We start from the raw sequence: 110,313 nt of genomic DNA on the forward strand, positions 1-110,313 counted from the left end.
GGCCTCGGTGTCGTTCAGATAGGTGAGGAAATAGAGGGTGAACTTTGCTTCCGGAAAGTCCAGCTTGCGGATCAGACGCATACCCAGCACCCGGGTATAGAAATCCAGGCTGGTGGCCGGGTCCTTGATGCGCAGCATGGTCTGGTTGAACAGGTAGGACTGGGTTTCGCGGTCCGGCTTGTCGCACAGGCCGGGGGCGGATTCGAAATGGCGGGGCATGGCTACTTCCTCTTCGGGGTCGCGGGGGGTCATGGTAAAGAACGCGGCGTTTGATGAGTCTGGCGGAAAGTGATTTTCACGGCGACCAGAGTCTGTATGTGAGTGCTTGCTTACATTGGGAAAATGTTTAGATTTTGCTGAAAACTACGGTTTAGACATTCGCCAAGTCTTGCCTTCAACTTCTATAAGTCCTTGATATTTAAGACTCTGCAACAGGTTTCGGATCTTGTTTGCCTTCTGCTGTTCGTCTAGGACATCCGGCAGTTTGTCTAGCAGGAGCCGATCAATATCCGCTCGTTTGGCTTGACCGAACTGCCCGATATATTCGCAGATCAGCTGACGGTAGTGTTTGTCGTCGAAGCCACGGTTGCGAATATAGTCGGCTTTATCGCCACTCTTCCTGGCAACTGTCGCGGAAATATGAAGATTGGGTCTTCTGCCTTCGATGAGGCCCTGTTGCTTAAGGTGCCTGATTTGCTCCGCACTCAGAGGCTTACGTTTCTGCACGCGGTCCAGAAGGATAATGTCGTTCAGTGAGAGGGCGGGCAGTTCCGCCAGCTTTCGAGCGTAATCCAGGTCCAGCACACGACCGGTGATGGTTACTTGCACTCTGCCTTCGTCAAGCTGGTACTCGGGAAGAGGAAAGAAGCGGTTCTTTTGGGTCACGAACATCTTTCGAATACCACTGCCGATGGTATCGATCATATTCAGGTTGACCATGGCTTCCGCGAGAAAGGGGTTCCGATACCGGCTTTCGGGCGCGTCGGAATGTATGACCTTCTCCACGGTTCCCGGTATAAAGCTGCCGGGGTTGCTGAAGCACAGGCGGTTGTCTTCAAATTCAATAACCGTGATCTTGCCACCAAGCTGATAGTCCTGGTGGGCAATGGCGTTATTGAGCGGCTCTCGAATCACGAAAGGGTCGTATTGATCCACCTCCTCGGGAAACAAACTTCCTTCGGCGATATATCGATACTTCAGATTACGAATCTTCCTGTAGGCCTGGTTGGCATTGACCAGCAAAGGACAGGAGAAGTGCTCATAATCCTTCTCTATACCGTCCCTGTCTTTCAGAATCCATGTGAGGATCGGTGTGGCGGGGTTGAGAAAATGGGAGGCTTCCTGTTTGCCCAGCAGCAAAATGGCCGTTCGCGTTACCTGCCCCTGGATGGTTATCTTGGCTTTGTTAAGAAACGTGCGGTCGTCCCATTCGTTAATTTGGTTGGCCAAGCGGGGATTTTTGGTAGTGAACTCCCGGCGCGCCAATGAAATTGCTTCCGGGTCCAGGTCATCCAATGTGGCCCCTTCACAGATCCCGGCGCTCCAGTCACACACTCTGTTCTGATTCCGAATGCGTTCAATTTCATCCAGGGAAAGCGGCCCCAATGAAGCACCATCGCGGCCAAAGTAATGACCTTCCCAACTGACCGGGATGCCCTGCGGTGCGGCGGGAATCTCCATGAGCAATACCCGCCCCGCGGGGTGTTCAACATCATGGATATCGGTAAAGGTGTGGCGGTTGGTGGTTTTGTCGGCAACCTCCTTTTTCAGCGATTGCAGTGCCCTGTGGTTGTCTCTGAAGTGAGTGCCCACCACCTTATGGTCATCCCGCACGCCAAAAACCAGCCAGGCGGAATCGTTGCCTTTCAGACTGGCTTCGTTGCTTAGAGCGGAGAAATATCTCCCGAGTTTCCCAAAATCAAACGCCCTCCGGGCTTCCTTGAATTCGACGATTTCGTTCTCGCCATCACCATCAAGTAGGGCCTGGAGTCGTTGCTCGGGAGACATCGAAAGATCTCCTTGTTGGTTTGGTTATCGTGTTCCGGACCAAAAGTCCTCACGGCGCATCAATGTCAAAACTCCGCTCAGGGCTGATTCCCAGCCCGCGCTCAGGGCTGCTTTCAAAACCCCGCTCAGGGCTGAGTCGCGTCGATCTTCTTGAGCACTTTCTGCAGGCCGGCCACGGTGCCGCCCACGTCGCTGAGGTTGGAGGGCAGCAACAGGGTGGTGGATTCCTTGGCCAGTTTTTCGAAGGCGGCCACGTATTGTTCGGCGATGCGCAGGCTCACTGCTTCGTCGCCGCCGTCCTGCTGGATGGCGCGGGCCACTTCGCTGAGGCCGGTGGCGGTGGCCTGGGCCAGCAGTTCGATCTGGCGGGCGCGGCCTTCGGCTTCGTTGATCTGCTTGAGCTTTTCCCCTTCGGAGATGTTGATCATCTCCTGCTTCTCACCTTCGGAGCGGTTAATCGCCGCCTGGCGGTCACCCTCGGAGCGGTTGATGGCGGCCTGGCGGTCGCCCTCGGATTCCGCCACCACGGCGCGCCGTTCCCGCTCGGCGCGGACCTGCTTCTCCATGGCGTCCTTGATGGAGGCCGGCAGGTTGATGTCGGCCACCTCGTAGCGGAGTACCTTGACGCCCCAGGGTTGGGCCGCCTCGTCCACCGCCTGGACCACTTCCATGTTGATCTCGCCGCGTTCCTCGAAGGTTTTGTCCAGGTCGATCTTGCCGATCACCGAACGCAGGGTGGTCTGGGCCAGTTGCTGGGCCGCCATCACGTAGTCGTCGACACCGTAGCTGGCCGCCTTGGCGTCGATCACCTGCAGGTACATGACACCGTCCACGGAGACCTCGATGTTGTCCTTGGTGATACAGCTCTGGCGCGGCACGTCACGGACGATTTCCTTGAGCGAGTGCCGGTAGGCGACCCGGTCGATGAACGGCACCAGCACGTGCAGGCCGGCTTCCAGGGAGGTGCGGTATTTGCCCAGCCGTTCGACCACGAAGATCTGCCGCTGCGGCACGATGCGCACGGTCATGAACAGCAGAATGATCACGCCCAGGGCAAGCAGCACCGGAATAATGAGTCCCATCATGAGTTGGTTCCTTGTTGGTTATTGCGGGGTGTCTTCGGTGACGCGGGCGGCGTCGGCGCGGGGGTCGGACCAGGGCGCCACGGTCAGCCACAGGCCGTCGTGGCGGATGATGCGGACCATCTGGCCGTCGCTCAGGGGCTGGCTGGATTGCGCCTGCCAGCGGGCACCCCGGTAGCGCACCGTGCCGATGCCCTTGTCGAAGGTGCCTTCCACGGTGGCGCGGGCGCCCACCAGGCCGGCGCTGTCGTCGCTGTTGACGCCTTGGGTTTCGCGGCCGAACAGGCGGTCACGCAGGTAGCGCCGGGCAAATACCAGCAGCAACAGGCTGAGGCCGGCGAACAGGGTGATTTCCCAGACCGGGTTTTCGAGCACGCCCAGGAATACCAGAGCGCCCACCAGCAGCGCCGCCAGGCCCAGGAAAATGGTCACCAATCCGGACAGGGCGAACTCGGCGATCACCAGGATCAGACCGAAGATGATCCAATAGCTGTATTCCGGCACGTGCTTCCTCCCTAATGCGGGACCGTACTTTACCACCTTAGCGGCGGCGGGTCCGTGCACGGTTCATGATGGGGCTCAGTGTTGATGGCCGCCGGGGCCGTGCACGTGGCCGTGGGCCTTTTCCTCGTCGCTGGCGTCGCGCACCGTCATCACCCGCATTTCGAAGCGCAGGGTCAGCCCGGCCAGGGGGTGGTTGGCGTCCACGTCCACGGTCTTCAGGCCCACCTTGAGCACGGTGACGCGGCGCGGGCCCTGTTCGGTGCGCACTTCCACCACCTTGCCCGGCTTCAGCTTGCCGGCGTGTTTCAGGTACTTGGCGGACAACCGCTGGCGCAGTGTTTCGTCGCGGCGGCCGTAGGCGTCTTCCGGCGCCAGGGTCACGGTGACCGCGTCACCCTCGTCCTTGCCGGCCAGGGCTTGCTCCAGGCCGCGCATGATATTGCCGTGGCCGTGCAAATAGGCGAGCGGCTGCTCCGCGGGGCTGTGTTCCAGCTCCAGATCGGTGTCGGCGTCGAACAGGGTGTAGTGCAGGGTCACCACCTTGTCTTTCTCGATGGGCATGGATTGGTCTCCTGGATGGCGGCTTGAGTGCGAAGCCGGGATTCTGCGGCGCCGGCGCCGTGCTGGCAAGACGCCGGCTTCCACGGCATGCTGCGCGAACAATAACGCTGGGGAGGGACCCATGTCCGGTTCAAAAAAAGTGGTGATCGCGGCGATGGCCGGCAATCTGCTGATCGCCGTCACCAAGTTCGTGGCGGCGGTGATCACCGGCAGTTCCGCCATGCTGTCCGAAGGCATCCACTCGCTGGTGGACACCGGCAACGGCGTGTTGCTGCTGCACGGCATGAAGCGGGCCAAGACGCCGGCCAATGAGCGCTTTCCGTTCGGCCATGGCAAGGAAGTGTATTTTTGGGCGTTCGCGGTGGCGGTGCTGATCTTCGCCCTGGGGGCCGGTATTTCCCTGTACGAAGGGGTGGTGCATCTGTTCCACCCGGAGCCGATCAGCAATCCGCTGATCAACTACATCGTGCTGGGGCTGGCCATGGTGTTCGAAGGCACCGCCTGGACCATCGCCCTGAAGGAGTTCCGCCGTACCAAGGGCGGGCGGGGTTACCTGGAGGCGATCAGCCGGGGCAAGGACCCGACCACCTTCGTGGTGCTGTTCGAGGATTCCGCGGCGATGCTGGGCCTGCTGGTGGCGCTGCTCGGCGTGCTGCTGAGCCAGGTCACCGGGCTGCTGTGGTTCGACGGCCTGGCGTCCATCATCATCGGCCTGATCCTGGCCGGCACCGCCTGCTGGCTGGCCTACGAGACCAAGGGTCTGCTGATCGGCGAGGCGGCCAACCCGAAAGTGGTGGCCGGCATCCGTCGGGCGGCCCTGTCCATGCCCAGCATCGAGGCGGTGAATGAAGTGCTGACCATGCACATGGGGCCGGACTATATCCTGGTGAACATCAGCGTGACCTTCTCGCCCTCGCTGGGCACCCAGCGGCTGGAGGGCGTGATCGCCGAGCTGGATCGTACCCTCAAGGCCCAGGACCCGCGCATCCAGCGGGTGTTCGTGGAGGCGGAAGCGACGGCGCCGTAAGGCGCCGGTTCAACCGGCGCGGCGGCCGGGCAGCATGCGCTTGAGCGTATTGTCCCGGTCGATCCAGTGATGCCACAGGGCGCCGGCCACATGCAGGGCGATCAACGCCAGCAGGGTGTTCCAGAGCCACTCCTTATGCAGGTCTTCCAGGCGCTCGGCCAGGGCCGGGTTGGCCGGCAGCAACACCGGGATCGACAGCGTGCCCGGCAGCGGCGTGGTCTTGCCGTCGAGCTGGCGCATCAGCAGGCCGGTCACCGGCATGGCCAGCACCAGCAGATACAGCAGGCCGTGCACCGCCGCCGCCAGCCGTTGTTGCAGGCGCCCGCCCAGGGGCACCGGCGGCCGGTGGCTGAGCCGCCAGATCAGGCGGAACACCATCACCGCCAGGGCCGAGATGCCCAGGCTGAAGTGGGCGATGATCCAGTAATCCCGCCAGGGGTTACCCCTGGGCACCAGCTCGTGCAGTTCCACGCTGGCCCATAGCGCCAGCAATAGGAACGCGATCAGCCAGTGCAGCGTCTTGGCCGTGGTGCTCCAGGTGTTCGGTGTGTTCATGTGGCCCGGCTCCCCTTGTCAGTGAATCCTGCAAGTATCGCCGGCCAGGCTTAAGTGAAGCTGAGCGGGATCAGGGTTGGGGTCCGTTTTCCGGGGGGGCCAGGCCCAGGGCCTGACGGCTTTCGCCGTGGGCGGCGCGGCGCAGCAGGCGCAGGGATTGCCGGTACCAGAGGCGGCGACCCCCCGGGCTCCATTTAAAGCGTTTGTAGGTCCATTGGTACTGGGGCAGGTTGCGGCGGATGCAGGTTTCCAGGGAGCGGTTCAGGGTGGTCAGCACGCAGGTTTCGTCCTCGGCGTTTTCCAGCTCCGGTGCCGGCTCGAAATGGATGCGCACGTCATTTACCCCGCCTTCGCCCCGGTAGCAGGAAACGATGAAGATACGTGGCCGGTAGCGGCGCACCAGCTTGTCCACCAGCGCCGGGGTCGGCACCTGGTGGCCAAAAAACGGCACGAACGGGTTGCTGCGGTTGCCGGGGTTGTGGTCGGCCAGCAAAGCCAGGGCGCCGTTGCCGCGCAGCGTGGCCAGCCCTTCCTTGACCCCCTGGCTGTTGGTGGGCACCAGCCGGCAGCCGGTGCGCTCGCGGGCCTTCTTGACCAGGGCGTCCACCAGGGTGGCCGGGTGCGGCTGGTACATCACCGTGGTGTTGCCCTGGCGCCCCAGGTACAGGTTGATGGTTTCCCAGCTGCCCTGATGCAGCGACAGCAGCAACACCGGCCGGGCCTCGGCGCAGGCCTCCAGATAGGCCTGCTCGCCCTGAATGTCGGTGATGCGGGCCAGAGTCTGCTCCACCGGCCGCTGCCAGACATGGGCGAACTCGCAGAACGAGCGGCCCAGTTCGCGCAGGCTCTGGCGACCGATATGGCGCGCTTCTTCCAGGCTCAGCCGTGGCTGGGTGGCGAGCAGATTGATCAGCACGGTGCGGTAGGCACTGGCATAGCGCAGCGGCACCCGGGTGATCAGGTCTCCCAGCAGGGCGCCCAGCGCGGACGCGATCGGCAGCGGCAGCCAGGCGACCAGACGCACCAACCAGCGCAACCGTTGCCCGCGGGTATGGGCACTCATCAGGGCGTTACCTCCTCGAACCCTCCGTCCAGGAGCGAGAGGGTATCGCCGTGACCGGGTACCTGAAAAGCCCGGGCGGGCACATGGTGCTCCCGGCGGGCGGCATCCAGGGCGCGCGGCGGCTCATCCAGGGGCTCATCGGTGAGCACGAAGGTGCCCCAATGCATGGCCAGGGAGTGGCTTGCTTCCAGGTCCTTGTGGATGCGCACCGCCTCGTCCGGGTTGATGTGCACCGGGGCCATGAACCAGCGCGGCTGGTAGGCGCCAATCGGCAGCAGGGCCACATCCACCGGGCCGAGCACCTGGCGGATTTCCTGGAACACCGGCGCGTAACCGGTATCGCCGGCGAACAGCAGACTGAAATCGTCCCAGTCCAGCCGCCAGCCACACCACAGGGTCCGATTGCGGTCGCGGGCGCCCCGCCCGCTGAAATGCTGGGTGGGCACGCAGAAGGCGTCGAAGTCCTGGTGGCGCCGGTGCTGCCACCAGCCCAGCTCCTCCACCCGGGCGATGCCGCGCCGGCGCAACCAGGCGCCCACGCCGCTGGGGGCGAACCAGCACAGCCGGTCGCCGAACCGTTGATTCAGGGCCCGCACCGAGTCGCGGTCCAGGTGGTCATAGTGGTTGTGCGACACCAGCACCGCGTGGATCTCGGGCAGTTCGTCGATGCTCAGCGCCGGCGCCACGGTGCGTTTCGGGCCGACGAAGGACAGCGGCGAGCAGCGCTCGGAGAACACCGGGTCGGTGAGCAGGTTCCAGCCCCGGTACTGCACCAGATAGGTGGCGTGGCCGATCCAGGTAAAGCGCGGCCGCTCGGCGGGGGTGGCCAGCAACGCCAGGTCCGGGCGGCGCAGCGGGAACGGCTGGCGGGGCGGAAAGCGGCCCCGGGTTTCCCGCTGCCAGCGCAGGAAGTCGCGCAGGCCATGGTGGGGCGTGGGGTAGCGGTTTTTATAGGGCCGGCCGGGTTGGGAACACTCAGCGGCCAGTTGCTCCAGGCGCGCCCAGTCGATCATGAGTTGAGGCCGGCCACCGCCCGTTCCACGGCGTCCAGGTCGGGGATCACCGCCAGATCGCCGCCCACCTGCACGTACAGCGCTTCCGCCGGGCCGGTGTCGCCGGGCTCCTCCACCGGGTCGCCCTTGTTGACCCGCAGCAGACGGGGAATGCCCTGCACCACCACCGCGTAGAAGCGGGACTGGCCGGTGACTGTGTTGATCACCGCGATGCGCGCCTCGGGCCCGATGGTCACCGGGCCGGAGTCGTTGAGTTTCTCGAAGGAAATCAGCGGCAGATCCTGCTCCCGCCAGTTGATCCAGCCGAGCAGCCATTCCGGGCCATGGCCGGGGCGGTCCGGCTGGCGCAGGGTGATCACCTCCGCCACCACGATGTTGGGAATCAGCCAGGGGCGGCCTTTCATCGGAATCAGCAGACTCGGGATGTCATCGGGGATCGGCGCTTCCGAGCGCTCCATGTCGGACCTTTGTGCTTCGGACATCTGTGCCTCGGGCATGGTTGTATCGGACCTTGTTGTCTCGGGGCTTATCGTATCGTATCGGGCCGGCGCGGCCCGCACCGCATGGCAGGCTCAGGATGCCGCCACGGCCACCTCCTGGCGAACCTGTTCCACCAGTTGCCGGGCCAGTTGCTCCGGCGTACCACTGTAGCCCACGCAGCCGGTTTCGCGTACCGCGTCCGGCTGGCTGCTCACCGCGCAGCTGTCGGCGGTCTGCGCCCACACCCGGGTACCGTCGGCGGCCAGCCGGGGCGCGGTGATGGCGCCGTCGTTGCCCATTCCGGAAAACAGGATGGCGCCGGCGCAGCGGCCGAAGCCCCGGGCCACATTATGCAGCACCTGATCAATGCTGGGCGCATAGGGGCCTTCCCAGGGCTGGCCGGTGAGCCGCACGCCGCCGTCCTGGTCGAACTCGATGCTCTGGGTCACCGGCGCCACCAACAGGCGGCCATGGCCCAGGCGGCTGCCGTCGCCGGCCACCTGGCAGTCCAGCCGGCTGTCCCGGCGCAGCACCTGGCACAGGGTGTCCAGGAAACCGTTGTCGATATGCTGGGCCAGCACGAAGGCCACCGGCAGATGCGGCGGCAGGCTGTCGAGAAACTGTTTCACCGCCGCCGGGCCGCCCAGGCTGGCGCCCAGCACCCAGACCCGCTCGGCCACGCCCTCGCCCTCGGCCAGGGCCTGAAACTCCCGGGGCGCGGGGATCGGTGTCGGCGCCGGCGCCGGCGCGGGAACCACCGTATCCAGACGTTCCACCGCCGGGATACCGATGTAATCCACCAGTTTGGTGACCAGCCGTCGCTCCCAGCGCGGGTAGTGGCTGGCGGTGCGCGCCGGGGCCTGGCCATCGCAGAACAGCAGCGGCGCCGCCGCCTGTTCCAGCAGCCGGTCGAGAAACGGCTGCCAGCGATCTTCCCGGGACAGGTCCACCACCCACAGGTCGAGAGCGTCCGCCGTCAGCCACCGGTCCTCCAGGCTGTCCGGGGCGGTATTGACCACCACCTGGTAGCCCTGGCCCTTGATGGCGGTGGCCAGCAGGTGCCCCTGCAGGGTGTCGTCGGCGATCACGCCGACCCGGCCCGGGGCGGTCATCAGGCGCGCACCTCTCCGGTTTCGCCGAGCAGTTCGCGCAGGGTGGCGAGCAGTTCGTTCTCCTGGAACGGTTTGCCCATGTAGCAATCCACGCCGATGTCGAAGGCCCGTTCCCGGTGTTTCTCGCCGGTGCGTGAGGTGATCATGATGATCGGCACCGCCTTCAGGCGCTCGTCGTGGCGCATGTGCGTGGCCACCTCGAAGCCGTCCATGCGCGGCATTTCAATGTCGAGCAGCAGGGCGTCCGGGGTTTTCTCTTCCAGGGTGGCGATGGCGTCTATGCCGTCCTTGGCGGTGATCACCTCGTAGCCACTGCGTTCCAGCAGGCGGCCGGTAACCTTGCGCACGGTCACCGAGTCGTCCACCACCATGATCAGCGGCAGGGCGCGGCGGTCCTCGTCCAGCACGGACGGCGGCGGCGCTTCCAGGGCCGCCGGCGCCTCGGCCAGGGCCTTCTGCTGGGCCTGGGCGGCGCGGATCAGGGAATGGATGTCGAGAATGATCACCACCGCCCCGTCGCCGAGAATGGTGGCGCCGCTGATGCCGGCCACGCTGGCCAGCTGCGGGCCCACGGACTTGACCACCACCTCCCGGGAGCCGATCAGGCTGTCCACCACCAGTGCCACGCTGTGGTCGGCGCTGCGGATCAGCAACAGCGGCAGCGGCTGGCTCTGGTTTTCCAGGTTCGGGGCGGCCACGTCGTGCACGAAACGGCCGAGATAATTCAGGTCGTAGTTCTGGCCGGCATAGTGGTAACCGCGCCGGGGCGGTTCGTCCCCATCGCCGGGCTGGCGGTCCAGGTGATCGCTCAGCTCGTAGGGGCTGACGCGCACGATGCCTTCGATCTGGTTGAGCGGAATGGCATAGGCGTCCTCGCCCACGCGCACCATCAGCGCCCGGTTCATGGCCAGGGTGAACGGCAGCCGCACCAGGAAGCGGGTGCCCCGGCCCGGATGCGAGTCGATGGTCACCGAGCCGCCCAGCTGCTTGATCTCGCTGGCCACCACGTCCATGCCCACGCCGCGCCCGGACACCTGGGTCACCTGGCTGGCGGTGGAGAAACCGGCATGGAAGATGAACTGCTGGATTTCATGGTCCGGCAGCGCCGCGTCCTCGGCCATCAGCCCCCGTTCCACCGCCTTGCGGCGCACCGCCTCGGTGTCGATGCCACGGCCGTCGTCGGCCAGGATCACCACCACCTCGCCGCCTTCGCGGGTCAGCTCCAGGGTGATATGGCCGCCCTCCTGTTTGCCCGCCTGCCGGCGCCCTTCCGGGGCTTCGATGCCATGATCCACGGCGTTGCGCAGCATGTGCTCCAGGGGCGCCACCACCCGCTCCATCAGGGTACGGTCCAGTTCGCTTTCCGGGTTCAGCACGTCGAAGGTGACGCGCTTGCCCAGCTCGCCGGAGATTTGCCGCACGATGCGCCGCAGCCGCGGTACCAGCCGGGAGAACGGCACCATGCGGGTGCGCATCAGCTTTTCCTGCAGATCGGTGTTGATGCGCTGCTGCTGCAGCAGCAGGGTCTCGGTGTCGCGGGTGCGGTCCAGCAGGGTGTTTTTCAGGTCCAGCAGGTCGGAGGCGGACTCGGACAACTGCTTGGTGATCTGGTGCAGCTCCGAGTACTGGTCCATTTCCAGCGGGTCGAAGCGGCCGTCGAACTCACCCCGGTCCACGCCCTGCTGATAGTTGGAGAGAATCTGCGCCTCGGTCTCCACGTCCAGGCGCCGCAGCTGCTCATACAGCCGGGTCACGGTGGCGCCCATTTCCGCCACGTTGAAGCCGAACTCGCTGATGCTCTGTTCCACCCGGCCCCGGTTGATGGAGGTTTCGCCGGCCAGGTTCACCAGGGCCTCCAGCACATCGGCGCCCACCCGCACCATTTCCTGGGGCTGGGCCTGGGGGCGTCGTTCCTCGCGCTGGGGACGTGCGTTGTCCGCGTCGGCGCCTTCCAGGGGCGCCGGTGGCCCGGCCGGCGCCGGCCGGGCGGCGATCTGCTCACGCAGCTCCGCCAGCCGCCGGTTGATGGTGTCGAAGTGCACCAGCATGGCTTCGAAATCCCGGTCTTCCGGGTCCCGGCGCTGGCTCTCCAGGCGGTTGATCAGCCCTTCCAGCAGGTGGCTTTGTTCGCCCAGATCCTGCAAGCCGGCCAGGCGGGCGCCGCCCTTGAGGGTATGCAGGGCGCGCTTCAGGTCGTCGCTGAAATCCCGGCTTTCCGGGTGGTCGCGCCAGGCCATCAGGCAGCCGTCGATGATTTCCGCCAGCTCCTCGGACTCTTCCAGAAACACATCCAGAATGTCCGGGTCCAGGTCCTCCGGCAGGGGTGGCAGGGCCGGCGCCTCGGCCTCCGGGGCGGGGGGATGGGCTTCCTCGTGGAGAGAGCCCTCCGGGTCGCCGGGATAGGCGGCCAAGTCGGCGATCAGGTCGTCGGCGGCCGGCGGCGCGCCGGCGGCCGCCACCGCCTCGACCATCTCCGCCAGCCGGTCGTGGCAGCGGTGCAGCAAGGCGGGCAGCGCCGGGGTAACGGGTAGCCGGTCCTGGGCCAGGGCCTCGTAAAGGGTTTCCAGTTGGTGGGCCAGGTCGCTGAGCGGGGCAAGGCCGGCCATGCGCGCGCCGCCCTTGAGGGTTTGCAGGTCCCGTTGCAGGGATTGCAGCTCCAGAGCGTTGTCCGGCTCGGCCAGCCACAGCGTCAGGCCGCGGCCGGCGGATTCGAGGATATCCCGGGCCTCTTCCAGAAACAGGGCGATCAGATCCGGGTCCGGCTGTTCCGGGTCGGAGAGCTCATTCGCTTCCCCGGCCGGGGGCATGTCCACCGCCTCGCGCAGGGTCACCACCAGGTCCGGGGCCGGCGCCGGGGTGCGCCCCTGGCGCAGGTCGTCGATCATATCGGCGAGCCGGTCGTGGCCCCGGTGCAGCAGGTCGAACAGCGCCGGCGGCGCCGGCCGGTCCGGGCCGCCGGCCAGTTCGTAGAGGTTTTCCAGCTCGTGGGCCAGGTCGCCCACTGGCGCCACCCCGGCCATGCGGGCGCCGCCCTTGAGCGTATGCAGGTCGCGCTGCAGGGCCGCCAGGCTGGCCGGGTTGCCCTGCTCCCAGGCGGCCAGGTGCTCGCCGGAAGACAGCAGCAGATCCTCGGCCTCCTCCAGGAACAGGTGCACCAGCTCCGGGTCGGGTTCGTCCCAGTCGCCGCCGCCCGGGCCGTCGGGGCCGGGGGTTTCCGCCAGGTCGCGCAGGGCGTCCACCAGCCCCAGCTCGGCGCGCACGGTCTGGCCGGCGGCCAGACAGTCCATCATGTTCATCAGTGCTTCGTGGCCCTCGCGGGCCAGTTCCAGCAAGCGCGGACTGAACACCAGACGGCCTTCGTTCACCGCCGAATAGACCAGCGCCAGGGCCTGGGCCAGGCCATGAATTTCGTCCAGGCCGGCGGTGCGGGCGCTGTTCGCCAGCAGCTCCAGCTCATCGCGCAGGCGCGCCAGCTCGCCGGTGTGGTCCGGGTTGGCGGCCCACTGTTCGAGCAGCTTGTCGGTGTCGATGATCAGGTCCATGCCCTCGGAAAGGAACACGGACAGAATGTGCGGATCGGTGCCTTCGTGGTGCTCGTTGAGCAGGGCCCGGGCCGCCACCAGCTCCTCGATCAGGGTGCCGGCGTCCGGCAGCGACACCGTCGGCCCCTGATGCAGCTGTTCCAGGCCGTCGCTTAACTGCTGGTGGGTGGCACGGATCAGGTCGACCAGTTCGCCGTCGGCGCGCCGGCCGCCATTGACCAGTTCCTTGACCAGCTTCTCCGCCGGCTCGGCCAGTTCCGCCATGGCGTTGATCTCGGCCATGCGGGCGCTGCCTTTGAGCGTGTGCAGGGCGCGGTGCACCTCATCGTCCATGGCGTGCTCATGGAGATCCGGGTCGAGCCGGTCCAGCCAGTCGCCCACCAGCGCCAGGTTGCGCCTTGCCTCGCTGCGGAAGATATCCAGCAGCACCGGGTCGGGGCCGTCGCCGGCGGCGCCGTCGGCGGGCTCGCCGGGGGGCAGTTCAAACTCCAGGCCGTCCAGGTCGGCGAGCGGGTCGCCGGACTCCAGCGGCTGGTCGTTGGCCGGGTCCCCGGCGTCCGGGCCCCCGGCGTCGGGTTCTGGCACCTCGGGCGCCGGCGGCCCGTCGAACTGCTCAAGCGCTTCGGGTTCCTCGGGCTGCCAGGGTTGTTCAGACAGATCGGGCTCCGCCGACGAGTCAGGCTCCGCCGCCAGGTCCGATTGCTCGGACAGTTCGGCGTCCAGGGGCGGCGTATCGTCGCCGTCGACCCGGGGTATCGAGTCCAGGCGGCCGCCCTCGGCCAGGGTAAAGGCGGCCTGCTCCAGGGGCGTCACGTCCCAGGGCGGCGGCTGGCGCCGGGCGAAGGCGTCCACCAGTGCCGGGATCAGGCCGTGCACGGTGCGCACCAGCTCGATCAGGGTGGCGTCCGGTTCGACGCTGCCGTCGATCACCCGGTTCATCATGTTCTCGATGGCCCAGGCCAGCTCGCCCACGGTGGTGGCGCCGACCATGCGGCCGGAGCCCTTGAGGGTGTGGAAGGCACGGCGGAATTCCACCAGCGCGGTCTGGTCGCCGGTGTTGGCGGCCCAGCGCGGGAAGTACTGGTTCAGGGCTTCCAGCACTTCGTCGGCTTCCTCGACGAAGATCTCGATGATCTCGTCGTCGATCAGATCGTCGTCGTCCTCTTCCGCCGGGGTATCCGGTGGCGTTTCGATGGCGTGGTGGTGGTCGGGCTCCGGTTCGGACGGGTCCGTTGCCTCGGTGCCCTCGTCGGCCGGAGCTTCTTCCTCCGGCAACGGGTAGCCCAGGTCACTGACGCTGGCGCGGGCCAGTTGCAGGATATCGTCGCGGGTTTCCGGGTCGTCGCTGAGACGCTCCAGGTAGTACTCCACCGAGGTAATGGCGTCGGCCAGGGTGTCCATGCTGCGCCAGTCCGGCGTGGTGTCGCCGCGCAGCAGCCGTTCCTCGATAAAGCGCACGCACTGGCGCAGCACGCCGGCGGGGCGTTGCAGCTGCACCACTTCCAGACCGCCGCGCACGGCGTTGAGTTTTTCCGGTACCGGGCCCAGGTGTTCCCGATCCCATTGCGAGGCGATGAACTCGACGATGCCGTCCTTGGCCTCTTCCAGGCCGGCCCGGCATTCGCGCAGCACCGCGTCCATGGCCTGGCCCACATGGCGGGGCACCTCGGCGCCGCTGGCGGAGGCCGGCCGGCGCTGGTCGCCGCCGATGCCGGCCAGGGTGGCTTCCACATAGAGCAGCGCGCCGGCCACATCCATCAGCGTGTCGCGCTCCGGCGGCCGGCGCCGCTGGACGATGGCTTCCATGACCCGCAGTTGTTCTTCCACCAGCACCCGGGGCTGGCCCAGGCCGAGCATGGCGATGGTGTCGGATACCTGCTTGAGCCCGGTGATCTGTGGCTCCAGCTCGGTGGGGTCGGAGTCGCCCTCGTGCACGAACCGCTCCAGGGCATCCTTGATCTTGGTGATTTCCTCGGAGAGCGCGCTGACCACGGAACTCATGGCCAGAGCGTCCGGGCCGGTCATGCGCTCCCGCTCGGCGTTGATCAGGTCGTCGGAGGGCAGTGCCTCGTCCAGCCGGAAACCGGCGCGCACCTCGCGGATGCGCGGGCTGTCGTGGTCGGTCTTGGCCACGTAGTAGAGCAGGTTCTTGAGCAGTTCCGGAGGCGCCGGTCGCTCCAGGCTGTCGGCGCCGTCGGCGGCCAGTTCTCGCAGGGTGCGGTCCACCTGGCCGAGCATCTGTTTGACCGAGCTGCCCAGTTCGATGACGTTCTCGCGCAGGCCTTCCACCAGCGCGTCGGCGATGCGCCACAGCGGTGCCCGGGCGGCGTCGCCGGTGACCTGTTCGAGCTTGGCGAACACCTTGCGCATGTAATCCAGATTGCGGTCGATGTCGTCGTTGCGCATCACCCCGACCAGGGCCAGCTGGAACATCTGGCGGATCTTGCGGGTCAGCTGCTCGAAGCGCGGATCGGCGCGCACCGCCTCCGGCACCCGGCCGCTGCCTTCGGCCTGGCCCAGGTCCGGTTTGAACAGGGCGGTTTCGGAAAGCAGCGATTCGCCACGGGCGGCGCGCAGGTCATTGAGCAGCGGCAGCAGCACCACCGGCAGGTCGCGGCGGTTGCTGGCCACCCGGTCCAGATAGGGCGGCAGCTGCAGAATCGCGCGCATCAGCGTTTCCTGGCCGTCGCCCACGTTGCCGACCCGCTGTTCCACCAGCGCCCGGGCCAGCTTTTCCATTTCCTCGGCGAGCAGTGCGGCGCCGTAGAACTCCACCATCTGCAAGGTGCCGTACACCTGATGCAGGTGCGTCTGGCAAAAACGCATGCGGGTGGCGTCGTCGGGATTTTCGACGAACGCCTCCAGGGCCTGTTGGGCCTGATTCAGCGTCTCCTGGATTTCCCCACGAACCCAATCCAGTGCCAGATAGTCGTGACGGTCGCTCATGACGTCTCCCGCGTTCTTATTGCCGGCGCCGGAAGGCCAGGGTATCGGCGAACTGAACACGTTCCAGTCGCGGATCCTGCCAATCGGTGATTTCGCCGGGACCGAGCACCAGTAATCCCCCCGGTGCCAGCCGGCCCGCCAGCCGGTTGACGATCTGTCGTTTCCGCCAGCGGCGGAAATAAATCAGCAGGTTCTGGCAAAAAATCAGGTCCATGTTGTCCATGGGCGCCTGATCCAGATTCAGCACGTTCAGGTAAGCGAAGCAGACCCGCTCGCGCAGCACCTGGCCGACCTGCTGGTGGCGGCCGTCGGCGTCGCTGAAATAGGCTTTGCGCAACACCGGGTCGATCTGTTCCACCCGACGCCGGGGGAACAATCCACGGCGCGCCTTGGCCAGCGTGGGCAGGCTGATGTCGGTGCCGGTGATGCCGTAAAACAGCGACTTGGCGGCACCGGCGAACCGTTCGTTGATCAGCATTGCCAGGGAATAGGCTTCCTCGCCGGTGGAGCAGCCCACGCTCCAGGCATTGAGGGTGGCGCCGCTGTCCCGTTCCTCGGCGAAGCGGTCCACGAAATCCTGCACCAGGGCGAACGAGCCGGGATGTCGGAAGAAGCTGGTTTCCTGCACCGTGAGCCGGTCCACCAGCACCGACCATTCCATGGCGCGGGCCTCGGTGGCCCCGGTGACCAGCTGCTCGTAGTAAATGTCGTAGCCGACGATGCCCAGCTCGCGCATGCGGATATTGAGGCTGGTTTCCAGGAACGGCTTGCGCTCCGCCGCCAGCGTCATGCCGGTGCGTTCCTCGAGCAGCGCCTGCCACAGCTGGAACTGCTCGGCGTCCATGGCGGGGGCGTTCTTGATCGACCAGCGATCTGTCACTGCGTAACCCATGGTTCCGTCTCCGGAACCGGCTCAGGCCGGCTCAGGAATGTTCCGGCAGGCGGAAGCCGGCCACTGAATTCCGCATCTCCTGGGCCATTTCCGCCAGGTCGCCAATGGAGCGGGCGGTGGCGGTGGTACCGGCGGAGGTCTGCGAGGTAATTTCCTGGATCACGTTCATGGTGTTGGAGATGTGACCCGCGGAGGCGGCCTGCTGGCGCGCCGCGTTGGAAATGTTCTGGATCAGGTCGGCCAGGTTCTTGGATACGTTTTCAATTTCTTCCAGCGCCACACCGGCGTCCTGGGCCAGCCGGGCACCCTTCACCACCTCGGCGGTGGTGGCTTCCATGGAGATCACCGCTTCGTTGGTGTCGGTCTGAATGGTTTTTACCAGCGTTTCGATCTGCTTGGTGGCGGCGGCGGAACGTTCCGCCAGGCGCTGCACCTCATCCGCCACCACCGCGAAGCCCCGGCCCGCTTCACCGGCCATGGACGCCTGGATGGCGGCGTTCAATGCCAGAATGTTGGTCTGGTCGGCGATGTCGTTGATCAACGATACGATGTCGCCAATCTCCTGGGAGGATTCACCCAGCCGCTTGATCCGTTTGGAGGTTTCCTGAATCTGCTCGCGGATGGTGTCCATGCCGTGGATGGTGGCCTGCACCACTTCCGCGCCCTTGTTGGCGATCGCCACCGCTTTTTCCGCCACGGCGGCGGACTCGGCGGCGTTGGCGGATACCTGGTCAATGGACACCGCCATTTCGTTCACCGCCGCCGAGGCGCCGGCGATTTCCTGGGCCTGGTGCTCGGAGGCTTCCGCCAGATGCATGGCCGTGGACTGGGTTTCCTGGGCGGCGGAGGCCACCTGTACGGCGGAGTTGTTGATGGTTTGTACCAGGCTGCGCAGCTGGTCGATGGAGTAGTTGATGGAGTCCGCGATGGCGCCGGTGAAGTCCTCGGTCACCGTCGCTTCCACGGTCAGGTCACCGTCCGCCAGGTCGCCCAGTTCGTCGAGCAGACGCAGAATCGCCGCCTGGTTCCGCTGGTTCTCGCTTTCCAGTTCGTTACGGCGGCGGGCCGCTTCGCGGTTACGCTGCAGCATGATCAGGAAGAACATCAGCACCGCGATGGCCGCGCACACGGCGCCCAGCCACAGGGACGGGAACAGGCCGGTGGTGGTGCTCTCGAATTGTTCGTTCAGGTTGCTGGATTGCTCGAGCAGGTCCTGGGAGGTGCGGAAGATGGTGTCCGCGGCGCTGGCCACCTGGAACAGGTCCGGGGCGGTGTAAAGAATTTCGTCGATGGACTGGGTGATGAACTCGTCGAACAGCCGGGAGACCCGCTGCAGATAATTAAGTGCTTCCGGGTTGGTGATGCGCTGGATGCCCATGGCCGGGTCACCCTCGAGCATGCCGTTGAGCACGCGGCCGAATTCGGTGGCGTCGCGGCCGAAGTTGTCGGCGGCGATCACCGCGTTGTCGTCCCCTTCGAGCACCCGGGAAATGGAGCGCAGGATTCGTTCGGTGAGCAGAATCTGGCGCTGGGCCAGGGCCACCTGATCCGGTGCCGCGTCGGTTTCCACCAGGATGTCCACCACCGCCTGGTATTCCGACTGCAGCTGCGGGATGGCCTGGGCCAGGGTGTCCGCCACCTTGTGCAGATCGAGCACCGCGTCGCGGCCGTTAAGAATAGTGGCGGTGTCCTCGCTGGCCTGGTCCCAGAGCCCTTGCAGGCGCTGCTTGACCTGGTCGTCGGCCACCGGCTCTTCCTTCAGGCGGTTCCAGGCGCTCTGGAACTCGCTGCGCGAGTCCTGCAGCAGCACGAAGGCGTCGGCGTTACCGGAGGCCGCCTCCAGCGCGTTCTTGGCGATCTGCTGGGAGACCACGCGCAGCTCCGAGGCGTCGGTGATGTTTTCCTGGGCCAGGTTGGCCCGGGTCGCCGACAACAGGAAGTTGGCCAAGGCCAGGGCGATGAAAATGGCTAGCCCGATGTACAGGGCCACATTGAGCGGATTGCCCCCCGCGTTCCCCCGTGCCTTACTGAACACGTTTCCCGGTTTGAACTTCATAACTGGCTCCTGGCCTGGCTCTGTTCTTATCTCCCCGGCGCGCTTTGCATCAGCCCGTGCGGGCTGCCTGCATGAAGCGCGGATCCTGTGCCAGCCGCGTCAGGCTGAACACGGACCAGAGTTCCCCGTCCCTCAGATAGCCGCCGCGCAGATAAGGCCCCAGGTCCTCGTCCCGCGTGGTCGGCACCGGCCGGTAGGCATCGAGGGGGAAGTGCTGCATCCCCTGCACTTCGTCCACGATGACTCCCGTGTAAAGATCGTTCTGATCCAATACCAATAATCTGCGTTGCCGTTCCTGCAACTCCGATGGCCGGCCCAGGAAACGGCTCAGGTCCATCACCGTCATCAGACGGCCACGCACGTTGGCCACCCCTTTCATCCAGGGCAGCACGCCGGGCACCCGCGTGTAGGCCGGCACCGAGAGAATTTCCGACACCTCGTCCATGGGCGCCAGCAGGCGGTGTTGGTCCAGGGTGAAGCCCACCCCACTCCAGTAATCGACCGCGTCTTCCTGCATCGGCAGGCTGGCGGCCTGCCGGCGGCAGCGGACGGCATAGTCCGCCAGTTTGACGAAGGCGGCGGAAGCGGCGGCGCTCATCGGTGTCTCGCCATCACGCGCCGGTCAGCTGCCGGCCCACGGTCTGCAACAACACATCCTCGTCCACCGGCTTGGTCAGGTAATCCCGTGCCCCCTGGCGCTTGCCCCAGACCCGGTCGGTTTCCTGGTCCTTGGTGGTGACGATGATGATCGGAATGTGGGCGGTATCGGCACCCTTGGTCAGCTGGCGGGTGGCTTGAAAACCATTCAGGCCGGGCATCACCACGTCCATCAGAACCAGGTCTGGCATTTCGGAGCGGGCCAGTGCCACGCCATCGGCGCCATTGGCGGCTTCCAGCACGTGGTGGCCGTGTTTTTCCAGGATCTCCCGGAACTTGTAGCACTCGGTGGGAGAATCATCGACGATCAGAATGCGTGCCATCTTTTCCTCTTCGGGTTCAGCGTCGCGGCTGCTTAAACGTGTTGACGAATGGCCCCCAGCAGCTCGTCCTTCGAGAACGGCTTGGTCAGGTATTCGTCGGACCCTACGATTCGGCCCTTGGCCTTGTCGAACAAACCGTCCTTTGACGAGAGCATGATCACCGGCGTTCCCTTGAACGCGCTGTTGTTCTTGATCAAGGCACAGGTTTGATAGCCGTCCAGTCGCGGCATCATGATGTCCACGAAAATAATGCTGGGCTTGCTGTCGGCGATCTTGGCCAGGGCATCGAATCCGTCAGTGGCGGTGATCACCTCGCAGCCCGCTTTCTTCAGCAAGGTTTCGGCGGTGCGACGAATGGTTTTGGAATCGTCGATCACCATCACCTTGAGGTCTTGGAAATTGTCAGTCATGGAGAACTGCCTTCAATCGTGAACCGTTAAGGGCCGCAACGTCTTGTCGTCGGGAAGCGTTTTTACAGCCGCCGTGCCCGGCGACACTGAAAATCGCTCCGGCGATCTAATTATCGTGGATCCGGTGAGCCCCTTCTTTGATCCCCATTACTACTTTGTTCGGAGGCTCTACTGGGTGGAACAGCCCAAGCCGAGGTTTTAACACAGTTTCTACATTCAATCTATAAGACCCTGTGGGACCTGAGAAAAGCGTCCCGTAGCGGCCCGGCCAAGGCACTGATAACATGGCCCGGCACCTCTCTCCCGACCTCTTCCTGGAGCCCCCATGAGCCTGAAAATCGGCGTGGTGATGGACCCCATCGACCACATTAAACCCTGGAAAGACACTACCCTGGCCATGTTGCTGGAAGCTCAGCGTCGCGGCTGGTCGATTCAGTATATGGAACCAGCCGATCTGTATGTGCGGGACGGCGAGGTACGAGCGGTGACCCGTGATCTGGTCGTGCGCGACAATAATGACGACTGGTTCACACTTGGCGAGCCGGCGCCCCGCGCCCTGGCCGGTCTGGATATGATCCTGATGCGCCAGGACCCGCCCTTCAACAGCGCCTATCTGTACGCCACCTATATGTTGGAGAAAGTGGAGCGTGAAGGGGTGATGGTGGTCAACAAACCGGCCAGTGTTCGCGACAGCAACGAAAAACTGTTCGCCACCGATTTTCCGCAGTGCTGCGTGCCCACCCTGGTGTCCGGTCGCGCCGACCGTCTGCGTGAGTTTGTGAAGGAACAGGGTGACACGGTGATGAAGCCCCTGGACGCCATGGGCGGGACCAATGTGTTCCGCATCGAACCGGGCAGCGCCAACCTGAGCGTGATCATCGACGTGCTCACCGAGAACGGCAAAACCCCGGTGATGGCGCAACGCTTCATTCCCGAGATCAAGGACGGCGACAAGCGGATTCTGATGATCAACGGCGAGCCGGTGGACTACGCCCTGGCGCGGATTCCCAAGGAAGGCGAATTCCGTGGCAACCTGGCCGCCGGCGGCACCGGCCAGGGACGCGAACTGACCGACCGGGACCGCTGGATCTGCCAGCAGGTGGGGCCGGTGTTGCGTGAGAAGGGCCTCTATTTCGTGGGCCTGGATGTGATCGGCGACTATGTCACTGAAATCAACGTGACCAGCCCCACCTGCGTGCGCGAGCTGGACCAGATCTACGGCATCAATATCGCCGGCCAGCTGTTCGACGCCCTGCTCGAACTGCGTGGCTGATCGGGAAATGCGCGCTACGTCCTGGGCGGCGTGGCGCGTTCGGGGGACAATGCGCCGCATCGTGACGATGGGCCACATAATAAAGACGCAAAATCCTTCATGGCTGCTCCACAGGTAACCGCCGCCGACCGGCTCGGCTTCACATTGTTTCTGGCCCTGGCCGTGCACGGCGTGGTGCTGTTCGGCGTCAGCTTCGCGCCGGAGAAGCCCCGCGCCGCGCCCAACAGCCTGGAAGTCACCCTGGCCATGCATCGCGCCGATAAGGAACCGGAGGAGGCCGACTTCATTGCCCAGGCCAACCAGGCCGGCGCCGGCGACCAGAGCGAAAAGCGGGAACTGACCACCACCGAAACGGCGCCGTTCAGCGACCCGGATACCGACACCGTGCAGCTCCAGGAGCCCACCACCCGGCAGCCCCGCCCGGTCACCCGCCAGAAAATCATCGTCACCCGGGCGCGCAGCGAGCGCGCCACCGACAGCGAGCAGAGCGACCGCCAGGAAGAGAACCCGCGCCGCAAGGCGGACCAGGAAAATGTGGACCAGCTGAGCCGGGAAATCGCCAGCCTGCAGGCGCGTCTGGACCAGCGCAAACAGGCCTACGCCAAACGCCCGCGTATCCGCCGGCTCACCTCGGTGTCCACCAAGGCCCATTATGAGGCCGCCTACATCGACACCTTCCGCCGCCGGGTGGAAGCCGCCGGCACCCGGCATTTTCCCCGCCAGGCGCTGGAGGACAACGCCTTCGGCGGGGTGCGGCTGATGGTGGCCCTGCGCGCGAATGGCGAGATCGAGGAAACCCGGATACTGGAGTCCTCCGGCTATCCTTTCCTGGACCAGGCGGCGCTGCGCAGCGTGCGGTTGGCGGCGCCGTTCGAGCCGTTCACGGCGGAAATGCGCGAGCATATGGACGTGCTGGAGATCATCCGCACCTGGCGCTTCGACGCCGGCCGCCGGGTGTCCTCCCAGTAACCGGCCCGGCCGCTTCCCTTGCCCTCATCGAAAGGTCGCCGGATACTGTGGCCATGGACAATGCCAGCCTTAAACATCAGCTTTTGATCGCCATGCCCCAGATGGACGATCCCAACTTCGAGCACACCGTGACCTACATGGTGGAGCACAGCGATGAAGGCGCCATGGGGCTGACGCTGAACCGGCCGGTGTCGTTGAGCCTCAGCGATATTCTGGCGGACATGGACATCGAGGTGGAGGTGCCGCCGTCCGAGCACCACCAGGTGGTGGCCGGTGGTCCGATCCAGCAGGATTCGGGCTTCGTGCTGCACCGCAGCACCGCCCGGCTGTGGGATTCCAGCATTCAACTGGCCGATGGCCTGTGTCTGACCACCTCCCGGGACATCATGGAAGCCATCGCCTTGGGCCAGGGGCCGGAGGCCACCCTGGTGTGCCTGGGCTATGCCGGCTGGGACCAGGGGCAACTGGAGCGGGAGCTGGCGGAGAACATCTGGCTGAGCGCCGCCAGCAGCCCGGAACTGGTGCTGGACACGCCCTTCGACCAGCGCTGGCAAGCCGCCGCCGCCCGGCTTGGCGTGGACATGAGCCTGATCGCCACCCAGGTGGGCCACGGTTGATTCTGCTGGCCTTCGATTACGGCACCCAGAAGATCGGGCTGGCCTCCGGCAACGATCTGATCGGCACCGCCTCGCCGCTGACCCCCCTGCCCAGCCACAATGGTCAGCCGGACTGGGACCGGGTGGCGGCGCTGCTCGACGAATGGCGCCCGGATACCCTGGTGGTGGGGTTGCCCCTCAACATGGACGGCTCGGAAAGCCCGTCCAGCGCCCGCGCCCGCAAATTCGCCCGCCGCCTGCACGGCCGTTTCGGCCTGCCGGTGGTGATGGTGGACGAACGCCTCTCTACCCGTGAAGCCCGCGAACGCACCGGCCAGCGTGGCCCGGACCCGAAGGTGGATTCCATGGCCGCGGTGGTGATCGCCGAGGGCTTGTTGAACGGCGCCGAACCGATTCAGCCCTGAACGCCCCCTCGGGTCGCCGTCGCCCTATCTTGATCTTTCCGAACTGAGCGAGCATATTCAACTCAATTTTCCGAAAATTGAGTTGAATATGGCAAGGATCGCGCAACCACCTGATAAAGCTGCGGTTTTTTCCAGAAAACCTGAGGCTGTACTGGCCGCCATGGACCAATACGGCACGGTCGACGCAAAAGGTCTTTACCTGCATTGGCATGATCTGCGGCGCCGGCTGCCCGCCTCGGTGGACAAGGAGGCGTCCTGGGTGGCGATCAAGATGGCGCGCCAGAGTCTGCTCAAACCGGTGAGTCTGAGCGCGGCGGACGGGCGACCGTTTCAATTCTGCACCCCCGACGCCATGGCCGGCACGCTACATGCCATCGATCGGCTTTGCGCGCCGTCGCTGAGGGAGGGCGGGTTCGATCTGTCCAGCCATGGCCAGCGTGAGCAGTACCTGGTGGAAACCCTGATGATGGAGGAGGCGATTTCCAGCGCCCAGTTGGAGGGGGCCGCCACCACCCGTCAGGTGGCGCGGGATATGTTGATCCGCGAGCGTTCGCCCCGCACCGAGGATGAGCGCATGGTGTTCAATAACTACCTGCTGATGAAAGAGGCCAAACGGGCCCGCGACGAACCCCTGGATCTGGCGTTGATGTTCCGCTTCCATGAACTGGCCACCCACGGGACGGTTCAGGCCGGGGTGGTGCCCGGCGAGCCGCGTCAGAACGACGACGTGGTGGTTGATCGGGATGGCGACGTGGCCCACCAACCGCCGCCGGCGTATCAGCTCCCCGCCCGGCTCAAGGCAGTGTGTCGCTTCGCCAATGAACAGCATGATGGCCGTGAAGGGCGTGCCTTTATTCACCCTGCGGTGAAAGCGATCATCCTGCATTTCATGGTCGGCTATGAGCACCCGTTCGTGGACGGCAACGGCCGTACCGCCCGGGCATTGTTCTATTGGTACATGTTGAAAACCGGCTATTGGCCGTTCGAGTACATCTCCATCAGTGCCTTGCTCAAGGATGCGCCGATTCAGTATGGAGAGGCCTATCTGTTCACCGAAACGGACGACAATGACCTGACCTATTTCGTGGTCTATCAACTGCGGGTCATTCAGCGGGCCATGGACGCTTTTCTGGAGTATGTGCGGACCAGACGGCGGGAGTATCTGGAGCTGATGGACTGGCTGGCGGACATGGGCATCGGGCGCCGCCTGAACCATCGCCAGGGCATGTTGTTACGGCAGGCACTGAAGAATCCGGGGGTGGGCTACACCGCCAAGGAGGTAAAGAACCTGTTCGACGTGTCGGAGAACACGGCCCGCGCGGACCTGCGCGTTCTGGAGGAGCTGGAGGTTCTGGTGCCGCACAAGGTCGGCAAGACGGTGGAATTCCTGGCGCGGGCGGACGCCGCGGAGCGGCTGAAGCGCGGGCTCAAGGCAAGCCGCCGGCGCCGCTGAGGGCGTCGGCGGCGTCAGGCTCAGGTGGCCGGGGCCCAGAGGTTCTGGAGGGCGCCGATCACCGGGCTGGCCACGCCCTGGTTGCCCAGGAACTGGGTGATGATCGGCGTGAACTGGCCGATCATTTCCGGGCTCAGGCCCATGGCGCTGAAGGCCTGCTGCACGCCGGCCAGGGTTTTCACGTTGCCGAGCACGCCGCTCAGCATGCCGCCGTTGGCGCCTTGCTCGCCGCCGCCCAGCAGGCCGCCGAGGCCGGACACCTGGCTGGTAATGCCGCCGAACTGGTCGCCGGACAGCTGGGATTTGGCCAGGGAGAACAGGGCGGCGCTGCCACCGGCGGCCTGTTGTTTGGACACGCCGAGCTGGCTGGACAGGTCGTTCACCATGGTGGCGGTGTCGCCGGCCAGTTTCCAGTCACCGGTGGCGCCGTCGATCGCCTGCTGGGATTGGCTGGTGGCGTCGTTGGCTTTCTTCTGTGCCTGATCCACCGCGTTGTTGGCGGAGTCCATGGCGCCTTTCAGGCTGAAGGCCTGAACCGGCTGGGTGATCGCGGCCGCCAGGGCCGCCACGGCAATGCCTTTCATGAAGCGTTTCATCGTCATTCCTGTTTCCGTTTTCTCGTCCATAATGCCCGTGGCGACATCGCCCCACGGGAAGCCGTCACCCGACGCCGGGGGCGCCGCCGGTGACCGGGGGGCGAGTTTAAACCAGTTCGCCGCCGGGTGCCGGACGCGACTCGCAAAACCGGCGGCGCCCATGCCGCCGGCGCCGGTGATCTGCTACTCTACGCCGGTTCGATGCCATCCACCTTCAGGAGACACCCTTGCGCTGGAACGAAGCGGAGATCGACGCGCGCCTGGCCGCCATGGCCGAGCAGCTCGCGGACGAATATGGCGAGGCGCCGCCGGCGCTGGTGGGCATTCAGTCCGGCGGGGCCTGGGTGGCGGAGGCGCTTAATGCCCGGCTGGCATCGCCGGCGCCGCTGGGCTCCCTGGACGTGAGCTTCTACCGGGATGACTTCGACACCCGCGGGCTCAAGCGCACCGTGAAGCCCTCGGACCTGCCGTTCGAGGTGGATGGCGCCCATCTGCTGCTGGTGGACGACGTGTTGATGACCGGGCGCACCATTCGGGCCGCCATGAACGAACTGTTCGATTATGGCCGGCCGGCCTCGATCCGCCTGGCGGTGTTGTTTGATATCGGTCACAGAGAGTTACCGATTCGCCCGGATATTTGCGGGGAAACTTTGGCATTGCCGCCCCATCAACGGGTAGAATTACGCGGGCCCGCGCCTCTGGTCGCGGAGGTGATAGAGATCCCCGTAAAGGCTGACGAATGACGCTTGCGCCGCCGCCCTCCTCCCGCGTGCAGCTCACCGATGACGGAAAGCTGCGACATTTTCTTTCCGTCGAACATCTCTCCCGTTCCCTGCTGGAAGACATGCTGGACACCGCCGCCAGTTTCGTCGACGTGGGCGGGCGCGCCATCAAGAAGGTGCCCCTGCTGCGCGGCAAGACGGTGGTGAACCTGTTCTTCGAATCCAGCACGCGCACGCGCAGCACCTTCGAACTGGCCGCCAAGCGGCTCAGCGCCGACGTGCTCAACCTGGATATTTCCAAGTCCGCCACCAGCAAGGGCGAAACCCTGCTGGACACCCTGCGCAACCTGGAAGCCATGGCCGCCGACATGTTCGTGGTGCGCCACCAGGATTCCGGGGCGCCGTTCTTCATCGCCAACGAGGTGACCCCCGGTGTGGCGGTGATCAACGCCGGTGACGGGCGCCACGCGCACCCCACCCAGGCGATGCTGGACATGTACACCATCCGCCACTACAAGGGCGGCTTCGACGGCCTGCGGGTGGCCATCGTCGGTGATGTGCTGCACTCCCGGGTGGCCCGCTCGCAGATTCACGCGCTCAATATTCTCGGTGCCGAGGAAGTGCGCCTGATCGGCCCGCGCACCCTGCTGCCGGTGGCCGCGGAAAGCCTCGGCGTGACCGTGTTCAACGACATGGCCCAGGGCCTGCGGGACGTGGACGTGGTGATCATGCTGCGTCTGCAGAAGGAGCGCATGGACTCCGCCTTCCTGCCCAGCGAGGCGGAGTTCTTCCGCCTGTATGGCCTGAACAACGAAAAACTGCGCCACGCCAAACCGGATGCCATCGTTATGCACCCGGGGCCGATCAACCGGGGCGTGGAAATCGCCTCCGAGGTGGCCGACGGCCCGCGCTCGGTGATTCTCAACCAGGTGACCTTCGGCATCGCCGTGCGCATGGCGGTGATGTCCATGGCCATCAGCGGCCAGGAAAGCAGCCAGAACCCGGAGCAGGGAGAAGACCATGGCCGCTAAGGCGCATCTGCTGATTCGCAAGGGCCGGGTGATCGACCCGGCTTCCGGCCGCGATGAGGTGGCGGACCTGCTGGTGGAAGACGGCCGTCTGGTGCGCATCGGCGCCAGCCTGGACGCCCCCGGCGCGGAGATCGTGGAGGCCGAGGGCCTGTGGGTAATCCCCGGCCTGGTGGACGCCTGCGTGCACCTGTCGCTGCCGGACAGCGGCCGCGCCGGTGACGTGACCTCGGAAACCCGCGCCGCCGCCGCCGGCGGCATTACCCACCTGGCCGCCCAGCCGGACTGCGGCCCGGTGGATTCCACCGCCGTGGTGCGGCTGATCCGCGAACAGGCCGGCCAGGCCGGATTTGCCCGGGTGCTGCCGGTGGCCGCCCTGACCCAGCATCTGGATGGCGTGCAACTGGCCGAGATGGCCACCCTGGCCCGGGCCGGCTGCATCGCCGTGGGCCAGGCCGGCGCGCCGGTGGCCGACGCCCTGGTGCTCAAGCGCGGCCTGGAATACGCGGCCACCTTTGATCTGCCGGTGATGTTCCGGCCCCAGGACGCGGCCCTGGCCGCCGGTGGCTGCGCCCACGACGGCCCGGTGGCCACCCGTCTGGGCCTGCCCGGCATTCCGGCGGTGGCGGAATCCGTGGAGCTGGCCCGGGACCTGCTGCTGGTGGAGGCCACCGGCGTGCGCGCCCACTTCCAGCAGATCTCCAGCCGCGAATCCCTGCCGCTGCTGCGCGCCGCCAAGGCCCGCGGGCTGCCGGTCACCGCCGATGTGAGCATTCACCATCTGCTGCTGGACGAGTCCGCCCTGGAAGGCTTCGACAGCCACTGCCACGTAATCCCGCCGCTGCGCGGCGCCGCCGACCGGGAAGCCCTGCTGGCGGCGGTGGCCGACGGCACCATCGACGCGGTGTGCTCCCAGCACCAGCCCTCCGGCTCGTTCAGCAAGACCGCTCCGTTCCCGGCCACCCGGCCGGGCATCTCCGGCCTGGACACCCTGCTGCCGCTGGTGCTCAAGCTGGTGGAAGATGGCGCCCTGCCGTTGCACCGCGCGCTGGAGGCGGTCACCGCCGCGCCGGCCCGCTGCCTGGGCATCCAGGCCGGCCATCTGGAGCCGGGCCGGCCGGCCAGCCTGTGCGTGCTGGCGGCGGGCGAGAGCCGCACCCTGTCCAGCCACTGGCTGTCCGCCGGCCGCAACTCCCCCTGGCTGCACAGCCGCCTGCCCGGCGCGGTGAAACTCACCGTCTGCCAGGGCAAGGTCAGCTGGCTGAGCGACTGAGGGCCGCCGGCCCTCAATGGAGACGCCGGTTGCTCAGTGAAGCTGGAACACCTGACCGCGCAGGGTCTCCGGCTGCAGCACCCCGGGGGCGAACTGCAATTTGCCGTTCCGGTCCCGGAAGATCGTCGCCGGGGTGCCACGGATGCCGAACTCCCGCATCAGCGCGTTGTTCTCCCTGAGCTGACGGCCCACCGCCTCGGGCACCGGGTCCAGCGGCTTCAATTCGCCTTTCTCGCCCTGCGCCAGCGCCGCCGCCGGGTCGTCCGCGGCCAGCACCGCCGCCCCTTCCCCGTAGCTGCCCGGGCGTAGCACCGCCACCACCACATGGCGCACCTGGGTGCGGTTGTCCGGGTCCGCCAGCAGCGGTCGCATGTCGCGCCACTGGCGCTCGCAATAGGGGCATTTCAGGTCGGTGAAGGTGTACACCACCCGGTCCGGGTCCTCGGCGCCCTCCGCCACCCAGTGGCTCTGTTCCAGCACGTCGAAGATTTTTTGCTCCAGCGCCGCCCGCTCAGCGGGCGTTTCGTCCTGCGCCTGGGCCAGGCCGGTGCCCAGCAGGGCGATCAGCAACACCTTGAGGGCGTAATAAAAACGGGATAATGGCACGGTTTACTCCTGGTCGGATGGAAGATGGGAACTTAGAAAGTGGCGCAGGCTGGCCGCCGACAGCGGGCCCAGGTGGCTGTTCACCACCCGGCCCCGGGGGTCCACCAGCAGCGTGGTCGGCAGGCCGCCGCCCAGGTCTCGGCCCAGATCCCGGTGGGGGTCCAGCAAAACCCGTTCCAGCCGCAGCCCCTCGGCGCTCAGATAGCGGCGCACGGTGTCCGCGCCTTCGCCCTGGTTGGCGTACAGGAAACGTACCGCCGGGTAATCCCGCTGGCCCTGCTCCAGCACCGGCATTTCCCGGCGGCAGGGCGGGCACCAGCTGGCCCACAGATTGATCAGCGTCAGGCGGCCGCCGGTGGCCTCCGCCAGGGTCACCGGGGTGCCGCCCAGGGCATACAGCGTGACGTCGGGCAGCGGCGCGTCGCCGGCGCGCAGGGGTTTCAGGGCCAGCGTGACCAGCAGCGTCACCACCGCCCCGGCCACCGCGATCCGTCCGGCCTCGGGTAGCGCCTTGCCATGACCGCGCCAGCGGGCCAGGGCCAGCCCCAGCAGCGCCCCCAGGGCCGCCCCCGGCCACCAGAACCCGCCGTCGCGGATGTCCAGCATGGCCAGCGGCCCGCTGTACTGATCCAGGTAGCGGAGCACGAACGCCAAGCGGGCGCCGATCAGCCCGCTGAACAGCATCCAGCTGAGCACCGGCTCGGCGTCCGGCCGGGCCCGGCGGCGCCAGGCGGCCAGGGCCCAGGCGGCGATCACGCCGGCCAGCCAGGGTAGCAGGGCCAGGGGCAGGGCCAGCGGGCCCAGGTTCAAGGCGGTCATCAGGGTCGGTTCTCTCCTCGCATTGGCCTTGCATTGGCCTTGCATCGGCTTCGTATCGCGCGGGCCCGTCGATGGTGTGGCCAGAGCGGTTGTTCGGGACAGGCTGGCCGCCGATGATTAACGCCGGGTTAATTCTGGCGCCCCAGGGTGGCGGCAACGGTGAACGGCGGGAGCAAGCATGCACATTCTGTTGGTGGAAGACGATGCCCTGCTGGGCGACGGCGTGCAGGCGGGCCTGGAGGTGCACGGTTTTTCCGTGGCCTGGGTGCCCGACGCCGGCGCCGCCGAGGCGGCGCTGGCCGGCTCCGCCTTTGATCTGGTGATCCTGGATCTGGGGCTGCCGGACCGGGACGGCCTCGCCCTGTTGCGCCACTGGCGCCGCCGGGGCCGGGACGAGCCGGTGCTGGTGCTCACCGCCCGGGATGGCGTCGCCCACCGGGTCGCCGGGCTCAACGCCGGCGCCGACGATTACCTGGAAAAACCCTTTGATCTGGACGAGCTGGTGGCCCGGGTCCACGCCCTGTTGCGCCGGGCGGAGGGCCGCGCCGCGCCGCTGGTGGAGTATGGCCGGCTGCGCTTCGACCCGGCCCGCCAACAGGTCTGGCTGGATCAACGGGAAATGGCCCTGACGCGCCGGGAGCGGGCCCTGCTCCAGGCGCTGCTCGGCGCCCGCGGGCGGGTGCTGACCGCCGACGAACTGGCCGACCGGGTCTACGGCTGGACCGAGAGCGTGGAGAGCAATGCCCTGGCGGTGCACATCCACAGCCTGCGCCGCAAGTTCGGCGAGGGGCTGATCGAGACCGTGCGTGGCGAGGGCTACCGTCTGGGGGCCCCGCCGTGAGGCTGGCGCCCGCCAGTTTGCGTGGCCGCCTGCTGCTGGGGCTGGGCCTGGGGCTGTCGGTGCTGTGGCTGGTGCTGGCGGTGTGGCTGCACCACGAGGTGCGCGACCGGGTGGCGGCGGTGCTCGACCAGCGGCTGGCGGCGTCGGCGCGCATGGTGGCGTCGCTGGTGGACGCCGGCGCGGCGGTGCCGGCGGCCCTGGCGGAAGGCGGCCGGCTGCCCCTGCGGGGCATCGCCTGCGAAGTGAGCGGCCTGCGCGGGGAACTGCTGGCCCGCTCCAGCGGGGCCCCGGAGGGCGGCCTGGCGCTGGATGGGGATGGCTTTGGCCAGCGCCGTCTGGACGGCGAACTCTGGCGGGTGTTCACGGTGACCCAAGGCGATCTGCGAGTGGCGTCCGCCGAACGCATGGCCGGGCGCACCGGCTTTATGCATCAGGTGGCGTTGGTGCTGCTGGCGGCCCTGTCCCTCGGGCTGCTGGCCAGCCTGGCCCTGGTCTGGTGGGCGGTGGGCCGGGCCCTGGGCCCGCTGTCCTCGTTGCGCGACCAGCTCGCCGGCCGCGATGCCGGCGACCGGCGGACGGTGGCCACGCCGCCGGGGGGCGTGGAACTGGAACCCATGGTGGCCACGCTCAACCAGGTGCTGGGCCGGGAACGGGAGGCCCTGGATCGGGAGCGTCGGCTCACCGACGACCTGGCCCACGAATTGCGCACACCGTTGGCGGCGATTCGTACCCAGCTGCAGGTGGCGCAGCGCACCGAGGGGCCCCGTGCGGAGCACGCCCGGGACGCGGCTCAACAGGCGGCGGAACGGCTCGGCCACAGCCTGGACCAGTTGCTGGCCCTGGCCCGGGAGCGCAGTGCCCCGGCGGACCGGGCGTCCCTGGACACGGTGCTGGACGGGGTATTGGAGGAGCTGGCGGGGGCGCTGCGGGAACGCAACCTGAGCGTGCGGCGGCAGGCCCTGGCCGGTGTGCCGGCGGCGCCCGCCGGGCTGGTGCGCATCGTGCTGCGCAACGTGCTGGAGAACGCGGTGCGGCATAGCCCGGAAGGCGGGGTGATGAGCCTGGCGCCGCTGGACGATGGCCGCGTGGGGCTGTGCATTGATGATCAGGGGCCCGGCCTGACTCCGGAACAGCGCCGCCGGGCCCTGGAGCGGGGCTGGCGCGGCCATGGCGGTGGCCGTGGCCTGGGGCTGGCCATCGTCACCACCATCATGGCGCGTACCGATGGCCGGGTGGCCCTGGACAGGGCGCCGGGCGGCGGCCTGCGGGTGCGGGTCAGCTGGCCGCCGGCGGGTAGCGCTTGAGCATTTCCGCCACCATTTTGTCGATGCGCTCCGCGCGCCGCTGGCTGCTTAGTTCCTCGTGGAGGGTGTCGCGGCTGGTGGCCTCCCAGATCACGTCCTTGGTGGTCCGGTCCACCATCGCCACCTGCAGCTTGTATTCCTTGTAGGTTTCACCCTCCACCGGGGTGCTGGTGGACAGGCCATAGCCATTGCCGAACCAGCCAAAACCGAACTGCAGGGTGTTGCCCTGGAATTTTTCCACCGGCACGAACCGGTAGCGCACCAGCAGGTCGGCACCGTCCTTGCCGGCGCTGGTCAGCGGGCGGCCGGCCAGTTCCCGGCGCAGCGCTTGCTGGACCCGCTGGCCGTCCAGGCTGAGCACCTCTTGGTCGTCCGGCGGCGGGTCGATGGCGTAGCTGCGGTAATCAGCGAAATCGGTGCCGGCCCGGTGGTCCACCACCACCGGGGACACGCAGCCGGCCAGGGTCACGGCGAGAAACAGGGCAATCCAGCGCATGGTGATCCTCCAGAAAAAACAGTGTTTTCAGTATAAGGCGCCCGCTACTGGGGCGCGTCAATGGTGGTGGCCCGCCTTTGCGACCCGCGTCCGCCGCCGCTCAGGCGATGGCCGCGTCGTCGTCCTCCGCCAGCCCGGCCTTGATGCCTTCGCCCAGGAAACGGGCCGCCCGGCCGGCGTACTGGCCCTCCGCGTACACCATGTAGAGGTCCTGGTAGCGGTATACGCCCTCCGCCAGGGGCAGGGGCTTGAGGGTGCCGGCGGCCAGGTCATCACCAATCTCCGGCTCCGGCACCCAGGCGAAACCGAGGCCGCGCAGCAGCGCCTGGCGGCGGGTGTGGCTATGGGAAAAGGTCCAGCGCTTCTCCGCGCCCAGCCAGCCGGAATCCACCCGCTGGCGCCCGGAATCGCGCAGCACCAGCTGCCGGTGCGGGCGCAGGTCGTCCAGGCTCAGTGGCCCCTGATCGTGCAGCGGATGGTGTGATTCCGCCACCGCCACGAAGCGGATGCGAATCAGATGGTCGCCCATGAAACCGGGCGGCACCCGGCCGGTGATCGCCAGGTCGGCCTCATGGCGCAGCAGCGCCTCCTCGGCCCCGGACAGAATGGTCTCCTGGAACTCCACCCGCGTCAGCGGGCTTTCCTCCGCCAGCCGGACCAGCGCGCACAGCACCACGGTCTGGGGAAACAGGCCATCGGCGGCCACCCGCACCAGCGGCTCCCAGCCGTGGCCGAACTGAATGGCGCTGCTCTCGATGCGGCCGGCCTCTTCCAGCAGCACCTTGGCCTGCCGGTACAGCAAATGGCCGGTTTCGGTGAGCCGCGCACGGCGACCCTCCAGGGCGAAGGCGCGCACCCCCAGCTCGGTCTCGATTTTCTGCACCGCGTAGCTGATCGCCGACTGGCTCTTGTCCAGCGCTTCGGCGGCGGCGGCGTAACCGCCCTCGTCCACCACCGCGATCAGGGCTTGCCATTGGTCCAGGGTGATTTTGGTCGACATATCGAATCAGTTGGCCATATCGCACAGGTATGTGCCGTTTTATATCGGATGAACAGAAAAGACAATGGATCATCACGACCTTTAAGGGAACCGGCCATGACCCGCATCCTGTACTTGCAAACCAGCGTCTTCGGTGCCGAGGGAGCTTCCAGCCGCCTCAGCCAGACCTTTATCGACGGCTACCGCGCCAACCACCCGGGCACCGAGGTGGTGGTCCGGGATCTGGTCAACGACGGCGTGCCGCACCTGGACCTGGAGCGGGCCGGTGCCCTGCGCGGCTTCAGTGACGGGCTCAACGAGGCCCAGAAGGCGGTGCTGGCGCGCTCCGAGGAGTTCGTTCAGGAGTTGCGCGATGCGGATCTGGTGGTGATTGGCATGCCCATGTACAACTTCGCCGCGCCCACCCAGTTCAAGTCCTGGATCGATCATATCGCCCGTGCCGGCATCACCTTCAAGTACACCGACACCGGGCCGGTGGGTCTGCTGGAGGACAAGCCGGTACGGGTGTTCGCGGCCCACGGCGGCGTGCACGCCGGCCAGCCCTACGAGACCACCACGGTGTTCGTAAAACAGATTTTCGATTTCATGGGTATCCGCGACGTGCGTTTCATTTACGCTGAAGGGTTGAACATGGGCGACGAGGTCAAGCACCAGGCGCTGGCCCGGGCCGAGGCGGAAATCGCCGCCGAACTGGAGGCGCTGAACACCGCCGCCGCCTGAGCCCAGGGGCGCCGGGCCGCCCGGACAGACAGACGAGAGACAGACGACAGCCGACACGGACAGGAGAAAACGACATGGGACTGCTGGTCGACGGACAGTGGCAGGACAAGTGGTACGACACCAAGAGCACCGGCGGGCGCTTCAAGCGTTCGGAAAGCCAGTTCCGTAACTGGGTCACCGCCGACGGCGCCGCCGACCCCTCCGGTGAGGGCGGCTTCAAGGCGGAAAAGGGCCGCTACCACCTGTACGTGTCCTTCGCCTGCCCCTGGGCCCACCGGGCGCTGGTGATGCGCGCCTGGAAAGGCCTGGAGGAGCACATTGGCGTTTCCGTGGTGCACCCGCTGATGCTGGAAAACGGCTGGGAGCTGCGCGATGACTTCGACGGTGCCACCGGCGACGCCCTGTACGGCCTGGATAAGCTCTATCAGCTGTATCTGAAGGCGGACGCCAAGTACACCGGCCGCGTGACGGTGCCGGTGCTGTGGGACAAGGAGCGCGAGACCATCGTCAGCAACGAGTCGGCGGACATCATCCGCATGCTCAACGGTGCCTTCGATGATCTGGGCGCGCGGCCCGGGGACTATTACCCCGAGGACCTGCGCGAGGCCATCGAGGCGATCAACGATCCGGTCTATAACCATGTGAACAACGGCGTTTACAAGTCCGGCTTCGCCACCGGCCAGGAGGCCTACGACGAGGCGGTGACCGCCCTGTTCGACACCCTGGAGGACCTGGAGCGCCGGCTCGGCGAAAGCCGCTATCTGGTGGGCAACACCCTCACCGAGGCGGACCTGCGCCTGTGGACCACCCTGGTGCGTTTCGACGCGGTCTACGTCACCCACTTCAAGTGCGACCGTAAGCGCATCGTTGATTACCCGAACCTGAACGGGCTGCTCAAGGAGCTGTACCAGCTGCCCGGCGTGGCGGAAACGGTGCACCTGGACCATATCCGCCATCATTACTTCCGCAGCCATCCGACGGTGAACCCCCACGGGATCATCTCGATTGGCCCGCAACTGGATTTCACCTCGCCCCATGGCCGTGAGCGGCTGGGCGAGCGGGAAATACGCGGCGCCTGAATAGGCCGGCGCCGCTAGCGATGCCCGGTAGGGCGAGGAGGCAACCATGAAAGAACGAAGCGTGCTGCACACCATCCGTGCCCTGGAAACGTCCGATGGCGCCGGTGTCCGGCTCAAGCGTGCCCTGGGCCACAACCCCTCGGTGCGGCTGGACCCTTTTCTGATGCTGGACGCCTTCTCCTCGGATAACCCGGACGATTACATCGGCGGCTTCCCCGCCCACCCGCACCGGGGTTTCGAGACCGTGACCTACCTGGTCGAAGGGCATATGAAGCACCGCGATCACCTGGGCAACGAGGGCGATCTCAAGCAGGGCGGGGTGCAATGGATGACCGCCGGGCGCGGCATTATCCATGAGGAAATGCCCCAGCAGCAGGACGGCCTGCTGCGCGGCTTCCAGCTGTGGATCAACCTGCCGGGCCGGGAAAAGATGAAGCCCGCCGGGTACCGGGACGTGGCCGACACGGAAATGCCGCGCCTCGATCTGCCCGGCGGCGGCCAGGTGAAGGCCATCGCCGGCCAAGTGGTGCTGGACGGGGAAACGCTGACCGCGCCGGTGAAAGGCGGCGCCACCGACCCGCTTTATCTGGACGTGAAACTGCGCCCGGGTGAGTCGCTCACGGTGCCGATCAAGGCCGGTTACAACGCCTTTCTGTACCTGTTCGAGGGCGGCCTGAGCGTGGCCGGCGAAACGGTGCCGGCGGAGCACACCGCGGTGCTCGACGACGGCGACCGGGTCACCCTGGCCGCCGGCGACCAGGGCGCGCGGCTGGTGTTGCTGGCCGGCAAGCCCCTGGGCGAACCCATCGCCCAGTACGGCCCCTTCGTGATGAACACCCAGGAAGAGATCGAACAGGCCCTGCGCGACTACCGCGCCGGCACCCTGGCCGAACCCGCGGCCTGAAAGCAGTCCGGGGGCGCTCGTCCTCGGGATCTGGCGGTAGGAGCGGCTTCAGCCGCGATAATCGACACCGGTTATCGCGGCCCAAAGGGCCCTGCTCAGGCGGCGCTGAGCGGCTTGATGTTTTCGATCTGGTCACGGATCGCCTGTTCGGCGTCCCACAGATCCACCGCCCGCTGGGCGTTCAGCCAGAAGTCCGGTGTATTGCCGAACAGGCGGGCCAGGCGCAGCGCCATTTCGGGGCTCAATGCCCGCCGTTCGCGCAGCAGTTCATTGATGGACTGCCGCGACACGCCCACCGCCGTGGCCAGGGACGTGACCGTCAGCCCATAGTCGGGCAGAAAATCCTCGCGCAGCATTTCCCCGGGATGGGTGGGGCGGCGCTGCATGCCGGTGACACTGAAAAGGGTCATGGTGCCTCCCGCCGGCGGCGTTTTATGAGTGATAGTCGCAGAACAGCACGTCATGGGCGTTCTCGCCGTCAAAGCGAAAGCTGATGCGCCATTGCTCGTTGACGCGGATGGCGTGCCGTCCTTTCTGATCGCCTTCCAGCCGGTGGAGCCGGTTGCCCGGCGGCACCCGCAGGTCCTCCAGACAGGTGGCCAGGTGCACGTATTCCAGCTTGCGCGCGGCCCGGCGCGCCACATCCGGCGGTACCCGCAGGCAGCGGCCCGTTTCAAACAGGCGCCGGGTGGTTTTGTCGGCGAAAGACAGGATCATTTGTAACTCGTCACGTGATGGTTGTCAATGGTGCTCCGAGGATTCCCCTGGTGGAGACAGGAGCGGCAACGGTCAGTGTGACGAGGAACGTCGGGCAGGGGGATCAGCGATCTCTTACGGATGCTGTGAGAGATTGACCACGATGGTCGTCAGTGCCCGCCCGGGGCGGGCGGGCACTGGGTCGGTCAGCTTTGCAGTTTGGCGTCCAGGGAAATGTCCGCGTTGAGCAGTTTGGACACCGGGCAGCCTTCCTTCGCCGCTTTGGCGATTTTCTGGAACTCGTCGTCGTCGATGCCGGGGATCTTCGCCGTCATATCCAGGTGCACCTTGGTGATGCTGAAGCCATCGCCGTCTTTCTCAAGAGTGACCTTGGCCTTGGTATCGATGCTGTCCGGGGTGTAGCCGGCGTTGCCGAGCTGCAGGGAAAAGGCCATCGAGAAACAGCCGGCGTGGGCGCCGCCGATCAGCTCCTCCGGGTTGGTGCCCGGCTCGTCCTCGAAGCGCGTGTTGAACCCGTAGGGCTGCTCCTTGAGCGCGCCACTCTGGGTGGAGATGGTGCCCTTGCCCTTCTTGATATCGCCTTGCCAGTGAGCGGAAGCGAACTTGTTCATGGTGGTGCTCTCCTTTTCCACATTTCCAATGTTTATGACGTCACCGCCCACCGTGGCGCCAAGGCCGTGAAGAGGTCGTGGGCACGGCGGACCGGTGCGTGTGGGTACAGGCATAGCATGGCGCGGTGGCCGGCCCTAGCGGGGGCCGGCGGAGAAAGGTAAAAGAAGGAAAAACCGGTGCCGGCTCAGTCGCCCTCGATGCTCAGGCCACGGGTGGCGTGATCCAGGCTGGAGGCATCGGTTTCGTTGCCGAGCTTGATCATCAGGCGCAGGTCGTTGGGGGAGTCGGCGTGGGCGATGGCGTCCTCGTAGGTGATTTCGCCGGCGTCATAGAGGTCGTAGAGGGCCTGGTCGAAGGTCTGCATGCCCTGCTCCCGGGATTTGCCCATCAGCGCTTTGAGCAGGTGAATCTCGCCCTTGCGGATATGGTCGGACACCAGCGGCGTGTTGAGCAGCACTTCGATGGCGGCGCGCCGGCCCTTGCCGTCCGGGGTGGGGATCAGCTGCTGGGCGACGATGCCGCGCAGGTTCAGCGACAGGTCCATGTACAGCTGCCCGTGCCGGTCGGCGGGGAAGAAGTGAATGATCCGGTCCAGGGCCTGGTTGGCGTTGTTGGCGTGCAGGGTGGCCAGGCACAGATGGCCGGTTTCGGCGAAGGCGATGGCGTAGTCCATGACCTCGCGGCTGCGCACCTCACCGATCAGGATCACGTCCGGCGCCTGGCGCAGCGTGTTTTTCAGGGCGATCTCGAAGGAGTCGGTATCGATGCCCACCTCGCGCTGGGTGACGATGCAGCCCTGGTGCTGGTGGACGAATTCGATGGGGTCCTCAATGGAGATGATGTGGCCCTTCGAGTTCTTGTTGCGGTGGCCGATCATCGACGCCAGGGAGGTGGACTTACCGGTGCCGGTGGCGCCCACGAACAGCACCAGGCCCCGCTTGGTCATGGCCAGGTCCTTGATCACCGGCGGCAGGCGCAGTTCGTCCACCTGGGGAATCTTGGTCTCGATGCGGCGCAGTACCATGCCCACCAGGTTGCGCTGATAGAAGGCGCTGACCCGGAACCGGCCGATGCCCCGGGCGGAAATGGCGAAATTGCATTCATGGTGCTCGATGAATTCCTTGCGCTGCTTCTCGCTCATCACATTGAGCACCAGATCCCGGGTCATATCCGGGGTCAGGGCGGTGCGGGTCACCGGCAACACCTTGCCGTGCACTTTCATGCTGGGTGGCACGCCGGCGGTGATGAACAGGTCGGAGCCGCCTTTCTGCACCATCAGTTTGAGCAGGTTCTCGAATTCCATGGGGTCGCTTCCCTGTTAAAACGCGTCCGGGCTTTTCGCCTTCTCGCGGGCCGCTTCGCGGGATACCACGCCCTTCTGGACCAGCCCCTGCAGGCACTGGTCCAGGGTCTGCATGCCCAGGGAGCCGCCGGTCTGGATCGCGGAGTACATCTGCGCCACCTTGTCCTCGCGGATCAGGTTGCGGATCGCCGGGGTGCCGATCATGATCTCGTGGGCCGCCACCCGGCCGCCGCCGTTCTTCTTCATCAGGGTCTGGGAAATCACCGCCTGCAGTGACTCGGAGAGCATCGAGCGGACCATGGATTTCTCCTCGGCGGGGAACACGTCCACCACCCGGTCGATGGTCTTGGCGGCGCTGGTGGTGTGCAGGGTGCCAAACACCAGGTGCCCGGTTTCCGCGGCGGTCAGCGCCAGGCGGATGGTTTCCAGGTCGCGCATCTCGCCCACCAGAATGATGTCCGGGTCCTCCCGCAGCGCCGAGCGCAGCGCCTCGGCGAAGCCCAGGGTGTCGCGGTGCACCTCGCGCTGGTTGACCAGGCATTTCTTGGATTCGTGCACGAATTCGATGGGGTCCTCGATGGTGAGGATGTGCTCGTAGCGGGTCTCGTTGATGTAGTTCATCATCGCCGCCAGGGTGGTGGACTTACCGGAGCCGGTGGGCCCGGTGACCAGCACGATGCCGCGCGGGAAATCCGAGATCTTCTGGAACACCTTGCCCATGCCCAGATCCTCCATGGTCAGTACCTTGGAGGGAATGGTCCGGAACACGGCGCCGGCGCCCCGGTTCTGGTTGAAGGCGTTGACCCGGAAGCGCGCCACGCCGGGCACGTCGAAGGAGAAGTCGGTCTCCAGGAACTCCTCGTAGTCCTTGCGCTGCTTGTCGTTCATGATGTCGTAGACCAGCGCGTGGACTTCCTTGTGTTCCATGGGCGGCAGGTTGATCCGGCGCACGTCCCCGTCGACGCGGATCATCGGCGGCAGCCCGGCGGACAGATGCAGGTCCGAGGCCCCGTTCTTGGCACTGAAGGCAAGCAGTTCGGTGATATCCATTGGAATGACTTTTCTTCTCAGTAGAATTTCCTAAACTTAACCGCTCCCCGGAAGCCATTCAATGATGCCCGACACCGAGACGCCGCTAACCTCGATTCGCGCACGAATCCAGGCCGCCTGCGCCGCCGCCGGCCGCCCGCCGGAGGCGGTGACGCTGCTGGCGGTGAGCAAGACCCGTGGCGCCGACGAAATCGCCGCCCTGGCGGACCAGGGCCAGCGCCACTTCGGCGAAAACTACCTGCAGGAGGCGCTGGACAAGATGCCGGCCCTGGCCGGCCGGGACCTGATCTGGCATTTCATCGGCCCGCTGCAGTCCAACAAGACCCGCGACGTGGCGGCCCATTTTGACTGGGTCCATTCCGTGGACCGGGCCAAGGTGGCCCGGCGCCTCAACGACCAGCGCCCGGACGCGCTGCCGCCGCTCAACGTCTGCCTGCAGGTCAATGTGGACGACGAGGACAGCAAAAGCGGCGTGCCGCTGGCGGCGGTGCCGGCCCTGGCCGAGCAGTTCCAGGAGTGGCCCCGGCTGCGCCTGCGCGGCCTGATGGCGATTCCCCGGGCCGACGCCGAGGACGGCAACCGGGCCGCTTTCCGGCGGCTCGCCATGACACTGTCACAATTGCGCAATACAATGCCGGCCCTCGACACCCTGTCGATGGGCATGAGCGCGGATTATCCGGTGGCCATCGAAGAGGGTGCCACCCTGGTCCGGATCGGCACCGCCCTGTTCGGACCACGCCCGCCGAAGGCGTGACGGACAAGAGGAATGGCGCAGTTATGGCACAGCAACTGATCGGATTCATCGGGGCCGGCAACATGGCCAACAGCCTGGCCGGCGGCATGATCGCCAAGGGCATCCGCCCGGCGCGCATCTGGATGAGCGACCCATCCCGGGACCGCCTGGACGAGGTGGCCCAGCTGCACCGGGTACATGTCACCGAGGACAACCTGGAAGTGGCCCGCCGGGTGGACGTGCTGGTGCTGGCGGTGAAGCCCCAGGTGATGGGCGACGCCTGCGCGGCCCTGCGTGAGGTGATCGAGGAGCGACAGCCGCTGATCATCTCCATCGCCGCCGGCGTCACCGTGGAGAATCTGCGCCACTGGCTGGGCGACGCGCCCATCGTGCGCTGCATGCCCAACACCCCGGCGCTGGTACAGGCCGGCGCCACCGGCCTGTACGCCGCCGCCGGCGTGAGCGCCGCGCAGAAGGAAATGGCCAGCCAGATCCTGGGCGCCGTGGGCCTCACCTTCTGGTTCGATGAGGAAAAGGAACTGGATGCGGTGACCGCCGTGTCCGGCTCCGGCCCGGCCTACTTCTTCCTGCTGATGGAATCCCTGATCGACGCCGCCGTGTCCCAGGGTCTGCCGCCGGCCACCGCCCGCCAACTGGTACTGCAAACCGCCTGGGGCGCCGCCCAGCTGGCGATCACCAGCGAGGTGGGCCCGGACGTGTTGCGTCAGCGGGTCACCAGCCCCGGCGGCACCACCGCCGCCGCCCTTGGCGTGTTCGAGGAAGCCGGTTTCCGCGAGCAGGTGCAGGCCGCCGTGGCGGCCGCCCGGGAGCGCTCCGAAGAACTGGCCGGCTGAAACACCGGCCGGCGTCGTGGGACCCGGTGACGGTGAGCACGATGGCGGTGCACTGTGTTACCTGATGGTGCGGCGCCGCCCTCAAGGGGTGTACCTTTTCGATTTAGTGGTGCTAGTATCTCCAGCGGTGGCCGCCGTGGTGAAGCGCGCGCGACCCACCGGCACCTTGAATTGTTCGAAAGTGAATTGTTCGAAAATGGATGGTGCGAAAATTGCTTAAGCCTGGTATCGCATCGCTGGCCTCCGTGCCGGCACAGGCAACGAGGTCTGTCGCGGTACTCAACAGAAGGCGCTGAATAACAGCGTCGTTGATAAAGACAATCGAAGGCGAAGAAGCCCCACCGACTCCCGGAGTCGGTGGGGCTTTTTTTTTGGAGAAAAAAATATGGGAAAGCTGAAAGAGTGGTTTCAAGGTCCGCAGGACATCACTGAAGCGGAAGCGGTGGAAGACTACGCCGTCGGCCGCGTGCCCCATCACTATCGATGGCCGATTCCGGCCATCATCCTGGTACTTCTCGGCAACTCCACCGCCATGTTCTGGTTCAGCCTTGGCGCTGATATGACCTATCAGGTGGGCTGGCCGAAGGTCTGGATACCGATTCTCTACATGGTGGTGCTGGCCACGCTGATCGGCGCCGTGATCATGAAACTGGCCAGCAAGGAAGGCCTGTCGCTGAACCTGATGACCCGGGGGCTGGGCTTCGGTTACATGGGCTCGGCGGTGACCTCGCTGATCTACGCGATCAATTTTATTTTCTACTTTTTGTTCGAAGGCACCATCGTTTCCCACGCCATCGCCAATCAGCTGGGCATCGCGGTGGACTCGCCCATGGGCATTGCGATCTTCGCCACCATGGGGCTGGCGGCCATCTGGTTCGTGTGGAAAGGCATGTCGTCCATGCAGTTTCTGCAGACCTGGGGCGTGCCGATCTTCGTGGTGCTGTTCGCGTTCTGCATGTGGCAACTGGCTCAGGATTACACGCCCATCGGCTTCGCCGGCTGGCAACCGAAAGGCGACGGCGGCAGCAACGCCATGTGGATGGTGTTGAACATGGCCAACGGCCAGATCGTGTTCCAGGGCCTGCTGGCCACCGACTACGGGCGTTTCGCCAAGCCCGGCATTACCCACAAAGGCACCGCCACCATCATGCTCGGCATGCTGATTCCCATCGTCGCGGTGATGCTGTTCGGCGCCTACCTGGCCTACACCTTGATACCGCACATCAAGAGCGGTGACGTCTGGAGCCATGCGCTGGACCCGGGCTTCGTATTCCCCATGGTGATCGGCGTGGTCGGGGTGATCTTCACCATCATCACGCAAATCCGCATCAACGTGATGAATCTGTACTCCGGCTCCATCGCGCTCTCCAACACCATGGACATGGCCTTTAACTACCGGCCCGGCCGGCAGTGGTGGATGGTTCTGGTGTGGGCGTTCGGCGTGTTGTTCTATGTGTGCAACATCCTCCAGTACACCGGCACCTTCCTGGCGATCACCGGCATTCTTACCAATACCTGGGTGTTCATCATCCTCACCGATTACTTCGTGTGCCGGAAGATGCTCGGCCTGGCGCCCACCGACTTCGTGGAATACCGCAAGGAGTATCTGCGCCGCTGGAACCCGTCCGGCTCCATCGCGCTGGCGGTGGCGGTAGCGATTGGCGCCGCCGGTATCCTGGGCGCCTATCCGATGGTGTTCGCCTCCTTTATCGCCATGCTGGTGGGCCCGGTGATCCACGTGATCATCAGCGTCGCCACCCGTGGCCGTTTCTACTTCAGCACTTTCCCCGAGGACATGCCGACCCGCTGGCGTCCTTCCCAGCGTTACCAGGGACCGCGCCCGGACGACGCGGCCATGTCCTATTCATCCGCAAAATAACAGGAGCGTTTCCATGACCGCGCAAAGACTGCCGGTGGCGGCGGTTCAGTTCGAACCGACGCTGGCCAAGAAAAGCGAGAACATCGAGAAGTTGCTGGTGCTCACCGAGCAGGCGGCCCGCGACGGCGCCCGCCTGATCGTGCTGCCCGAAATGGCCACCACCGGCTACTGCTGGTACCACCGCGAGGAGGTGGCGCCCCACGTGGAAACGGTGCCCGGCCCCACTACCGAGGCGTTCACGGAACTGGCGGCGCGCCACGATTGCTACATCGTGGTGGGCATGCCGGAGCGGGACCCGGCCACCGACCTGTATTACAACAGCGCCGTGCTGTTGGGCCCGCAAGGCGTGGTCGGCGTGCACCGCAAGACCCACCCCTATATCGCCGAACCGAAATGGGCCGCCAACGGTGACCAGCACGCGGTGTTCGATACCCCCATCGGCCGCATCGGCCTGCTGGTCTGCATGGACATCCACTTCGTGGAAACCGCCCGCCTGATGGCGCTGAACGGCGCCCAGGTGATCTGCCATCTCAGCAACTGGCTGGACGAGCGCACGCCGGCACCGTACTGGCTGACCCGGGCCTGGGAAAACGACTGTGCCCTGATCGAAGGCAACCGCTGGGGTTGGGAGCGTGGCGTGAAATTCAGCGGTGGTAGCTGCGTGGTGGGCGCCGACGGCGCCCTGCTCGGCTACCGTGACGACGGCGACGGCGTGGTGCGTGCCGAGATCGAGCTGCCGGAGCGCAACCGCAGCCTGGAGAAACGTCGCCCGGAGATGTACCACCGGCTGCTCACCAACACCTTCAGCTGGAACCCGAAGGATTTCTTCGGCCTGTATGGCTTCCGTCCGTTGCCGCCGGGCAAGCGCTCGGTGGTGGCCGCCGGCCAGTTCACCCCTGGTGCCAGTCTCAATGGCAACCTGGAAACCCTGCGCGACATGGCGCTGCGGGCCCGGGACGGCGGCGCCGAACTGCTGGTGTTTCCCGAGCGGGCGCTGACCGGGCCCGGTGGCCGGGAAACCGCCATCGAAGCCGGTGATGAGGCATTGAAGGAAGTGCTCGAGATCGCCATCGAGGCCAACCTGAACCTGGTGGTGGGCTGGCTGGAGCGCGACGGCGAGCGCTACTACAACAGCGCCCGCCTGGTGGGCCCGGCCGGGGTGCTGGCCGATTACCGGCAGATTCACATCGCCGAAGCGGACCGCCACTGGCTCAGCGCCGGCGACCGCTGGGTGTTCCACGACCTACCCTGTGGCCGGGTCGGCCTGCTGCTCGGCGAGGACCTGACGGTGCCCGAGGCCGGTCGTGTGCTGAGCCTGGAGGGCTGTGACATCATCGCCGCGCCGGCTTCTTTGCACGGCCCGGTGCCCATGGCCCACGGTGGTTCGCGCATTGCCCAGAACTACCCGATCCCCACCGGCGAGGACCCGCACCACTGGCTGTTGCCCCGCGTGCGGGCCGGCGAGAATAACCTGTGGCTGGTGTTCGCCAACAACGCCGGCGACGGCGCCTTCGGGCTAAGCGGCGTGTACGGGCCGGACACCTTCGCGTTCCCGCGCAGCGAGGTGAAACAGGTGCGTCATCGCGGCGTGGTGATGATGACCATCGACACCGGCGACGATCAGGCGCCCTATCCCACCCATGTGGTGCGCCGCAAGGATCTGGTGCTGATGCGCCAGCCGCATCATTATCAACCCCTGGTGGAGAGGGATACCACGCAGGAGTAATCAGGACCGGGGCGGCGCAGGCCGCCCTTTTAGCTACAACCATGGCTTCGGAGCGCCAGATGGAAAGCGGTAAACCGGTGATTCCGGTTGGAATTCTGTATTCCGTGTCCGGTGAGTACGGTGTTATCGGACGGGAAATGCTGAACGGCATCATGATGTCCATTGAGCAGATCAACGCCAGCGCCGAATTTGATTTCACCCTGGCGCCCATCGTGCGTGATCCCGGTGGCGTTCTCGACCGCTATCACGACCACTGCCACGATCTGCTGTACCGGCACGGCGTCAAACACATCGTCGGCTGTTACACCTCGGCATCGCGCAAGGTGATCCTGCCGCTGATCGAAGGCGCCAACGCCCTGTTGTGGCATTCCGCCCGCTACGAGGGGTTTGAAAGCAGTAACAACGTGATCTATCTGGGCGCGGCCCCCAATCAACATGTGTTGCCGATGCTGGCCTGGCTGCTGCGCCAGCACCCCGGCGACATCTACCACGTGGGCTCCAATTACGTCTGGTCCTGGGAGATCGACCGCATCACCGGGGAGGCACTGGCCGCCACCGGTCACCGGCTCACCGCCAGCCGGTTGGTGAACCTGGGCGACACGGCGGTGGAAGGCATCATCCGCGACATCGCCGAACGGCGGCCCAAGGTGGTGCTGGTAACGCTGGTGGGCCAGTCCGCCTACCGCTTCTATCACGCCTGGCGGGAGGCCGCCGAGGACGACCCCTATCTGGCGTCGGACACCGCCATCAAGCTGAGCCTGACCCTGTGCGAGGCGGAGGTGAGCCTGGTGGGCAAGGCGGCGCTGGAAGGGTATCTGGTGTCCTCGGCCTGGTTCCAGACCGTACACAACGACGCCAACCAGCGTTTTCTGGAGCAGTACCGCACCCGCTTTGGCGACGCCGGCTCACCGTCGGTGGATTCGGTGGCGGCCTGGACCGCCGGCCAGTTCCTGGCCCGTGCCGTTCAGCGTTGCGGCGGCGAGCAGGTGGAAGCGGTGCGCGCGGCGCTCTGGTGTGACGAGCTGGACAGCCCGGCGGGCCGGGTGCGCATCGACCCGGACAATAACCACGCCTGGCTGACGCCGCACCTGGCCCGCTGCCATGACGGTCGCCTGGAAGTGTTCTGGGAAGGCGATCAACCGATCAAACCGGACCCCTGGTTGACCTGGGTGGATCTGGACGCCCTTGGCCCGGGGGCCAGCTAGTCATGTCCCGGCCACGTATACGGGTGCGCGGGCTGCGGCTGCTGGTGATCGCCTGTGACGACCGTGATGCCGACCATTTGCAACAGCAATTCCGGCGTCTTGGCGTGGAGGCCTGCTTCCTGCCGGACCTGCCCGGCGAGGAGGCCTTCGAGCACGCCGACATGGTGTTGTTCGACGGCGACAGCCCGGTGCTCAGCCACCCGGACCGGGAACTGACCTGGCCGGCGTTGCCGCGTATCGTTCTGACCGGGGTGGAGGCGCCCTCCCGTTTGCAATGGATTATCCGTCAGGCACCGTCGGCTTATTTGCGCAAACCGGTGCGCTTCGATGGGGTGATGACGGCGCTGACCCTGGCCCGGGCCGCCGCCGACCAGCAACAGGCTATGCAGGCGCGCGTCGAACGCCTGGAGGAGCGGCTGCGTATTCGCCGTTTTCTGTTTTCCGCCCAGTTGATGCTGATGAAGGAATTCGACCTGGGCGAGGACGACGCCTACGCCCTGCTGCGCTCCCTGGCCATGCGCCAGCAGAAAACCGTGGAGCACTTCAGCCTCGATCTGTTGGCCCGCCCGGAGGGCTATCTGCGCCTGGCCAAGGATCTGCTCGCCGGCTAGCAGCACGGCGCTTGCCGGCGTGCCATTGCAGCCCGGTTTCGGTATCCTTCGGCTTTGCTTTTCGACGCGCGGAAGGGTCACGCCCATGGCGGTGAACAGACGAGAAAAAGGCTCCTCGATCACCCGGGTACTGGGCATTATCGAGCGGGTCTCCCGGGAACAGCGGCCGATCTCGCCGGCGGATCTCTCCCACCTGCTCGACATTCCCAAACCCAGCGTCCACCGGCTGCTGCAGCAGCTGGAAAAAGAAGACTTCCTGCGCATGGACAGCCGTGGCCTGTGGATTCCCGGCCCGCGTCTTTACCGGATCGCCCTGGACGTGTTCCAAAGCGATGGCTACCGGTTGGAGCGGGAAGCGATTCTCAACAAGCTGGCGGCGCGCATCGGCGAAACCTGTTCCATCGCCATCCCCATGAACCTGGAAATGATGTACTCGGACCGGGCCCAGGCCAACTGGCCGCTGCACATTCATTTGCCGGTGGGCACGCGCACGCCGGTATGGTGCACCGCCAGCGGCAAGCTGTATCTGGCGCTGCTGCCCGAGGACCGGCGCCGGGCGGTGGTGGCCAGCCTGCCGCTGACTCGCATGGCCCGCAACACCTTCACCGACCAGGCCGGTTTTCTCGACGAACTGGCGGCCATCGCCGAACGGGAAGAAAGCGAGGACAACGAGGAATTTATCGACGGCATGGTGGCGGTGGCGGTACCGATCCGCGACCCGGACGGTCAGCCGTTCGCCTTTCTCAATGTGCACGCGCCGGTGATCCGCACCGACCTGGCCGCCCTGCGCGGCTTCCTGCCGCTGATGCGCGAAGCCGCCGCCGCCCTGGGTGCTATTCAATAAAGCCTTCAATTCAATGTAGGAGCGGCCGGCGGCGTTATGCTATCGCGACTGAAGTCGCTCCTACACCGGCTCCGTAGGTTGGTTTTCCGTAGGAGCGACTTCAGTCGCGATCAACGGGGCGACATAAAAAAACGGCCCCGGTGTTCACCGGAGCCGACAGAGGCAAGGCAGGTTCAAACCAGGTTTTATTTCATGGTCGGCATGGAGAACTCGGCGTTCTCACGCACCGCCGAGGACGGCCAGCGCTGGGTCACGGTTTTGCGCTTGGTGTAGAAGCGCACGCCGTCCGGGCCGTAGGCGTGCAGATCACCGAACAGGGAACGCTTCCAGCCACCGAAGCTGTGGTAGGCCACCGGCACCGGCAGCGGGATGTTGATGCCCACCATGCCCACCTGAATGCCGTCGCTGAAATAGCGCGCCGCTTCACCGTCGCGGGTGTAGATGCAGGTGCCGTTGCCATACTCGTGGTCGTTGATCAGCTTCATCGCTTCTTCCATGGAACCGGCGCGCACGACCTGCAGCACCGGGCCAAAGATTTCCGCCTTGTAGCTGTCCATCTCCGCGGTGACGCCGTCGATCAGGGTGGCGCCGACGAAGAAGCCCTGCTCATAACCCGGCACGGTCAGATGGCGGCCATCCACCACCACGCGAGCGCCCTGGTCCTCGGCGCTGTCGATGTGGCCGATCACCCGGGCCTGATGTTCGCGGGTGATGGTCGGGCCGAAGTCGTTGCTTTGCTCTTCGTAGATGCCCACTTTCAGGCTGCCCATGGCGTCCTTGAGTTTTTCCACCAGCTGGTCGGCGACCTGGTCGCCCACCGCCACCGCCACGGACAGCGCCATGCAGCGTTCACCGCAGGAGCCGAAGGCGGCGCCCAGCAGGGAGTTGACCACGTTGTCCATGTCCGCGTCGGGCATCACGATGGCGTGGTTCTTGGCACCGCCCAGAGCCTGGCAGCGTTTGCCGTTGGCACTGGCGGTGGCGTAGATGTACTCGGCGATGGGGGTGGAACCGACAAAGCTCACCGCTTTTACACGGGAATCGTTGAGCAGGGTGTCCACCGCTTCCTTGTCGCCGTTGACCACGTTGAACACGCCGTCCGGCAGGCCGGCTTCCTTGAGCAACGCGGCCATCAGCATGGAGGCGCTGGGGTCGCGCTCCGAGGGCTTGAGCACGAAGGTGTTGCCGCACACCAGCGCCATCGGGAACATCCACAGCGGCACCATGGCCGGGAAGTTGAACGGCGTGATGCCGGCCACCACGCCCAGGGGCTGGAACTCGCTCCAGGAATCGATGCCCGGGCCCACGTCCTTGGAGTACTCCCCTTTCAGCAGTTCCGGGGCGCCGCAGGCGTATTCCACGTTCTCGATGCCTCGCTGCAGTTCGCCGGCGGCGTCATGCAGAATCTTGCCGTGTTCGGAACCGATGGCCCGGCACACCGCATCGGAGTTCTGCTCCAGCAGTTCCTTGAAGCGGAACATGATGCGCGCGCGCTTCATGGGCGGGGTGGCGCGCCAGGCCGGGAACGCTTGCTCAGCGGCGGCGACCGCCTCTTCGACGGTGCTCTTGGCGGCCAGCGCCACCTGGCTGCTGACTTCGCCGGTGGCCGGATTGAAAACGTCCTGGGTACGGCCGCTGTCTTCGCGCTCGGCGCCGTTGATGAAATGGCCAATCACTTTCATGGAGATACCTCGAATCGGTTCTGTTGAATCAAAGCGTGTTGAATCAGGGTGTGTTGAATCGCGGGCTCAGGCCCACAGACTTTCGTAAAGGGTGACGATCTCGGCGGCGTCGGGGACGCGCGGGTTGTTGCCCGGCGACCCGGAGGCCAGGGCCTGCTCGGCCATGGTGTGGCGCACCTCGAAGAAGTGATCACGGTCGATGCCGAAATCCGCCGGCGTGGGCACCTGCAGTTCCTGGTTGATGGAGACCAGCGCCTCCAGCAGCTTGCGGTTGGCGTCGTCGTCGCCGTCGGTGGCGGCGGCGAAGCCCAGGGCCCGGGCGCAGTCGGCATAGCGCGGGCCGGCGCTGGGGATCGAGTACTCGGTGACGGCCGGCAGCAACATGGCGTTGGAAAGGCCGTGGGGCACATGGAAGAAGGCGCCGATGGGGCGGCTCATGCCGTGCACCAGGGCCACCGACGAATTGCAGAAGGCGACGCCGGCCAGGGTGGCGCCCAGCATCATGCCTTCGCGGGCCTCACGGTCCTGGCCGTCGTGGTAGGCGCGCCGCAGGTTGGGGCCGATCAGGCGCATGGCGGCCAGCGCCTGCTGGTCGCTGTAGGGGTTGGCCTTGCGGCTGACGTAGGCCTCCATGGCATGGGTCATGGCGTCGATGCCGGTGTCGGCGGTGGTGCGCGCCGGCAGCGACAGGGTCAGCTCGAAATCCACCAGGGCGGCCACCGGCATGAAGCTGGCGCCCACGCACAGCAGTTTTTCGTCGCTGTGGTCGTCGGCGATGATGGTGAAACGGGTGGCCTCGGAGCCGGTGCCGGCGGTGGTCGGCACGGCGATGATCGGCAGCGCCGGCTCATTGACCTGCCGGGGGAACGCATAGTCGCGGATGTCGCCGCCATGGCGGCCCATCACGGCGATGGCCTTGGCACTGTCGATGGGGCTGCCGCCGCCCAGGGCGATGATGGCGTCGTAGTCGCCCTGCCGGACTCGCTCCACGCCGGCGGTGATCGACGAGGCGGTGGGCTCGGGCACGGTATCGGCGAACACCTCCACCTGGATATCCAGGGGCTTCAGCACGTCGCGCACGCGGTCCACATAGCCCAGCTCCACCATCATCCGGTCGGTGACGATCAGCGGGCGACGGCTTTGCAGGGTGGTCAGCACCTCGGGCAGGCGGGCCAGGGTGCCGGCGCCAATTTCCAGGATGCGGGGAAGAAGGATCGAGGCCATGGGTGGTTCTCCTTATCGCGCCGCCGGACCAGGGTGAAGAAGGTGCCGAAGCGGCGATGGGCCATCAGGTTTATTTTTTGATCATATATAACGATACGATACGTATCATTATTTGATAGAGGTTAAATGTCAACCGATGGCTGGCCGGGGCCGGGGGCGGCGGAAATCGGCGCGCTGCTCTCCGGTTTGAATTCGCCGCGCTTTACCCCAATACTCTGTCGCCAAACGGACAGTCTGGAGTCACCATGAACCCTCAGGGTGCCGCGGTTTTCCTGATCGATTTCGCGTTCAGCATCTATATCTTCATCGTGCTGACCCGCTTCGTGCTGCAGCTGGCGCGGGCGGACTTCTACAACCCGATTTCCCAGTTCGTGCTGCGCGCCACCAATCCGCTGCTGGCACCGCTGCGGCGCATCATTCCGGGCTATCGGGGGCTGGACATCGCGTCCCTGGTGCTGGTGGTGCTGCTGATTATCGTCAAGGCGCTGATGCTGATGACGCTGCAAACCGGTGGCATTCCGTCGGGCATCGGCCCGGCGTTGCTGGTCTACACGTTGCGGGAGCTGGCCACCCTGCTGCTCAACTACATCTTCTGGGCGGTGCTGATCCGGGTGATTCTGAGCTGGGTGGCGCCGGACCCGTCCAACCCGGTGGTGCGGGTGGTGATCCAGATCACCGAGCCGATCATGGCGCCGTGCCGGCGGCTGTTGCCGGCCATGGGCGGGCTCGATCTGAGCCCGCTGATCGTGTTGCTGGGCGTGCAGCTGCTGAAGATTCTGTTTCAGTTGCACTGATCGCCGGATCGCGGCTGAAGCCGCTCCTACAGAGCATTCGTTGTAGGAGCGGCTTTAGCCGCGATCCGCTTCAGCCGCGATCCGCCTATTCGAACGGCGGCTCCCCCTGCCAATCGAAGAACTCCGGCAGATCCCTGGACACCTTGTCTGGGAACACCGCCGGGCGCTTCTCCAGAAACGACATCACCCCTTCCTTCACATCCTCGGAGCCACCCCGGGACTTCATCGCCTTGCTGTCCAGCTTGTGGGCTTCCATGGGGTGCTCGGCGCCGGCCATGCGCCAGATCATCTGGCGGATCACCGCCACCGATACCGGCGCGCTCTGTTCCACCATTTCCTTGGCCAGGGCCACCGCCGCCGGGTACAGCTCGTCGGCTTTGTGCAGTGAGCGCACCAGGCCCCGCTCCTTGGCTTCGGCGGCGCTGAACACGCGTCCGGTGAAGCACCATTCCAGGGCCGAGGAGATGCCCACCACCCGGCTCAGGAACCAGGACGAGGCGGCCTCGTTGACGATGCCCCGGCGTGAGAACACGAAGCCGAACTTGGCGTCCTCGGAGGCCATGCGCACGTCCATGGGCAGCTGCATGGTGATGCCCACGCCCACGGCGGCGCCGTTCACCGCGCCGATCACCGGCTTCAGGCTGCGGTAGATGCGCATCGCCACCTGGCCACCGCCGTCCCGGTGGGCGTCGTTCGGGTTGGCGCCTTCGCCGCCGCGCTTCTTGTAGTCAAAGGTGTCGCCGCCGGAGGACAGGTCGGCGCCGGCGCAGAAGGCGCGGCCCTTGCCGGTGACGATCACGGCGCGCACTTCGTCGTGCTGGTCGGTGAAGTCGAAGGCGGCGAGCAGCTCGTCCTTCATCTCCCGGTTGAAGGCGTTCATCTTCTCCGGGCGGTTCAGAAAAAGAGTGGCGATGCCGTCGTCATCGACGGTCAGCTCCAGGGTGTTGAAGGCGGGAATGTCCATGCTGGGTCCTCGATACAAGCGTGATCGACCATCATTGGTCAGCCTTGGGGCCCCCGCAACCGCCAGTTACGACACTGGAGCGGCGGTTTCGGTCATGCCCGCCCCTGGGCGCGACGGGCCGGCGGCGGTAGGCTTGCGTCTTTGAAATTCGTTGGGAGAGCCGTGTTGAACCCTGGGAGCAAACCGGAAGGCGTCTGGCGGGCGCCGCAGACCTACCCTTTCCAACTGCCGCTGATGACGCTTTACAGCCACCTGGACACCGAGCGCCACGTCAACAACGTGGCGGTGCACAGCTTTCATCTGGAGGCGCGCACCCGCTTTCTGATGGAGCGCCTGGAGCGCCCGGTGTGGTACTCCGATGACCTGCTGTTGCGGCCGCGCCGCACGCTCACTCAGTTTCTCGGTGAAACCCACTACCCGCACCCGGTCACCGCCGGCGTGGTGGCGTTGCACGCCGACCAGCAGGGCGCCCATCTGCGCACCGCCCTGTTTCAGCACGACCAGTGCGTGGGGGTGCAGGACTGTTTGCTGGGGGCCTGGGGAGGCGATGGCTGGGTGTCCCTGCCGGAGCCGGTGCGGGCGGCGCTGGCCGGCGACCAGCCGGCGGCGGAGTGGCCGCCGGAGCTGCCCCTGGATGCCTGGGCGTTCGCCGGTTACCCGCAGCGGGTGCCACTGGTGTCGCGCTATGCGGACCTGGACCCGGACCGGGTGCTCTCGGAACTGGCGGTGGCCCGTTACGCGGAGCAGGGCAGGGCCGGTTCCCTGTCCGAGCTGCGCAAGCCGGGCCTGGGGCTGCTGGTGGCACGCATCGACCTGCGTATTGACCGCTGGGACCGGGGCATGGGCGAGGTGGCGCTGGCTACCGGCCTGTCGCGCATCGGTAACACCTCCTTCGTGCTGCGCGGTGGCATCACCGTGGACGGCGCCGCCACCGCCACCGCGGAAAGCGTGCTGGTACTGATCGACCGCGACAGCCACCGCCCCACCCCGGTGACCCCCTACGTGGAGGCCATGCAGGCCATTAGCATCGACTGAGCCCCCCTATTCGCGGGGGGTTCCGCTCGCCGGCGCTGCTCTAGGATGTGACGAAATAAAATCCAGCCCATGGAGAATCGTCATGTCCGCTCTTTCCACTTTTCGGCTCGTGCCGCTGGCCGGCCTGTTCGGCACGGTGTTGCTGGTCGCCGCCTGCGGCGGCGACAGCGACGAGCATAACTCCACCGGCGGCGGTGGGGGTGGCGGGCCGGAGGCCACCAACCTGAGCGGTTCGGTGGCGGTGGGCGCGCCGGTCAACGGCGCCACCGTGCAGGTCACCTGCCGGTCCGGCAATGGCGTGGCCGCGGTGACCAGTGCCGCCAACGGTGGCTATACGGTGCGCATTCCCAGTGCCGATTTTCCCTGTATTCTGCGGGTGTCCGGCGGCGACCTGCCCGCCGGCATCACCGCGCTGCACTCCTTCGCGCCCTCCGCGTCCCAGTCCACCGTCAATGTGACGCCACTCACCGATCTGGCGATGGCGTTGGCGGTGACCGGCCAGGACGGCAGAAGCCTGGCCGACTGGTTCCAGGATCCGGCCAACTGGGACGCGGTGGGCGCCGCCCTGAGCGCCGCCGCCGGTGCATTGCGCGCTGACCTGGCCGACGCCGGCTATTCGCTGCCATCTTCCTGGCCGGGTTCCAATCCGATGGCGCCGTTCTTCCAGGCGTTTACCCCCAGCACCACGCCGGCGGCGGATACCCTGGACCGGCTGCTGGAAGACCTGCAGGCGGCCATCGAGGCCGCCGCCAGCGATTACGCCACGGTGCTGGCGAATGTGATCGGCGGCGGCACTCCGCCGGACGCGGTGGAGCCGGACCGCACCGATCCGCCGACCCCGCGGGGCGCCGTTGGCGCGGCGGACCTGGGCGATAACGACAACCCGGAGCAGGCGGAATATTTGGCGGTGATTTCCGCCACCTGGCCGGTGGCCATCTATGACGTGCCCGCCGCCCATCCGGAGTGGTACGGCGAAGGTTCCCTGACCATCGGCGGCACCACCGACAACTGGACCGTCACGCTCTTGGGCGGCGACGGCGGCACCATCGTCAGCCAGTCCGCTTCCGGCGCCTTCACCGGAGCGCTGACGCCCTTCTCGACCATGGATTTTGGCTTCGGGCCCATCTACATGCCCGGTCAGGTGTTTATCAACAAGGGCACCGCCATCGCCGATTTCGTGAACATGTTTTTGGAGTGGGATACGGGCCTGATCGAAGGCAGCGCCGGTGGCAACGCTGAAGTGAAATTCCGCAACAGCTTGCTGGCCTACGGCGCCGACGTGCCGGACCTGTTCGCCGATCTCGCCGGCACCTGGAGCAGCACTTTGTCGGTGTACTGCGAGGGCCCCTACGGTCCGTCCACTACCGTCACCAATACCATGACGATCACCGAGCAGGGTCACTTCACGCTGGAAGGCCAGACCCAGCTTTGCGGCGGCGTTTTTCCCCAGGAAATGGGATGGGGCGGTAACGATGACTTCCTGATCCCGGGTCCGGAAGAAAGCGATGGGGCCTTCCTGATGCACGTGGATGCGGAGGACTTTCTCAATGTCAGCGCGGGCAAGGTTCAAATCCGCTTCAACGAAGATATGACGGTTCAGGGCCTGAGTGGCTGGGTGGGTGACGAACTGTTTGAGATGAGAAACGCCACCAAGCAGTAACCACCGATGGACCGAACGCGCGGGAAGTCTTCCCGCGCGTGTTGCCGAAAAACCAATGGGGAAAATCATGAAAAAAATGTTGGGGAACAAGGTTGTTCCGGTTATGACTCTGATCGCGCTGGTCTCCGGCTGTGCCGTTTCCGGCGGCACGCCGGCGCCCACCTACAACGCCAACGGCAGCGCCGCCGGCCAGGCCAATAGCTTTATCGACGCGGCCAACGAAAAACACATGAAAGGCGTGAACAAAGTGGGCGTGTTGTCCTGCAACGTCATGTTCGGCATGACCAGCGCCGCGTCCGCGTCCACCAGCGGTGGCTTCCGGGCGGGGGCCGACCGGGCCACCGGCACCATCAGCCGCTCGGATGTGAAAGTCACCGTGACCTACACCGTCGACGGCGTACAAGAGAGCGAGCTGCAGCGCATCGCCGACCAGGCCTGCGCGGACGCGGAACAGCAACTGGCCGATGCCGGCTTCCAGGTGGTGCCGCTGTCCACGCTGAAAGCCAATGGGAATTATCAGGCGATTCAGAAAGGGGGCCGCTCCAGTCCCTTTGAATACAAGGAAAAGCGGAGCGGCACCCGTTACCTGGTACTGGCCCGAAGCGGCGACACCGTTACGGATACACGCTACACCGGCGCCGCCCAGGGCTTCGCGCAATCCTTCAAGGCGGTGACCGGGGATGGCACCGCGCAGCTGGAAAGCCAGCTGATCAAGGACCTGGGCATGACCGGAGTGAACATCAACCTGCTGGTGGATTTCGCCTCCCTGGAATCCGACGGCCACAAAACCTTCGCCGGGCTGGCCAATAAAAACTCGGCCAAGGTGAAAGCGGATATCCAACTGGCGGTCAGCGGTGACCTGCGCTTCCAACCCATCGGCGAGCAAAAATGCTGGAAGGAATACGGCAAGGAAAAATGCATGATCAAGAGCAACCACCAGCCGGTGTTCGCCACCCGCCAGGCGGTCTCCAGCGACAAACGCTTCTACAGAAGCATCGAGGACGCCACCACCACCGGTGACAAGATCACCTCCGGTTTGACCAAGGCGGTGGGCATGCTCAGCGCCCTGAGTGGCACCTCAAGCAAGGTGGCCCGCGATATCACCCGCTACCAGGTGAACGTGATTCCCGAAGTGTACGATGCCGAAGCCGTGACCCTGTCCCGGGGGCTTTCCGGCATGGCCGCCGCCAAGGCCGCATCGTCCCGGTAACCCCCTTATTCACGGGGTGCCGGGTGCGTTGCCCGGCTCCTATGCTGAATGAATGGATACTAATCAGCGAAAACGGGGTTTGGGTATGCGTTCACGAAAATGGATTTTAATGATCAGGCCTGGCCTGCTGGCGGTAACGCTGGCGGTGGTGGGTTGTGGCGGAGGAAGCAGCAACCATCATGGTGAGTCGGCGGGGGGCGGCGGAGGGTCGCCCACGCCTTCTTCCTCCACCCTGGGGGGCACCGCCGCGGTCGGCGCGGCCATCCAAATGGGCACCGTTACCGCCCAATGTTCCGACGGCAGCGGTTTCACTTCCACCGTGACCACCAACGCCGATGGTGCCTGGAGCGGTGAGGTGGACAGCGCTGGCCTGCCCTGCGTGCTGACCGTTACCGGCGGTACGCCGCCGGTCACCCTGCGCGGTTATGCCAGCCAGGCCGGTACCGTCAATATCACGCCGATTAGCGACATGGTGTTGGCCCTGGCCACCGGATCGGCGGATGGCAGCTGGGTGGCCACGCCCGCCAGCTGGCCGGACACCGCCACCGTGAACGCCAACAAAACCGAGCTGCTGGCGGCGATGTCCGACGCCGGCTTTACCCTGCCCGCCGGCGATCCCTTTACCCGGGCACTGGTGATCGGCGATGACTGGGACCAGGTGCTCGATTCCATTCAGGCCGCCATCGATGACGACCCGGCCCTGACGGATTACGCTGCCCTGGTGACACTGGTCAAGGACGGCAACCTGGCCCAGTTCCCGGATGCGCCGGGCCAGGGCGCCACCGATCCGGAATTGCCCGCTAACCTGAGCGTGCTGACCGACTACGCCGGCACCTACACGGTGATTGGCAACGGTGTCGGCGACCCGGGCTACTGCGGCGGCTGCGGCGCGGCCAATCGGGACCACCTGCGCGGCTCGGTGACCATCTCCGCCCAGGGCGACGTGGATTTCGATACCGGCATCCGTTTTCCGGTGGCGGACATCGTCGCCATTGATGACCGCACCGATGTGCCCACGGACCGGCGGATCGCGGTGAACTACGGCGCTTCCGACAGTGACGAACGCATTCGCCTGTACCTGAATAGCGACCTGGAGGTCATGGAGATCATCCATGATGACGGCCAGGGCGCCACCACCCGGGCGCTGATCCAGGAAGACGCGGGCGACCCGGACCCGGAACCCGGCGCGGAATTGCTGAGCGGTCACAATGGCGTGGCGGTGGCGCGGGACGGCCATGTCTGGGCCATCGAGCAACCGTTTATCGAAACCTTCATGGCCACCACCAGCAAACGCCAGATTCGCGCTAACAACTTTGACGACGGCGACCAGATTCAGGACACCACGCCGTTCGTCGGCGATGAACAGCTCTTGTGGGCGCAGGTCAACGTGGCCCATGGCAACCTGGGCACGCAGCTATGCGGGGAGAGCACCGGTGTTTCCATGATGACCGCGGATATGGACGCCACACCGGTGGTATGGAAGACCTGGACCGCCACCGAGTGTGAACTGTCGGTGGACTATCACTTCGGCAATGGCGCCACCGAAGGGCGCATCATCAGCGCTACGCTCACTAACGATAAGGACACGGAGCAGGTGAGCCTGAGCGACGGCCAGTTCCGCATTTTCATTCACACCGGCAAGGAAGGCCCGATGCCGGCGCTGGCGGACAACCTCAGCCATATCCTGATGGTCGATAGCGGCACCCGGGAAATGCGTTCCGGCTATTTTATCGAGGGCAAGACCCCGGAAGATGGCTCCCACCCGGACCACTACATCGACGTTAAGGTCTCGGCGGGCAGCGCCTACCCGGGGGTGGGGACCTACCACTGTGATTCGTCCTCCGCCTCGGTGAGCCTGGCCATGGGCTGGGTGACCATCAGCAGCCCGCTGTTCAAGTTCCAGAGCAGCAATGGTGGCGCATGCACCGTGACCATCGAACAAAGCGCCGCCCGCAAGTATGTGGGCTCCTACACCGCCACCCTGATCGGGCCCAGCTTCGACGCCTTCGGTTCCGGCCTGTCCCAGGGCGACACCGAGTTGCCGGAAGCCGAGCGTACCCTGGTGGTGCACGGCGCGTTCCGTAACTTCACCACCCAGATGTTCCACGCCGCCAACCAGGGCAACGAGGGCCCCCTGGGCAGCGAAGCCCACGGCATCACCCTGACCATCGACGACGGCAGTACCCATTTCACGGCCGGTGAGACCTTCCTGCTGGCGTCGGAGCCGTCTTCCAACGGCAACAACGGCTACTTCAACCGTCCCTTCAACGAACTGCCGCCGCCGGTTGGCGAGCTTCGCATGGTGTGGTCGGAGATTCCGATGGCGGTGGGCAGCTACGCCTGTAGCCAGGACGTGGGCGGTCTGAGTCCGAGCATGACGTTGTCCAACCCGGCGGGCATTCCCTATGGGACGGTCTACTACCAATCCGGGGTGCAGAACCCCACCGAGGGGGCGTCCTGCACGCTGAACGTGACCAGCGTCGATAACGGCGAAGTGGCCGGCACCTACAGCGCCACCCTGGTGGCGCGCAATATGGGGCCGGTACTGCCCGGCGGCGATGACGCCATCTCCGTGTCCGGTGAGTTCCGCTACCCCAACACCGGCCCCTGAGCGCCTCCCAAGGATTGTTGTAGGAGCGGCTTCAGCCGCGATTACGATCGCGGCTAAAGCGGAGTGCCGCCCAGCCGCCCCTACATGAGGTGCCTCTACCAAAGGCAGGCGGTCTTACCCTGCTTCTCCTGGGAAGCCATCCAGGAAAGAATGCGCCCGCCCAGCGGGCGCCCGGTAGCTTCGGCGGCCAGGGCGATGGCTTCACGCAGACCCTCTATCTCGATGCCGGTTTTCAGACCGACGCTCTCCAGCAGGTAGACCAGATCCTCCGTGGCCATATTGCCGGTGGCGCCGGGGGCGAACGGGCAGCCGCCCAGGCCGCCCAGGGAGGCGTCGAAACGGCGCACGCCCAGGTCCGCCGCCTCCCAGGCCATGGCCGCCGCCAGGCCACGGGTATCGTGCAGGTGCACGTAGAAACGCTCGGCGCCGAAGTCGCGGACCAGCGGCCCCATGATGTCCTTCATCTGGCGCGGATTGCCGCCGCCGATGGTGTCGGCGATGGCCACCTCGTCACTGCCGGCGGCGAACATGCGCTCCGCCAGGGATTGCGTCAGCGCCACCGGCACCGGCCCGTCGTAGGGGCAGGCGAAGGCGCCGGACACATAGGTGCGGGTGGCCACCCCGTCTTCCCGGGCTGCCTGCAGAATTGACTCGCAGCTGGCGGCGGCCTGCTCCAGGCTCATGTTCAGATTGCGCTGGTTGAAGGTGTCGGTGGTGGACAGTACCAGGGCCACGGTGGCATAGCCGGCGTCGCGGGCCAGCTGGTAGCCCTTCAGATTGGGCACCAGGGCGGTGTAATGCAGATCATCCCGGCGTGGCAGCCGCTCGGTGAGCGCCGCCGCGTCCGCCATTTGCGGCACCGCCTTGGGGCTGACGAAGCTGACCGGCTCCAGATAACGCACCCCGGCCTCCACCAGGAGCCCGGCGATGCGCGCCTTGGTGTCGGTATCCACCGGCACGGGCTGGTTCTGCAGGCCATCACGCAGGCCCACTTCATTGACGATGGCGGTGTCGCTCGGGGGGTTACTCAAAACGGGCCTCGCTCAAACAGGAATCGCTCGAAACAGCGGGGCCGACAGTGTGCCACGCCGAACCGGCAGCGGCCATGACCGGAGATGGCGGTGGCCGCGCGGTCCCCCGCCGTTGTGAAGGCGGCCGCGCCTGGGTACTGTCGGGGGATACTGTCGAGGGATAAGGTACCGGAGTACATCATGATCTGGATTCTATCCGTGGTTCTGGTGGTGGTCGCCCTGATCCCCGCCTACGTCACCCTGGCGTTCTACCTGGTCTGGTTCTACGACCGGCGCAACTTCCCCGCGCCCACCGAGGACCACCAGCCCACGCCGTTGCGGCCCGGCCGCACCCTGGCCGCCATGCTGCTGGAGGCGGTCAGCCTGAGCTTTCTGGTGGCCAGCTACCCGCTGCGCCTGATTCAGGACGCCTCGCCCAAGCGCAGCCGGGCCTGGGACCGGCCGCCGGTGATTCTGGTGCATGGCTACGGCGGCAACAGCGCCAATTTTCTGTGGATGCAGTGGCGGCTGCGGCGCTGGGGCTTCCGCAACGTCTACGCGGTCAGCTATACCCCGCCGCACATCAACGCCCGCAAGCTGGCCGCCCAGGTGGCGCGCCACGTGGAGCGGGTGCTGGAACGCACCGGCGCCGAGCAGGTGGACCTGGTGTGCCATTCCATGGGCGGCCCGCTCAGCCGCTATGCGATCAAGAACCTGGGACTGGCCGGCCGGGTACGCAAGGTGATCACCCTGGGCAGCCCCCACCACGGCACCCGCATCGCCGCCCTGTTCCCCGCCCGCGGCGCCGCCGCCCAGATGCGCTACCGCAGCCCCTTCACGAAGGAACTGGCGGAAGGAGGCGAATGCCCCGGCGGCGCCCGTTACCACTGTTTTTATTCCGACATGGACAACTTCGTGATGCCCGCCACCACCGCCCGCCTGGAGCAGGCGGAAGACAACCTGCACCTGCCCTACCTGGGCCATTGCTCCCTGCTCTACAGCCCCCGGGTGGCGCGGGCGGTGGCGGAGCGTCTGCGCGCGGATTGATCCCGCTCAGTATTGCCCTCGCGGCCCTGGCATAGCATGGTTGAAGCCTGGATCAGAAAAAGAGGGAATAGAACCATGAGCGAATACGGCGCCACCGTGGCTTGGCATCTGGCACCGGATGCCAGCTTCGATTACGAGAGTTTTGACCGGTCCCACGAATGGACCTTTGCCGGCGGGGAGGTGGTTCAGGCTTCCTCGTCACCGGAGTTGTTCGGCTCCACCAACCGGGTCAATCCCGATGAAGCGGTGATCGCCGCCACCGCCAGCTGTCATATGCTCACCTTTCTGTCCATCGCCGCCAAGCAGCGCCTCAAGGTGCTCAGCTACGTGGACCGCCCCGTGGGCGTGGTGGAGAAGAACGAGGACGGCCGCATGGCCATCACCCGCATCGACCTGCGCCCCCGCGTGGTGTTCGACAGCGAAGTGGAACCGGCAGCCCTGAAAAAACTCCACGATGCCGCCCACCGCAACTGCTTCGTCGCCAACTCCCTGCGCGCCGAAGTCGTGATCCAGCCGGAAGGCTGACCCCGCCCCCGTGACCGGCCGGCCACGCCCGGCCGGCGACCACGGCGCCGCAAGCCGCTAGACTGTCGCTTTCCCTGGCGGCGCTTCGCCGCCGTTCCCGTTACGCGCCCTGGTGCCCCGCGCCGCCGGCGCTATTGCAGCTTGTAGATTGTAGAGAGGGCGAACCATGCTTGATCAGAACGAAATCGATCTGTTCCGCGACAATGTCCGCAAGTTCCTGGAGAAAGAAGTCCAACCCCACTACGACCAATGGGAAAAGGACGAAAAACTGCCCCGCGAACTCTGGAACCGCATGGGCGAAAACGGCCTGCTGTGCGTGGACGTACCCGAGCAGTACGGCGGCTTCGGCGCGGACTTCCGGCTCTCCGCCGTGATGGTCGAAGAAGCCTCGCGCATGGGCTTCGGCGCCCTGGCCTCCAACCTGTCCGTGCACTCCGACATCGTCGCCCCCTACATCCTGCACCTGGGCACCGAGGAGCAAAAACAGACCTGGCTGCCGAAAATGGTCACCGGCGAAGCGGTGGGCTCCATCGGCATGACCGAACCCGGCGCCGGCTCCGACCTGCAGGCCATGAAAACCCGCGCCGAAAAAGACGGCGACGGCTACGTCATCAACGGCCAGAAAACCTTTATCACCAACGGCCAGCACTGCGACGTGATCGTGCTCGCCACCAAAACCGACCCCAACGCCGGCGCCAAGGGCATCACCCTGTTCACCGTGGACGCCTCCCTGCCCGGCTTCTCCCGGGGCCGCAACCTGGAAAAAATGGGCCACCACGCCGCCGACACCTCCGAGCTGTTCTTCGAAGGCCTCCAGGTCGGCGCCGACCAGATCCTCGGCGGCGAAGGCAAAGGCTTCTTCAACCTGATGAATGAACTGCCCCGGGAACGCCTGATCCTCGCCCTGGGCGCCGTGGCCGCCTGCGAAGGCATGATCGACCGCACCGTGGCCTACACCCAGGAACGCCAGGCCTTCGGCCAGTCCATCAGCAAATTCCAGAACACCCGCTTCGTGCTGGCGGACCTGCACGCCCAGGTGCAAGTCAACAAAGCCTTCTGCGCCCAATGCACCGACCAATACGACCGCGGCGAACTCAGCACCACCAACGCCTCCATCGCCAAACTCACCACCACCGAACTGCAAGGCAAGGTCGCCGACCAATGCCTGCAACTGTTCGGCGGCTACGGCTACATGAAGGAATACCCCATCTCCCGCGACTTCGTGGACGCCCGCATCCAGCGCATCTACGGCGGCACCAGCGAAATCATGAAAGAAATCATCGCCCGGGATATTCTCGGCCGCTAACCCCGGCCCAGCCGCCGGCGCCACCATGGAGCCCTGTGCCACCGCGCACAGGGCTCCGGCGCCGTACCCGGCCAAATGAAGCCATACCCCAAATGGGGCATGCGCGGCGAGGACCCAACCCGGATCATCCAGTGCATCTCATTCATTAACTTTGGGGACGCACCATGATCCACTCCACCTCACTCCAACGGGGCCTCGCCCTGCTCCTCCTCGCCGCCCCGGTGGCCGCCCTCGCCGCCGGCCCCGGCTCCGGCTCCCAAAGCCAAAGCAACTTCCGCGTCGGCAGCTGCCAGGTCAGCAACATGCAGGTCATCTACAAACTCGACAGCCTGATGGGCGAACCCACCGTCAGCGGCTCCTACAAATGGACCGGCAACGGCAGCTGCACCCTGCCGTCCTCCACCACCATCTGGCTGAAAGTCCAAGACAGCAGCGGCGGCCGCGGCTATGTACGCCTCAAGCCGGCGGTCCCCAAAGGCAACGGCGCCTTCGGCTACAACACCACCGGCTCCCCCGACTGGGACGAAGTCCTCTGCGGCTTCAACGGCAACCGCCGCACCAGCTGCCTGCCCCCCAACGGCGCCAAAAACCTCTGGAAAAGCGGCCGCGTCACCGATTTCAGCGTGACCTGGTAAAAATACCTGCGGCAGGCGGGCAGACCTTCGGCCACCGCGCAGAGCGCGTGCGGTACCGACACAAGAACGCGGCTTCGGCCGCGTTTTTTTGTGACTTCGCGACAGGGCAGTATTTGGGTTTGTCTGGGTTAGAACTTTCTGGTTTTATTTGGGATTATTCCTTGCTGGTTGATAAGGTGTGATGCCTGCGCGTTCATTGGATATTCGAGCCAGCGTGGTAATACCTGCTAGAAGTATAAGGGAAACATAGTGATAAACGAGATCTATGAGTTGGCCAAGGAATATCGGCAACAGCGAAAAGCCTACATTAGAACGAGTTGGCTTAAGCCAATGAACGTCTTGAGGCGATGGGCAAATCCGCTTGGAAAAGTCTTGGATGAGCACTGGGAATCGGATTGGAAGTTCGCGAATCGACATGTCGAAGGGTTCATTTTGGGTTTAGAAAACCTGAATCCGAGTGACACCGAAATCGAGCGCTTCAAAGCTTTTCTGCTACCAAATGAAAACATGATTTCGGGGCAAATGTACTACCTTCTTGTTTTACCACTGATTTTCGCCGCACTCGCGTCGGTCTCCTCCACCCATTTTGGAATAAAAGAGTCCATGCTTGGTTTTTTCGGCGTCGCCATCATCGGTTTTTTTTTGGAGAGAGTGAGCCTCAACACTGAGAAGGTAATAAATACCGAATTGATGACCCATGTCGATTTTTTCAGGTCATTAAGGTCCGAGACTTCTAACCAGTAGGTGGAGCCGACCGGTACTCCGCTGCGCTCCGCACCGGCGGCTTACCATCGGCGTTATGTGTCAGAGTAATCTGGGAGGTAAACTTTGAGTAAAGGTATTAAAATGGAATTTTCTAAAAAGAATGATTCCGGAGACACTATTTACCACATCTCAAAATTAAAAAAGTCTGACAACGGAAACCTCCATTGCAGATACTGTGGAACTGACGTTCAGTATGTGTCTTCTTACACGAGAGGGGCCTCGAATACACCTGTTTCGGCATATTTAAAGCTATGGCAAGACGCTGAGCATAGTGATGAATGCGGTTACTCTGTAAGAGGAGCTGTAGATCTTTTAGTTGCAGAGTCAAAATCAGTAGAAGATACCACCCCTATATTTGTGCTGCAGGATGATGGTAGTTATCTATTTAGGATGAATATTTTGGTGGATGCCCATAAAGTGGCACAGGATCTTTCGAAATATGGTAAAGGGTTCGAGGCAAGTGAGCATTTATCATCGCGTAGAAATTATATTCGTTCTGAAAAGCAATTGGCTTCATATTTTCGCTCCGCAGCTGGCATTGCTAAGCTAAGATCGCTGATTCAAGAATCCCCTGATGTTGAAGCGTTAAAAGGATCTATAAAAATACAATACAAAGATAGCTTCGTTTCTTGGAATGATTTTTATTATGATGAAACGAGATACAGGATACTATTTAATCGTCTTCTTAAGGGGCAAATATCGCACCCAGTCGCAGTAAATATCACTCTAAAAGGTGAAGCAAGCCTCTACGGAGAAGCAAAGTATTTCCCTTGGAGCTTCCAAAGCTACAGCCAAACTGTGACTAGTAATGGTAAAAAGCTAGTTTATATACCTAAGTTGCAGCTTGCCAGGGGGATTTTTACAAAAAATATATCGGCTGGAGATACATTGTTGGTAGTTGGTGATGTGAGGGCAAACAAAATAAAAGATGAATCCTCAATATTCAGAGGTTTTAATATCTCAGTTTTCAATAGATCACAGTTCAAGAAAGAAATTGAGTCAGAGTAAAAAATAACAAATCAATCAACTGGGCTCCTTGCAGTCGCCGGACGCAGCAAAGCTGCGCCGGTTATTGAGGCGTTATGCTTTTGAAGATTTGAGCATCTGGAGAGTCAATGAAGACCAAGATAATTAATCTACAATTTGCGTTCTTTCTCAGGGATATCGTAGATCGTCCAGATATTGAATTTGGTGATTTGAACTCGAGGCTTCTCAATATTTTTGATGCTATGCCTCAAATGATTCCAACGCCCAGAGAGCTTCCGCCGGAAGTTCCGGTGATAATACTCAAATCTAGCAATGGGGCATACTCTTGCAATATTTCAAGATCTCGAATTGATTTTAACCTTTCCCGAATAAACGAAGACAAATCGAATGCCGACTTGGTGAAAGATTTCAATGTCAAAATTGCTGCTCTTATAAAATATATTATAGATAAGCAAGATATTATTAGATTTGGAATGGTTGCGACATACTTCCACAAAGATAATATGGCGATTAGAACTTTGAGGGGGAAATATTTTACAAGTCTCGTAGATGGCGCTGAAGAGTTGAGCTTGCGATATAATAAGCAAAGCGATTATTTTGGATATAAAATAAATGACGTAATTGAGATTAGTGCTGTTGACGCTTTAAATAATGGTATACAAGAAAAAGGAATTTTGGTTCAGAGGGATATAAATAATGTGCCACGATCAGGAAATCCCTTTGATTTCAATACGCTGTTAAAGCTGTCTGAGAGATATGCTCATAAAATCACAGAGGCTGAGATAGAGAGGCTGATTAAATGAGTGCCTCCACTACGTCAACAAATGCTCCTTATTCGAATGCAAGTAGCTCCTCATCGCCTACGCCACCTCATGACTATGTGCCAGCTCCAAGCCCCCAACCCACACAGCCTCAAGAATCTGGGTTTAGCACTAAGGAAGTTCTTATTTATGGTGGCGGTCTTATTCTGACTGCAGTGGTTACCTATTTTTCAACGTTAATTTCGGTAAACTCGGACATTTCCAGTAATAGGGAAAACATTTCAGTTTTAAAGTCGGGAGTTGAACACCTTCAAAAAGATGTGCAAAGAGCGGAGAATGGTATAGCAAAAAATCAAGCTGCCGCATCAAGAATTGGTATCGTAGAAGTGAAGATTAATGGCCTAGAGAAACGGTTTGATGCTCATGTTGGCGAGGAAGCAGAGCAATAGGGCATAACAACTGGCTGCACAGCGGTCGATTTTCTCCCGCTTCGCGGCTCCGAACCGGCGCATGAGCCGGGCGTTGGGCGCGAACCAGGCCGCATCCGGCGATGCTTGGTCTTTAGTTGGGGTAATTCAAACAAGGAGGTTTTAGGGATGTTGGAAAATTTTCCCGAGGACTACAGAAATTTTCTCAAAGGCTGTATTGATCATGGCCTTGGGTTGGTCGACGAGGAAGCCGGCGAGCCATTTTCTCCGTTTATCGATGTTTTAACTCAATCGGGGCAGTCAGCCACGCTTGTATTGGTCGTCGATCAACTGCAGGAAGCGTTCGAGTCAGCGACACGAGCGTTGAAGAAATATCAGGGCGACGTGCGCTATTACGGTCTGATGTGGGACGGGTATGTCACCTTGGATAACGTTAAGTCCGACTGCATATTTATTGAGCTAGGCCAGTCCGATGAAGATCAGAAAGCATCGTTGATCGTACAGCGCTACAAAATTAATAAAGATAAGCAGGTTTCAGCCTTTGGTGAGCCGATAGTGGGCAAGAGCGTTGAGAATCGCCTCTATGCGGAAGACATAATGTTGTCATTCTCTCGGAGCCAGTGGGAAACCTTGGTTGGCGCTCCATTCATTGTTTTCGTCATGATCGCCGGCGCGGATGGAAATATTGATGAAAAGGAGAAAGCCGCTTTCATTAAGGTCCTGGAAGAACAGGAAAATATCGAGTCTCAAGGATTGAAGATGGTATTGGCCGCCGGACTTGAGAGCCCGAATGTACAAATGCGTCGGGTAGTTGAGGCAGGTGCGGGTTTTGACTTTGTCGAGCAGCTTACCGAAGCTCGGAGCATTATGGCTCAATATACTCAGGACGGCGGGGCGCAATTCTGTAGTGATCTATATTCGATAGCGGAGCGCGTTGCCAAATCTTCCGGTGGATTCTTGGGTTTCCGAAGCATCGGAAAAAGAGAACGAGCCATCTTGACAGAGCTAAGAAAGGTTTTGGGTATTGATGGAGCGTGACGTGCGACAATGCGTCGCAGGTGAGGGTTGACCCCCCCCCCAGAAGCCTTGCTGCCGCTATGTTGCACGTCGCCTCAAGCGTCCCTGAATGCAGGCGTTATAAATCATGAAAGTGTACATTTTTATCGCGACATTAATGCTGCTCCCCGGTTGTATCACCGGGAATCCGTGGGCGCAGTTCATGACGAATATAGAGCACCATTACAAGGGTAGAGATTACTCCGAAGCAAAGGAAGAGCTGGCGCAGGGTGGTCGCTACGAAATCACTCCCGAGGATGGGTATGAGCTGCCCAATGGCAATAGGCAGCATGAAATAGACTGGGGTTCTCGAAAAGGTGCTACCTGTACCCTGATACTGGAAGTGGATAGTCAATCTGGAAAAATAGTTTTAGTAGGTGGCAAGGGCGGAATGTACGCCTGTCAGTGGGGTGGCTAATTTATAAAAAAACGCTCAAGTTCGTTCCGGCCTGCAGCCTTCACTGGACGCCCTTGTCAGGGCGCCGCTTAGCTTGGCGTTAGAATATGTCCCAAGATAAACGTGAATACACACATAGTTACTTGCTGGCGGCCCAGCGGGCTCCGCTGATATCTTCCTTTTTGCCAATGATTGTCTCGATCTACGCATATACAGAAGAGTTTGGAGGTTTAGCTACAAAGCTATCTGTTTCTTCGGCTCTGCTCGCCTCGGCGTTAATCCTATACCTTTTCGCTCCTGGTAAGGCCCTTATCCACGGCAACAAAAAATATCGTTATCAAGTGTTCGCTTTTTATGTATTTCTGGTTGTGCTTCCTTTTATCCTGATTGATTTCGTTGGTTACAATCCGCTGGCAGAGCTGTTTGGTTGGTGCCTATTTGCCATCGGGGTAGCTACCAATATTCTTTTTCACGGCTATTGGTACAGGGCAGATACACTAGAGCCATTAGGTTGGTATACAAAGGACAAAACAGATGAACCGAAAATCTCCAGAGGCAGCCCCACAGGCAATTTTTTCGCGATATTCCTTGGCATAATAATAGTCTATGGAGCGATCGCATTGTTTGCGAAAATAGCAATCGGCATCATCGATTTGAACTGAACATCTGGTGGACGGATTCAGTAGTTTAGAAAAAAGCGGCGACGTTTCATGCAGCCCGGTATCGGTGTTTGACTAAGTTATGGCATACATAAGAGGAATATTAAAAAATGCCCGAATCAATCTTTAAAGCAATATTGGTGATCGCTGCTCTTTTCTTCACGGTGTTCTTTGCTGTGACCGTTCTGCCTCCGCTTTTTGAGAACCCCGATGTATGGGGCGCGTTCACGGCAGGGTTTGTGAACCCTTATTCGAGCGGCTATTCGACGGATGTGCTTGTTTGCTGGGTCATTCTTGCTGTCTGGGTGGCTTATGAGGCCAAGGCCTATGGGGTTCGAAAAGGGTGGGTGTGCCTGCTGCTTGGCATTGTGCCGGGGGTGGCGGTTGGGTTTGCGTTGTATCTGTTGATTCGAGCCAAGCAACTCCGGGAGTTGAAGCGTGATGCGTGACGGGCCGGTCGGGTAGATCCTGGCTGTCTCAGGCACAAGGGATCGTTGACCAATGCTTGACTTCGCAACTATTATGACCATATGCTTGCGCTCTCAAACATTGAGCAAGTAAATCCTTATGCCGCAACATGAAGAAGCCGCGTCGGCGATCAATCTGATCAGGCTGCATAGCAAACTCCAGAAGCGGATTGGTGCCGCGCTATCCGTGCACGGTATCGGCCTGTCGGACTATCTGGTTCTTAATCAGCTGTATGGCGCCACCAATCAGAGGATGCGACGCAGTGATCTCGCTGAGCAGGTGGGGTTGAGCCCTTCTGGCGTTACACGGCTGCTCAACCCGATGGAGAAGGTGGGGCTTATAGCCAAGGAGGAGAACCCTCGGGACGCTAGGGTTAGCCTGGTGGCGCTGACGGAAGCTGGGAAGACAATTTTTGAGGAAGCGCGGAGTTCCTTCGAGCTTGCTTCGGTTTCACTGTTTGAGCCTCTGGGCAGCAAGCGCTTTAGTGCATTCTCGGAGTTGCTTGAGGTTGTACTAAGGTGACCGCGAGTACCTATCGGCAGGCGCTTATCAGTAAGATTGAGGTGCCGGTCACGCAGGGCCATGTCATGGTGGGCTCGGTTCGCACGAGCTATTTGTGCTCGGGCTCCGGTGCGCCGGTGGTATGCCTGCATGGCGCTGGCGCGGGCGCGGTAACCTGGTATCCGACCATGGGTGCGCTGTCACGGCATTTTCAGGTGATTGTTCCTGATATTGTCGGTTTCGGCGAATCGGATAAGCCGGATGCTCCCTATGATCGCGCCTTCTTTGCGGGTTGGTTGAAAGGCTTTCTTGCTGAATTAGCTGTATCCCGGGCTCATCTTGTCGGCCTGTCTCAGGGAGGGGCGATTGCTCTTCAGTTCGTGTTGGATAATCCGGAAATGGTCGATCGGCTGGTGCTGGTGGATGCCGGGGGCCTGGGTGCCAAGGCTTCGTTGCGTTCGTTGTTGGGCATGCTTTGGTTGAACAACTTTCCTTCTGGCCTGGCGAACCGGTTTTATTCCCGTTTTATATTGTTCAACCCGGCCAATAGAGACCCTGATCATGCGCGCTATTCCGTCGCGGTGCTGAAGGGGGATGGTGGGAAGAAGGCTTTTCGGCAGGGAAAGGGCGCCGCGGTTTCAAAGATACCCGAGAGCGCACTTCGTCGGATAACCCATGATGCTCTGATCATTTGGGGGGAAGACGACAAGCTTTTCCCGTTGGGCCATGGGGAGGCGGCATCAAAGCTCCTGCCAAACGCCAGCTTTGTTCGGATCTCGAAGGCCGGACACTTGCCTCTTATGGACCAACCGGACATCTTTAACGATGCTGTTGTGGGGTTCTTAACGGAAGGTAAATGGTCCAAGAAGCAATCTCCCAAAAGCCACGTATCGCACCAGGCCGCTACGCCTGAATGCCAATGGTCGGCGATGGCAGAGAGATAGGCAGGGGTATGGGAAACACGGCAACAGCAGTGCTGATGGTGTTCGCGTGTGTGGCGTTCTTTCCAGCTCTCGCGTTCGTAAGTGGATACCTTGAGGGCCGGAACCGGTCGTCGCATAAACTGATAGAGAAGCCAGGAATGAAGTTTTACGCGGCCGACAAGCAAGTCCGGTGTCTTCACTGTGGGGGCGAGTCATTCTCAAGTCGCCAGGTTCAACTCAACACCTGGTTTGCGACGTTCTTGAATCTCGATTGGCTGAATCGAAGGGCCACGGCTCTGGAGTGCACGGCCTGCGGGCAGATTCAATGGTTCAAACAAAAGCCGACGACCGCGAGCGAGAATGATTGAGCTGCGGTGCCTAATGTCGGCTTAAGCAGCTCGGGGCTTGCCAGAAGAAATGACTCTCCCGACCTCTTTTGACGAAATGCCGAGGGCGAGTAGTGATCTCATAAGCAAATCCATGGAAACGCTCGGGTCGCCGGCTTCCATCTTGGCCACTCGAGACTGGCTGGACTTGATCAGCTTTGCCAGTTCTACCTGGCTCAGATTTTTCTTGCGTCGACTCTCTTTGAGCGACTGACTGAGCGCCAGTTTCATCTCAATGTAGGCGGACTCTTCAGGGGCAAGCTCCAGAAACTCATCCGCATTGCCGATACTCCAGCCGCTTTCCTCAAGCTTTTTACGCTTATTCGCATGCATCGTCATACATCCTGAATCTGGTCTTACAGGTATCGATTACCGTCTTCGGAGTTTTGCCGGTTTTTTTCTTAACAATCTCCGCTATGACAATGGCATCCTTGTCGACTCGGTAAAATATACGCCAGATCTTGTCGTCGTCCGTGATGCGAAGTTCGTGGCAATGAGCGCCAATGGAGGGCATGGGTCTGGAGTGCGGCATCGTAAGTGCTATGCCACGCTGCAGTTCTCGCAGCAGGTAGCCCGCCTCTAATCTGGCGGAGGCCGAGAAAGGCGGCGTCCTTACGTATCCATGTAGCCAGATTAGCGGCTTGTCCTTAGGGCTCATGCTCCGCATGATATGTCAGAATTGACATGATATCAAACAGTTGGCCGATGCCCTAAGCCGCGTTCCGCTTCGCCACCGCCCGCAGCACGATCCGGCACTGATTCTCCCCGTATTCGCGAATATCCGCGGCGGCCTGTTCCGGGTTGCGGGCGAGCACGTTCTCCAGCAGCCGCTGGAAGATCTTCAGGGACATGTCGAACTCGGTGGTTTCTTCCTGGAGGGCGATGTAGGAGAAGCGCTTGAGCAGGGGCACCAGGTCCTCGATGTCGGCGGCCAGGTAGCGGTTGTCGGCGAATCGGTGGGTGGCCATTTCCACGAAGCGGAAGGCCACCTGGTGGGCGGCGGGCAGGTCGTTGGCCTGAAAGTGCCGTTCCAGCTCGGGCAGCATTTGCGCCAGGTCCTCGATCTGGCCGGGTTGCCAGTCGCGGGCGGCGCGGGCGGCCATGTGAGAGAGCAGCAGGAACAGGAAGTCGTACAGGTCACGGACCTCGCTTTCCGTGACGTCGCAAACGCGGGCGCCGCGCCGTGGTTGCAGTTCAATGAGGTGTCGCTTTTCCAAGAGGCGGAAGGCCTCCCGGAGTGAGTTAGTGCTCACATCCAGGCTTTTTGCCAGTTCCGCTTCGGGCAGTTTGGTGCCCGGGGCCAGTTCCCCCCGCACGATGCGCTCGCCGAGGTGGTCGGCGATCTGTTCGCTGAGACTGACGGCTTTCAGGGACATCTTTTCCTCCTGTGGATGGCGTCATTATCCGCGCAGGGGTTCTCTATGTCACGAATTGAGTTGTTTGACAATTCAAGAAAGGGTGCTAATGTTGCCATCGAGGACTGACAACGTCACGGGAGACCGATCATGTTTGCCAACATGCATTCCGATACCATGCTGAAAATAAAAAAATGGGGGTATCTGGCCTTTTGGGCTCTGGTGCTGCCGCTGTTGCCGCTGAGCGCCTTTATCGGGCGCGAGGCCGGGACCCAGGACTACTGGGCCTGGTTTATCTATTTCGTTGTGTTCGGCATCATTCCGGTGCTCGATTACCTGATCGGCAAGGACCCGTCCAACCCGGACGAGGAGGTCCAGGTGCCGTCCCTCAGCCAGGAGCGCCTGTACACCTACTCCCTGTTCCTGATGGGGTTCCTGTGGTTGGCGGTGCTGTTCTTCGCCGGCTGGGTGTTCGTGAACAACAATTATTCCTGGTTCGGCCAGCTCGGCTGGATCATTTCCATCGGCACCGTGGGTGGCATCATCGCCATCAACCTGGGCCATGAGTTCGTGCACAAGGACCCCAAGCTGGAAAACTGGATGGGCGGGCTGCTGCTGTCGTCGGTGACCTATGCCGGTTTCAAGGTGGAGCACGTGCGCGGTCACCATGTGCACGTGTCCACGCCGGAGGACGCCTCCTCTTCCCAGTACAACCAGGGGCTCTATGAGTTCCTGCCCCGTGCCTTCAAGCATAATTTCCTGAACGCCTGGAAGCTGGAAAAGCAGTATCTGGAGCGCAAGGGCAAGAAGAACCTGAGCATCCACAACGAGCTGATCTGGTGGTACAGCATTTCCGCGTTGTTCGCGGTGGCCTTTGGGGTGGCGTTCGGCTGGATGGGTGTGCTGTTCTTCGTGGCGCAGAGTTTCGTGGCCGCTTTTACCCTGGAAGTGATCAACTACGTCGAGCACTACGGCCTGCACCGCCGAGTGAAGGACAATGGCCGCTATGAGCGGGTTACCCCGGCGCACAGCTGGAACTCCAACTACCTGCTCACGAACCTGGCCCTGTTCCAGCTGCAACGGCACAGCGACCACCACGCCTACGCCAAGCGCCGCTACCAGGTTTTGCGTCACTATGAGGAAAGCCCGCAGCTGCCCGGTGGGTACGCGGCCATGTATGTGCTGGCGTTGGTGCCGCCGCTGTGGAAGAAGGTGATGAACCCTCGCGTGGAAGCCTATTACGAAGGCGAGATGGATCAGCTGTTCCGGGGCAGTCGCCGGGTCAACAACATCGCCTGATTCTGAATGTCCTGCCTTGCTTGCCCCGGCGCCCGAAAGGGCCCCGGGGTTTTTTATGGTTCATCGCTCCCCGGCTCCGGCAACGGCATCGCGACTGAAGTCGCTCCTACGGGCAACGGGAAACGGGAAACGGGAAACGGGAAACGGGGGCGATAAGGGCGGCGCTTATTGTTTCCAGAACAGGGGCGTGAACAGCACCAGGAAGGTAAAGATCTCCAGCCGGCCGAGCAGCATCAGCAGGGTCATCATCCATTTCGCCGCCGGGGTGATGTTGGCGAAGCCGGCGCCCACCTGGCCGATGCCCACGCCCAGGTTGTTGATGGAGGCGGCCACGGCGCTGACGGCGGTGGTCAGGTCCATGCCGGTGACCGTGAACAGCAGGGTGAAAATCACCGAGATGGTGATGTACACGCCGACGAACCCCCACACCGCCTGCAATACCCGGTCGTTGACCACATGCTTGCCGAAGCGCAGCGCGAACACGCCGTTGGGATAGATCAGCCGGCGCAGTTCGCGCACGCTGTGGCGGGCCACCAGGGCGGCGCGCACCGCCTTCATGCCGCCGCCGGTGGAGCCGGCGCAGCCACCGATAAAACTGATCAGCACCAGCAGGTAGGGAATGTAGCCCGGCCAGGCGGCGGCGTTGGTGCTGGTCAGGCCGGTGCCGGTGCCGAACGAGGCTACCTGGAAGGCGGCATGGCGGAATGCCTGGTCCACCGGGTCGTGGACGTGGAACACCATCAGGCCGAACCCGACCAGCAGGATGTAGAGCAGCATCAGCCCCATGAAGAAGCGGAATTCCGGGTCGCGCACGAAGGTGAGCAGGGACCGGCTGCGCCAGGCGGCGAAATGCAGTGCGAAGTTGATGCCGCCGATCAGGATAAACACGGTGGCCACCCAGTCGATGGCGGCGTTGTCCCAGTAGGCCATGGAGGCATCGTGGGTGGAAAAGCCGCCGGTGGAAACGGTGCTGAAGCTGTGGCAGATGGCGTCGAACAGGGTCATGCCGGCGGCCCAGTAGGCCAGGGCGCAGACCACGGTGATGGCCAGATACACGTACCACAGAGCCTTGGCGGTTTCGGCGATGCGCGGGGTCAGCTTGGCCTCCTTCATGGGGCCGGGGATTTCCGCTTTGTACAGCTGCATGCCACCGATGCCCAGCATGGGCAGAATCGCCACCGCCAGCACGATCACGCCCATGCCGCCAAGCCACTGCAACTGCTGCCGGTAGAACAGCACCGACGGCGGCAAATTGTCGATGCCGGAGAGAATGGTGGCGCCGGTGGTGGTCAGGCCGGACACGGACTCGAACACGGCGTCGGTAAAGCCCACTGGCACCGCGTCGGAAATCAGCAGGGGCAGCGCCCCGATCAACCCCAGCACCGACCAGAACAGGGTCACCACCAGAAAGCCGTCGCGGGTTTGCAGTTCCGCGCGGTGGCGGAAGAACGGCAACCACAGCACCAGACCCAGCAGCAGGGTGATGGAAAACGAAGTGAGGAACGGGCCTTCGGTGCCGTCGCCATAGAAAAACGCCACCGCCACCGGCGGCATCATGGTGAAGCTGAACACCACCAGCAGCAGACCGAGCACCTTGGAGATCAGCGCGAAATGCATCGGCCGGCCCTAGAAGAAGGTGAACCCGACCTGGAACAACTTCTCCACGTCGCGGGTCCGCCGTTTGTCGATCAGGAACAGGATCACGTGGTCGTCCGGCTCGATCACCAGATCGTCGTGGGCGATCAGCACTTTTTCGCCGCGCACAATGGCGCCGATGGTGGTGCCCTCCGGCAGATCGATGTCCTCGATGGCGCGGCCCACCACCTTGGACGATTTGGCGTCGCCGTGGGCAATCGCCTCGATGGCCTCCGCCGCGCCCCGGCGCAGGGAGTAGACGTTGACCACGTCGCCCCGGCGCACATGGGTGAGCAGGCTGCCGATGGTGGACTGCTGCGGCGAGATGGCGATGTCGATGTCGTGGCCCTGCACCAGGTCCACGTAGGCCGGGTTGGCGATCAGGGTCATCACCTTGCGCGCGCCCAGCCGTTTGGCCAGCAGCGAGGCCATGATGTTGGCCTCGTCGTCGTTGGTCAGCGCGCAGAACACGTCGGTGTTTTCGATGTTGGCCTTGAGCAGTTCGTCCCGGTCGGTGCCCAGGCCCTGCAGCACCACGGTGTGGTCGAGTTTTTCGCCGAGCCATTCGGCCCGTTGCGGTGAACGCTCGATCAGCTTCACGTTGTAGCGGTGCTGAATGCTCTTGGCCAGGCGGTAGCCGATGTTGCCGCCGCCGGCGATCAGCACCCGCTTGTAGTTGTGCTCCAGGCGGCGCAGCTCGCTCATTACCGCGCGGATGTCGTTCTTGGCGGCGATAAAGAACACTTCGTCGTCCGCCTCGATCACCGTGTTGCCTTCCGGGATGATCGGCCGGTTGCGCCGGAAGATCGCCGCCACCCGGGTGTCCACGTTGGGCATGTGCTTGCGCAGTTCGCGCAGCTCGTTGCCCACCAGCGGGCCGCCGTAATAGGCGCGCACCGCCACCAGCTGCACCCGGCCGCTGGCGAAGTTGACCACCTGCAGGGCGCCCGGGTGTTCGATCAGGCGCTTGATGTAGTCGGTGACCACCTGCTCCGGGCTGATGATCACGTCGATGGGGATGGCGTTCTCGTTGAACAGCTTGTCGGCGCGGGCGGTGTAGTAGGCGGTGCGGATGCGGGCGATTTTGGTGGGGGTGCGGAACAGGCTGTAGGCGACCTGGCAGGCGACCATGTTCACTTCGTCGGAATTGGTCACCGCGATCAGCATGTCGGCGTCTTCGGCGCCGGCATCCTTGAGCACCCAGGGGTAACAGCCCATCCCCTGCACGGTGCCGATGTCGAGGCGGTCACCCAGTTCCCGCAAGCGTTCGCCGTCGATGTCGATGACGGTGATGTCGTTGCGTTCCCCCGCCAGGTTCTCCGCCAGGGTGCCGCCCACCTGGCCGGCACCGAGAATAATGATCTTCATGATCCTGGTTCGATCGCCTTCTGGTGATGATCGCCCTAAGCACCTTCATCAAGGCGGGCTTTGTCCAGACAGGCAAGGTAGAACCCGTCCGGGCCGTCGTCACGGGGCAGCAATTGCCAGCCCGCCTGCACCGCCACCGCATCGTCCGGGCGGGGCGTATGGTCCTCGGCGTCCGCGGTGCGCGCCAGAAACGCCGCCACCTGCTGGTCGTTCTCGGCGCGCAGCACCGAACAGGTGGCGTACACCAGCCGGCCACCGGGGCGCAGGAGCGGCCATAGTGCATCCAGCATCCGTGCTTGTAAATCCACCAGCGGAGCGATGTCGTCCCGGCGCCGGTGCCACTTCACATCCGGTTGGCGGCGCAGGATGCCGGTGGCGGAGCAGGGCGCGTCCAGCAGGATGGCGTCGAAGGGCGTGCCGTCCCACCAGCCGGCGGGGTCGGCGGCGTCGCCCTCGCGCAGCTCGGCGTCCACGCCCAGGCGCGCCAGGGTGTCGCGCACCCGGTTCAGCCGCGACGCCACCAGATCCAGGGCGGTGACCCGGGCGTCCGGGAAGGCTTCCAGAATCTGGCCGGTCTTGCCGCCGGGGGCGGCGCAGGCGTCCAGCACCCGGCCGCCGGCGGGCAGGTTGAGATATTCCGCCGGCAGCTGCGCGGCTTCGTCCTGCACCGAGAAGGCGCCGGTCTCGAAGTCCGGCAGGGCACCCACCGGGCGCGGCGGGCTCAGATAAAGGCTCCAGGGCGCCAGCTCGCCGGGCCGGGCGCCGTCGCCCAGCAGCGCCAGGGCCTGCTCGCGAGTCTGCCGGCGCCGGTCCGCACGCAGCGTGAAGGGCGGCGGTGCCAGGCTGGCGCGCAGCAGGTCGCCGGCTTGCTCCGGCCAGTCCGCTTCGAACTGGCGCCACAGCCAGTCCGGCAGCGAGCCGGCCACCGCCGGCGGGTAGCCGGCGAAGGCGGTGGCGGCATCGGTGCGGTCGGCCTTGCGCAGCACCGCGTTGGCCAGCCCGCTGGCCCAGCCGGCCTTGAGGCGCCGGCACAGCTCCGGGTAGGCGTTGACCACCGCGTGGGCCGGCCGCTCGCTGAACCAGAGTTCATAGATGCCGCACAGCAGCGCCAGCCGTACCGGCTGGGCCTTGGCCTTGAGCGGCTTCTCGAGCTGATCGTTGAGCCATTGATTAAGGGGGCGCAGATAGCGGCACACACCGAAGCACAGGTCGCGGGTGAGACCACCGGCGCTGCCGTCGGGGACGCCCCGGCGCAGCACTTCGCGCAGGCTGGCGCCATCGCCCTGGCCGGGCAGCACGCGGTTGAGGGCGCGTACCGCCGCCAGACGAGGATCGGGGCTTTCAGCCAAGGAGGGCTCCTGGTTGGAACAGATCGGGATGGCCACGGCGGATTTCCGCCATGGTCAGGGTTTTCTTGCCGGGTAATTGCAGCCGGGTCAGGCGCACGGCGCCGTCGCCGCAGGCCACCGTCAGGCCGTCGTCGCTGACCGTCAGGATACGGCCGGGCTCGGCCTGGTCGTCGCCGGCCTCCGGGGCTTCTTCCGCGCCCCAGATGCGCAGGGGCTGGCCGTTCAGATCCACCCAGGCCACCGGCCAGGGGTTGAAGGCGCGTACCCGGTTGACGATGCCCCGGGCCGGCAGACCGAAGTCGATGCGGGCGCCGGGCTTGCTCAGTTTGTGGGCGTAGGTGACGCCGTCCTCGGGCTGGGGCTCGGCCCGGTCCAGATGGCCGGGCAGGTCATCCAGCACCGTGCTCAGCAGCCGGGCGCCCTGCTCGGCCAGCCGGTCATGCAGCTCGCCGCCGGTCTCCCGGTCGCCGATGGTCAGGGCCTCGCTGAGCAGCATGGGGCCGGTGTCCAGGCCGGCGTCCATCTTCATGATGGTGTTGCCGGTCTCGGTGTCGCCGGCCACGATGGCCCACTGGATCGGCGCCGCGCCGCGCCAGCGCGGCAGCAGCGAGCCGTGCACATTGACGCAGGCCAGACGCGGCAGTTCGAGCACCGCCCGGGGGATGATCAGGCCGTAGGCCACCACGATCAGCGCGTCCAGCTCCAGGTCGGCGATTTGGCGCTGAATCTCCTCGCCTTTCAGGGATTCCGGCTGCAGCACCGGCAGGTCGTGGGCCAGGGCCAGCTGCTTCACCGGGCTTTGCATCACTTTCTTGCCGCGCCCGGCGCCCCGGTCGGGCTGGGTGAGCACGGCGGCGATCTGATGGGGGCCGTCGATCAGGGCGCGCAGGCTGACGGCGGCGAAATCCGGCGTACCGGCGAAGGCGAGACGGAGCGGGGAAAGGCTCATCAGGCGTTCTGGCGCTGGATTTTCTGGAGTTTCTTCTTGATCCGGTCGCGCTTCAGCCGCGACACGTAATCCACGAACAGCTTGCCGTCCAGGTGGTCGATCTCGTGCTGGATGCAGGTGGCCAGGATGCCGTCGGTGACGATCTCGAAGGGCTCGCCGTCGCGGTCCAGGGCGTTGATGCGAACCTTGGCCGGGCGCTGCACTTCCTCATAGAAGCCGGGCACCGACAGGCAGCCCTCCTCGTAGGGGGCCAGGTCCTCGGTGAGCGGGGTGATCTCCGGATTGATGAATACCAGAGGCTGGTTGCGCTCCTCGGACACGTCGATCACCAGCAGGCGCTGATGCACGTTGACCTGGGTGGCCGCCAGGCCGATACCGGACGCGTCGTACATGGTCTCGATCATGTCGTCGATCAGTTTGCGAAGCGCGTCATCCACCTGCTCCACCGGTTTTGCTACGGTGCGAAGCCGTGGGTCGGGAAATTCCAGTATCTCCAGCTTTGCCATGGGGCTCCCGTGGGTCTCTTTTACGGACGAACAGCTACTTGCGAAGCTGCTTTAAATTCGGTTGATAAATCTATGATCGCGTTGCTAATATCCGGGAACGACTGTGCTCGATCCGGGGGTGCGTCCGCCTTCTCGCGGACGCCGATAATGATAAAAGGAATCCGCTGATGATGAAATCGCTGCGGCGAATCCTGTGTCTGGGGGTCCTGTGTCTGGGAATGGGGTCGATCGCCTCCGCGGTGGTCGCCGACACCGTGCGCATGCGTGACGGCCATCCCGATGTCTATTACGTGAAAAAGGGCGACACCCTCTGGGACATCAGTGCCCGGTTCCTGGAGAACCCCTGGCAGTGGCCGGAACTCTGGCACGACAACCCTCAGATCGACAACCCGCATCTGATCTATCCCGGCGATGAAATCCGCCTGCTGTGGACCGATGGCGAGCCCCGCCTGACGGTGCGCCGCGATGGCAAGAGCCGCACCCGGTTGGCCGACGGCACCGTCAAGCTGTCACCCCGGGCCCGCGAGATGGACCGCGACAGCGCCATTCCCGCCATTCCCATGAACGCCATCCAGAGCTACCTGAAGGAAGCCCTGGTGGTGAGCCGCGCCGAGATCAAGGCCGCGCCCTATGTGGTGGGTGGCCAGGACCGCCGGGTGGTCTACGGCATGGGCGATACCATCTATGCCCGCGATCCGGAGCAGCAGTTCGAAAACGCCCCGCCGCGCTACGGCATCTACCGGGTGGGCGAGGAATATGTGGACCCGGAAACCGACGAAGTGCTGGGCTACGAGGCCCGCCAGATCGGTCTGGCCACCATCACCGCCCACGACGACGACATGGTCACCATGAGGCTGGTGCGCTCCTCCGAGGACGTGCGCGTGGACGACCGCCTGTTCCCGCAACCGGACCGGCGGGTGCGCGCGGTGCTCTATCCCCATGCGCCGGCGGAGAAAACCACCGGCCACATCATCCGCTTCTTCGACCGCATCAACAGCGTGGCCCGTAACGACGTGGTGGTGATCAACAAGGGCGAAATCGACGGCATGGAGCCCGGCCATGTGCTGGATATCTTCCAGGAAGGCGAACTGGTGCGCGACCGTCAGCGCGACGAGACGGTGCGCCTGCCCCGCTCCCGCTCCGGCACCCTGGTGCTGTTCCGGGTGTACGAAAAAGTCAGCTACGGCCTGATCATGGAATCGATCCGGCCCATTTACATGAAAGACATCGTGGAAAGCCCGGAGGGCAGTTACTGACCTTCCCGGCGCGCACAGGGAGGTGCGCGATGGACTCTCAACTTAAACGGCTGGCCCTGGCCGCCGCCTTTTCCCCCGCCTCCGCCCGGCTTGGCCGGGCGCTGCGCGAACGATCCCCGGACCGTCACCGGCCGCTGGATTATCTGAAGCATCTGCCGCCGGCCGGCGATGCCCGCTTGCTGCGTGAACCTGAAACCCTGGCGCCGGTGCTGGACAGTCTGGCCGCCCACGGCTGGCGCTGGCTGGCCCTGGGGGACGCCGACTATCCCTCGTTGCTGGCGGACCTGGACGACGCGCCGGGGGTGCTGGCGGTACGCGGCGACCCGGCGGTGCTGGCCACCCCGCAGCTGGCCATGGTGGGCGCACGCAGCGCCAGCGCCGATGGCCTGGACAACGCCCACCGTTTCGCCCGCGCCTTCGCCTCCGCCGGCTTCACCGTGACCAGCGGCCTGGCCCTGGGGGTGGACGGCGCCGCCCACCAGGGGGCCCTGGCCGCCGACGGGCGCACCGTGGCGGTGCTGGGCTGCGGGCCGGACCGGGTGTACCCGGCCCGCCATGCCGCCCTCGCCGAGCGCATCGTCGAGGGCGGCGGCGCCCTGGTCACCGAGTTCGGCCCCGGGGCCGGGCCGCTGGGGCCGCACTTTCCCATGCGCAACCGGGTGATCAGCGGCTTGAGTCTGGCCACCGTGGTGGTGGAGGCGGCGCTGCGCAGCGGCTCGCTGATCACCGCCCGCACCGCCGCCGAACAGGGCCGGGAAGTGTTCGCCGTGCCCGGCTCCCTGCACAATCCGCTCAGCAAGGGCTGCCACCGACTGCTGCGCGACGGCGCCAACTGGCTGGAAAGCGTGGACGACGTGCTGGCCGCCTTCGGCGACTTCCGCCGCACGGTGGAACACAGCCCCGCGCTCAACGCCACCCGGCCCACCGGGCTGCTTGGCCACTTCACCGGTGGCGTCAACGATCTGGATAGCCTGTGCCGGCGCAGCGGCCTGCCGATGGCGGAACTGGCCGACCAGCTGGCGGAGCTGGAGCTGGAAGGGCGGGTACGGCGGGTGGCCGGCGGTTACACGGCCAGGTCGGCGCCGCCGGAGTGATACCGGGCCGGGCACCCGGCTGGCCGCGCCACGGTGGCAGCGGGTATGCTTGCGCCCGTTGCCTTATTATCCCGTTTATTAATCCGACCAGTCAGCCCACATGAACCAGCATCTGGACACGGCCCTCCGCATCCTCCGCGCCGGCGGAGTTATCGCCTATCCCACGGAAACCGTTTACGGCCTGGGCTGCGACCCCTTTGACGAAGCGGCGGTGCGCCGGGTGCTGGCGATCAAGCAGCGGCCGGTGGAAAAAGGGCTGATCCTGCTGGCCGCTGACCTGGAGCAGCTGGACGGGCTGGTGATTCTGGACGACGCCCAGCGTCGCCATCTGGCCGCCACTTGGCCGGCGCCGGTGACCTACCTGCTGCCGGCCACCGAGCGGGTGCCGGCCTGGATTCGCGGCGCCCACCACAAGGTGGCGGTGCGGGTCGGCCCGCATCCGGTGGCCCGGGCCCTGGCCCGGGGGCTGGGAACGCCGCTGGTCTCCACCAGCGCCAACCGGGCCGGCCGGCCCTCCGCGCGCAACCGTTTTCTGGCGGCGCGCCATCTCGGCGAGGACGTGGACTTCGTGGTCACCGGTGACAGTGATCCGCACGCCCGCCCCTCCACCATCATTGATTTGCAAAGCGGCCGCGTGCTGCGTTGAGGAAGAACATGCAAGACGTGTCCCCGCGGGCCGTGAAGGCCTGGTTGCTGGAACTGCAGGATCGCATCGTGGCGGAACTGGAAGCCGAGGACGGCGGCGGGCGGTTTATCGAGGACGCCTGGGACCGGGCCGAAGGCGGTGGCGGGCGCAGCCGGGTGCTTGCCGACGGCGCCGTGTTCGAGAAGGCCGGGGTGAACTTTTCCCATGTGTTCGGCGACCGCCTGCCGCCGTCCGCCTCCGCCCACCGGCCGGAGCTGGCCGGGCGCTCGTTCCAGGCCATGGGAGTGTCGCTGGTGATCCATCCCCACAACCCCTATGTGCCCACCAGCCACGCCAACGTGCGCTTCTTCGTCGCCGAAAAAGAAGGCGAGGCGCCGGTGTGGTGGTTCGGGGGTGGCTTCGACCTGACCCCGTTCTATGGCTTCGAGGAAGACGCGGTGGCCTGGCACCGCACCGCCCGGGACGCCTGCGCGCCGTTCGGCGAGGACATCTACCCGGAGTTCAAGGCCTGGTGCGACCGGTATTTCCATATCAAACACCGGGATGAACCGCGCGGCGTGGGCGGCCTGTTCTTCGACGACTTCAACCGCCTCGGTTTCGAGGACAGCTTCGCCCTGACGCGCAGCATCGGCGACGCCTACGTGCGCGCCTACCGGCCCATCGTGGCGCGCCGCAAGGCCACGCCCTTCGGCCAGCGCGAGCGGGACTTCCAGCTCTACCGGCGCGGCCGCTATGTGGAATTCAATCTGGTCTATGACCGGGGCACCCTGTTCGGCCTGCAGTCCGGCGGGCGCACCGAGTCCATTCTTATGTCGCTGCCGCCGCTGGTGCGCTGGGACTACGACTGGCAACCGCAGGCGGGAACCCCGGAGGCGGAGCTGTGCGAGAAGTTTCTGGTTCATCGGGAGTGGCTATGAGCGATCGCTACGCGGTGTTCGGCAATCCGGTGCGCCATTCCCGCTCACCGGACATCCATCACGCCTTCGCCGCCCAGCGCGGCGAGGACCTGAGCTACGAACGCATCGAGGCGCCGGTGGATGGCTTTCCGGCGGCGGTGGCGGCGTTCTTCGACGCCGGCGGGCGCGGCGCCAACGTCACCGTGCCGTTCAAGGAACAGGCCTGGGAGCTGTGCGATGAACTCACCGACCGGGCCCGGCAGGCCGGCGCGGTGAACACCCTGTGGCGCCGCGACGGGGTGCTGCACGGCGACAACACCGACGGCGCCGGCCTGGTGGCGGATCTGCGTGGCAATCAGGGCTGGGCCCTGGGCGATAAGCGCCTGCTGATCCTGGGGGCCGGCGGCGCGGTGCGCGGCGTGCTCGGCCCGCTGCTGGCCCAGGCCCCGTCGCAACTGGTGATCGCCAACCGCACGGTGGCCCGGGCGGAGACCCTGGTGGAGCGGTTCGCGGGTTCAGGCGTTGCGCTGTACGCCAGTGACCTGGATGCCCTGCAAGGGCCCTTCGACGTGATCATCAACGCCATCTCCGCCGGCCTGCACGGCGACATGCCGCCGCTGCCCGACGGTCTGGTCGGTGAGGCCACGGTGGCGTATGACATGGTGTATGGCGCCGAACCCACGCCGTTCATGAAATGGGCGCGGGCGGCGGGCGCGGTGGCGGTGTGCGACGGCTTGGGCATGCTCGTGGAGCAGGCGGCGGAGGCCTACCAGGTGTGGCGCGGCCACCGTCCGGAAACCGCTCCTGTGCTCACCGGGCTGCGGCACGCCCAGGGCTGACTCCGGCCGGCCACGGCGCCGGTGTTTTACAAATTTTGTCGTCGCGCCGCTGGTGATGGCGGCGCTGACAAGGTGAAATATTGTGCGGTGGTCGCCGGGGCGGCCACCTTTTCCGCCTGTTTTATTTTTATTGGCGCCGTTCGCTCGGCGTGCTTGCCCGTTTGCGTTTCGTGGAGATTCACCAATGCGTGCACTGTACGGTGTAGTGGCACTGGTCGGCCTGCTGGGTCCGGCTTGGGGTCAGGCCGATACCCTGGGCTTTTCCTGGGACAACGATTTGTTCCTGGGCCAGGACAAGAACTACACCAACGGCGTGCGCTTCAGCTGGGTGGGCGACGGCCAGGCCGACTGCGAGCACGGCGGCGGCGCCACCTGCGCGGTGGCGCGCACCCTGGACCCGCTGCCCGGCATCGCGGTCGGCGATGAACACCACGCGCTCACGGTCAGCCTGCAGCAGATCATGATCACCCCTTCGGACATCGAGCGGTCGACGCCGGATTACAGCGACCTGCCCTATGTGGGCTACTCCAATCTGGAATTGGGGCTGTTCAGCTGGGATCAGCGCAACCTGTTCGGTTACGGTGTGCGCGCCGGGGTGGTGGGCCCGGACTCCGGCGCCGAGAACAGCCAGAAATTCGTGCACCGGGTGGTGGGCTCCAACGAACCCCAGGGGTGGGACAACCAGCTCGGGCCGGATGCCATCGGCGGCGTCTGGTTTCTGCATGCCCATCGGCTGTTCCGCCATACCGGCGATAACGGCTATCAAACCGAACTGGGCACCGCCTGGAGCGTGGACGCCAACAACTTTGACGGCAACGCCCAGGCCGGCGGTTTCGTGCGCTTCGGGCGCAATCTGCCGGGCAATTTCATCCCCGACTACGCCGGCATCGGCACCGCCGGCTCCCTGGTGGGCCTGTTCGACCATCGCGGTTTCGGCTGGGAGCTGTTCCTGGGCCTGGCCGGCCAGTACAACGGCTACTCCTACATCGAGGAGCACGGCGACCTCTACGACATCAAGGCCCGGGACTTCACCGGCGCCGCCATCGGCGGCTTCGGCGTGCGCAACGACGGTTTCAGTTTCACCATGACGCTGCAGACTTCCACCTCGCCCCTGCGCGACAGCAACGACCTGGTCAGCTTCGGCAATCTGTCGTTCATGTGGGCGATCTGATGCCCGGCGTGCCGATCCTTCCCCCCCTGTAGGAGCGGCTTCAGCCGCGATCAGGCCGGGCCGCTGCCCGCACGCCGTTTTCGCGGCTGAAGCCGCTCCTACAGCGGACACCACCGGCGTCAGGGGTTCAGGTACTGGTCCTTGAGCTTCACGTAGTTGCCGGCCACATAGGGCAGAAAGCGGCGCTCCTTCTCGGTCAGTTCGCGCACCGGCCGCGCCGGCCTGCCCCGGTACAACCAGCCGGATTCCAGCCGCTTGCCCGGGCTCACCAGGCTGCCGGCGGCCAGCATCACATCGCTTTCCACCACCGCGCCGTCCATGATCATGGCCTGCATGCCGATCATCACCCGGTCGCCCACGGTGCAACCATGCAGCATGGCCTGGTGACCGATGGTCACATCCTCGCCGATCTCCAGGGGAAAGCCGTCGGGATTGAACTCCGAAGCGTGTGTGATGTGCAGCACCGCGTTATCCTGGACGCTGGTGCGGGCGCCCACGCGGATACGGTGCATGTCGCCGCGCACCACGGCCCCGGGCCACAGGGAACTGTCGTCGCCAAGCACCACGTCACCGATCACGGTGGCGGCCGGGTCCACGTAGACCCGCTGGCCCAGTGCCGGTGCCTTGTTCTGGAAGTGACGAATCCCCATCTTAATGCTCCTGATATCGTGTTTACCCGTTTATACCGAGAGGTCCCATGAGCCACAATCCGCTGATCGATTATCCGGATCTGCCCCCGTTCTCCGAAATCCGCCCCGAGCACGTCCAGCCGGCGGTGGAAGCCCTGGTGGCGGCCGGCCGCGAGCGCATCCGCGAGGTGCTGGCCAAGGGCGATTTCAGCTACCGCGCTCTGGAGCAGACCCTGGCCGAGGAAGATGACCGGCTGGGCAAGGCATTCGGCCCGGTGGGGCATCTCAATGCGGTGGCCCAGAATGAGACCCTGCGTGAAGCCTACAACGCCTGCCTGCCGCTGCTCAGCGAATACGGCACCGAGGTGGGCCAGAACGAAGACCTGTTCGCCGCCTACCAGGCACTGCGCGACAGCGACGAATTCCAGCAGCTTACCCCGGCCCAGCGCAAGGACATCGACAATACCCTGCGTGATTTCCGGCTGTCCGGCGTGGCCCTTTCCGGGGAGCAGAAAAAACAGTACATGGAGAACGCCAAGCGGCTGTCGGAGCTGACCACCCGCTTCGAGAACAACCTGCTGGACGCCACCCAGGCCTGGAAAAAACACGTCACCGATGAGAGCGAGCTGGTCGGCCTGCCGGAAACTGCCCTGGCCGGCACCGCCGACCGGGCCCGCGCCGAGGGCCTGGAGGAAGGCTGGCTGCTGACCCTGGATGTGCCGGTGTTCTTCGCGGTGATGAGCCATGCCCGCAACCGTGCCCTACGCGAGGAAATGTACCGCGCCTTCACCACCCGGGCCTCCGACCAGGGGCCCCAGGCCGGTGAGTACGACAACGCGGCGGTGATGGACGAGATTCTCAAGCTGCGCCACGAGCAGGCCAATCTGCTCGGCTTCGCCCATTACGCGGACAAATCCCTGGCCACCAAGATGGCCCGGGACGTGGACGAGGTCACTACTTTCCTGCGTGACCTGGCGCGGCGCGCCAAACCCCAGGCCGAGCAGGAACTGGCGGAGTTGGAGGCGTTCGCCGCCGAACAGGGCGCCGACGATCTGCAGCCCTGGGACCTGGGTTTCTGGAGCGAGCGGCTGCGCGAAGCGCGCTATGACCTGTCCGAGGAAGCGCTGCGGCCCTGGTTCCCGGCGGAGACCGTGATCGACGGCATGTTCCAGGTGGTGGGCCGGCTGTTCGGCATCCGCTTCCTGCCCCGCGAGGACGTGGACACCTGGCACCCGGACGTGCGTTTCTACGAACTGGTGGACGACGACGGCAGCGTGCGCGCCGCCTTTTATCTGGACATGTACGCGCGCACCGGCAAACGCGGTGGCGCCTGGATGGACGACGCCCGCATCCGTCGGCGCCGCCCGGACGGCTCCCTGCAAACGCCGGTGGCCTACCTCACCTGTAACTTCGCGCCGCCGGCCGGCGGCAAGCCCGGCCTGCTCACCCACGACGAGGTGGTGACCCTGTTCCACGAGTTTGGCCACGGTCTGCACCATATGCTCACCGAGCAGGACGTGCCGGGCATTTCCGGCATCAATGGCGTGGCCTGGGACGCGGTGGAGCTGCCCAGCCAGTTTCTCGAGAACTGGTGCTGGACCGAGGAAGGCCTGGCGCTGATTTCCGGCCACTATGAAAGCGGCGAGCCGCTGCCCAAGGAAATGCTCGACAGGATGCTGGCGGCCAAGAATTTCCACAGCGCCATGGGCATGATGCGGCAGCTGGAATTCTCCCTGTTCGACATGCGCCTGCACGCGGAATACGGTGAGGGCCTGAGCATCCAGCAGGTGCTCGACGAAGTGCGCGAGGAAGTGTCGGTGGTGCGGCCGCCGGCGTTCAACCGCTTCCAGAACGGGTTCTCGCACATTTTCGCCGGCGGGTACGCGGCGGGCTATTACAGCTACAAATGGGCGGAGGTGCTGTCCTGTGACGCCTATTCCCGGTTCGAGGAAGAAGGCCCGTTCAACGCCGACACCGGCCGGGACTTCCGCGAGAAAATCCTTGCCCTGGGCGGCAGCCAGGAACCCATGGACCTGTTCGTGGCCTTCCGTGGCCGGGAGCCCAGCGTGGAACCCCTGCTGCGCCACAGCGGCATTGAAGGATAAGCCGGATCGCGGCTGAAGCCGCTCCTACAAGCACGGGCGCGCAACCTTGTAGGAGCGACTTCAGTCGCGATCCCCGCGATCCCCAAGGAGCCAAATCATGAAACGTCAGTTCATCGCCGGCGCCGCCTGCCCGTCCTGCGGCGCCATGGATCGTGTCCAGCGCTGCCTGGACGGCGAGCGCATCTGGATGGAGTGCGTGGCCTGCGGCATGGTGCGCGATCTGGACGAGCAGCCCGCCGCCGTCGATGCCAATGAACAACCGGTCGCTTTGCGAGGGCCAAAAACACGCTGATTGGAGCAATAAGGGAGGAGAGCATGGCGCACCGTCGAGTCGACGACCCGCTAACGCTGCATCTGGGGCATGAGGAACTGGTGATCCGGCGACGCTATGAGACGCTGAGCATCATCAACGATTTTCTGATCGCTATCTGGTTTCTGCTGGGCAGCATTCTGTTTCTCTACCCCAGCCTGGCGCAACCCGCCGCCTGGATGTTCATCATCGGCAGTTTTCAGTTTCTGATCCGCCCCACCCTGCGGCTGATCAGCCATCTTCATCTGCAGCGCATGCCGGAAAGCAGCTGGGAGCGATAGCGGCCTGGCGGCTAAAGCGGAGCGCCTGGCCGTTCCTAGCGCATAAAGCCGGTCTTCAGGCCCGCCGTGGTGCGCGCCATTTCCCGGCGCAGCCAGGGCACCCGGTCCATGGCCGGGAACAGGGCATCGCGGGCGGCCGGTACCAGGCGCCCGTGGGACTGGAACGCTGGCGTTAGCCAACGGCTCATGCGTTGATAAAAGCGGATGCCGCCCCGGCGGGCCCGGTGGTAACGGGCCCAGACCGCTGGCCAGTCGGCGCTGGCGGCCACCGCCGAGGCGATTTCCCGGGCGTCCAGCAGCGCCATGTTGGCGCCCTGGCCAAGCTGCGGGCTCATGGCGTGGGCGGCGTCGCCCAGAAAGCCCAGCCGACCGGCGCCCCAGCGCCGCATGATCACATCCCGATAGGTGGCCACCAGCAGGTCCGAGGGCGCGTTTAATCCTTCCAGCACCGGTGCCAGCCGGGGCCAGGCCTCCAGGGCCCGGGCCTTCCAGGCATGGAAATCCACCTCGCCGGCCCGCCAGCGGTCCAGTTCCGTGACCGTCAGACTCCAGAAGAAGCTCACCAGATTCTGATCCGGCGCCGCCGGCGAGCGCCCGGTGGGCAGCAGGCCGGCCATGGTGTGGGCGCCCTGGTAGCGTTGCCGCAGGCAATTCGGGTCCAGGTCCGTGGGCATGGGACGCATCGCCCAGATCGCCCCCCAGGGGTAGCGGCGGTCATAGCGCACCCAGGCCGGCGGGCGCAGTCGGCTGTGGCTGCCGTTGGCCACCAGTACCGCGTCGAAGCGGCGGCGCCGGTGGTGGCCGTCCTGATCCAGATCCAGCCAAACCCGGTCGTCGCCGTGTGCCAGGGCGCGCACCCGGGAGCCGGTGAGTCGTTCATGGGGCAGGGCCTGGAGGGCTTCGTCCAGGGTCTGGCAGAGGCTGGCCCGGTGCACGCCCAGACCTTCCAGGCCCGGTTCCAGGCTGGCGTAGCGCACCTGCATCACGGTGCGGCCTTCCGGGGTGTCGCCGAACAGGCTGTGAATCGGCGCGCCGCGTTCGCGGATCGGGCCGGCCAGCCCCATCTCGGTGAGTACCGTCAGCCCCGACGGCTGCAGCAGCAGGCCGGCGCCCACCGGCGCGGGCGCCGGGGCCTGCTCGATCAGGGTGACGCGGTGGCCTTGCCGGGCCAGCAGGCAGGCACTGGCCAGGCCGGCGGTGCCGGCGCCGACCACGCCGATGGCTTGCGGCTTCATGGCGTCAGAGCGGGGACCAGTTCATCTGGCTCAGCGAATACAGGAAGAACCCGGCGCCGATCAGCGCCAGCACCATCAGCACCGTGGCGATGATGCCCAGCACCAGCCCGGCGGTGGTCTGGCCACGGCCCTCGGGGTCCATCTCGCCCCGGTTCATGGCGCCCAGGTCCCGGGCCGCCAGAATCCAGGCCACGGTGCCGATTGGCGCGAACACCAGCATCCCCAGCAGCCCCATGACCAGCATGGCGGTGCCCCGGTGCGGGCGCAGGGCGGTGTTGGCGACGGCGTGCGCCGTGCTCGCCGGCACCGGCGCCGCCGGACGCTCCACGAACGCCGCCGCCAGCAACAGGCCGGTCACCGAGACGCCGAACACGAAGTGTACCGAGGACACCAGAATGCCGTACATGTCCCAGCTGAGGGAGCCGCTGCCGGCCAGGTCGATCAGAACGGTCATGGTGAACACGGTGAACACGGACTGAAGCAGCAACAGAATGCAGGCGATGATCACCATGGTCGCGGCCTTGGGCGACCGTTTGTGGAAGACGATGCCCAGCACAATGCCTACCAGCGCGGGGATCACCAGGGGCAGAATGGCCGTTAGGCTGGAAATCAGGGAGGACATGGCGTGAATCTCCTTGGCGGCTGAATCGCGGAAACATACCGGTCCGCATGGCGGTTGTCATGGAAAGCGGCCACGGAATCCATCAATAACGAATAAAAAATCCATCGCGGCTAAAGCCGCGATAAACAAAAAACCCCGCCGGGCGGCGGGGCGGAATACTGAAGATTCAGCGCGATTACTTTTCGACGAAGGCCCGTTCGATCACGTACTCGTGGGCGTTGCCGCCCCGGGACTCGCGGAAGCCCCAGCCGTCGAGAATATCGGTCAGGTCCTTGAGCATCGCCGGGCTGCCACACAGCATGAAGCGGTCTTCTTCCAGATTCGGCTTCGGCAGGTTGAGATCCTCGAAGATCTTGCCGGAGGTCATCAGGTCGGTGAGGCGGCCCTTGTTGCGGTACGGCTCCCGGGTCACGGTGGGGTAGTACAGCAGCTGGTCGCGCACGTACTCACCGAAGAATTCGTTGTTCGGCAGTTCGTTCTCGATGATGTCCTTGTAAGCCAGCTCGGAGGTGTAACGCACCCCGTGGGTCAGGATCACCTGGTCGAACTGATCGTAGATCTCCGGGTCCTTGATGATGCTCATGAACGGCGCCAGGCCGGTGCCAGTGGACAGCAGCCACAGGCGTTTGCCCGGCAGCAGGTGGTCTGCCACCAGGGTGCCGGTGGGCTTGCGGCTCACGTAGATCTTGTCGCCGGGCTGGATTTTCTGCAGCTGCGAGGTGAGCGGGCCGTCCGGCACCTTGATGCTGAAGAACTCCAGCTCTTCCTCGTAGTTGGCGCTGGCGATGGAATAGGCGCGCAGCAGCGGCCGGCCACCCTCCTGCTCCAGGCCGATCATGGTGAAATGACCGTTCTTGAAGCGGAAACCCGGGTCCCGGCTGGTGGTGAAGCTGAACAGCGTGTCGTTCCAATGGTGGACGCTGGTGACGGTTTCAGTATTCAAATTTGACATAAGCTAATGCGCTTTTATTCCGAAATCTTCAGTTGGTGAGAATGTAACCATTTTGCTGATATCGGTAAAATGGGTAATTCCGATATTTGATATCGGCTCCGCCGATAATTAAACGCTAATAGTTCCCATTTGTGCGCCGCGGACGCATATATACACTGGATTACCGCCATGCGCTATACCCTCCGGCAGCTGGAAGTCTTCCTCGCCACCGCCCATTTCGAGAACGTCAGCCGTGCCGCCGCCCATCTCAGCATGTCCCAATCCGCCGCCTCCGGGGCGCTCAAGGAACTGGAATCCCAGTTCGAGGTGAAGCTGTTCGAGCGCGCCGGCAAGCGGCTGCGCCTCAACGAACTGGGCCGCCAGCTCTGGCCCCGGGCGGAGGCGCTGCTGGCCCAGGCCCGGGATCTGGAAGCCGGCCTGCTGGCCCACCAGGCCCTGGGGCAGCTCAAGGTGGGGGCGACCCTCACCATCGGCAACTATCTGGCGGTCAGCATCATGGCCCGCTACATGGCCGAGCAGCCCGGCGCCCGGGTGCAACTGGAAGTGGCCAACACTCGCAATATTGTTGATCGGGTATTGGGCTTCGACCTTGATCTGGGTCTGATCGAGGGCGAAATCAATCACCGTGATCTGGACCTGCTGCCCTGGCGGGACGACGAGCTGGTGGTGTTCTGCGCGCCGGACCACCCCCTGGCCGGCCGCGAGCGGCTCGACGATGAGGACCTGAAGGCCGCCACCTGGATCGTCCGCGAGCCCGGCTCCGGCACTCGTCAGACCTTCGAGCGCGGCATGCATGGCATCCTGTCGGATCTGCACCTGTTGCTGGAGCTGGAGCACACCGAGGCGATCAAACGGGCGGTGGAAACCGGCCTGGGCATCAGCTGCCTGTCGCGGGTGTCCCTGCGCGAGGCGTTCCGGCGCGGCTCCCTGGTGCCGCTGGCGGTGCCGCACCGGGATTTCAGCCGCGCCTTCTACTTTGTACTGCACCGGGAAAAATACCGCAGCCCCGGGGTGGAGCGCTGGCTGCAGTTGTGCCTGGGGTCCAGCGCTCCGGGCTGAGCGGGTTTCAATGTGGCCGGTAACGCGGCCGCACCACGCCTTCCAGGTCCTTCCAGGGCACGGTCAGTTGGGGCTGGCCCATGGCATAGGGGGCGATGCTGTACACGTTGTAGTGCAGCAGCACACCGTTGCGGGTGAGCCGGTAGGAATCGGTCTGCTGGAACGGCCAGTCATCGCGGAAGCCGCTGTCCGACGGCGCTTCCTTTTCCACCCAGCGGCCATGGGCCCGCTCGGCGGCGTCCCAGAACGCCTGCTCCTGGCCGGGCTCGATCAACCGGCCCAGCGGCACCGCGTGGTTCTCGCCCAGATCCCAGTTCAGCCAGCGGGTGACCGGCAGGCCGTGGGCGCCGCCGGTGAATTCATAGGTGTTGATGGCGATGGTGACCAGGTCCTTCCAGCGACCCAGCTGCTTGGTGTCGCCGGACAGTTCCCAGCCATGGCTGTCCTCGCCGGAGAGGCCGGCGGCGGTGTCGAGAAACTGCCCGGCGGCGGCCTCCAGGCTGTCCGGGCTGTCCGGGTTTTCGCCGCTGACCACCAGCTGCGAGGCGAGCTGGCGGCGCACCGCCGCGTTCAGTTCCGGTTGCCCCTCATAGACCTGCAGGCGTACCTCGAACTTGGGGCAGTCGTCGCCGTCGCAGCCCTCCGGGCGCCGCTCCAGGGTTTCCATCTGGTGGTCCAGCTTGGCGGGCACCGGGCGGCTGCTCTCCGCCGGGGTGCCGCTGTCCGGTGCCGCCGGTTGTTCAGTGCCGCTGTCGGTGCCGGCGTCCTGCTTGGGCGGTGCCTGGTTGCTGTTGTCGCAGGCGGCCAGCGACAAGGCCAGGGCCAGGGCGGAGGCGATCAATAGGGGCGGTTGCCCGGAGCGGCGCATCATGGCGAATTCCCGTTGGTTCCATTAAAAAAGGTGCGGCTGGCGCCGCACCATGGTTCGGGAGCATGCCTTGATTGCCGGCCATCGGGCAAGTTCGCGGCGCCGTTGCAGGCCGGCCTTCAGTCCATTTTTTCGAAGTAGCCGAGAATGCGCAGCGCCGCGATCTTGCCGCCGCGAATGTCCAGGTCGTCCCCGGCCAGGGCCATGGCCGGATTGCGTTGGCCGGCGGCGATCTGCTTCCAGACCGGCTCGCGGGTGACCAGCACGGCGGCGGTGTCATCGTCCAGGCCCTCGTGCACCACGGCCACCCCGTGGCGGATCACCAGGGTGAAGGCACGGCCGGAATCGGTGAACTCGAAGCCCAGCTTTTCTTCCGCGTCCAGGGTGTCCTCGGCCTTCAGGAACGCCGGCATGGCGTTCAGGAAGTTGTCGATGGGCAGGGTGGCCAGGAAGCCGTCCGGCGGCAGCGTCCGGAAGCCCGGCTTGAGCCCGTCGGCGGCTTCCCGGGCAGAGGTGAAATAATAATTGCGGGCATTGGGGTTGGCTTCGCCCTCGGCCAGCCGGCGCAGGGCGGCGGCGCGCAGATCGGCCACCTGGTCGTCGTCCGGGCGCAGCACCGCCAGATCGTCAGTCAGGCTCAGCGCCCATTGGGCGTCACCCTGGACCAGCGCCTCGCGGGCCTTGTCCAGCAGGGCGCTCTCGCCGCCGGCCAGGTCCGCCATATGACGGGCTCGCTCACCCTCCGGCAACGGCTGCAGGGTGCTCGGGTTGCCGTCGAACCAGCCCAGATAGCCGTCGAACACCGACCGGATCGACCAACTGACCTTGCCGTAGAACGGCTGCAGCCAGGGGTTTTCGGCCAGATGCGGCGGCAGATGCACCCGCTCGACGATCTGGTCAGGGGTGTAGCCCTTGTTCATATAACGCAGGGTCTGGTCGTGCACGTATTGGATCGCGTCCCGGTAGGCGGTCAGCGTTTCTTCGATGGTGTCGGCGCCTTTGAGCGGCCGGGTGTGGCTGGGCACCAGATAGTCGGCGCCCAGGGCGCGGATCTTGTCCAGGCTGGCCACCCATTGTTGGGTGTCCCGGTAGGGGGTGCCGCGAATGGTGTACAGGTTCGGGAACGCTTGATAGATGTTGTCGCCGGAGAGCACCACCTTCTTGTCCGGCAGCCACACGAACAACTGGTCGTTGGTTTCCCCCGGTGCGTGCACCAGTTGCAGGCGCAGGCCGGCGATGGTCACTTCCAGTTGCTCGTCCACGGTGTGGTCCGGCGGCAGGGCGAACAGTTCGCTGTCCTCGGCCACCCCGAGGAACGGGCCGATGCCATCGTTGATCCGCTCGCCGTCCGGCAGATGGTGCCCGAACATGCGCATGGAGCGGGCGGTGATGATCGGGCGGATCTGGTTGACCACCCGGTTGATGTAGTAGCCGGTGCTTTCGTGGGCGTACACCGGCACCTCCCCGGGCGCGGCGAACGCACGGGCGCCGAACACATGGTCGGCGTGGTTGTGGGTGTAGATCAGGGCCTTGATCGGCTTGTCGGTGATTTCGCGGAATGCCGCCAGCACCCGGTGCCCTTCCTCCACGGTTTCCATGGTATCGACGATGATGATGCCATCGTCCCCTTCCAGCATAATGGAATTGGCCAGCCCGTAGCCGATCGCCACATAGACGCCGTCGGTGACTTTCTCAACCCCTTGTTTAAACACCTGGGAGTGTGCCGTCAGGGCGTCCGGCGCCGGCGGTCGGGTTTCTGTTACCGTGGTGTTGTCGTCCCCGCAGGCGGCCAGCGCCAACGTTAACAAAATAAAAAGGTATCGCATGGGATCTTGTCCTTATTGGAATGCCTGGCAGCAGTCTGGCCTCGCGCTCCGTCCACACCAAGGTGGCAAACGGCCAGCGGATGGTGCCCGGTGACCGCCGCCACCACCGTGGCCGCCTGGCCGCTGGCGCTGGTCGGCACCCTGGAGCGCGCCGGTGTGTCGCCGTCGGCGCTGCTGGAAGCGGCCGGGCTGGAGCCGGCCCTGCTGGGCACCGAGCCCGGCGGGCGCGTGCCGGTGGCGATGATGAGCCGGCTGTGGGCGGCGGCGGAACAGCTCAGCGGTGACCCGGCCATCGGCCTGCGCGTGGGCCAGGTGGCGCAGCCCATGCACCTGCGGTTGCTGGGTCTGCTGGTGCAGACCGCGCCGACCCTGGATCGGGTACTGGATCTGGTGGTGCGTTTCCAGGCGCTGATCTCCACCAGCGTCACGGTGTCGCGCCTGCACCGGCCCGGCGCCGAGGGCCTGGCGATCCAGGCGCTGCCCAACGAGCCGGTGCACGCCTGCGCCCTGGACGCGTTCGTGGCGGTGCATGTGAAACATCTGCAGCGGGTGGCGCCGGCCGGCGTGGTCCGCGATATCGAACTGAGCCGCCCCCGGCCGGCGGCGGCGGCGCTGTGGCGGGAGCGGCTGGGCGTGGAGGTGCGCTTTGGTTGTGAACGCAATGTGGTCTGGCACCAGGCCGGCGGCCTGCGCGATCCCCTGCCGTTGGGCGACGCGGCCCTGTGCCGGCAGCACGAACAGCTGGCGGAGCTGGCGCTGGCGGAGCTGGACCGGTCACCACCGCTGATCCGCACCCTGCGCGGGCTGTTGCGGCTGCGTCCGGACAACCCGCCGTCGCTGGCGGAACTGGCCGGGTCGGTGAATCTTAGTGAGCGCTCACTGCGCCGGCACCTGGCGGAGGCCGGCAGCGGTTATCGCAAGCTGATCGAAGAGCAGCGGGCCGAGCAGGCCGCCGACTGGTTGCGCCGCGACGGGCTGGCGGTGGGGGAAGTGGCCCGGCGCCTGGGCTTCTCCGACGCCAGCAACTTCGGCAAGGCCTTCAAACGCTGGTACGGCGTCAGTCCCGACCGCTTCCGCCAGGAGTCCTGAGACCCCCCCTTGTTTTTCAGTGTTTTGCACCCATGTGTAATAGGGAAGACGATAATAGAGGAGTATCAGTGCCGAATTCCCGGAGAGACCCCATGCGACGACCTTCCCTTCTTCTTGCCGCCGCCTTGATGACGGCCACCACCGCCAGCAGCTGGGCACAGGACGCCACCGAAGGCGTTCCCAACGTGAAGCAACCCGAGCAGCAAAACGTTCAGGTCCAGATGCACGACACCTGGGAAGCGATCAAACGCTTTTCCGTGGAGCAGAAGGATCAGGCGTTGACCGCGTTGAGCCAGGCCATGACCGCCCTGGACGAAGACATCGACAATGCCCGCGCCAATATCGACGCCAACTGGCAGGACATGTCCCAGGACGCGCGCCTGGAGAAGCAGGAAGCGCTCAGCGAGATGAAGGATCAGCGTGAAGATCTGGGTCGCAAATATCAGGAATTGAAAGCCGCGTCCGCTGACAACTGGGACGCCGCCAAGGTCCGTTTCGGCAATGCCTGGGAACACACCAAGGACGCCTGGACGGAACTGACCGCGCCGAGCCCCGCCGCCGATAGCCCGGCAGCCAATTAAGTCCCGCCACACCGATTAAGCCCCGCTTTCGGTACCCGCCCGGGCTCGCGCCCCGGGGTGCCGTGGTTGGCGCGGGCGTTACACGTCGGCGAAATCCTCGCCGCCTCTCAGCCAGCGCCGCAGTAACCGGTCCACCTGATGGGGATGGTTCGCCAGCAGTTCGGCGGCCACCCGGCGGGCGGGGGCCATCAGTGCCTCGTCACGGACCAGATCGGCGATGCGGAACGCCAGATCACCGGTTTGTCGCGTACCCAGCCATTCGCCGGGGCCGCGCAGCTTGAGATCCTCTTCGGCGATGACGAAACCGTCGCTGGTTTCGCGCATCACTGTCAGCCGCCGTTTGGCGGTGTGCGACAGGGGCGTCTGATACAGCAGCAGACAATAGCTCTGGTCACCGCCGCGCCCGACCCGCCCGCGCAGCTGGTGAAGCTGGGCCAGCCCCAGCCGTTCCGCGTTCTCCATCACCATCAGGGTGGCATTGGGCACGTCCACGCCCACTTCGATCACCGTGGTGGCCACCAGCAGCTGGGCCTCGCCCCGGGAGAAGCGCGCCATCCGTTCCTGCTTTTCCTTGGCCTTCATGCGGCCGTGGACCATCTCCACGGTCAGTTCCGGCAGGGCTTCGCGCAGAGTCTCGTAGGTGGCCTCGGCGGCCTGGGCCTGCAGTTCGTCGGATTCCTCGATCAGGGTGCACACCCAGTAGGCCTGGGTGCCGTCCAGGCAGGCGGCGCGGATGCGCGCTACCACATCGTCGCGGCGGGAGGTGGGCAGCGCCAGGGTCTGGATCGGTTTGCGCCCGGGCGGCATTTCGTCGATCACCGAAGTGTCCAGGTCGCCGTAGACGCTCATCGCCAGGGTGCGCGGAATCGGCGTGGCGGTGAGGGTGAGCTGGTGGGGCACCTGGTTGCCGAACCGGCCTTTCTCACGCAGCGCCAGCCGCTGCTGTACGCCGAAGCGGTGCTGCTCGTCGATAATGATCAGCCCCAGCCGCTGGAACGCCACCGCCTCCTGGAACAGGGCGTGGGTGCCCACCACCAGGGCGGCGCTGCCGTCGGCCAGGGCCGCCAGGGTGTCCCGCCGGGCGCGCACGCCGACGCTGCCCGCCAGCCAGTGCACGTCGATGCCCAGGGGCGCCAGCCAGTGGCGGAAATTGTTCAGGTGCTGTTCCGCCAGCAGTTCGGTGGGCGCCATCAGCGCCACCTGGTAACCGGACTCCATGGCCACCAGGGCGGCGGCGGCGGCCACCAGGGTTTTGCCGGAGCCCACATCGCCCTGGATCAGCCGCAGCATCGGGTGGTCGCGGCGCAGATCGGCGCGGATCTCGCCGATCACCCGCTGCTGGGCGCCGGTCAGCCGGAACGGCAGGCTGTCGAGCAGCCGGGCGGTGAGCCGGTCGCCCTCCAGTCGCGGTGCTTCCAGCGCTTTCTGGCCCGCCCGCTTGGCCAGCATGCCGAGTTGATGGGCCACCATCTCTTCCATCACCAGCCGTTTTACCGCCGGATGGTTGCCGTCCAGCAGCAGATCCACCGGATCGTCCGGTTGCGGGTGATGCAGCTTGCTGAGCGCTTCCGCCAGGCCGGGCAGGCCGCTGCGGTCGAGCAGCCCGGCGGGAATCAGTTCCTCCGGCTCGTGGGTGACCAGCCACTCCAGGGCCTGGCCGGCCAGATTGCGCAGCAGCTTCTGGCTGACGCCGTCGGTGGTGGGATAGACCGGCGTCAGGGATTTTTCCAGCGGCGGCAGGTCCGGGCCGGTCTGGTATTCCGGGTGGTAGAACTCCAGCCCGGCGGCGCCGGGGCGGGGCTCGCCATACACCCGGATCGGCCGGCCCTTTTCCAGGTAATTCTTCTGTGCCGCGCTGAAATGGTAGAACCGCAGCACCACCATGCCGGTGCCGTCGCCCACCTTGCACAGCAACGAACGGCGCTTGCCGAACACCACGTCGGCGGCCAGCACCTCGCCCTCGATGACCACGCCCTGCTCCGGCCGCAGTCGGCCGATGGGGGTGATGCGGGTGCGATCCTCGTAGCGGAACGGCAGGTGGAAGAGCACGTCTTCCAGGGTGTGCAGGCCAAGTTTGGCGAGCCGTTCCGCCGCCCGCGGGCCCACGCCCTTGAAGTGGGTGATGTCGATGCGTTCCGGCGCGTCACTCCGGCTCATGGGCTGACGGTTCCTGGGGCACGGCTCATGGCTGCTGGCTCATCCCGGGTGGGTCAGGCCGCCAGTCCTTCGCGGGGCACGGAGTGGCGCAGCACCTCGATGGCCTTGGGCCGGGGGAAGCTGTCGCGCCAGACCAGAGCGATGGTGCGTGACGGAACCGGCGGCGCGAACGGTCGCACCGCGAAGGTGGACTTGTCGTAGCCGTGCTGGTGCAGCGCCGAGTCCGGCAGCACCGTGATGCCCAGCCCGGAGGCCACCATGTGCCGCAGGGTCTCCAGGGAGCCGCCCTCGATCTGTACCAGATTGCGCTGGCGCTCGGAGTCGATGGCCGGGCACAGCTCCAGCACCTGATCGCGGAAGCAGTGGCCCTCGCCGAGCAGCAGCAGGGTTTCCTCCAGCAGCTGTTCCGGGCGGATCTGCTTCTGCTTGGTCCAGGGGTGGTCGCCGGGCAGCAGCACCGAGAACGATTCCTCGTACATCTTGGCGCGCACCAAGCCACCGCCGGAGAACGGCAGCGCCACGATAATGGCGTCCAGCTCGCCCCGGTCCAGTTTGCCGCGCAGCACGTGGGTGTAGTTCTCCTCGATGAACAGCGGCATTTCCGGGGCTTCCGCCCGTACCCGCGGCACCATGGTGGGGAACAGATAGGGCGCCACGGTAAAGATGGCGCCCACCCGCAGCGGCGAACCCAGCTGATCGCGCTGGCTCATGGCCATCTGCTCCAGCAGGTCGGCCTGCTCCAGCACGCGCTGGGCCTGGGCGACGATGGGTTCCGCCTGGGGCGTGACCACCACCTCCCGGGGGCGCCGCTCGAACAGCGGCATGCCAAGCTGCTCTTCCAGCTTTTTGATGGCCGCGCTGAGGGTGGGCTGGCTGACGTTGCACACCTGCGCCGCGTGGCCAAAATGACGCTCGCGGGCGAGAGCGACCAGATAGCGAAGTTCTGTTAGGGTCATAAGCGCAACAAGTATTTTCAATGAACCCCCATTCTGCCGGACTGACCGCCAATGAGCCATATTCTGATCGCCGGACTCGGTGACCTGGGCACCGGCCTTGCCACCCGCCTGTGCGCCGACGGCCACCGGGTAAGTGGTATCCGCCGGGGCGCCGATGCCCCGCCGGGGGTCGATCTGTACCGCCAGGACCTGCTCGACGGCGCCCATCTGCTGCCCCCGGACCGGGTGGATCTGCTGGTGGTGATCATGACGCCCTCGGAATACAACGAGCAGGGTTACCTGAAAGCCTATGTGCGCGCGCCCCTGAATCTGCTCGATGCCCTGGCCGCCCGCCAGCCGTTGCCGCCGGTGCTGTTTGTCTCCAGCACCGCCGTGTTCGGTGACCTGGAAGGCGACGTGGACGAGACAACCCCGCCCCGCCCGACCCGCTACAACGGCAAGGTGGTGCTGGCGGCGGAGCAGGAAATCAGCGCCCGGGGGCTGGCCACGGCGGTGCGCTTCTCCGGCATTTATGGCCCCGGGCGGCGGCGCCTGCTCTCCAAGGTGGAGAAGCTGGCGCGGGGCGAGGAAGCCCTGCCGGCCGCCACCTGGAGCAACCGCATTCACCGGGACGACTGCGTCGGCCTGCTGCATGAACTGGCCGGGCGCTGGCTGGCCGGAGACACCGTGCCGCCGCTGGTGGTGGGCACCGACAACCATCCGGTCAGCAATCTTGAGGTCTACGCCTGGCTGGCGGAGCGGCTGGGGCTGTCCCTGCCGGTGCCGGACGCGCCGCCCACCGGCAAGCGCATCCACAGCCGGTTCATCGCCGGCGGCGGCTACCGGCTGCGCTACCCGGATTACCGGGCCGGTTACCCGACGGTGCTGGACGATCCGGCCTGAAAATCCCCCCTGGCGGGCCCCGGCCCTGGGCCTGGGGGGCGCGCTGCGGTATCTTTACGCCCTTGTGCACAGCCCTGGAATCAGTACAGTGTGCGCCTTCCAGAACAGGCGCCGAGGGCGCGACCGCCCAAGGGGAGAAGCAAGCGATGACGATACCGGTAGCCGTGGTGATGGGGTCCCAGTCCGACTGGGAGACCATGAAGGAAGCCTGTGACGCGCTCAGCCAGTTTGGCGTGGGCTGGAAAGCGGAAGTGGTGTCGGCCCACCGCACGCCCAAGCGCCTGGTGGAATTCGCCGAAACCGCCGTGGACCAGGGCTACCAGGTGATCGTCGCCGGCGCCGGCGGCGCCGCCCACCTGCCCGGCATGATCGCCTCCATGACGCCGCTGCCGGTGCTCGGCGTGCCGGTGAAGAGCCGCGCCCTGTCCGGCCTGGACAGCCTGCTCTCCATCGTACAGATGCCCAAGGGCGTGGCCGTGGGCACCCTGGCCATCGGCGCCGCCGGGGCCTGGAACGCCGGCCTGCTGGCGGCCCAGATGCTGGCCGCCCGGGACCCGGACCTGCTTAAGCGCATCGCCGACTGGAAAACCTCCCGCGCCGACCAGGTGCTGGCGGACGCCCACCTGGGCCAGGAAAGCTTCGAATGAACCGGGTGCTGGTGCTGGGCGGTGGCCAGCTTGGCCTGATGATGGCCGAGGCGGCGGCCCGGCTTGGCCTGGTGGTGGACCGTTATGACCCGGAGCAGGCGGTGCTGCTGCCCGGCACCTCCGATCTGGCGGTGCCGATCACCTGGGAAGAGTGCCTGGAACGCTACCCGGTGATCACTGTGGAGCGGGAAGCCTTCCCGGACACCGGCCTGTCCGCGCAACTGGCGGCCAGCGACCGCTGCGTGGCCCGGGGCGCCCTGGCCACCATCCCCGACCGCTTCGACCAGAAATCCATGCTCGACCGGCTCGGCATCCCCACCGCCCCCTGGCGTTTGCTTGACCGGGTGGAGGACCTGTCCTCGGCGGTGGCGGACTTCGGCGGCGTGGTGGTCAAGGCGCGCAGTGGCGGTTACGACGGCCGTGGCACCTGGATCGTGGGCGAGGGCGGCGACCTGAGCGCGGTGCCCGCCGAGGAACTGGCCGGCCGCGCCATCGTCGAGAAGAAGATTCCGTTCCGCCGCGAGCTGTCCATCGTCGGCGCCCGCAGCACCGACGGCGAGACCCTGTTCTACCCGCTTACCCGCAACTGGCACGTGGACGGCATCCTGCGCCTGAGCCTGGCGCCGGCGGTGGCCAGCGCCGCCCTCCAGCCGCAGGCCGAGGACACCCTGCGGCGCATCATGGAAGAGCTGGACTACGCCGGTGTGATGGCGGTGGAGTTCTTCGAGCAGGACGGCGAACTGCTGGTCAACGAGATTGCCCCCCGGGTGCACAATTCCGGCCACTGGACCCACGAAGGCGCCGACTGGTCCCAGTTCGACCTGCACGTGCACGCCCTGGCCGGGGTGCCCCTGCATTCGCTGAACGTGCACGGCCCCACCGCCATGGTGAATCTGATCGGCACGCCCTTCGACCAGGCCTGGCTGCAGCATCCCGGCGTGGTGCATTGGTACGGCAAATCCGTGCGCCCGGGCCGCAAGGTGGGCCACGCCAACCTGACCGCGCCGACCCTGGAAAAGCTGCGCGAGGACCTGCGCGCCTGGGCGGATGTGCTGCCGGAAGGGTTCGAAAAGGTGCTGGACTCCGAGCTGGCCCTGGATCGCGGCTGAAGCCGCTCCTACGGTAAGGCCTTTTTTGTAGGAGCGACTTCAGTCGCGATCCCCGATAAAAAAACGCCCCGCAATGCGGGGCGTTTTTGTTTCCGGTCGATGAAACCCGCCGGTTACGGAGGGGTACAGGGCGGCAGTCCGTTGCGTTCGCTACTGAACTGACAACCGAAGTCGTCGCCGGCCACGTTGGCCGGGTCCAGGAAGTCATCGCCGTCGGGTTTGATCGAGTTCTGTTCCCAGTTGATCATGTCGTCGAAGGCGGCTTGTTGCTCTTCCAGGGTGTAGTCGCAGTGGCCCGGTGAGCGGATCGCCCGCTGTACCAGCCAGCCGTCGCTGCCGTTGGCTTCGGCCCGTTGCCGATAGAGCTGGCCATGGCGGAAGGGCACGTACAGATCCCCCAGCCCCTGCAGGCTGACCACCGGAATATTGAATTCACCGTTGATCACCGGAATCCAGCGCAGGCCGTCGCTGCGCGGGCCATTGGCCGCCGGGTCGCCTTCCACGCGCAGGATGGTGTCATTGAACGCCTGCTCCTCGGCGGTGAGCGGCGGGAAATTGTCGAACTGATAGGTGACCCCGGCGTTGCCGGTCAGGTTGCCGCTGAGGATGCCGTTGACGTCGCCGCCCCGGCCGCCGGTGCCCATCACCACGCCCCAGTAATAGGTGCGGAAGCCGATGTCGGCGATCGGGCGCTGGCCGCCGGACAGGTTGCGCACCAGGGCCTGCATCTTCTCGCCTTCCTCGCTGAGCACGCCCAGGCTGCTGGTGGTGGGCACGCTGTCCCAGACCACGTCGTTGATGGCGCCCACATCGAAGTTGGTGGCGGGAATCGCGGTCAGCGGCGGTGCCTCCGGGTTCACCATATGGGCGAAGTGCTGGGCGGCCATGGTGACCTGCGCCAGGTACTGGAACTCGAAGGTATCGCCGACCACGCCGCACATCGGCACGGCGCCGTCGTATTCCTGGTGGTTATTGGCGGTGGCGTAGGTTTCCTGCTCGATGGCGGCGGCGGTGACGTGGCCGCCCATGGAGTGGCCGATGATGTAGACCCTGGAGGGCGGGTCCAGGGTGCGACCGTTCTCCTCGGCGATGTCGTTGAACGCCAGCGCCAGCTCGTTGGTGTCCTCCACACCGGTACGCACGTCGTAGTAGTTGGTGGAGTAGCTGGAGGCGGCCCAGGCATAGCCTTCATCGAGCAGATGCTGGCGGATGCTCGGGTTGGAGACGGTCAGTTCCTCACCCTCGCCCCGGTAGCCGTGGGCGTACATCACCAGCTTGCCGTTCCAGTTCTCCGGCACTTCGATGCGGTAGCCGGCGCCGCTGGGGCGCACGCCCGACCAGCGGCTGGAGTTGGCGTGGCCGGCGATGTCGCTGAACGGCAAGCTCGCTTCATCAACGGCGAACGTGCGGCTGTCTTGTTGGCGTTGGGGTTCGGAGGGGGTTTCGGTGTAGTGGTGGTTGCTGTCGCCACCGCAGGCGGTCAGCAGACCCCCGGCAATTAGCGCGCACAGCAGGGTCTTCGCGTATTTTCCGGCATTGGAATCCACGATGAGCTCTCCCTTTTTTTTGGTTTTATTGGTCTTTTTTTCTTTCTGTTTCGCTGTGCGGAATAGTGTTTCCAGACAGCGGAATTTGACTATCCGACCCGATGCCCGGCGCTGTCAAGACAAAAGCCCCGCACCGGGCGGGGCGTCCTGGAAAGTGGGAAGTATTCGTAGCCCGGAAGCTGGGAAGCGGGGTGTCGCAATGGTCGTCGCCGTGCCGGCCGTGCGGGAACAGCTAACAAAAAGGGGCATCGCAATGATGCCCCTTGGTGCAAACCCGGTGATCCGGTCACCGGCGGATGGCGTCAGGCGATGTCCATGATGCCGTCCATTTCCACGCCGGCGCCCTTCGGCAGGGCTGCCACGCCGATGGCGGCGCGGGCCGGGTAGGGTTCCTGCAGGTAGCTGGCCATCACCTCGTTGACCAGGGCGAAGTGGTTCAGGTCGGTGAGGAAGATGTTCAGTTTGACGATGTCCTTCAGGCCGCCGCCGGCCGCTTCGCAGACCGCGGTCAGGTTGTCGAAGACCTGGCGGATCTGGGCTTCCATATCGCCGTCCACCAGCTGCATGGTGGCCGGGTCCAGGGGGATCTGGCCGGACAGATAGACGGTGGCGCCGGCCTTGATGGCCTGGGAATAGGTGCCGATGGCGGCGGGCGCCCGGTCGGTGTTGATCACGGAACGATTGGACATGATTGCGCTTTCCTGAAGTATGAATGGCACCGGGCCCGGTTGGGGCTCAGGCGCTGATACGGTGAATCCTCACAACATTATCCAGCGTACGCAAACGTTTGATGATGCGGGCCAGATGAATGCGGTCCTTGACCGTGAGGGTAACGTTGATGACCGACAGGGTCGGGTCCTTCTCGGCCATGTCGATGGTGTCTATGTTGGAGCCCAGCTCGGAGACGCTGTTGGCCAGGGTGGCGAGCACGCCGCGCTTGTTGACCAGCTCGATGCGCAGGGCGGCGGTGAATTCCTGGCCCACTTCCTTATCCCAGTCCAGGGGGATGCATTTCTCCGGGGCGCTGCGCATTTCCGCCAGCAGATTCTTGCAGGTGTCGCGGTGCACCACGATGCCTCGGCCGGCGCTCAGATGGCCGAGGATGGTGTCGCCGGGCAGCGGGTAGCAGCACTTGGCGTAGGTGACCATCAGCCCTTCGCTGCCACGGATCGCCAGCGGGCGGCGGTCCCGGTCGCGGCTGTCCTCCTCGTCCTCGCGGGCGCCGGCCAGCTTGCGCGCCACCAGGGGCGCCAGCCGGTTGCCCATGCCGATGTCCTCGAGCAGGTCGTCGAAACCACCGTAGTTGTTGTCCGCCAGTTCCACCGCCAGGGTCGCCTCGGACAGCCGGCTCAGCTCCATCTCATAGCCGCTGAGGGCTTTCTCCAGCAGCCGCCGGCCCAGCTCGGCGGCGTCCTCCCGGCGTTGCTGCTTGAGGAAATGGCGGATATTGGAGCGCGCCTTGCCGGTGACCACGAAGTTGAGCCAGCCCGGGTTGGGGGTGGCGCTGGGGGCGGTGATGATCTTCACCGTCTGGCCGGATTCCAGCGGCGTGGACAGCGCCGCCAGCTTGCCGTCGATGCGCGCCGCCACGCAGCGGTTGCCGACCTTGGTGTGCACCGCGTAGGCGAAATCCACCGGGGTGGCGCCGGCGGGCAGCTCCTTGATGTCGCCCTTGGGGGTGAACACATAGGCCTCGTCCGGGAACAGGTCCACCTTCACATTTTCCAGGAATTCCATGGAGTTGCCCGCCTTTTGCTGGATTTCCAGCAGGCGCTGCATCCAGGACTGGGCGCGGGTGTGGGTGGGGGAACCGGATTCGTCGCTGGCCTTGTACAGCCAGTGGGCGGCGATGCCGTTGTTGGCCATCGCCTCCATCTCCTCGGTGCGGATCTGGATTTCCAGCGGAATGCCGGAATGGGCCTTGAGGGTGGTGTGCAGGGACTGATAACCGTTGGCCTTGGGGATCGCCACATAGTCCTTGAAGCGGCCCGGAATCGGGATGAAGTGGTTGTGTACCGCCCCCAGCACCCGGTAACAGGTGTCCACCCGGTCGACGATGATGCGGAAGCCGAACACGTCCATGATCTCCGAGAACGGCTTATGCTGTTCCTTCATCTTCTGGTAGATGCTGTAGAGATGCTTCTCTCGGCCCAGCACCCGGGCCTCGATGCCCTCTTCCTTGAGGCTGTGCTCAATGCTGGCCTTGATCGAGGAGAGGATTTCCTTGCGGTTGCCGCGGGCCGCCTGCACCGCCTTGCCGATGCGCCGGGCGCGCATCGGGTGGATGTTGTGGAAGGCCAGGTCCTCGTATTCCACCCGCATGTTGTACATGCCCAGCCGGAAGGCGATGGGGGCGTAGATTTCCAGGGTCTCGGTGGCGATGCGGCGGCGTTTGTCGGGCTTCATCACATGCAGGGTGCGCATGTTGTGCAGCCGGTCGGCCAGCTTGACCAGGATCACGCGGATGTCGCGGGTCATGGCCAGCATCATCTTGCGCAGGTTCTCGGCCTGCTGCTCGGCCTTGGACTCGAACTTGATCTGGGCGATCTTGGAGACGCCGTCCACCAGCTCGGCCACTTCCTCGCTGAACTCCTCGGCGATCTGTTCCTTGCTGTAGCCGGTGTCCTCGATCACGTCGTGCAGCATGGCCGCCATCAGTGAAGCGGAGTCCATGTGCATATCCACCAGGATGTTGGCCACCGCCAGCGGATGCGTGATGTAGGGGTCCCCGGTTCGCCGGTACTGGCCCTCATGGGCTCTTTCGGCGAAATGATAGGCGCGGGTCACCTGGGCGATCTGGTCGTCCGTCAGGTAGCTGCGCAGCCGTTTTTCCAGGTTACGAATGGAGGGCAAGGGGCCTCGCCGTGCCGCCAGGGCGTTAAAGGTTAACGATCTTTCCTAGCTTAGGAGTGGCGTGACAATTTGTCTACGATGAGGCTTGTGAGTGCTTGATAAAGCAGGGATTTGTGTGCGGCGTCGCAACGAAAAAGCCCGCCTCGAAGGGCGGGCTCGCTCGAACGGCGCCAGCGGCGGCGATTACTCGCCGAACGACTGGGTCAGCAGCGCCAGGTCATCCACCTCGGCGCCCTGGTCGGCCATCGGGTTGTCCATCGATTCGGCGGTCACGTGGCCTTCGGCGATCTCGCGCAGCGCCACCACGGTGGGCTTGTCGTTTTCCCAGGCCACCCGCGGCTCCTTGCCGCCGGTCTGCAGCTGGCGCGCGCGCCGGCTGGATACCAGAACCAGCTCGAAACGGTTGTCCAGTTTTTCCAGGCAGTCTTCTACGGTTACACGGGCCATGGAGGTTCTCCTGTTGCGGGAGCGGGAGTTTACTGGGTTTCCGTGCCTGACAACAAGTCGGCAAGGGTGGCGGCCTGGCGGACCGCCTGGCGGGTGGTGCGCAGCCGGTCGGCCTCGACGATGCTGGCCATCTCGTGGAGCGCCCGCTCGAAGTTGTCGTTGACCACCAGATAGTCGAATTCGGCGTAGTGGCTCATTTCCTCGCGGGCGCCGGCCAGCCGCTTCTCGATCACGTGGTCGTGGTCGGAGGCCCGGCCGCGCAGGCGCTCGGCCAGGGTCTTCAGGCACGGCGGCAGGATGAACAGGCTGACCGCGTCGGGCAGCAGATGGCGAATCTGGGACGCCCCCTGCCAGTCGATCTCCAGAATCACGTCCTCGCCGGCGCGCAGGGTGTCCGCCACCCAATCGGCGCTGGTGCCGTACAGGTTGCCGAACACCTCGGCGTGCTCCAGGAAGCGGCCTTCCTCGATCATGCGCACGAACTGCTCGCGGCTGGTGAAGTGGTAGTTCACCCCTTCCACTTCACCCTCCCGGCGCGGCCGGGTGGTGTGCGACACGGAAATCCGCAGCCGCGGCAGCTTCTTGACCAGCGCCGCCACCAGCGACGTCTTGCCGGCGCCGGAGGGGGCCGACACGATATAGAGGGTGCCTTTGTCGGTCATTGGGGGCGTCCTGTATTGCGGAATGCGCGGCCGCGCCGCGAAAACCGGCATTATAGGGACAAAGACCCGGCCCGTCATGGCCGCCGGCCCCGGCGCCCCGGAGGGGCTCGTCGAGCGGCCGGGCGGTCGCTATATTGGCGGTGCGCCCGGCGCCACCCGCGCCGACCGCCAGGAGACCTTCATGCAGGACAACCCGATCACCGCCACCGTCGATTACGGCCGCGACGGCGTGCAGCATGGCTTCCTCAAGCTGCCACACTCCCACGACGACTCCGCCTGGGGCAGCCTGATGATCCCGATCACCGTGGTGCGCAACGGCGACGGCCCCACCGCCCTGCTCACCGGCGGCAACCACGGCGACGAGTACGAGGGCATCACCGCCCTGCTCAAGCTGGCCAACCGGCTGCGCGCCGAGGACATCCGTGGCCGGGTGATCATCGTGCCGATGATGAACCACCCCGCCGCCCTCAACGGCACCCGCACCTCGCCCATCGACAAGGGCAACCTGAACCGGGCCTTTCCGGGCAACCCCACCGGCACCCTGACCGAGCGCATCGCCGACTATTTCACCCGCTACCTGGTACCCCTCTGCGACCTGGCCCTGGACATCCATTCCGGGGGCCGCACCCTGGACCTGCTGCCGTTCGCCGCCACCCACCGGCTCGACGACGAGGATCTGGCACGGCGCTGCCTGGACGGCGCCCTGGCCTTCGGCGCCCCCAACACCCTGTTGATGGCGGAACTGGAAGGCGCCGCCCTCTATGACACCGTGGTGGAGGAGCAGGGCAAGGTGTTCATCAGCACCGAGCTGCGCGGCGGCGGCACCTCCACCCCGGAAAGCGTGGCCCTGGCGGAACAGGGCGTGGAGAACGTGCTGCGCCACGCCGGCATCCTGGCCGGCGAACCCCAGGCCGGCCCCACCCGCCTACTGGAGATTCCGAACGCAGCCCACTACCTGCAGAGCGAACACGCCGGGCTGCTGGAATTCGCCGTCAACCTGGGCGACCAGGTATGCGCCGGCGACCTGATTGCCCGGGTGCACAGCCTGGAGCGCACCGGCGTGGCCCCGGCGGAATACCCGGCCCCGGTGGACGGCCTGCTGATCGGCCGCCGCCACCCGGCCCGGATCAGCCTGGGCGACACCTTCGCGGTGCTGGCGGTGCCGCTTTGACGCTGGTTCCGTGAAGGTTGCTTGCAGGGTCGTTAGGCAGCGCCTAAAATATCAGCAACAAAACCCGCCAAGGCTATGCCGGCCCCTGTCCCTATGAGTCATATCGTACGGCAGGAACGGTATCCTCAAACCGGCGGGTTACTTATTTCTGGGGGGTTGAAATGGATTTCAACAAGCCAGCCAGGACGCTGGATGAGCAAATCGCGTTATTGCGCGAGCGGGGCATGCGTATCAATGACCCCCGGCGAGCCAGGCACTACCTGAAACACCTGAACTACTACCGGCTGACCGCCTATTGGCTTCCTTTTGAAGCCGAGCATGAAACCCATCAATTTAAACAAGGCAGCTGTTTTGACGACGTTTTGAACCTCTATGTTTTTGATCGAGAGTTCAGACTGCTGTTGATGGATGCGATAGAGCGTGTAGAGGTTTCGCTGAGAACGATTTGGGCCTATCAGCTGGCGCATCGTTACGGTTCCCACGCTTATCTGGAAACAAAACACGCCAAACGAACTGACTGGCATGAGCGCAATCTCCGACGTCTGGAGAAAGAAGTGCGCCGGTCCGATGAGCTCTTTATCCAGCACTATCTCAATACTTACCGGGAGCCCGGGCTTCCTCCTATCTGGTCCGTGTGCGAGGTGATGTCCCTGGGCTTGCTGTCCCGCTGGCTGACGCAGCTGAAGCCCTCGGACGCCACCGTTATTGCCAGGGAATGGAGCTTTGACCAAAGCGTACTGCGAGGATTCGTTCGACACCTTACCTATGTCAGGAATCTCTGCGCGCACCACAGTCGCGTCTGGAACCGCAGCCTGACGGTGACCATGCCGTTACCACGCAGCAAACCGGAAGCGCTGGCTTCCAGTGTCAATCGGCGCGCTGATCGCCGCATCTATAACACCCTGGCCACGCTTGTTTTCCTGCTTGATCGAATCAGCCCCGGACATGAATGGAAAGAGCGCCTGCTGGAATTGCTGGAGCGCCATGGCGTGGAGGTGGAGAAAATGGGTTTCCCCGCCGGGTTTGAGCGGCTGCCGATTTGGCGAACGCCCTGATTGCG

General features: G+C 64.7%; 109 protein-coding genes (1 of these 109 only partly in view). 58 read left to right on the top strand and 51 right to left on the bottom strand.

Translation table 11 applies throughout. The features are described 5' to 3' along the window. The 5 genes from gloA to FGS76_RS15990 all read right to left on the bottom strand — a co-directional run. Positions 1-219 carry the start of a lactoylglutathione lyase gene (gene gloA, locus FGS76_RS15970; RefSeq protein WP_138773647.1) on the bottom strand. Its footprint begins 330 nt before the window's first position, so only the first 219 of its 549 coding nucleotides appear in the window; the start codon lies at positions 217-219; its stop codon lies off the left edge, out of view. Positions 220-363: 144 nt separating this feature from the next. After that, positions 364-2,007 carry an RNA-binding domain-containing protein gene (locus tag FGS76_RS15975; RefSeq protein ID WP_138773648.1) on the bottom strand — a complete coding sequence of 548 codons (1,644 nt, stop codon included), beginning with the start codon at positions 2,005-2,007 and terminating at the stop codon, positions 364-366. Positions 2,008-2,132: 125 nt separating this feature from the next. Continuing rightward, entirely contained in the window at positions 2,133-3,092 is a 960-nt protein-coding gene (locus FGS76_RS15980) for an SPFH domain-containing protein (RefSeq protein ID WP_138773649.1), read from the bottom strand. A gap of 18 nt (positions 3,093-3,110) precedes the next feature. Then, positions 3,111-3,593: an NfeD family protein gene (locus FGS76_RS15985; RefSeq protein WP_138773650.1), complete on the bottom strand. Its 483-nt coding sequence runs from the start codon at positions 3,591-3,593 to the stop codon at positions 3,111-3,113. A gap of 75 nt (positions 3,594-3,668) precedes the next feature. Next, positions 3,669-4,154 carry an FKBP-type peptidyl-prolyl cis-trans isomerase gene (locus tag FGS76_RS15990; protein WP_138773651.1) on the bottom strand — a complete coding sequence of 162 codons (486 nt, stop codon included), beginning with the start codon at positions 4,152-4,154 and terminating at the stop codon, positions 3,669-3,671. Positions 4,155-4,275: 121 nt separating this feature from the next. Between FGS76_RS15990 and FGS76_RS15995 the strand changes: the two genes are divergently transcribed. Next, on the top strand, positions 4,276-5,181 hold the full coding sequence (locus FGS76_RS15995; RefSeq protein ID WP_138773652.1) for a cation diffusion facilitator family transporter: 906 nt from the start codon (positions 4,276-4,278) through the stop codon (positions 5,179-5,181). 9 nt (positions 5,182-5,190) lie between these two features. Here the strand turns inward: FGS76_RS15995 and FGS76_RS16000 are convergent, their stop codons facing one another. From FGS76_RS16000 to pilG, 11 genes are all read right to left on the bottom strand, one after another. Further along, positions 5,191-5,736, bottom strand: a complete 546-nt coding sequence (locus FGS76_RS16000; protein ID WP_138773653.1) for a cytochrome b — start codon at positions 5,734-5,736, stop codon at positions 5,191-5,193. Between the two features lie 70 nt (positions 5,737-5,806). Next, complete coding sequence (locus FGS76_RS16005; protein WP_138773654.1) at positions 5,807-6,799, bottom strand: lysophospholipid acyltransferase family protein; 993 nt, start codon at positions 6,797-6,799, stop codon at positions 5,807-5,809. Beyond that, entirely contained in the window at positions 6,799-7,812 is a 1,014-nt protein-coding gene (locus tag FGS76_RS16010) for an MBL fold metallo-hydrolase (RefSeq protein ID WP_138773655.1), read from the bottom strand. Before FGS76_RS16010 ends, FGS76_RS16005 begins: the two co-directional genes overlap by 1 nt. Further along, a complete protein-coding gene (locus FGS76_RS16015; protein WP_240692574.1) occupies positions 7,809-8,309 on the bottom strand; it encodes a chemotaxis protein CheW in 501 nt (166 codons plus the stop codon). The genes FGS76_RS16010 and FGS76_RS16015 overlap by 4 nt, the downstream gene beginning before the upstream one ends. Before the next feature lie 75 nt (positions 8,310-8,384). Further along, positions 8,385-9,404, bottom strand: a complete 1,020-nt coding sequence (locus FGS76_RS16020; RefSeq protein ID WP_138773656.1) for a chemotaxis protein CheB — start codon at positions 9,402-9,404, stop codon at positions 8,385-8,387. Continuing rightward, positions 9,404-15,892, bottom strand: coding sequence for an Hpt domain-containing protein (locus FGS76_RS16025; RefSeq protein WP_138773657.1), 6,489 nt, complete (start codon positions 15,890-15,892; stop codon positions 9,404-9,406). The genes FGS76_RS16020 and FGS76_RS16025 overlap by 1 nt, the downstream gene beginning before the upstream one ends. Positions 15,893-15,908: 16 nt before the next feature. After that, positions 15,909-16,784 carry a CheR family methyltransferase gene (locus FGS76_RS16030; protein WP_138773658.1) on the bottom strand — a complete coding sequence of 292 codons (876 nt, stop codon included), beginning with the start codon at positions 16,782-16,784 and terminating at the stop codon, positions 15,909-15,911. Positions 16,785-16,815: 31 nt separating this feature from the next. After that, a complete protein-coding gene (locus FGS76_RS16035; RefSeq protein WP_138773659.1) occupies positions 16,816-18,840 on the bottom strand; it encodes a methyl-accepting chemotaxis protein in 2,025 nt (674 codons plus the stop codon). 49 nt (positions 18,841-18,889) lie between these two features. After that, positions 18,890-19,438 (bottom strand): chemotaxis protein CheW, encoded by a 549-nt coding sequence (locus FGS76_RS16040; protein ID WP_138773660.1) that lies wholly within the window; start codon positions 19,436-19,438, stop codon positions 18,890-18,892. Between the two features lie 13 nt (positions 19,439-19,451). Then, positions 19,452-19,820 carry a twitching motility response regulator PilH gene (gene pilH / locus FGS76_RS16045; protein ID WP_138773661.1) on the bottom strand — a complete coding sequence of 123 codons (369 nt, stop codon included), beginning with the start codon at positions 19,818-19,820 and terminating at the stop codon, positions 19,452-19,454. A 32-nt stretch (positions 19,821-19,852) separates the two neighbouring features. Beyond that, complete coding sequence (pilG, locus tag FGS76_RS16050; RefSeq protein WP_138773662.1) at positions 19,853-20,230, bottom strand: twitching motility response regulator PilG; 378 nt, start codon at positions 20,228-20,230, stop codon at positions 19,853-19,855. A 325-nt stretch (positions 20,231-20,555) separates the two neighbouring features. Here pilG and gshB point away from each other — a divergent pair, with 325 nt between their 5' ends. From gshB to FGS76_RS16075, 5 genes are all read left to right on the top strand, one after another. Continuing rightward, on the top strand, positions 20,556-21,503 hold the full coding sequence (gshB, locus tag FGS76_RS16055) for a glutathione synthase (RefSeq protein WP_138773663.1): 948 nt from the start codon (positions 20,556-20,558) through the stop codon (positions 21,501-21,503). Positions 21,504-21,602: 99 nt separating this feature from the next. Continuing rightward, entirely contained in the window at positions 21,603-22,472 is an 870-nt protein-coding gene (locus FGS76_RS16060; protein WP_138773664.1) for an energy transducer TonB, read from the top strand. A gap of 53 nt (positions 22,473-22,525) precedes the next feature. After that, positions 22,526-23,089, top strand: coding sequence for a YqgE/AlgH family protein (locus tag FGS76_RS16065; protein ID WP_138773665.1), 564 nt, complete (start codon positions 22,526-22,528; stop codon positions 23,087-23,089). Beyond that, positions 23,089-23,493 (top strand): Holliday junction resolvase RuvX, encoded by a 405-nt coding sequence (gene ruvX / locus FGS76_RS16070; RefSeq protein ID WP_138773948.1) that lies wholly within the window; start codon positions 23,089-23,091, stop codon positions 23,491-23,493. The genes FGS76_RS16065 and ruvX overlap by 1 nt, the downstream gene beginning before the upstream one ends. Before the next feature lie 160 nt (positions 23,494-23,653). Further along, positions 23,654-24,946, top strand: coding sequence for a Fic family protein (locus FGS76_RS16075; RefSeq protein ID WP_170214497.1), 1,293 nt, complete (start codon positions 23,654-23,656; stop codon positions 24,944-24,946). A 20-nt stretch (positions 24,947-24,966) separates the two neighbouring features. Here FGS76_RS16075 and FGS76_RS16080 read toward each other — a convergent pair whose 3' ends face one another. Then, positions 24,967-25,548 carry a DUF2780 domain-containing protein gene (locus FGS76_RS16080; protein ID WP_240692575.1) on the bottom strand — a complete coding sequence of 194 codons (582 nt, stop codon included), beginning with the start codon at positions 25,546-25,548 and terminating at the stop codon, positions 24,967-24,969. A gap of 221 nt (positions 25,549-25,769) precedes the next feature. Between FGS76_RS16080 and pyrR the strand changes: the two genes are divergently transcribed. Genes pyrR through FGS76_RS16095 form a run of 3 tightly spaced genes read left to right on the top strand, consistent with a single transcriptional unit; the run spans position 25,770 to position 28,565 of the window. Next, positions 25,770-26,285, top strand: coding sequence for a bifunctional pyr operon transcriptional regulator/uracil phosphoribosyltransferase PyrR (gene pyrR / locus FGS76_RS16085; RefSeq protein WP_170214498.1), 516 nt, complete (start codon positions 25,770-25,772; stop codon positions 26,283-26,285). After that, a complete protein-coding gene (locus FGS76_RS16090) occupies positions 26,282-27,295 on the top strand; it encodes an aspartate carbamoyltransferase catalytic subunit (RefSeq protein ID WP_138773667.1) in 1,014 nt (337 codons plus the stop codon). Before pyrR ends, FGS76_RS16090 begins: the two co-directional genes overlap by 4 nt. Next, entirely contained in the window at positions 27,285-28,565 is a 1,281-nt protein-coding gene (locus tag FGS76_RS16095; RefSeq protein WP_138773668.1) for a dihydroorotase, read from the top strand. Before FGS76_RS16090 ends, FGS76_RS16095 begins: the two co-directional genes overlap by 11 nt. A 33-nt stretch (positions 28,566-28,598) precedes the next feature. Here the strand turns inward: FGS76_RS16095 and dsbG are convergent, their stop codons facing one another. Together dsbG and FGS76_RS16105 are read right to left on the bottom strand one after the other, a co-directional pair. Then, the gene (dsbG, locus tag FGS76_RS16100; RefSeq protein WP_138773669.1) at positions 28,599-29,171 is read right to left on the bottom strand and encodes a thiol:disulfide interchange protein DsbG; all 573 of its coding nucleotides are present in this window, start codon (positions 29,169-29,171) and stop codon (positions 28,599-28,601) included. A 3-nt stretch (positions 29,172-29,174) separates the two neighbouring features. Further along, a complete protein-coding gene (locus FGS76_RS16105) occupies positions 29,175-29,990 on the bottom strand; it encodes a TlpA family protein disulfide reductase (RefSeq protein ID WP_138773670.1) in 816 nt (271 codons plus the stop codon). Positions 29,991-30,168: 178 nt separating this feature from the next. Between FGS76_RS16105 and FGS76_RS16110 the strand changes: the two genes are divergently transcribed. Both FGS76_RS16110 and FGS76_RS16115 read left to right on the top strand, forming a co-directional pair. Continuing rightward, the gene (locus FGS76_RS16110) at positions 30,169-30,831 is read left to right on the top strand and encodes a response regulator (RefSeq protein WP_138773671.1); all 663 of its coding nucleotides are present in this window, start codon (positions 30,169-30,171) and stop codon (positions 30,829-30,831) included. Then, positions 30,828-32,135: a sensor histidine kinase gene (locus FGS76_RS16115; RefSeq protein ID WP_138773672.1), complete on the top strand. Its 1,308-nt coding sequence runs from the start codon at positions 30,828-30,830 to the stop codon at positions 32,133-32,135. The genes FGS76_RS16110 and FGS76_RS16115 overlap by 4 nt, the downstream gene beginning before the upstream one ends. On the opposite strand, the gene FGS76_RS16120 is transcribed toward FGS76_RS16115, so the two are convergent. Together FGS76_RS16120 and FGS76_RS16125 are read right to left on the bottom strand one after the other, a co-directional pair. Then, entirely contained in the window at positions 32,107-32,631 is a 525-nt protein-coding gene (locus tag FGS76_RS16120; protein ID WP_138773673.1) for a DUF4136 domain-containing protein, read from the bottom strand. The two genes, FGS76_RS16115 and FGS76_RS16120, sit on opposite strands and share 29 nt — an antisense overlap. A gap of 100 nt (positions 32,632-32,731) precedes the next feature. Beyond that, a complete protein-coding gene (locus FGS76_RS16125) occupies positions 32,732-33,631 on the bottom strand; it encodes a LysR family transcriptional regulator (RefSeq protein WP_138773674.1) in 900 nt (299 codons plus the stop codon). Between the two features lie 96 nt (positions 33,632-33,727). Here FGS76_RS16125 and FGS76_RS16130 point away from each other — a divergent pair, with 96 nt between their 5' ends. The 3 genes from FGS76_RS16130 to FGS76_RS16140 all read left to right on the top strand — a co-directional run bounded on the left by FGS76_RS16130 (position 33,728) and on the right by FGS76_RS16140 (position 36,334). Further along, on the top strand, positions 33,728-34,351 hold the full coding sequence (locus FGS76_RS16130; protein WP_138773675.1) for an FMN-dependent NADH-azoreductase: 624 nt from the start codon (positions 33,728-33,730) through the stop codon (positions 34,349-34,351). 74 nt (positions 34,352-34,425) lie between these two features. Then, the gene (locus FGS76_RS16135) at positions 34,426-35,430 is read left to right on the top strand and encodes a glutathione S-transferase family protein (protein ID WP_138773676.1); all 1,005 of its coding nucleotides are present in this window, start codon (positions 34,426-34,428) and stop codon (positions 35,428-35,430) included. Between the two features lie 46 nt (positions 35,431-35,476). After that, positions 35,477-36,334: a pirin family protein gene (locus FGS76_RS16140; protein ID WP_138773677.1), complete on the top strand. Its 858-nt coding sequence runs from the start codon at positions 35,477-35,479 to the stop codon at positions 36,332-36,334. A gap of 95 nt (positions 36,335-36,429) precedes the next feature. Here the strand turns inward: FGS76_RS16140 and FGS76_RS16145 are convergent, their stop codons facing one another. The 5 genes from FGS76_RS16145 to FGS76_RS16165 all read right to left on the bottom strand — a co-directional run bounded on the left by FGS76_RS16145 (position 36,430) and on the right by FGS76_RS16165 (position 40,016). Beyond that, entirely contained in the window at positions 36,430-36,744 is a 315-nt protein-coding gene (locus tag FGS76_RS16145; RefSeq protein WP_138773678.1) for a HigA family addiction module antitoxin, read from the bottom strand. A 22-nt stretch (positions 36,745-36,766) separates the two neighbouring features. Then, on the bottom strand, positions 36,767-37,051 hold the full coding sequence (locus FGS76_RS16150; RefSeq protein ID WP_138773679.1) for a type II toxin-antitoxin system RelE/ParE family toxin: 285 nt from the start codon (positions 37,049-37,051) through the stop codon (positions 36,767-36,769). A 185-nt stretch (positions 37,052-37,236) separates the two neighbouring features. Beyond that, positions 37,237-37,662, bottom strand: a complete 426-nt coding sequence (locus FGS76_RS16155) for an OsmC family protein (RefSeq protein WP_138773680.1) — start codon at positions 37,660-37,662, stop codon at positions 37,237-37,239. Positions 37,663-37,847: 185 nt separating this feature from the next. Further along, the gene (locus FGS76_RS16160; RefSeq protein WP_138773681.1) at positions 37,848-38,966 is read right to left on the bottom strand and encodes a PilT/PilU family type 4a pilus ATPase; all 1,119 of its coding nucleotides are present in this window, start codon (positions 38,964-38,966) and stop codon (positions 37,848-37,850) included. 15 nt (positions 38,967-38,981) lie between these two features. Continuing rightward, positions 38,982-40,016 (bottom strand): type IV pilus twitching motility protein PilT, encoded by a 1,035-nt coding sequence (locus FGS76_RS16165; protein ID WP_138773682.1) that lies wholly within the window; start codon positions 40,014-40,016, stop codon positions 38,982-38,984. A 61-nt stretch (positions 40,017-40,077) separates the two neighbouring features. Between FGS76_RS16165 and FGS76_RS16170 the strand changes: the two genes are divergently transcribed. The 7 genes from FGS76_RS16170 (at position 40,078) to FGS76_RS16200 (ending at position 47,868) form a co-directional block, all read left to right on the top strand. Further along, positions 40,078-40,770, top strand: coding sequence for a YggS family pyridoxal phosphate-dependent enzyme (locus FGS76_RS16170; protein ID WP_377899274.1), 693 nt, complete (start codon positions 40,078-40,080; stop codon positions 40,768-40,770). Between the two features lie 23 nt (positions 40,771-40,793). After that, positions 40,794-41,603 (top strand): pyrroline-5-carboxylate reductase, encoded by an 810-nt coding sequence (proC, locus tag FGS76_RS16175; RefSeq protein ID WP_138773683.1) that lies wholly within the window; start codon positions 40,794-40,796, stop codon positions 41,601-41,603. Between the two features lie 385 nt (positions 41,604-41,988). Further along, positions 41,989-43,482 carry a purine-cytosine permease family protein gene (locus tag FGS76_RS16180; protein WP_138773684.1) on the top strand — a complete coding sequence of 498 codons (1,494 nt, stop codon included), beginning with the start codon at positions 41,989-41,991 and terminating at the stop codon, positions 43,480-43,482. Positions 43,483-43,495: 13 nt separating this feature from the next. Further along, entirely contained in the window at positions 43,496-45,208 is a 1,713-nt protein-coding gene (locus FGS76_RS16185) for a nitrilase-related carbon-nitrogen hydrolase (protein ID WP_138773685.1), read from the top strand. Between the two features lie 59 nt (positions 45,209-45,267). Continuing rightward, on the top strand, positions 45,268-46,413 hold the full coding sequence (locus FGS76_RS16190; protein WP_205717280.1) for a transporter substrate-binding domain-containing protein: 1,146 nt from the start codon (positions 45,268-45,270) through the stop codon (positions 46,411-46,413). Between the two features lie 2 nt (positions 46,414-46,415). After that, entirely contained in the window at positions 46,416-47,024 is a 609-nt protein-coding gene (locus tag FGS76_RS16195) for an ANTAR domain-containing response regulator (RefSeq protein ID WP_138773687.1), read from the top strand. A gap of 85 nt (positions 47,025-47,109) precedes the next feature. Then, entirely contained in the window at positions 47,110-47,868 is a 759-nt protein-coding gene (locus FGS76_RS16200) for an IclR family transcriptional regulator (protein ID WP_138773688.1), read from the top strand. 185 nt (positions 47,869-48,053) lie between these two features. On the opposite strand, the gene FGS76_RS16205 is transcribed toward FGS76_RS16200, so the two are convergent. Both FGS76_RS16205 and FGS76_RS16210 read right to left on the bottom strand, forming a co-directional pair. Continuing rightward, positions 48,054-49,550: a CoA-acylating methylmalonate-semialdehyde dehydrogenase gene (locus FGS76_RS16205; RefSeq protein ID WP_138773689.1), complete on the bottom strand. Its 1,497-nt coding sequence runs from the start codon at positions 49,548-49,550 to the stop codon at positions 48,054-48,056. 66 nt (positions 49,551-49,616) lie between these two features. Continuing rightward, entirely contained in the window at positions 49,617-50,774 is a 1,158-nt protein-coding gene (locus tag FGS76_RS16210) for an iron-containing alcohol dehydrogenase (protein ID WP_138773690.1), read from the bottom strand. 245 nt (positions 50,775-51,019) lie between these two features. Here FGS76_RS16210 and FGS76_RS16215 point away from each other — a divergent pair, with 245 nt between their 5' ends. Beyond that, complete coding sequence (locus FGS76_RS16215) at positions 51,020-51,568, top strand: YggT family protein (protein ID WP_138773691.1); 549 nt, start codon at positions 51,020-51,022, stop codon at positions 51,566-51,568. Between the two features lie 85 nt (positions 51,569-51,653). Here FGS76_RS16215 and FGS76_RS16220 read toward each other — a convergent pair whose 3' ends face one another. Next, positions 51,654-52,532: a crotonase/enoyl-CoA hydratase family protein gene (locus FGS76_RS16220; RefSeq protein ID WP_138773692.1), complete on the bottom strand. Its 879-nt coding sequence runs from the start codon at positions 52,530-52,532 to the stop codon at positions 51,654-51,656. A 162-nt stretch (positions 52,533-52,694) separates the two neighbouring features. Here FGS76_RS16220 and FGS76_RS16225 point away from each other — a divergent pair, with 162 nt between their 5' ends. From FGS76_RS16225 to FGS76_RS16240, 4 genes are all read left to right on the top strand, one after another. Beyond that, on the top strand, positions 52,695-53,567 hold the full coding sequence (locus FGS76_RS16225; RefSeq protein ID WP_138773693.1) for a hypothetical protein: 873 nt from the start codon (positions 52,695-52,697) through the stop codon (positions 53,565-53,567). Positions 53,568-53,649: 82 nt separating this feature from the next. After that, entirely contained in the window at positions 53,650-55,227 is a 1,578-nt protein-coding gene (locus FGS76_RS16230; protein WP_138773694.1) for a carboxypeptidase-like regulatory domain-containing protein, read from the top strand. A gap of 103 nt (positions 55,228-55,330) precedes the next feature. Then, positions 55,331-56,437 carry a hypothetical protein gene (locus tag FGS76_RS16235; RefSeq protein ID WP_240692576.1) on the top strand — a complete coding sequence of 369 codons (1,107 nt, stop codon included), beginning with the start codon at positions 55,331-55,333 and terminating at the stop codon, positions 56,435-56,437. 109 nt (positions 56,438-56,546) lie between these two features. After that, positions 56,547-59,048, top strand: coding sequence for a hypothetical protein (locus FGS76_RS16240; protein WP_138773696.1), 2,502 nt, complete (start codon positions 56,547-56,549; stop codon positions 59,046-59,048). A gap of 95 nt (positions 59,049-59,143) precedes the next feature. Here FGS76_RS16240 and FGS76_RS16245 read toward each other — a convergent pair whose 3' ends face one another. Continuing rightward, on the bottom strand, positions 59,144-60,079 hold the full coding sequence (locus tag FGS76_RS16245; protein ID WP_138773697.1) for a hydroxymethylglutaryl-CoA lyase: 936 nt from the start codon (positions 60,077-60,079) through the stop codon (positions 59,144-59,146). Between the two features lie 180 nt (positions 60,080-60,259). Here FGS76_RS16245 and FGS76_RS16250 point away from each other — a divergent pair, with 180 nt between their 5' ends. The 14 genes from FGS76_RS16250 to FGS76_RS16315 all read left to right on the top strand — a co-directional run bounded on the left by FGS76_RS16250 (position 60,260) and on the right by FGS76_RS16315 (position 70,537). Further along, positions 60,260-61,105, top strand: coding sequence for an esterase/lipase family protein (locus FGS76_RS16250; protein ID WP_138773698.1), 846 nt, complete (start codon positions 60,260-60,262; stop codon positions 61,103-61,105). A 75-nt stretch (positions 61,106-61,180) separates the two neighbouring features. Continuing rightward, a complete protein-coding gene (locus FGS76_RS16255; RefSeq protein WP_138773699.1) occupies positions 61,181-61,630 on the top strand; it encodes an OsmC family protein in 450 nt (149 codons plus the stop codon). Positions 61,631-61,796: 166 nt separating this feature from the next. After that, positions 61,797-62,936, top strand: a complete 1,140-nt coding sequence (locus tag FGS76_RS16260; RefSeq protein ID WP_138773700.1) for an acyl-CoA dehydrogenase family protein — start codon at positions 61,797-61,799, stop codon at positions 62,934-62,936. 164 nt (positions 62,937-63,100) lie between these two features. After that, on the top strand, positions 63,101-63,571 hold the full coding sequence (locus FGS76_RS16265) for a hypothetical protein (protein ID WP_138773701.1): 471 nt from the start codon (positions 63,101-63,103) through the stop codon (positions 63,569-63,571). A gap of 249 nt (positions 63,572-63,820) precedes the next feature. Then, positions 63,821-64,315, top strand: coding sequence for a hypothetical protein (locus FGS76_RS16270; RefSeq protein ID WP_138773702.1), 495 nt, complete (start codon positions 63,821-63,823; stop codon positions 64,313-64,315). An 84-nt stretch (positions 64,316-64,399) separates the two neighbouring features. Continuing rightward, positions 64,400-65,344 (top strand): hypothetical protein, encoded by a 945-nt coding sequence (locus tag FGS76_RS16275; protein ID WP_138773703.1) that lies wholly within the window; start codon positions 64,400-64,402, stop codon positions 65,342-65,344. A gap of 107 nt (positions 65,345-65,451) precedes the next feature. Beyond that, positions 65,452-66,126 (top strand): hypothetical protein, encoded by a 675-nt coding sequence (locus FGS76_RS16280; protein ID WP_138773704.1) that lies wholly within the window; start codon positions 65,452-65,454, stop codon positions 66,124-66,126. After that, positions 66,123-66,533 (top strand): hypothetical protein, encoded by a 411-nt coding sequence (locus FGS76_RS16285; RefSeq protein WP_138773705.1) that lies wholly within the window; start codon positions 66,123-66,125, stop codon positions 66,531-66,533. Before FGS76_RS16280 ends, FGS76_RS16285 begins: the two co-directional genes overlap by 4 nt. A gap of 147 nt (positions 66,534-66,680) precedes the next feature. Then, the gene (locus FGS76_RS16290) at positions 66,681-67,550 is read left to right on the top strand and encodes a hypothetical protein (RefSeq protein ID WP_138773706.1); all 870 of its coding nucleotides are present in this window, start codon (positions 66,681-66,683) and stop codon (positions 67,548-67,550) included. 106 nt (positions 67,551-67,656) lie between these two features. Next, positions 67,657-67,986: a hypothetical protein gene (locus FGS76_RS16295; protein WP_138773707.1), complete on the top strand. Its 330-nt coding sequence runs from the start codon at positions 67,657-67,659 to the stop codon at positions 67,984-67,986. 86 nt (positions 67,987-68,072) lie between these two features. Beyond that, positions 68,073-68,627, top strand: coding sequence for a hypothetical protein (locus tag FGS76_RS16300; protein ID WP_138773708.1), 555 nt, complete (start codon positions 68,073-68,075; stop codon positions 68,625-68,627). A 107-nt stretch (positions 68,628-68,734) separates the two neighbouring features. After that, a complete protein-coding gene (locus FGS76_RS16305) occupies positions 68,735-69,073 on the top strand; it encodes a DUF2834 domain-containing protein (protein WP_138773709.1) in 339 nt (112 codons plus the stop codon). Between the two features lie 118 nt (positions 69,074-69,191). After that, a complete protein-coding gene (locus FGS76_RS16310) occupies positions 69,192-69,614 on the top strand; it encodes a MarR family winged helix-turn-helix transcriptional regulator (RefSeq protein ID WP_138773710.1) in 423 nt (140 codons plus the stop codon). Further along, positions 69,611-70,537, top strand: coding sequence for an alpha/beta fold hydrolase (locus FGS76_RS16315; protein WP_240692577.1), 927 nt, complete (start codon positions 69,611-69,613; stop codon positions 70,535-70,537). The genes FGS76_RS16310 and FGS76_RS16315 overlap by 4 nt, the downstream gene beginning before the upstream one ends. A 368-nt stretch (positions 70,538-70,905) precedes the next feature. Here the strand turns inward: FGS76_RS16315 and FGS76_RS16325 are convergent, their stop codons facing one another. Genes FGS76_RS16325 through FGS76_RS16335 form a run of 3 tightly spaced genes read right to left on the bottom strand, consistent with a single transcriptional unit; the run spans position 70,906 to position 72,278 of the window. Further along, positions 70,906-71,235, bottom strand: coding sequence for a helix-turn-helix transcriptional regulator (locus FGS76_RS16325; RefSeq protein WP_138773712.1), 330 nt, complete (start codon positions 71,233-71,235; stop codon positions 70,906-70,908). Then, positions 71,222-71,569 carry a type II toxin-antitoxin system RelE/ParE family toxin gene (locus FGS76_RS19920; protein ID WP_377899286.1) on the bottom strand — a complete coding sequence of 116 codons (348 nt, stop codon included), beginning with the start codon at positions 71,567-71,569 and terminating at the stop codon, positions 71,222-71,224. Before FGS76_RS19920 ends, FGS76_RS16325 begins: the two co-directional genes overlap by 14 nt. Positions 71,570-71,612: 43 nt before the next feature. After that, on the bottom strand, positions 71,613-72,278 hold the full coding sequence (locus tag FGS76_RS16335) for a GntR family transcriptional regulator (RefSeq protein ID WP_138773714.1): 666 nt from the start codon (positions 72,276-72,278) through the stop codon (positions 71,613-71,615). 129 nt (positions 72,279-72,407) lie between these two features. On the opposite strand from FGS76_RS16335, the gene FGS76_RS16340 reads away from it, so the two are divergent. After that, complete coding sequence (locus tag FGS76_RS16340; RefSeq protein WP_138773715.1) at positions 72,408-73,556, top strand: alkane 1-monooxygenase; 1,149 nt, start codon at positions 72,408-72,410, stop codon at positions 73,554-73,556. A 165-nt stretch (positions 73,557-73,721) separates the two neighbouring features. Here FGS76_RS16340 and FGS76_RS16345 read toward each other — a convergent pair whose 3' ends face one another. From FGS76_RS16345 to def, 5 genes are read right to left on the bottom strand one after another with little or no spacing between them, the layout of a single operon-like run. Then, positions 73,722-75,173: a TrkH family potassium uptake protein gene (locus FGS76_RS16345; protein ID WP_138773716.1), complete on the bottom strand. Its 1,452-nt coding sequence runs from the start codon at positions 75,171-75,173 to the stop codon at positions 73,722-73,724. 9 nt (positions 75,174-75,182) lie between these two features. Beyond that, positions 75,183-76,559, bottom strand: a complete 1,377-nt coding sequence (trkA, locus tag FGS76_RS16350; protein ID WP_138773717.1) for a Trk system potassium transporter TrkA — start codon at positions 76,557-76,559, stop codon at positions 75,183-75,185. Between the two features lie 35 nt (positions 76,560-76,594). Beyond that, entirely contained in the window at positions 76,595-77,908 is a 1,314-nt protein-coding gene (gene rsmB / locus FGS76_RS16355; protein ID WP_138773718.1) for a 16S rRNA (cytosine(967)-C(5))-methyltransferase RsmB, read from the bottom strand. Next, positions 77,901-78,857 (bottom strand): methionyl-tRNA formyltransferase, encoded by a 957-nt coding sequence (fmt, locus tag FGS76_RS16360; protein ID WP_138773719.1) that lies wholly within the window; start codon positions 78,855-78,857, stop codon positions 77,901-77,903. The genes rsmB and fmt overlap by 8 nt, the downstream gene beginning before the upstream one ends. Then, complete coding sequence (gene def / locus FGS76_RS16365) at positions 78,857-79,363, bottom strand: peptide deformylase (RefSeq protein WP_138773720.1); 507 nt, start codon at positions 79,361-79,363, stop codon at positions 78,857-78,859. The genes fmt and def overlap by 1 nt, the downstream gene beginning before the upstream one ends. Before the next feature lie 167 nt (positions 79,364-79,530). Between def and FGS76_RS16370 the strand changes: the two genes are divergently transcribed. From FGS76_RS16370 to FGS76_RS16395, 6 genes are all read left to right on the top strand, one after another. Continuing rightward, a complete protein-coding gene (locus FGS76_RS16370; protein ID WP_205717281.1) occupies positions 79,531-80,619 on the top strand; it encodes a LysM peptidoglycan-binding domain-containing protein in 1,089 nt (362 codons plus the stop codon). 29 nt (positions 80,620-80,648) lie between these two features. Next, on the top strand, positions 80,649-81,713 hold the full coding sequence (dprA, locus tag FGS76_RS16375) for a DNA-processing protein DprA (protein ID WP_138773722.1): 1,065 nt from the start codon (positions 80,649-80,651) through the stop codon (positions 81,711-81,713). A gap of 100 nt (positions 81,714-81,813) precedes the next feature. After that, the gene (tsaC, locus tag FGS76_RS16380) at positions 81,814-82,359 is read left to right on the top strand and encodes an L-threonylcarbamoyladenylate synthase type 1 TsaC (RefSeq protein ID WP_138773723.1); all 546 of its coding nucleotides are present in this window, start codon (positions 81,814-81,816) and stop codon (positions 82,357-82,359) included. Between the two features lie 8 nt (positions 82,360-82,367). Continuing rightward, on the top strand, positions 82,368-83,276 hold the full coding sequence (gene hemF, locus FGS76_RS16385) for an oxygen-dependent coproporphyrinogen oxidase (protein ID WP_138773724.1): 909 nt from the start codon (positions 82,368-82,370) through the stop codon (positions 83,274-83,276). After that, on the top strand, positions 83,273-84,094 hold the full coding sequence (gene aroE / locus FGS76_RS16390; protein WP_138773725.1) for a shikimate dehydrogenase: 822 nt from the start codon (positions 83,273-83,275) through the stop codon (positions 84,092-84,094). Before hemF ends, aroE begins: the two co-directional genes overlap by 4 nt. A 184-nt stretch (positions 84,095-84,278) precedes the next feature. Continuing rightward, positions 84,279-85,265: a lipid A deacylase LpxR family protein gene (locus FGS76_RS16395; RefSeq protein WP_138773726.1), complete on the top strand. Its 987-nt coding sequence runs from the start codon at positions 84,279-84,281 to the stop codon at positions 85,263-85,265. A gap of 119 nt (positions 85,266-85,384) precedes the next feature. Here FGS76_RS16395 and FGS76_RS16400 read toward each other — a convergent pair whose 3' ends face one another. After that, positions 85,385-85,915 (bottom strand): gamma carbonic anhydrase family protein, encoded by a 531-nt coding sequence (locus FGS76_RS16400; RefSeq protein WP_138773727.1) that lies wholly within the window; start codon positions 85,913-85,915, stop codon positions 85,385-85,387. 47 nt (positions 85,916-85,962) lie between these two features. Between FGS76_RS16400 and prlC the strand changes: the two genes are divergently transcribed. The 3 genes from prlC to FGS76_RS16415 all read left to right on the top strand — a co-directional run bounded on the left by prlC (position 85,963) and on the right by FGS76_RS16415 (position 88,590). Beyond that, positions 85,963-87,999: an oligopeptidase A gene (gene prlC, locus FGS76_RS16405; protein ID WP_138773728.1), complete on the top strand. Its 2,037-nt coding sequence runs from the start codon at positions 85,963-85,965 to the stop codon at positions 87,997-87,999. A gap of 97 nt (positions 88,000-88,096) precedes the next feature. Continuing rightward, complete coding sequence (locus FGS76_RS16410) at positions 88,097-88,291, top strand: YheV family putative metal-binding protein (RefSeq protein ID WP_138773729.1); 195 nt, start codon at positions 88,097-88,099, stop codon at positions 88,289-88,291. Between the two features lie 23 nt (positions 88,292-88,314). Further along, positions 88,315-88,590: a YrhK family protein gene (locus tag FGS76_RS16415; protein WP_138773730.1), complete on the top strand. Its 276-nt coding sequence runs from the start codon at positions 88,315-88,317 to the stop codon at positions 88,588-88,590. A gap of 35 nt (positions 88,591-88,625) precedes the next feature. Here the strand turns inward: FGS76_RS16415 and FGS76_RS16420 are convergent, their stop codons facing one another. The 3 genes from FGS76_RS16420 to FGS76_RS16430 all read right to left on the bottom strand — a co-directional run bounded on the left by FGS76_RS16420 (position 88,626) and on the right by FGS76_RS16430 (position 91,399). Further along, positions 88,626-89,825, bottom strand: a complete 1,200-nt coding sequence (locus tag FGS76_RS16420; protein WP_138773731.1) for an FAD-dependent oxidoreductase — start codon at positions 89,823-89,825, stop codon at positions 88,626-88,628. 4 nt (positions 89,826-89,829) lie between these two features. Next, on the bottom strand, positions 89,830-90,447 hold the full coding sequence (locus FGS76_RS16425) for a hypothetical protein (protein ID WP_138773732.1): 618 nt from the start codon (positions 90,445-90,447) through the stop codon (positions 89,830-89,832). Between the two features lie 175 nt (positions 90,448-90,622). Further along, a complete protein-coding gene (locus tag FGS76_RS16430; RefSeq protein WP_138773733.1) occupies positions 90,623-91,399 on the bottom strand; it encodes a ferredoxin--NADP reductase in 777 nt (258 codons plus the stop codon). 168 nt (positions 91,400-91,567) lie between these two features. Between FGS76_RS16430 and FGS76_RS16435 the strand changes: the two genes are divergently transcribed. Then, on the top strand, positions 91,568-92,458 hold the full coding sequence (locus FGS76_RS16435; RefSeq protein WP_138773734.1) for a LysR family transcriptional regulator: 891 nt from the start codon (positions 91,568-91,570) through the stop codon (positions 92,456-92,458). A gap of 7 nt (positions 92,459-92,465) precedes the next feature. Here the strand turns inward: FGS76_RS16435 and FGS76_RS16440 are convergent, their stop codons facing one another. Further along, positions 92,466-93,329: a DUF3298 and DUF4163 domain-containing protein gene (locus tag FGS76_RS16440; protein WP_138773735.1), complete on the bottom strand. Its 864-nt coding sequence runs from the start codon at positions 93,327-93,329 to the stop codon at positions 92,466-92,468. Positions 93,330-93,445: 116 nt separating this feature from the next. Continuing rightward, entirely contained in the window at positions 93,446-95,152 is a 1,707-nt protein-coding gene (locus FGS76_RS16445) for an alkyl sulfatase dimerization domain-containing protein (protein WP_138773736.1), read from the bottom strand. A gap of 90 nt (positions 95,153-95,242) precedes the next feature. On the opposite strand from FGS76_RS16445, the gene FGS76_RS16450 reads away from it, so the two are divergent. Both FGS76_RS16450 and FGS76_RS16455 read left to right on the top strand, forming a co-directional pair. After that, complete coding sequence (locus FGS76_RS16450) at positions 95,243-96,241, top strand: AraC family transcriptional regulator (protein ID WP_138773737.1); 999 nt, start codon at positions 95,243-95,245, stop codon at positions 96,239-96,241. A gap of 92 nt (positions 96,242-96,333) precedes the next feature. Then, positions 96,334-96,822, top strand: a complete 489-nt coding sequence (locus tag FGS76_RS16455; protein WP_138773738.1) for a sll1863 family stress response protein — start codon at positions 96,334-96,336, stop codon at positions 96,820-96,822. Between the two features lie 78 nt (positions 96,823-96,900). Here the strand turns inward: FGS76_RS16455 and recG are convergent, their stop codons facing one another. Then, positions 96,901-98,979 (bottom strand): ATP-dependent DNA helicase RecG, encoded by a 2,079-nt coding sequence (gene recG / locus FGS76_RS16460; protein WP_138773739.1) that lies wholly within the window; start codon positions 98,977-98,979, stop codon positions 96,901-96,903. A gap of 53 nt (positions 98,980-99,032) precedes the next feature. Continuing rightward, complete coding sequence (locus tag FGS76_RS16465) at positions 99,033-99,935, bottom strand: hydrogen peroxide-inducible genes activator (RefSeq protein ID WP_138773740.1); 903 nt, start codon at positions 99,933-99,935, stop codon at positions 99,033-99,035. Positions 99,936-99,986: 51 nt separating this feature from the next. On the opposite strand from FGS76_RS16465, the gene FGS76_RS16470 reads away from it, so the two are divergent. The 3 genes from FGS76_RS16470 (at position 99,987) to FGS76_RS16480 (ending at position 102,573) form a co-directional block, all read left to right on the top strand. Continuing rightward, entirely contained in the window at positions 99,987-100,817 is an 831-nt protein-coding gene (locus FGS76_RS16470) for an NAD-dependent epimerase/dehydratase family protein (RefSeq protein WP_138773741.1), read from the top strand. Positions 100,818-100,963: 146 nt separating this feature from the next. Continuing rightward, complete coding sequence (purE, locus tag FGS76_RS16475; protein WP_138773742.1) at positions 100,964-101,464, top strand: 5-(carboxyamino)imidazole ribonucleotide mutase; 501 nt, start codon at positions 100,964-100,966, stop codon at positions 101,462-101,464. Then, positions 101,461-102,573 (top strand): 5-(carboxyamino)imidazole ribonucleotide synthase, encoded by a 1,113-nt coding sequence (locus FGS76_RS16480; RefSeq protein ID WP_138773743.1) that lies wholly within the window; start codon positions 101,461-101,463, stop codon positions 102,571-102,573. The genes purE and FGS76_RS16480 overlap by 4 nt, the downstream gene beginning before the upstream one ends. A 113-nt stretch (positions 102,574-102,686) precedes the next feature. Here FGS76_RS16480 and FGS76_RS16485 read toward each other — a convergent pair whose 3' ends face one another. The 5 genes from FGS76_RS16485 to gmk all read right to left on the bottom strand — a co-directional run bounded on the left by FGS76_RS16485 (position 102,687) and on the right by gmk (position 108,082). After that, positions 102,687-104,120: an alpha/beta hydrolase family protein gene (locus tag FGS76_RS16485; RefSeq protein WP_205717282.1), complete on the bottom strand. Its 1,434-nt coding sequence runs from the start codon at positions 104,118-104,120 to the stop codon at positions 102,687-102,689. A 302-nt stretch (positions 104,121-104,422) separates the two neighbouring features. After that, positions 104,423-104,809, bottom strand: coding sequence for a RidA family protein (locus tag FGS76_RS16490; protein WP_138773744.1), 387 nt, complete (start codon positions 104,807-104,809; stop codon positions 104,423-104,425). A 46-nt stretch (positions 104,810-104,855) separates the two neighbouring features. Further along, positions 104,856-106,973, bottom strand: coding sequence for a bifunctional GTP diphosphokinase/guanosine-3',5'-bis pyrophosphate 3'-pyrophosphohydrolase (gene spoT / locus FGS76_RS16495; protein ID WP_138773745.1), 2,118 nt, complete (start codon positions 106,971-106,973; stop codon positions 104,856-104,858). A 183-nt stretch (positions 106,974-107,156) separates the two neighbouring features. Beyond that, positions 107,157-107,420: a DNA-directed RNA polymerase subunit omega gene (gene rpoZ / locus FGS76_RS16500; RefSeq protein ID WP_138773746.1), complete on the bottom strand. Its 264-nt coding sequence runs from the start codon at positions 107,418-107,420 to the stop codon at positions 107,157-107,159. Between the two features lie 29 nt (positions 107,421-107,449). Continuing rightward, on the bottom strand, positions 107,450-108,082 hold the full coding sequence (gene gmk, locus FGS76_RS16505) for a guanylate kinase (RefSeq protein WP_138773747.1): 633 nt from the start codon (positions 108,080-108,082) through the stop codon (positions 107,450-107,452). 181 nt (positions 108,083-108,263) lie between these two features. Here gmk and doeB point away from each other — a divergent pair, with 181 nt between their 5' ends. After that, entirely contained in the window at positions 108,264-109,253 is a 990-nt protein-coding gene (gene doeB / locus FGS76_RS16510; RefSeq protein ID WP_138773954.1) for a N(2)-acetyl-L-2,4-diaminobutanoate deacetylase DoeB, read from the top strand. A gap of 161 nt (positions 109,254-109,414) precedes the next feature. Next, on the top strand, positions 109,415-110,308 hold the full coding sequence (locus FGS76_RS16515) for an Abi family protein (RefSeq protein ID WP_138773748.1): 894 nt from the start codon (positions 109,415-109,417) through the stop codon (positions 110,306-110,308). Positions 110,309-110,313: the final 5 nt, after the last annotated feature.

Origin of the sequence: Alloalcanivorax gelatiniphagus (assembly GCF_005938655.1) — a bacterium.
In the GTDB taxonomy this organism is placed as follows: Bacteria; Pseudomonadota; Gammaproteobacteria; order Pseudomonadales; family Alcanivoracaceae; genus Alloalcanivorax; species Alloalcanivorax gelatiniphagus.

What these genes read in the sequence shown, in the direction of transcription:
- FGS76_RS15975 (WP_138773648.1), bottom strand. Translation starts at nt 2,007, where the DNA reads ATGTCTCCCGAGCAACGACTCCAGGCCCTACTTGATGGTGATGGCGAG.
- FGS76_RS15980 (WP_138773649.1), bottom strand. Translation starts at nt 3,092, where the DNA reads ATGATGGGACTCATTATTCCGGTGCTGCTTGCCCTGGGCGTGATCATT.
- FGS76_RS15990 (WP_138773651.1), bottom strand. Translation starts at nt 4,154, where the DNA reads ATGCCCATCGAGAAAGACAAGGTGGTGACCCTGCACTACACCCTGTTC.
- FGS76_RS15995 (WP_138773652.1), top strand. Translation starts at nt 4,276, where the DNA reads ATGTCCGGTTCAAAAAAAGTGGTGATCGCGGCGATGGCCGGCAATCTG.
- FGS76_RS16000 (WP_138773653.1), bottom strand. Translation starts at nt 5,736, where the DNA reads ATGAACACACCGAACACCTGGAGCACCACGGCCAAGACGCTGCACTGG.
- FGS76_RS16005 (WP_138773654.1), bottom strand. Translation starts at nt 6,799, where the DNA reads ATGAGTGCCCATACCCGCGGGCAACGGTTGCGCTGGTTGGTGCGTCTG.
- FGS76_RS16010 (WP_138773655.1), bottom strand. Translation starts at nt 7,812, where the DNA reads ATGATCGACTGGGCGCGCCTGGAGCAACTGGCCGCTGAGTGTTCCCAA.
- FGS76_RS16015 (WP_240692574.1), bottom strand. Translation starts at nt 8,309, where the DNA reads ATGCCCGAGGCACAGATGTCCGAAGCACAAAGGTCCGACATGGAGCGC.
- FGS76_RS16020 (WP_138773656.1), bottom strand. Translation starts at nt 9,404, where the DNA reads ATGACCGCCCCGGGCCGGGTCGGCGTGATCGCCGACGACACCCTGCAG.
- FGS76_RS16025 (WP_138773657.1), bottom strand. Translation starts at nt 15,892, where the DNA reads ATGAGCGACCGTCACGACTATCTGGCACTGGATTGGGTTCGTGGGGAA.
- FGS76_RS16030 (WP_138773658.1), bottom strand. Translation starts at nt 16,784, where the DNA reads ATGGGTTACGCAGTGACAGATCGCTGGTCGATCAAGAACGCCCCCGCC.
- FGS76_RS16035 (WP_138773659.1), bottom strand. Translation starts at nt 18,840, where the DNA reads ATGAAGTTCAAACCGGGAAACGTGTTCAGTAAGGCACGGGGGAACGCG.
- FGS76_RS16040 (WP_138773660.1), bottom strand. Translation starts at nt 19,438, where the DNA reads ATGAGCGCCGCCGCTTCCGCCGCCTTCGTCAAACTGGCGGACTATGCC.
- pilH (WP_138773661.1), bottom strand. Translation starts at nt 19,820, where the DNA reads ATGGCACGCATTCTGATCGTCGATGATTCTCCCACCGAGTGCTACAAG.
- pilG (WP_138773662.1), bottom strand. Translation starts at nt 20,230, where the DNA reads ATGACTGACAATTTCCAAGACCTCAAGGTGATGGTGATCGACGATTCC.
- gshB (WP_138773663.1), top strand. Translation starts at nt 20,556, where the DNA reads ATGAGCCTGAAAATCGGCGTGGTGATGGACCCCATCGACCACATTAAA.
- FGS76_RS16060 (WP_138773664.1), top strand. Translation starts at nt 21,603, where the DNA reads ATGGCTGCTCCACAGGTAACCGCCGCCGACCGGCTCGGCTTCACATTG.
- FGS76_RS16065 (WP_138773665.1), top strand. Translation starts at nt 22,526, where the DNA reads ATGGACAATGCCAGCCTTAAACATCAGCTTTTGATCGCCATGCCCCAG.
- FGS76_RS16075 (WP_170214497.1), top strand. Translation starts at nt 23,654, where the DNA reads ATGGACCAATACGGCACGGTCGACGCAAAAGGTCTTTACCTGCATTGG.
- FGS76_RS16080 (WP_240692575.1), bottom strand. Translation starts at nt 25,548, where the DNA reads ATGACGATGAAACGCTTCATGAAAGGCATTGCCGTGGCGGCCCTGGCG.
- FGS76_RS16090 (WP_138773667.1), top strand. Translation starts at nt 26,282, where the DNA reads ATGACGCTTGCGCCGCCGCCCTCCTCCCGCGTGCAGCTCACCGATGAC.
- FGS76_RS16095 (WP_138773668.1), top strand. Translation starts at nt 27,285, where the DNA reads ATGGCCGCTAAGGCGCATCTGCTGATTCGCAAGGGCCGGGTGATCGAC.
- FGS76_RS16105 (WP_138773670.1), bottom strand. Translation starts at nt 29,990, where the DNA reads ATGACCGCCTTGAACCTGGGCCCGCTGGCCCTGCCCCTGGCCCTGCTA.
- FGS76_RS16110 (WP_138773671.1), top strand. Translation starts at nt 30,169, where the DNA reads ATGCACATTCTGTTGGTGGAAGACGATGCCCTGCTGGGCGACGGCGTG.
- FGS76_RS16120 (WP_138773673.1), bottom strand. Translation starts at nt 32,631, where the DNA reads ATGCGCTGGATTGCCCTGTTTCTCGCCGTGACCCTGGCCGGCTGCGTG.
- FGS76_RS16125 (WP_138773674.1), bottom strand. Translation starts at nt 33,631, where the DNA reads ATGTCGACCAAAATCACCCTGGACCAATGGCAAGCCCTGATCGCGGTG.
- FGS76_RS16130 (WP_138773675.1), top strand. Translation starts at nt 33,728, where the DNA reads ATGACCCGCATCCTGTACTTGCAAACCAGCGTCTTCGGTGCCGAGGGA.
- FGS76_RS16135 (WP_138773676.1), top strand. Translation starts at nt 34,426, where the DNA reads ATGGGACTGCTGGTCGACGGACAGTGGCAGGACAAGTGGTACGACACC.
- FGS76_RS16140 (WP_138773677.1), top strand. Translation starts at nt 35,477, where the DNA reads ATGAAAGAACGAAGCGTGCTGCACACCATCCGTGCCCTGGAAACGTCC.
- FGS76_RS16145 (WP_138773678.1), bottom strand. Translation starts at nt 36,744, where the DNA reads ATGACCCTTTTCAGTGTCACCGGCATGCAGCGCCGCCCCACCCATCCC.
- FGS76_RS16150 (WP_138773679.1), bottom strand. Translation starts at nt 37,051, where the DNA reads ATGATCCTGTCTTTCGCCGACAAAACCACCCGGCGCCTGTTTGAAACG.
- FGS76_RS16155 (WP_138773680.1), bottom strand. Translation starts at nt 37,662, where the DNA reads ATGAACAAGTTCGCTTCCGCTCACTGGCAAGGCGATATCAAGAAGGGC.
- FGS76_RS16160 (WP_138773681.1), bottom strand. Translation starts at nt 38,966, where the DNA reads ATGGAATTCGAGAACCTGCTCAAACTGATGGTGCAGAAAGGCGGCTCC.
- FGS76_RS16165 (WP_138773682.1), bottom strand. Translation starts at nt 40,016, where the DNA reads ATGGATATCACCGAACTGCTTGCCTTCAGTGCCAAGAACGGGGCCTCG.
- FGS76_RS16170 (WP_377899274.1), top strand. Translation starts at nt 40,078, where the DNA reads ATGATGCCCGACACCGAGACGCCGCTAACCTCGATTCGCGCACGAATC.
- proC (WP_138773683.1), top strand. Translation starts at nt 40,794, where the DNA reads ATGGCACAGCAACTGATCGGATTCATCGGGGCCGGCAACATGGCCAAC.
- FGS76_RS16180 (WP_138773684.1), top strand. Translation starts at nt 41,989, where the DNA reads ATGGGAAAGCTGAAAGAGTGGTTTCAAGGTCCGCAGGACATCACTGAA.
- FGS76_RS16185 (WP_138773685.1), top strand. Translation starts at nt 43,496, where the DNA reads ATGACCGCGCAAAGACTGCCGGTGGCGGCGGTTCAGTTCGAACCGACG.
- FGS76_RS16190 (WP_205717280.1), top strand. Translation starts at nt 45,268, where the DNA reads ATGGAAAGCGGTAAACCGGTGATTCCGGTTGGAATTCTGTATTCCGTG.
- FGS76_RS16195 (WP_138773687.1), top strand. Translation starts at nt 46,416, where the DNA reads ATGTCCCGGCCACGTATACGGGTGCGCGGGCTGCGGCTGCTGGTGATC.
- FGS76_RS16200 (WP_138773688.1), top strand. Translation starts at nt 47,110, where the DNA reads ATGGCGGTGAACAGACGAGAAAAAGGCTCCTCGATCACCCGGGTACTG.
- FGS76_RS16205 (WP_138773689.1), bottom strand. Translation starts at nt 49,550, where the DNA reads ATGAAAGTGATTGGCCATTTCATCAACGGCGCCGAGCGCGAAGACAGC.
- FGS76_RS16210 (WP_138773690.1), bottom strand. Translation starts at nt 50,774, where the DNA reads ATGGCCTCGATCCTTCTTCCCCGCATCCTGGAAATTGGCGCCGGCACC.
- FGS76_RS16215 (WP_138773691.1), top strand. Translation starts at nt 51,020, where the DNA reads ATGAACCCTCAGGGTGCCGCGGTTTTCCTGATCGATTTCGCGTTCAGC.
- FGS76_RS16220 (WP_138773692.1), bottom strand. Translation starts at nt 52,532, where the DNA reads ATGGACATTCCCGCCTTCAACACCCTGGAGCTGACCGTCGATGACGAC.
- FGS76_RS16230 (WP_138773694.1), top strand. Translation starts at nt 53,650, where the DNA reads ATGTCCGCTCTTTCCACTTTTCGGCTCGTGCCGCTGGCCGGCCTGTTC.
- FGS76_RS16235 (WP_240692576.1), top strand. Translation starts at nt 55,331, where the DNA reads ATGACTCTGATCGCGCTGGTCTCCGGCTGTGCCGTTTCCGGCGGCACG.
- FGS76_RS16240 (WP_138773696.1), top strand. Translation starts at nt 56,547, where the DNA reads ATGATCAGGCCTGGCCTGCTGGCGGTAACGCTGGCGGTGGTGGGTTGT.
- FGS76_RS16250 (WP_138773698.1), top strand. Translation starts at nt 60,260, where the DNA reads ATGATCTGGATTCTATCCGTGGTTCTGGTGGTGGTCGCCCTGATCCCC.
- FGS76_RS16255 (WP_138773699.1), top strand. Translation starts at nt 61,181, where the DNA reads ATGAGCGAATACGGCGCCACCGTGGCTTGGCATCTGGCACCGGATGCC.
- FGS76_RS16260 (WP_138773700.1), top strand. Translation starts at nt 61,797, where the DNA reads ATGCTTGATCAGAACGAAATCGATCTGTTCCGCGACAATGTCCGCAAG.
- FGS76_RS16265 (WP_138773701.1), top strand. Translation starts at nt 63,101, where the DNA reads ATGATCCACTCCACCTCACTCCAACGGGGCCTCGCCCTGCTCCTCCTC.
- FGS76_RS16280 (WP_138773704.1), top strand. Translation starts at nt 65,452, where the DNA reads ATGAAGACCAAGATAATTAATCTACAATTTGCGTTCTTTCTCAGGGAT.
- FGS76_RS16285 (WP_138773705.1), top strand. Translation starts at nt 66,123, where the DNA reads ATGAGTGCCTCCACTACGTCAACAAATGCTCCTTATTCGAATGCAAGT.
- FGS76_RS16290 (WP_138773706.1), top strand. Translation starts at nt 66,681, where the DNA reads ATGTTGGAAAATTTTCCCGAGGACTACAGAAATTTTCTCAAAGGCTGT.
- FGS76_RS16295 (WP_138773707.1), top strand. Translation starts at nt 67,657, where the DNA reads ATGAAAGTGTACATTTTTATCGCGACATTAATGCTGCTCCCCGGTTGT.
- FGS76_RS16300 (WP_138773708.1), top strand. Translation starts at nt 68,073, where the DNA reads ATGTCCCAAGATAAACGTGAATACACACATAGTTACTTGCTGGCGGCC.
- FGS76_RS16305 (WP_138773709.1), top strand. Translation starts at nt 68,735, where the DNA reads ATGCCCGAATCAATCTTTAAAGCAATATTGGTGATCGCTGCTCTTTTC.
- FGS76_RS16310 (WP_138773710.1), top strand. Translation starts at nt 69,192, where the DNA reads ATGCCGCAACATGAAGAAGCCGCGTCGGCGATCAATCTGATCAGGCTG.
- FGS76_RS16325 (WP_138773712.1), bottom strand. Translation starts at nt 71,235, where the DNA reads ATGCATGCGAATAAGCGTAAAAAGCTTGAGGAAAGCGGCTGGAGTATC.
- FGS76_RS19920 (WP_377899286.1), bottom strand. Translation starts at nt 71,569, where the DNA reads ATGCGGAGCATGAGCCCTAAGGACAAGCCGCTAATCTGGCTACATGGA.
- FGS76_RS16335 (WP_138773714.1), bottom strand. Translation starts at nt 72,278, where the DNA reads ATGTCCCTGAAAGCCGTCAGTCTCAGCGAACAGATCGCCGACCACCTC.
- FGS76_RS16340 (WP_138773715.1), top strand. Translation starts at nt 72,408, where the DNA reads ATGTTTGCCAACATGCATTCCGATACCATGCTGAAAATAAAAAAATGG.
- FGS76_RS16345 (WP_138773716.1), bottom strand. Translation starts at nt 75,173, where the DNA reads ATGCATTTCGCGCTGATCTCCAAGGTGCTCGGTCTGCTGCTGGTGGTG.
- trkA (WP_138773717.1), bottom strand. Translation starts at nt 76,559, where the DNA reads ATGAAGATCATTATTCTCGGTGCCGGCCAGGTGGGCGGCACCCTGGCG.
- fmt (WP_138773719.1), bottom strand. Translation starts at nt 78,857, where the DNA reads ATGAGCCTTTCCCCGCTCCGTCTCGCCTTCGCCGGTACGCCGGATTTC.
- def (WP_138773720.1), bottom strand. Translation starts at nt 79,363, where the DNA reads ATGGCAAAGCTGGAGATACTGGAATTTCCCGACCCACGGCTTCGCACC.
- FGS76_RS16370 (WP_205717281.1), top strand. Translation starts at nt 79,531, where the DNA reads ATGATGAAATCGCTGCGGCGAATCCTGTGTCTGGGGGTCCTGTGTCTG.
- dprA (WP_138773722.1), top strand. Translation starts at nt 80,649, where the DNA reads ATGGACTCTCAACTTAAACGGCTGGCCCTGGCCGCCGCCTTTTCCCCC.
- tsaC (WP_138773723.1), top strand. Translation starts at nt 81,814, where the DNA reads ATGAACCAGCATCTGGACACGGCCCTCCGCATCCTCCGCGCCGGCGGA.
- hemF (WP_138773724.1), top strand. Translation starts at nt 82,368, where the DNA reads ATGCAAGACGTGTCCCCGCGGGCCGTGAAGGCCTGGTTGCTGGAACTG.
- aroE (WP_138773725.1), top strand. Translation starts at nt 83,273, where the DNA reads ATGAGCGATCGCTACGCGGTGTTCGGCAATCCGGTGCGCCATTCCCGC.
- FGS76_RS16395 (WP_138773726.1), top strand. Translation starts at nt 84,279, where the DNA reads ATGCGTGCACTGTACGGTGTAGTGGCACTGGTCGGCCTGCTGGGTCCG.
- FGS76_RS16400 (WP_138773727.1), bottom strand. Translation starts at nt 85,915, where the DNA reads ATGGGGATTCGTCACTTCCAGAACAAGGCACCGGCACTGGGCCAGCGG.
- prlC (WP_138773728.1), top strand. Translation starts at nt 85,963, where the DNA reads ATGAGCCACAATCCGCTGATCGATTATCCGGATCTGCCCCCGTTCTCC.
- FGS76_RS16410 (WP_138773729.1), top strand. Translation starts at nt 88,097, where the DNA reads ATGAAACGTCAGTTCATCGCCGGCGCCGCCTGCCCGTCCTGCGGCGCC.
- FGS76_RS16415 (WP_138773730.1), top strand. Translation starts at nt 88,315, where the DNA reads ATGGCGCACCGTCGAGTCGACGACCCGCTAACGCTGCATCTGGGGCAT.
- FGS76_RS16420 (WP_138773731.1), bottom strand. Translation starts at nt 89,825, where the DNA reads ATGAAGCCGCAAGCCATCGGCGTGGTCGGCGCCGGCACCGCCGGCCTG.
- FGS76_RS16425 (WP_138773732.1), bottom strand. Translation starts at nt 90,447, where the DNA reads ATGTCCTCCCTGATTTCCAGCCTAACGGCCATTCTGCCCCTGGTGATC.
- FGS76_RS16430 (WP_138773733.1), bottom strand. Translation starts at nt 91,399, where the DNA reads ATGTCAAATTTGAATACTGAAACCGTCACCAGCGTCCACCATTGGAAC.
- FGS76_RS16435 (WP_138773734.1), top strand. Translation starts at nt 91,568, where the DNA reads ATGCGCTATACCCTCCGGCAGCTGGAAGTCTTCCTCGCCACCGCCCAT.
- FGS76_RS16440 (WP_138773735.1), bottom strand. Translation starts at nt 93,329, where the DNA reads ATGATGCGCCGCTCCGGGCAACCGCCCCTATTGATCGCCTCCGCCCTG.
- FGS76_RS16445 (WP_138773736.1), bottom strand. Translation starts at nt 95,152, where the DNA reads ATGCGATACCTTTTTATTTTGTTAACGTTGGCGCTGGCCGCCTGCGGG.
- FGS76_RS16455 (WP_138773738.1), top strand. Translation starts at nt 96,334, where the DNA reads ATGCGACGACCTTCCCTTCTTCTTGCCGCCGCCTTGATGACGGCCACC.
- recG (WP_138773739.1), bottom strand. Translation starts at nt 98,979, where the DNA reads ATGAGCCGGAGTGACGCGCCGGAACGCATCGACATCACCCACTTCAAG.
- FGS76_RS16465 (WP_138773740.1), bottom strand. Translation starts at nt 99,935, where the DNA reads ATGACCCTAACAGAACTTCGCTATCTGGTCGCTCTCGCCCGCGAGCGT.
- FGS76_RS16470 (WP_138773741.1), top strand. Translation starts at nt 99,987, where the DNA reads ATGAGCCATATTCTGATCGCCGGACTCGGTGACCTGGGCACCGGCCTT.
- purE (WP_138773742.1), top strand. Translation starts at nt 100,964, where the DNA reads ATGACGATACCGGTAGCCGTGGTGATGGGGTCCCAGTCCGACTGGGAG.
- FGS76_RS16480 (WP_138773743.1), top strand. Translation starts at nt 101,461, where the DNA reads ATGAACCGGGTGCTGGTGCTGGGCGGTGGCCAGCTTGGCCTGATGATG.
- FGS76_RS16490 (WP_138773744.1), bottom strand. Translation starts at nt 104,809, where the DNA reads ATGTCCAATCGTTCCGTGATCAACACCGACCGGGCGCCCGCCGCCATC.
- rpoZ (WP_138773746.1), bottom strand. Translation starts at nt 107,420, where the DNA reads ATGGCCCGTGTAACCGTAGAAGACTGCCTGGAAAAACTGGACAACCGT.
- gmk (WP_138773747.1), bottom strand. Translation starts at nt 108,082, where the DNA reads ATGACCGACAAAGGCACCCTCTATATCGTGTCGGCCCCCTCCGGCGCC.
- doeB (WP_138773954.1), top strand. Translation starts at nt 108,264, where the DNA reads ATGCAGGACAACCCGATCACCGCCACCGTCGATTACGGCCGCGACGGC.
- FGS76_RS16515 (WP_138773748.1), top strand. Translation starts at nt 109,415, where the DNA reads ATGGATTTCAACAAGCCAGCCAGGACGCTGGATGAGCAAATCGCGTTA.